The 115343-nt window shown below is 37.8% G+C and carries 114 protein-coding genes, 2 tRNA genes, 1 riboswitch and 1 other annotated feature (2 of these 118 running past the window's edge); of the genes, 44 read left to right on the top strand and 72 right to left on the bottom strand.

The genetic code is table 11. The features are described 5' to 3' along the window. The 6 genes from ABE099_RS03135 to ytxC all read right to left on the bottom strand — a co-directional run. A protein-coding gene (locus tag ABE099_RS03135) for a sensor histidine kinase (RefSeq protein WP_430027282.1) crosses the window boundary here: on the bottom strand, window positions 1-830 show its 5' portion. It extends 217 nt beyond the left edge of the window; the window shows 830 of its 1047 coding nt (coding positions 1-830); its start codon is at window positions 828-830; the stop codon falls past the left edge of the window. Then, window positions 830-1825, bottom strand: coding sequence for a cell wall-active antibiotics response protein LiaF (liaF, locus tag ABE099_RS03130; RefSeq protein WP_430027280.1), 996 nt, complete (start codon window positions 1823-1825; stop codon window positions 830-832). The genes ABE099_RS03135 and liaF overlap by 1 nt, the downstream gene beginning before the upstream one ends. Before the next feature lie 243 nt (window positions 1826-2068). Further along, window positions 2069-2233, bottom strand: a complete 165-nt coding sequence (locus tag ABE099_RS03125) for a hypothetical protein (RefSeq protein ID WP_430027278.1) — start codon at window positions 2231-2233, stop codon at window positions 2069-2071. Window positions 2234-2355: 122 nt separating this feature from the next. After that, a complete protein-coding gene (locus tag ABE099_RS03120; protein WP_430027276.1) occupies window positions 2356-2988 on the bottom strand; it encodes a 3D domain-containing protein in 633 nt (210 codons plus the stop codon). A gap of 92 nt (window positions 2989-3080) precedes the next feature. Beyond that, window positions 3081-5021, bottom strand: coding sequence for a threonine--tRNA ligase (gene thrS / locus ABE099_RS03115; protein WP_430027274.1), 1941 nt, complete (start codon window positions 5019-5021; stop codon window positions 3081-3083). Between the two features lie 466 nt (window positions 5022-5487). Continuing rightward, window positions 5488-6360, bottom strand: coding sequence for a sporulation protein YtxC (gene ytxC / locus ABE099_RS03110; RefSeq protein ID WP_430027272.1), 873 nt, complete (start codon window positions 6358-6360; stop codon window positions 5488-5490). 234 nt (window positions 6361-6594) lie between these two features. Between ytxC and ABE099_RS03105 the strand changes: the two genes are divergently transcribed. Both ABE099_RS03105 and ABE099_RS03100 read left to right on the top strand, forming a co-directional pair. Further along, complete coding sequence (locus ABE099_RS03105) at window positions 6595-6930, top strand: DUF4234 domain-containing protein (RefSeq protein ID WP_430027270.1); 336 nt, start codon at window positions 6595-6597, stop codon at window positions 6928-6930. 10 nt (window positions 6931-6940) lie between these two features. Then, window positions 6941-7330, top strand: coding sequence for a DUF2752 domain-containing protein (locus ABE099_RS03100; RefSeq protein WP_430027268.1), 390 nt, complete (start codon window positions 6941-6943; stop codon window positions 7328-7330). A 134-nt stretch (window positions 7331-7464) separates the two neighbouring features. On the opposite strand, the gene ABE099_RS03095 is transcribed toward ABE099_RS03100, so the two are convergent. The 6 genes from ABE099_RS03095 to metA all read right to left on the bottom strand — a co-directional run bounded on the left by ABE099_RS03095 (window position 7465) and on the right by metA (window position 15716). Continuing rightward, on the bottom strand, window positions 7465-8199 hold the full coding sequence (locus ABE099_RS03095) for a glycosyltransferase (protein WP_430027266.1): 735 nt from the start codon (window positions 8197-8199) through the stop codon (window positions 7465-7467). Then, a complete protein-coding gene (locus ABE099_RS03090) occupies window positions 8199-10091 on the bottom strand; it encodes a tetratricopeptide repeat-containing glycosyltransferase family 2 protein (RefSeq protein ID WP_430027264.1) in 1893 nt (630 codons plus the stop codon). The genes ABE099_RS03095 and ABE099_RS03090 overlap by 1 nt, the downstream gene beginning before the upstream one ends. Window positions 10092-10373: 282 nt before the next feature. Continuing rightward, complete coding sequence (locus ABE099_RS03085; protein WP_430027262.1) at window positions 10374-11921, bottom strand: NTTRR-F1 domain; 1548 nt, start codon at window positions 11919-11921, stop codon at window positions 10374-10376. A gap of 327 nt (window positions 11922-12248) precedes the next feature. After that, window positions 12249-13388 (bottom strand): cyclic dehypoxanthinyl futalosine synthase, encoded by a 1140-nt coding sequence (gene mqnC, locus ABE099_RS03080; RefSeq protein ID WP_430027260.1) that lies wholly within the window; start codon window positions 13386-13388, stop codon window positions 12249-12251. 171 nt (window positions 13389-13559) lie between these two features. Further along, a complete protein-coding gene (locus tag ABE099_RS03075) occupies window positions 13560-14720 on the bottom strand; it encodes a PLP-dependent transferase (RefSeq protein WP_430030427.1) in 1161 nt (386 codons plus the stop codon). Between the two features lie 60 nt (window positions 14721-14780). Continuing rightward, a complete protein-coding gene (gene metA / locus ABE099_RS03070) occupies window positions 14781-15716 on the bottom strand; it encodes a homoserine O-acetyltransferase MetA (protein ID WP_430027258.1) in 936 nt (311 codons plus the stop codon). A 104-nt stretch (window positions 15717-15820) separates the two neighbouring features. Next, a riboswitch (SAM riboswitch) is annotated at window positions 15821-15954 on the bottom strand. Window positions 15955-16480: 526 nt separating this feature from the next. Here metA and corA point away from each other — a divergent pair. After that, the gene (gene corA / locus ABE099_RS03065; RefSeq protein WP_430027256.1) at window positions 16481-17416 is read left to right on the top strand and encodes a magnesium/cobalt transporter CorA; all 936 of its coding nucleotides are present in this window, start codon (window positions 16481-16483) and stop codon (window positions 17414-17416) included. 68 nt (window positions 17417-17484) lie between these two features. Here the strand turns inward: corA and ABE099_RS03060 are convergent, their stop codons facing one another. The 11 genes from ABE099_RS03060 to ABE099_RS03010 all read right to left on the bottom strand — a co-directional run bounded on the left by ABE099_RS03060 (window position 17485) and on the right by ABE099_RS03010 (window position 25200). Continuing rightward, complete coding sequence (locus ABE099_RS03060; RefSeq protein ID WP_430027254.1) at window positions 17485-18498, bottom strand: HRDC domain-containing protein; 1014 nt, start codon at window positions 18496-18498, stop codon at window positions 17485-17487. 187 nt (window positions 18499-18685) lie between these two features. After that, window positions 18686-19579: a 5'-3' exonuclease gene (locus ABE099_RS03055; RefSeq protein ID WP_430027252.1), complete on the bottom strand. Its 894-nt coding sequence runs from the start codon at window positions 19577-19579 to the stop codon at window positions 18686-18688. A 14-nt stretch (window positions 19580-19593) separates the two neighbouring features. Then, a complete protein-coding gene (locus ABE099_RS03050; RefSeq protein WP_430027250.1) occupies window positions 19594-19956 on the bottom strand; it encodes an arsenate reductase family protein in 363 nt (120 codons plus the stop codon). Between the two features lie 436 nt (window positions 19957-20392). Next, window positions 20393-21316 carry an RluA family pseudouridine synthase gene (locus ABE099_RS03045; protein ID WP_430027248.1) on the bottom strand — a complete coding sequence of 308 codons (924 nt, stop codon included), beginning with the start codon at window positions 21314-21316 and terminating at the stop codon, window positions 20393-20395. After that, window positions 21313-21885 carry a cob(I)yrinic acid a,c-diamide adenosyltransferase gene (locus ABE099_RS03040; protein ID WP_430027246.1) on the bottom strand — a complete coding sequence of 191 codons (573 nt, stop codon included), beginning with the start codon at window positions 21883-21885 and terminating at the stop codon, window positions 21313-21315. The genes ABE099_RS03045 and ABE099_RS03040 overlap by 4 nt, the downstream gene beginning before the upstream one ends. A gap of 161 nt (window positions 21886-22046) precedes the next feature. Further along, entirely contained in the window at window positions 22047-22322 is a 276-nt protein-coding gene (locus ABE099_RS03035) for a hypothetical protein (protein ID WP_430027244.1), read from the bottom strand. Between the two features lie 3 nt (window positions 22323-22325). Then, window positions 22326-22493 carry an aspartyl-phosphate phosphatase Spo0E family protein gene (locus tag ABE099_RS03030; protein WP_210088944.1) on the bottom strand — a complete coding sequence of 56 codons (168 nt, stop codon included), beginning with the start codon at window positions 22491-22493 and terminating at the stop codon, window positions 22326-22328. A gap of 105 nt (window positions 22494-22598) precedes the next feature. Further along, window positions 22599-23798 (bottom strand): aminotransferase class I/II-fold pyridoxal phosphate-dependent enzyme, encoded by a 1200-nt coding sequence (locus ABE099_RS03025; protein ID WP_430027242.1) that lies wholly within the window; start codon window positions 23796-23798, stop codon window positions 22599-22601. 13 nt (window positions 23799-23811) lie between these two features. Beyond that, entirely contained in the window at window positions 23812-24312 is a 501-nt protein-coding gene (locus tag ABE099_RS03020) for an Lrp/AsnC family transcriptional regulator (RefSeq protein ID WP_430027240.1), read from the bottom strand. 252 nt (window positions 24313-24564) lie between these two features. Further along, a complete protein-coding gene (locus tag ABE099_RS03015; RefSeq protein WP_430027238.1) occupies window positions 24565-24945 on the bottom strand; it encodes a spore coat protein in 381 nt (126 codons plus the stop codon). Window positions 24946-24975: 30 nt separating this feature from the next. After that, the gene (locus ABE099_RS03010) at window positions 24976-25200 is read right to left on the bottom strand and encodes a hypothetical protein (RefSeq protein WP_430027236.1); all 225 of its coding nucleotides are present in this window, start codon (window positions 25198-25200) and stop codon (window positions 24976-24978) included. Window positions 25201-25372: 172 nt separating this feature from the next. Between ABE099_RS03010 and ABE099_RS03005 the strand changes: the two genes are divergently transcribed. Next, a complete protein-coding gene (locus ABE099_RS03005; protein WP_430027234.1) occupies window positions 25373-26590 on the top strand; it encodes an NAD(P)/FAD-dependent oxidoreductase in 1218 nt (405 codons plus the stop codon). Between the two features lie 92 nt (window positions 26591-26682). Here the strand turns inward: ABE099_RS03005 and ABE099_RS03000 are convergent, their stop codons facing one another. Next, window positions 26683-27207: a hypothetical protein gene (locus ABE099_RS03000; protein ID WP_430027232.1), complete on the bottom strand. Its 525-nt coding sequence runs from the start codon at window positions 27205-27207 to the stop codon at window positions 26683-26685. A gap of 28 nt (window positions 27208-27235) precedes the next feature. Continuing rightward, the gene (locus tag ABE099_RS02995) at window positions 27236-29575 is read right to left on the bottom strand and encodes an endonuclease MutS2 (RefSeq protein WP_430030425.1); all 2340 of its coding nucleotides are present in this window, start codon (window positions 29573-29575) and stop codon (window positions 27236-27238) included. 195 nt (window positions 29576-29770) lie between these two features. Between ABE099_RS02995 and ABE099_RS02990 the strand changes: the two genes are divergently transcribed. Then, on the top strand, window positions 29771-30133 hold the full coding sequence (locus tag ABE099_RS02990) for a phage holin family protein (protein WP_430027230.1): 363 nt from the start codon (window positions 29771-29773) through the stop codon (window positions 30131-30133). Window positions 30134-30194: 61 nt separating this feature from the next. Here the strand turns inward: ABE099_RS02990 and ABE099_RS02985 are convergent, their stop codons facing one another. From ABE099_RS02985 to ABE099_RS02950, 8 genes are all read right to left on the bottom strand, one after another. Beyond that, on the bottom strand, window positions 30195-31745 hold the full coding sequence (locus ABE099_RS02985) for a cell division protein ZapA (RefSeq protein WP_430027228.1): 1551 nt from the start codon (window positions 31743-31745) through the stop codon (window positions 30195-30197). Window positions 31746-31899: 154 nt separating this feature from the next. After that, window positions 31900-34350, bottom strand: coding sequence for a phenylalanine--tRNA ligase subunit beta (gene pheT, locus ABE099_RS02980; RefSeq protein WP_430027226.1), 2451 nt, complete (start codon window positions 34348-34350; stop codon window positions 31900-31902). A gap of 26 nt (window positions 34351-34376) precedes the next feature. Further along, window positions 34377-35411: a phenylalanine--tRNA ligase subunit alpha gene (gene pheS / locus ABE099_RS02975; RefSeq protein ID WP_430027224.1), complete on the bottom strand. Its 1035-nt coding sequence runs from the start codon at window positions 35409-35411 to the stop codon at window positions 34377-34379. Between the two features lie 61 nt (window positions 35412-35472). Continuing rightward, window positions 35473-35744, bottom strand: a binding site (T-box leader). Between the two features lie 468 nt (window positions 35745-36212). After that, window positions 36213-38030: an APC family permease gene (locus tag ABE099_RS02970; protein ID WP_430027222.1), complete on the bottom strand. Its 1818-nt coding sequence runs from the start codon at window positions 38028-38030 to the stop codon at window positions 36213-36215. A gap of 232 nt (window positions 38031-38262) precedes the next feature. Then, entirely contained in the window at window positions 38263-38688 is a 426-nt protein-coding gene (locus tag ABE099_RS02965; protein ID WP_430027220.1) for a hypothetical protein, read from the bottom strand. A 176-nt stretch (window positions 38689-38864) separates the two neighbouring features. Further along, window positions 38865-38935 (bottom strand) — tRNA-Gly (locus ABE099_RS02960). A 13-nt stretch (window positions 38936-38948) separates the two neighbouring features. After that, a tRNA-Pro gene (locus ABE099_RS02955) sits at window positions 38949-39025 on the bottom strand. Between the two features lie 271 nt (window positions 39026-39296). Further along, a complete protein-coding gene (locus ABE099_RS02950) occupies window positions 39297-40253 on the bottom strand; it encodes an aldolase catalytic domain-containing protein (RefSeq protein WP_430027218.1) in 957 nt (318 codons plus the stop codon). 179 nt (window positions 40254-40432) lie between these two features. Between ABE099_RS02950 and ABE099_RS02945 the strand changes: the two genes are divergently transcribed. Genes ABE099_RS02945 through ABE099_RS02935 form a run of 3 tightly spaced genes read left to right on the top strand, consistent with a single transcriptional unit; the run spans window position 40433 to window position 42987 of the window. Further along, on the top strand, window positions 40433-40660 hold the full coding sequence (locus ABE099_RS02945) for a FeoA family protein (RefSeq protein ID WP_430027216.1): 228 nt from the start codon (window positions 40433-40435) through the stop codon (window positions 40658-40660). Window positions 40661-40692: 32 nt separating this feature from the next. Then, window positions 40693-42750, top strand: a complete 2058-nt coding sequence (feoB, locus tag ABE099_RS02940; protein WP_430027214.1) for a ferrous iron transport protein B — start codon at window positions 40693-40695, stop codon at window positions 42748-42750. Between the two features lie 33 nt (window positions 42751-42783). Then, window positions 42784-42987, top strand: a complete 204-nt coding sequence (locus tag ABE099_RS02935) for a FeoB-associated Cys-rich membrane protein (RefSeq protein ID WP_430027212.1) — start codon at window positions 42784-42786, stop codon at window positions 42985-42987. A gap of 124 nt (window positions 42988-43111) precedes the next feature. On the opposite strand, the gene ABE099_RS02930 is transcribed toward ABE099_RS02935, so the two are convergent. The 7 genes from ABE099_RS02930 to ilvB form a co-directional block, all read right to left on the bottom strand. Next, on the bottom strand, window positions 43112-44224 hold the full coding sequence (locus tag ABE099_RS02930; protein ID WP_430027210.1) for an ATP-binding protein: 1113 nt from the start codon (window positions 44222-44224) through the stop codon (window positions 43112-43114). 594 nt (window positions 44225-44818) lie between these two features. Next, window positions 44819-45238: a hypothetical protein gene (locus ABE099_RS02925; RefSeq protein ID WP_430027208.1), complete on the bottom strand. Its 420-nt coding sequence runs from the start codon at window positions 45236-45238 to the stop codon at window positions 44819-44821. A 165-nt stretch (window positions 45239-45403) separates the two neighbouring features. Further along, entirely contained in the window at window positions 45404-45949 is a 546-nt protein-coding gene (locus tag ABE099_RS02920) for a peroxiredoxin (RefSeq protein WP_210088851.1), read from the bottom strand. 180 nt (window positions 45950-46129) lie between these two features. Continuing rightward, window positions 46130-47209: a 3-isopropylmalate dehydrogenase gene (gene leuB / locus ABE099_RS02915; RefSeq protein WP_430027206.1), complete on the bottom strand. Its 1080-nt coding sequence runs from the start codon at window positions 47207-47209 to the stop codon at window positions 46130-46132. A 588-nt stretch (window positions 47210-47797) separates the two neighbouring features. Beyond that, window positions 47798-48790 carry a ketol-acid reductoisomerase gene (ilvC, locus tag ABE099_RS02910; protein WP_430027204.1) on the bottom strand — a complete coding sequence of 331 codons (993 nt, stop codon included), beginning with the start codon at window positions 48788-48790 and terminating at the stop codon, window positions 47798-47800. A 467-nt stretch (window positions 48791-49257) separates the two neighbouring features. Further along, a complete protein-coding gene (gene ilvN, locus ABE099_RS02905) occupies window positions 49258-49743 on the bottom strand; it encodes an acetolactate synthase small subunit (RefSeq protein WP_430027202.1) in 486 nt (161 codons plus the stop codon). Beyond that, the gene (gene ilvB, locus ABE099_RS02900) at window positions 49740-51485 is read right to left on the bottom strand and encodes a biosynthetic-type acetolactate synthase large subunit (RefSeq protein WP_430027200.1); all 1746 of its coding nucleotides are present in this window, start codon (window positions 51483-51485) and stop codon (window positions 49740-49742) included. The genes ilvN and ilvB overlap by 4 nt, the downstream gene beginning before the upstream one ends. 622 nt (window positions 51486-52107) lie before the next feature. On the opposite strand from ilvB, the gene ABE099_RS02895 reads away from it, so the two are divergent. Continuing rightward, window positions 52108-52563, top strand: a complete 456-nt coding sequence (locus ABE099_RS02895) for a GNAT family N-acetyltransferase (protein ID WP_430027198.1) — start codon at window positions 52108-52110, stop codon at window positions 52561-52563. 111 nt (window positions 52564-52674) lie between these two features. On the opposite strand, the gene ABE099_RS02890 is transcribed toward ABE099_RS02895, so the two are convergent. The 5 genes from ABE099_RS02890 to ABE099_RS02870 all read right to left on the bottom strand — a co-directional run bounded on the left by ABE099_RS02890 (window position 52675) and on the right by ABE099_RS02870 (window position 56559). Continuing rightward, on the bottom strand, window positions 52675-53712 hold the full coding sequence (locus ABE099_RS02890; protein WP_430027196.1) for a serine hydrolase domain-containing protein: 1038 nt from the start codon (window positions 53710-53712) through the stop codon (window positions 52675-52677). A gap of 165 nt (window positions 53713-53877) precedes the next feature. Then, window positions 53878-54237 carry a 50S ribosomal protein L20 gene (gene rplT, locus ABE099_RS02885; RefSeq protein ID WP_210088845.1) on the bottom strand — a complete coding sequence of 120 codons (360 nt, stop codon included), beginning with the start codon at window positions 54235-54237 and terminating at the stop codon, window positions 53878-53880. A gap of 43 nt (window positions 54238-54280) precedes the next feature. Further along, window positions 54281-54481 (bottom strand): 50S ribosomal protein L35, encoded by a 201-nt coding sequence (gene rpmI / locus ABE099_RS02880; protein ID WP_430027194.1) that lies wholly within the window; start codon window positions 54479-54481, stop codon window positions 54281-54283. Between the two features lie 44 nt (window positions 54482-54525). After that, complete coding sequence (infC, locus tag ABE099_RS02875; RefSeq protein ID WP_210088942.1) at window positions 54526-55020, bottom strand: translation initiation factor IF-3; 495 nt, start codon at window positions 55018-55020, stop codon at window positions 54526-54528. A 300-nt stretch (window positions 55021-55320) separates the two neighbouring features. Continuing rightward, entirely contained in the window at window positions 55321-56559 is a 1239-nt protein-coding gene (locus ABE099_RS02870; RefSeq protein WP_430027191.1) for a glycosyltransferase family 2 protein, read from the bottom strand. A 590-nt stretch (window positions 56560-57149) separates the two neighbouring features. Here ABE099_RS02870 and ABE099_RS02865 point away from each other — a divergent pair. Both ABE099_RS02865 and ABE099_RS02860 read left to right on the top strand, forming a co-directional pair. Continuing rightward, window positions 57150-57677, top strand: a complete 528-nt coding sequence (locus tag ABE099_RS02865; RefSeq protein WP_430027189.1) for a phosphatase PAP2 family protein — start codon at window positions 57150-57152, stop codon at window positions 57675-57677. A 51-nt stretch (window positions 57678-57728) separates the two neighbouring features. Further along, window positions 57729-58868 carry an MGDG synthase family glycosyltransferase gene (locus tag ABE099_RS02860; protein WP_430027187.1) on the top strand — a complete coding sequence of 380 codons (1140 nt, stop codon included), beginning with the start codon at window positions 57729-57731 and terminating at the stop codon, window positions 58866-58868. 63 nt (window positions 58869-58931) lie between these two features. On the opposite strand, the gene ABE099_RS02855 is transcribed toward ABE099_RS02860, so the two are convergent. Then, the gene (locus tag ABE099_RS02855) at window positions 58932-59534 is read right to left on the bottom strand and encodes a TetR/AcrR family transcriptional regulator (RefSeq protein WP_430027185.1); all 603 of its coding nucleotides are present in this window, start codon (window positions 59532-59534) and stop codon (window positions 58932-58934) included. A gap of 198 nt (window positions 59535-59732) precedes the next feature. Here ABE099_RS02855 and ABE099_RS02850 point away from each other — a divergent pair, with 198 nt between their 5' ends. Further along, window positions 59733-60932 carry an MFS transporter gene (locus ABE099_RS02850; protein ID WP_430027183.1) on the top strand — a complete coding sequence of 400 codons (1200 nt, stop codon included), beginning with the start codon at window positions 59733-59735 and terminating at the stop codon, window positions 60930-60932. Window positions 60933-61029: 97 nt separating this feature from the next. Here the strand turns inward: ABE099_RS02850 and trmB are convergent, their stop codons facing one another. Then, window positions 61030-61734 carry a tRNA (guanosine(46)-N7)-methyltransferase TrmB gene (gene trmB / locus ABE099_RS02845; RefSeq protein ID WP_430027181.1) on the bottom strand — a complete coding sequence of 235 codons (705 nt, stop codon included), beginning with the start codon at window positions 61732-61734 and terminating at the stop codon, window positions 61030-61032. 450 nt (window positions 61735-62184) lie between these two features. Here trmB and ABE099_RS02840 point away from each other — a divergent pair, with 450 nt between their 5' ends. The 4 genes from ABE099_RS02840 to ABE099_RS02825 are packed head-to-tail and all read left to right on the top strand — an operon-like array spanning window position 62185 to window position 65112. After that, the gene (locus tag ABE099_RS02840; protein ID WP_430027179.1) at window positions 62185-63138 is read left to right on the top strand and encodes a TIGR01212 family radical SAM protein; all 954 of its coding nucleotides are present in this window, start codon (window positions 62185-62187) and stop codon (window positions 63136-63138) included. Next, on the top strand, window positions 63138-63719 hold the full coding sequence (locus ABE099_RS02835) for a class I SAM-dependent methyltransferase (RefSeq protein ID WP_430027177.1): 582 nt from the start codon (window positions 63138-63140) through the stop codon (window positions 63717-63719). Before ABE099_RS02840 ends, ABE099_RS02835 begins: the two co-directional genes overlap by 1 nt. Before the next feature lie 29 nt (window positions 63720-63748). After that, window positions 63749-64147: a VOC family protein gene (locus ABE099_RS02830; RefSeq protein WP_430027175.1), complete on the top strand. Its 399-nt coding sequence runs from the start codon at window positions 63749-63751 to the stop codon at window positions 64145-64147. 35 nt (window positions 64148-64182) lie between these two features. Next, window positions 64183-65112, top strand: coding sequence for an alpha/beta fold hydrolase (locus tag ABE099_RS02825; protein WP_430027173.1), 930 nt, complete (start codon window positions 64183-64185; stop codon window positions 65110-65112). Window positions 65113-65180: 68 nt separating this feature from the next. Here ABE099_RS02825 and recQ read toward each other — a convergent pair whose 3' ends face one another. Next, window positions 65181-67007 carry a DNA helicase RecQ gene (recQ, locus tag ABE099_RS02820; RefSeq protein WP_430027171.1) on the bottom strand — a complete coding sequence of 609 codons (1827 nt, stop codon included), beginning with the start codon at window positions 67005-67007 and terminating at the stop codon, window positions 65181-65183. A 115-nt stretch (window positions 67008-67122) separates the two neighbouring features. Here recQ and rlmD point away from each other — a divergent pair, with 115 nt between their 5' ends. From rlmD to ABE099_RS02800, 4 genes are all read left to right on the top strand, one after another. Continuing rightward, window positions 67123-68640 (top strand): 23S rRNA (uracil(1939)-C(5))-methyltransferase RlmD, encoded by a 1518-nt coding sequence (gene rlmD / locus ABE099_RS02815; protein WP_430027169.1) that lies wholly within the window; start codon window positions 67123-67125, stop codon window positions 68638-68640. A 197-nt stretch (window positions 68641-68837) separates the two neighbouring features. Beyond that, window positions 68838-69176, top strand: coding sequence for a hypothetical protein (locus ABE099_RS02810; protein ID WP_430027167.1), 339 nt, complete (start codon window positions 68838-68840; stop codon window positions 69174-69176). A 119-nt stretch (window positions 69177-69295) separates the two neighbouring features. After that, the gene (locus ABE099_RS02805; protein WP_430027165.1) at window positions 69296-69643 is read left to right on the top strand and encodes a TIGR04076 family protein; all 348 of its coding nucleotides are present in this window, start codon (window positions 69296-69298) and stop codon (window positions 69641-69643) included. Window positions 69644-69782: 139 nt separating this feature from the next. Then, a complete protein-coding gene (locus ABE099_RS02800) occupies window positions 69783-70427 on the top strand; it encodes a hypothetical protein (protein ID WP_430027163.1) in 645 nt (214 codons plus the stop codon). Here ABE099_RS02800 and ABE099_RS02795 read toward each other — a convergent pair. After that, window positions 70424-71293 carry an SPL family radical SAM protein gene (locus tag ABE099_RS02795; protein ID WP_430027161.1) on the bottom strand — a complete coding sequence of 290 codons (870 nt, stop codon included), beginning with the start codon at window positions 71291-71293 and terminating at the stop codon, window positions 70424-70426. The two genes, ABE099_RS02800 and ABE099_RS02795, sit on opposite strands and share 4 nt — an antisense overlap. 111 nt (window positions 71294-71404) lie before the next feature. On the opposite strand from ABE099_RS02795, the gene ABE099_RS02790 reads away from it, so the two are divergent. Further along, on the top strand, window positions 71405-72052 hold the full coding sequence (locus tag ABE099_RS02790) for a Vat family streptogramin A O-acetyltransferase (protein ID WP_430027159.1): 648 nt from the start codon (window positions 71405-71407) through the stop codon (window positions 72050-72052). A 119-nt stretch (window positions 72053-72171) separates the two neighbouring features. Here the strand turns inward: ABE099_RS02790 and ABE099_RS02785 are convergent, their stop codons facing one another. Beyond that, window positions 72172-72630 (bottom strand): DinB family protein, encoded by a 459-nt coding sequence (locus ABE099_RS02785; protein WP_430027157.1) that lies wholly within the window; start codon window positions 72628-72630, stop codon window positions 72172-72174. A gap of 42 nt (window positions 72631-72672) precedes the next feature. Beyond that, the gene (locus ABE099_RS02780) at window positions 72673-73572 is read right to left on the bottom strand and encodes a LysR family transcriptional regulator (protein WP_430027155.1); all 900 of its coding nucleotides are present in this window, start codon (window positions 73570-73572) and stop codon (window positions 72673-72675) included. A gap of 139 nt (window positions 73573-73711) precedes the next feature. Here ABE099_RS02780 and ABE099_RS02775 point away from each other — a divergent pair, with 139 nt between their 5' ends. Further along, window positions 73712-74599 (top strand): alpha/beta hydrolase fold domain-containing protein, encoded by an 888-nt coding sequence (locus tag ABE099_RS02775; RefSeq protein WP_430027153.1) that lies wholly within the window; start codon window positions 73712-73714, stop codon window positions 74597-74599. Between the two features lie 68 nt (window positions 74600-74667). Here the strand turns inward: ABE099_RS02775 and ABE099_RS02770 are convergent, their stop codons facing one another. From ABE099_RS02770 to ABE099_RS02750, 5 genes are all read right to left on the bottom strand, one after another. Further along, entirely contained in the window at window positions 74668-77277 is a 2610-nt protein-coding gene (locus tag ABE099_RS02770) for an FtsX-like permease family protein (protein ID WP_430027151.1), read from the bottom strand. Continuing rightward, on the bottom strand, window positions 77274-77957 hold the full coding sequence (locus ABE099_RS02765) for an ABC transporter ATP-binding protein (protein ID WP_430027149.1): 684 nt from the start codon (window positions 77955-77957) through the stop codon (window positions 77274-77276). The genes ABE099_RS02770 and ABE099_RS02765 overlap by 4 nt, the downstream gene beginning before the upstream one ends. A gap of 101 nt (window positions 77958-78058) precedes the next feature. After that, entirely contained in the window at window positions 78059-79048 is a 990-nt protein-coding gene (locus ABE099_RS02760) for a sensor histidine kinase (RefSeq protein ID WP_430027147.1), read from the bottom strand. Between the two features lie 3 nt (window positions 79049-79051). Further along, a complete protein-coding gene (locus tag ABE099_RS02755) occupies window positions 79052-79726 on the bottom strand; it encodes a response regulator transcription factor (RefSeq protein WP_430027145.1) in 675 nt (224 codons plus the stop codon). Further along, window positions 79727-80290, bottom strand: coding sequence for an RrF2 family transcriptional regulator (locus ABE099_RS02750; protein ID WP_430027143.1), 564 nt, complete (start codon window positions 80288-80290; stop codon window positions 79727-79729). A 221-nt stretch (window positions 80291-80511) separates the two neighbouring features. Between ABE099_RS02750 and ABE099_RS02745 the strand changes: the two genes are divergently transcribed. Continuing rightward, window positions 80512-81153 carry an FMN-dependent NADH-azoreductase gene (locus ABE099_RS02745; RefSeq protein ID WP_430027141.1) on the top strand — a complete coding sequence of 214 codons (642 nt, stop codon included), beginning with the start codon at window positions 80512-80514 and terminating at the stop codon, window positions 81151-81153. Window positions 81154-81262: 109 nt separating this feature from the next. On the opposite strand, the gene ABE099_RS02740 is transcribed toward ABE099_RS02745, so the two are convergent. The 5 genes from ABE099_RS02740 to ABE099_RS02720 form a co-directional block, all read right to left on the bottom strand. Next, entirely contained in the window at window positions 81263-81808 is a 546-nt protein-coding gene (locus ABE099_RS02740; protein WP_430027139.1) for a hypothetical protein, read from the bottom strand. 133 nt (window positions 81809-81941) lie between these two features. Next, window positions 81942-82709: a class I SAM-dependent methyltransferase gene (locus ABE099_RS02735; RefSeq protein WP_430027137.1), complete on the bottom strand. Its 768-nt coding sequence runs from the start codon at window positions 82707-82709 to the stop codon at window positions 81942-81944. 39 nt (window positions 82710-82748) lie between these two features. After that, window positions 82749-83519 (bottom strand): prolipoprotein diacylglyceryl transferase, encoded by a 771-nt coding sequence (locus ABE099_RS02730; protein ID WP_430027135.1) that lies wholly within the window; start codon window positions 83517-83519, stop codon window positions 82749-82751. Between the two features lie 35 nt (window positions 83520-83554). Further along, the gene (locus ABE099_RS02725; protein WP_430027133.1) at window positions 83555-83884 is read right to left on the bottom strand and encodes a 6-aminohexanoate hydrolase; all 330 of its coding nucleotides are present in this window, start codon (window positions 83882-83884) and stop codon (window positions 83555-83557) included. Continuing rightward, the gene (locus ABE099_RS02720) at window positions 83877-84113 is read right to left on the bottom strand and encodes a helix-turn-helix transcriptional regulator (RefSeq protein WP_430027131.1); all 237 of its coding nucleotides are present in this window, start codon (window positions 84111-84113) and stop codon (window positions 83877-83879) included. Before ABE099_RS02720 ends, ABE099_RS02725 begins: the two co-directional genes overlap by 8 nt. A 220-nt stretch (window positions 84114-84333) precedes the next feature. Here ABE099_RS02720 and ABE099_RS02715 point away from each other — a divergent pair, with 220 nt between their 5' ends. The 8 genes from ABE099_RS02715 to ABE099_RS02680 all read left to right on the top strand — a co-directional run bounded on the left by ABE099_RS02715 (window position 84334) and on the right by ABE099_RS02680 (window position 92054). Next, window positions 84334-84912: a DUF4256 domain-containing protein gene (locus ABE099_RS02715; protein ID WP_430027129.1), complete on the top strand. Its 579-nt coding sequence runs from the start codon at window positions 84334-84336 to the stop codon at window positions 84910-84912. Between the two features lie 172 nt (window positions 84913-85084). Continuing rightward, window positions 85085-85990, top strand: a complete 906-nt coding sequence (locus ABE099_RS02710; protein ID WP_430027127.1) for a phosphotransferase — start codon at window positions 85085-85087, stop codon at window positions 85988-85990. A 55-nt stretch (window positions 85991-86045) separates the two neighbouring features. Beyond that, window positions 86046-86567, top strand: a complete 522-nt coding sequence (locus ABE099_RS02705) for a hypothetical protein (protein ID WP_430027125.1) — start codon at window positions 86046-86048, stop codon at window positions 86565-86567. 41 nt (window positions 86568-86608) lie between these two features. Then, window positions 86609-87394, top strand: a complete 786-nt coding sequence (locus ABE099_RS02700) for a helix-turn-helix transcriptional regulator (protein WP_430030423.1) — start codon at window positions 86609-86611, stop codon at window positions 87392-87394. Between the two features lie 29 nt (window positions 87395-87423). Further along, window positions 87424-88122, top strand: coding sequence for a transglutaminase-like domain-containing protein (locus ABE099_RS02695; protein ID WP_430027123.1), 699 nt, complete (start codon window positions 87424-87426; stop codon window positions 88120-88122). Window positions 88123-88255: 133 nt separating this feature from the next. Beyond that, entirely contained in the window at window positions 88256-88729 is a 474-nt protein-coding gene (locus tag ABE099_RS02690; RefSeq protein ID WP_430027121.1) for a cupin domain-containing protein, read from the top strand. 270 nt (window positions 88730-88999) lie between these two features. Next, complete coding sequence (locus ABE099_RS02685) at window positions 89000-89704, top strand: ABC transporter ATP-binding protein (protein ID WP_430027119.1); 705 nt, start codon at window positions 89000-89002, stop codon at window positions 89702-89704. Window position 89705: 1 nt separating this feature from the next. Beyond that, the gene (locus ABE099_RS02680; RefSeq protein ID WP_430027117.1) at window positions 89706-92054 is read left to right on the top strand and encodes an ABC transporter permease; all 2349 of its coding nucleotides are present in this window, start codon (window positions 89706-89708) and stop codon (window positions 92052-92054) included. Between the two features lie 272 nt (window positions 92055-92326). Here ABE099_RS02680 and ABE099_RS02675 read toward each other — a convergent pair whose 3' ends face one another. The 4 genes from ABE099_RS02675 to ABE099_RS02660 all read right to left on the bottom strand — a co-directional run bounded on the left by ABE099_RS02675 (window position 92327) and on the right by ABE099_RS02660 (window position 97891). Next, window positions 92327-94246: a beta-glucoside-specific PTS transporter subunit IIABC gene (locus tag ABE099_RS02675; RefSeq protein WP_430027115.1), complete on the bottom strand. Its 1920-nt coding sequence runs from the start codon at window positions 94244-94246 to the stop codon at window positions 92327-92329. 278 nt (window positions 94247-94524) lie between these two features. After that, on the bottom strand, window positions 94525-95355 hold the full coding sequence (licT, locus tag ABE099_RS02670; protein ID WP_430027113.1) for a BglG family transcription antiterminator LicT: 831 nt from the start codon (window positions 95353-95355) through the stop codon (window positions 94525-94527). A 243-nt stretch (window positions 95356-95598) separates the two neighbouring features. Beyond that, complete coding sequence (locus ABE099_RS02665; protein ID WP_430027111.1) at window positions 95599-97038, bottom strand: 6-phospho-beta-glucosidase; 1440 nt, start codon at window positions 97036-97038, stop codon at window positions 95599-95601. Window positions 97039-97231: 193 nt separating this feature from the next. Further along, window positions 97232-97891, bottom strand: coding sequence for a hypothetical protein (locus ABE099_RS02660; RefSeq protein WP_430027109.1), 660 nt, complete (start codon window positions 97889-97891; stop codon window positions 97232-97234). Between the two features lie 65 nt (window positions 97892-97956). Between ABE099_RS02660 and ABE099_RS02655 the strand changes: the two genes are divergently transcribed. Continuing rightward, a complete protein-coding gene (locus ABE099_RS02655; RefSeq protein WP_430027107.1) occupies window positions 97957-98757 on the top strand; it encodes a phosphotransferase family protein in 801 nt (266 codons plus the stop codon). Window positions 98758-98869: 112 nt separating this feature from the next. After that, window positions 98870-99364: a GNAT family N-acetyltransferase gene (locus ABE099_RS02650; protein WP_430027105.1), complete on the top strand. Its 495-nt coding sequence runs from the start codon at window positions 98870-98872 to the stop codon at window positions 99362-99364. Between the two features lie 57 nt (window positions 99365-99421). Here ABE099_RS02650 and ABE099_RS02645 read toward each other — a convergent pair whose 3' ends face one another. Further along, window positions 99422-100006 carry a GNAT family N-acetyltransferase gene (locus ABE099_RS02645; protein WP_430027103.1) on the bottom strand — a complete coding sequence of 195 codons (585 nt, stop codon included), beginning with the start codon at window positions 100004-100006 and terminating at the stop codon, window positions 99422-99424. 188 nt (window positions 100007-100194) lie between these two features. On the opposite strand from ABE099_RS02645, the gene ABE099_RS02640 reads away from it, so the two are divergent. Then, window positions 100195-100746, top strand: coding sequence for a GNAT family N-acetyltransferase (locus ABE099_RS02640; protein ID WP_430027101.1), 552 nt, complete (start codon window positions 100195-100197; stop codon window positions 100744-100746). 16 nt (window positions 100747-100762) lie between these two features. Here ABE099_RS02640 and ABE099_RS02635 read toward each other — a convergent pair whose 3' ends face one another. Beyond that, the gene (locus ABE099_RS02635; RefSeq protein ID WP_430027099.1) at window positions 100763-101182 is read right to left on the bottom strand and encodes a hypothetical protein; all 420 of its coding nucleotides are present in this window, start codon (window positions 101180-101182) and stop codon (window positions 100763-100765) included. Next, window positions 101169-101387 carry a helix-turn-helix transcriptional regulator gene (locus tag ABE099_RS02630; RefSeq protein ID WP_430027097.1) on the bottom strand — a complete coding sequence of 73 codons (219 nt, stop codon included), beginning with the start codon at window positions 101385-101387 and terminating at the stop codon, window positions 101169-101171. The genes ABE099_RS02635 and ABE099_RS02630 overlap by 14 nt, the downstream gene beginning before the upstream one ends. Before the next feature lie 150 nt (window positions 101388-101537). Here ABE099_RS02630 and ABE099_RS02625 point away from each other — a divergent pair, with 150 nt between their 5' ends. From ABE099_RS02625 to ABE099_RS02610, 4 genes are all read left to right on the top strand, one after another. After that, the gene (locus ABE099_RS02625) at window positions 101538-102047 is read left to right on the top strand and encodes a DUF2004 domain-containing protein (protein WP_430027095.1); all 510 of its coding nucleotides are present in this window, start codon (window positions 101538-101540) and stop codon (window positions 102045-102047) included. An 81-nt stretch (window positions 102048-102128) separates the two neighbouring features. Beyond that, window positions 102129-103442 carry a hypothetical protein gene (locus ABE099_RS02620; protein WP_430027093.1) on the top strand — a complete coding sequence of 438 codons (1314 nt, stop codon included), beginning with the start codon at window positions 102129-102131 and terminating at the stop codon, window positions 103440-103442. A gap of 512 nt (window positions 103443-103954) precedes the next feature. After that, on the top strand, window positions 103955-104728 hold the full coding sequence (locus tag ABE099_RS02615; protein WP_430027091.1) for a C39 family peptidase: 774 nt from the start codon (window positions 103955-103957) through the stop codon (window positions 104726-104728). 99 nt (window positions 104729-104827) lie between these two features. Continuing rightward, complete coding sequence (locus ABE099_RS02610; RefSeq protein ID WP_430027089.1) at window positions 104828-105982, top strand: hypothetical protein; 1155 nt, start codon at window positions 104828-104830, stop codon at window positions 105980-105982. Between the two features lie 7 nt (window positions 105983-105989). On the opposite strand, the gene ABE099_RS02605 is transcribed toward ABE099_RS02610, so the two are convergent. Then, window positions 105990-106541: an HXXEE domain-containing protein gene (locus tag ABE099_RS02605; protein WP_430027087.1), complete on the bottom strand. Its 552-nt coding sequence runs from the start codon at window positions 106539-106541 to the stop codon at window positions 105990-105992. A gap of 348 nt (window positions 106542-106889) precedes the next feature. Between ABE099_RS02605 and ABE099_RS02600 the strand changes: the two genes are divergently transcribed. From ABE099_RS02600 to ABE099_RS02585, 4 genes are all read left to right on the top strand, one after another. Beyond that, complete coding sequence (locus tag ABE099_RS02600) at window positions 106890-107234, top strand: PadR family transcriptional regulator (protein ID WP_430027085.1); 345 nt, start codon at window positions 106890-106892, stop codon at window positions 107232-107234. Continuing rightward, window positions 107234-108253 carry a hypothetical protein gene (locus ABE099_RS02595; protein WP_430027083.1) on the top strand — a complete coding sequence of 340 codons (1020 nt, stop codon included), beginning with the start codon at window positions 107234-107236 and terminating at the stop codon, window positions 108251-108253. The genes ABE099_RS02600 and ABE099_RS02595 overlap by 1 nt, the downstream gene beginning before the upstream one ends. Window positions 108254-108447: 194 nt before the next feature. Next, entirely contained in the window at window positions 108448-109053 is a 606-nt protein-coding gene (locus ABE099_RS02590; RefSeq protein ID WP_430027081.1) for a metalloregulator ArsR/SmtB family transcription factor, read from the top strand. A gap of 117 nt (window positions 109054-109170) precedes the next feature. After that, window positions 109171-110010 carry an AraC family transcriptional regulator gene (locus ABE099_RS02585; RefSeq protein WP_430027079.1) on the top strand — a complete coding sequence of 280 codons (840 nt, stop codon included), beginning with the start codon at window positions 109171-109173 and terminating at the stop codon, window positions 110008-110010. Window positions 110011-110076: 66 nt separating this feature from the next. Here ABE099_RS02585 and ABE099_RS02580 read toward each other — a convergent pair whose 3' ends face one another. After that, a complete protein-coding gene (locus ABE099_RS02580) occupies window positions 110077-111192 on the bottom strand; it encodes an SMI1/KNR4 family protein (RefSeq protein WP_430027077.1) in 1116 nt (371 codons plus the stop codon). 33 nt (window positions 111193-111225) lie between these two features. Further along, a complete protein-coding gene (locus ABE099_RS02575; RefSeq protein WP_430027075.1) occupies window positions 111226-112077 on the bottom strand; it encodes a helix-turn-helix domain-containing protein in 852 nt (283 codons plus the stop codon). A 138-nt stretch (window positions 112078-112215) separates the two neighbouring features. On the opposite strand from ABE099_RS02575, the gene ABE099_RS02570 reads away from it, so the two are divergent. Then, window positions 112216-113676 carry an alpha-L-fucosidase gene (locus ABE099_RS02570; protein WP_430027073.1) on the top strand — a complete coding sequence of 487 codons (1461 nt, stop codon included), beginning with the start codon at window positions 112216-112218 and terminating at the stop codon, window positions 113674-113676. Between the two features lie 26 nt (window positions 113677-113702). Further along, window positions 113703-114482: a sulfite exporter TauE/SafE family protein gene (locus ABE099_RS02565; RefSeq protein ID WP_430027071.1), complete on the top strand. Its 780-nt coding sequence runs from the start codon at window positions 113703-113705 to the stop codon at window positions 114480-114482. A 127-nt stretch (window positions 114483-114609) separates the two neighbouring features. On the opposite strand, the gene ABE099_RS02560 is transcribed toward ABE099_RS02565, so the two are convergent. After that, a protein-coding gene (locus ABE099_RS02560) for a carbohydrate ABC transporter permease (RefSeq protein ID WP_430027069.1) crosses the window boundary here: on the bottom strand, window positions 114610-115343 show its 3' portion. It continues 187 nt past the right edge of the window; 734 of the gene's 921 nt are visible here — the last part of the coding sequence; the start codon falls outside the window, past its right edge — the gene reads right to left on this strand; the stop codon is at window positions 114610-114612.

Raw genomic sequence — 115343 nt, 5'->3', positions numbered from 1 at the left:
TGATGTAAAGACAAGCTAACTAAGTTGGCTTGTGCATGTTTTACGATATTTGCAATTGCTTCTTGGATAATAAGGAATAGCTGGTGTTCCTTTGCCTCAGATAATTCACCTTGTAAATCTACATCCTTTATTCCTTTCAAACCATTTTGCCGACAATAATCAGGGAACCATTGGTCTAAGGCTTCCTCTAATGTTTTATCTACAAGCTCCATAGGACGAAGCTGAGCGATTAAAGCTCTCATTTGCTTTTGCGCTAAGTTAGACATTTGAATGAGTTGATTCATCACATTACGTGCACCATCCTCATTACTTTCTAACACCTTTGGCAATGAAGATGCCGCCATATGAATCGCGAACAACTGCTGGCTAACCGTATCATGTAAATCGCGTGCCATTCTTCTTCTTTCTTCTAATACCGCTTTTTCAGCAATTTGCTCTTTTTCTAACACATCATTTTCACCCAATAATTGAAGCAGCTTCATTTTATTTTCAACCGCTTCAATCATCGTATTAAACTCCTGATATAGACTTACAAACGTTTGATCAACAGTTTCAGGCATTCTTACAGATAAATTCCCCTTTGCAACCTGAAGCATATTAAGATGAAGAGGATCAATTCGCCGCTGAATACGTTGTCCTGCAATGTATCCTGCAATAAGTACAAAGGGGATTACCCTTGCAATATGATAAACCCAACTATATCGACTATTTACAGTGATTTCCCCGGAAATGACACCAATGTACATACTCAGTGCAGAAAGTCCTGCAGTTAGCAAAAAATAAAGTAATAGTTCCCACTTTGTATTTTTTATAATTTGACGTAACATCATTACCCCACCACATTAACTTTAATGTCGCCAATAAATGTATTGACGTTCAGCTTAATAGACTTATTCGTCTCCCCATAGTGTAACGTTTCTTTCTGGAAATTGGCCAAAAAGCTACCTTGCTTTTCACCAAGTGCATCGATATCCCCTAAAAAAGCATTACCTTGCATTTTAATTGATAAATCCATATCGTTTGGAACAAATATTTTCACATCTCCAATAAAAGCAGATACATTAATTTTAGTTTCCCCATATGGAATCTGTGCCTTGGTAAGATCAATAATCGTGTCACCAATAAAGTGAGAAACATTAGTAGGGTATAATTGGAAATAATCACGACCAAGATGAACATCACCAATGAAATTATGTTTCTCTATTTTTTTTCCATAAACATTTTTGTATTCTTGATTTCCATTGCTGTTAGACTTATTTTTGTGTCCAAAGCCTTTTTGCTCATATTTTTTAAATGGATCTTGTTCAGTTTGATGGAATTCATTTTTCTGCTCATTTTGCCCTTCTCCATAAAAGTTTTTTTCCTTAAATAAATCATCTAAGGAGGACTTCATTTCTGGTGGTGGCATATATTCATTTTGTGTAGGTCCAAAATCAAAATTATTTTGTTCCTCGTGCTTTTCGTCATATTTATACTTATTTTTGTTTGATTTTGGTTTAAATATGATTTGAATTCCCACCATAATAAGTACTGCGGCGATTAGCATATTAAAGAAAGTCGTAGATCCCATATAGATATAACCTGTGTTTCTACCAAGGAAATATAACCCGATAATAATTAATACACCGCTTCCGACAAAATTACCACCTTTAAAGCCGTTATTAATAAAATTACTTAAACCAGCAACAATTAAAATTACTGGCCAAAACGTAGAAATTAATTGTCCAATACCAAAGTTAATATAACCTGTTTGATTAAGTAAAAATAAAGCACCAAGTCCAATTAATAAACAACCCCATAAAAATCGACTAAATAAGTTTCTCAAATTAAAAACCTCCTGACAAAACATTTCTTGTTATGTATAGTGTACACGATGTAGCATGGCTTCAAAAGTGCGCCAGAGAATGAAATTCATCTCGGTCTAGAGACTGAGTTACTTGATAAAATTTAACATATATCGAGCTAAGCATAACAAATCTAACAGACAAAAAAAGCACCCTTATAAAAGGATGCTTTTTTATAGGTACCATATATTTATGGTATACAGAACGCATACTTTGACTAACCATTATTGTTGGTTTTGAGAAGTATGATTCATTGCTGCGTTTTGAGAATCTTTCACTTTTTTCTTCAATGTTGCATTTGTTTCTTCTGCAAATTCTGCATTAAACTTCTCGTTAGGTGTTTTGTATCCTGGAGAAGCTGCTGGTTTATTGCTTTGGTTTTTAGGCATTGTCATTCACCTCCATCCAATTGATCCGAGTAATGAACGAAATCTTACGATCAAGTCCTTACCCGTAAAGTATTATGTGGATAAAGGTTTGAATTTATTCAAAGCTACAATAACTAGATCACTTAAATGGCATTTTTCCATAAATCTTCGGGGATTTCTTTGCTCACTTCCATCACTTTGCCTAACTCTAAGAGCATCGCTTCGGTTAGCTTGCCATTGCCTTTACGGATAAGCTGAATATCAACTTCCTTTTTACCCCATTCCTTATATACTTGCTTTTTTGTATTAAAATATAAGTCGATTTTTTTCCCCTTTATGGCAGAGCCTTTATCTGCAACGACACCATAGCCATACCCAGGAATATAAAAAATAGTACCTAACGGAAATAACTTCAAATCAGCCGCAATGGTTGATACCGTCTTTTTATCTCTTCTTACCTTAACCCCTGAATACGTTATCCCATAGTCTGGATGATTAGGTCGTTTGCCTGTTGACTCATACCCTGAAGTATAACCTGTTGCTACAACAGTCACTGTCATAACATCACTTTTTTTAGGAGCTATTTTTTTCTTGTTAACTTGATGCTTATCTCCTTCAACTTCTTTTGCTTTAACCGCTTCAATAAAGTTAAGCTTCCCCAAGCTTGCTTGATGCTTATGTTGCTGTACATCCTCCTTTTGCGGCTCTAAACCTGAAAGCATAGGCAACAATAATAAAGTTATAGCAGCACACTTCCACATCGTAAAATGACGCATCTTAAACCCTCCCTTTTGCTAAAAGGATTGCCAGATGCGTCAATTTTCATACAATATTAATTTTTACAAGGTGTAGGATCTGTTTCCTATCTCTAAAAAATCGTGTGATTAGAAATATCGTCTTTTAACATACTCACTGCTTCATCTAATGACTTAACCCCAATGTCGCCTTCACCACGTTTACGGATAGCAACAGAGCTACTGCTTTGCTCATTTTCACCCACTACGAACATATATGGTATCTTCTCTAATTGCGCTTCACGGATCTTATAACCTAATTTTTCATTACGCAAATCAGCTTCTGCACGAACACCACTTGCTCTTAGCTTATCTTCCACTTCACGCGCATAAGCTTCAAATGCAGTAGAAACTGGAATGACCTTCGCTTGCACAGGAGATAACCACACAGGCAAGTTACCAGCAAAGTTCTCTAACAAGAATGCGGAGAAACGCTCCATAGTACCTAAAATACCGCGGTGTAATACGACCGGACGGTGCTTCAAGCCATCATCACCAACATATTCAAGCTCAAAACGTTCAGGAAGCAAGAAGTCAATTTGGATAGTGGACAAAGTTTCTTCTTTTCCTAACGCAGTTTTAACCTGAACGTCTAGTTTCGGGCCGTAGAATGCTGCTTCGCCTTCTGCTTCATAGAATGGAAGTCCCGCTTCTTCTACTACCTCACGTAGCATACGTTGTGCAGTGTTCCACATTTCATCATTTTGGAAATATTTCTCTGTATCCTGTGGATCACGATAAGACAAGCGGAAGCGATATTCTTCAAATCCAAAATCATTATATACTTGCTTAATTAAATCTAACACACGAGTAAACTCGCTTTTAATTTGATCTAGTCTGCAGAAGATATGTGCATCGTTAAGAGTCATAGAACGCACACGATGTAAGCCAGTTAATGCGCCAGACATCTCATAACGGTGTTGCATCCCAAGCTCTGCAATCCGAATTGGTAGATCACGATATGAATGCATACTGCTCTTATAAACAGTCATATGGTGTGGGCAGTTCATCGGACGAAGCACTAATGCTTCATTGTCCATTTCCATAACAGGGAACATGTCCTCTTGATAGTGCTCCCAGTGTCCGGAAGTTTTGTACAATTCTACATTACCAAGTACTGGAGTATACACATGCTGATAACCAAGACGTTCCTCAATATCAACGATATAACGTTCCAAAGTACGGCGAAGAGTTGCACCTTTTGGTAACCAGATCGGCAAACCTTGACCCACCAATTGATTAAAAGTAAAGATGTTAAGCTCCTTACCTAATTTACGGTGATCACGTTTTTTCGCCTCTTCAAGGAAATGCAAATGCTCGTCAAGCTGTGCTTTTTTCACAAATGCAGTACCATAAATACGTTGAAGCATTACATTTTTGCTATCTCCACGCCAGTAAGCTCCAGCAACACTTAACAATTTAAACACTTTAATTTTGCCAGTAGAAGGGACATGTGGCCCACGACAAAGGTCAAAAAATTCGCCTTGATCATAAATTGAAATTTCACTATCCTCAGGGAGATCACGAATTAATTCCAATTTATAAGGATCACCTAACTCTGTGAAGATTGCAATCGCTTCTTCACGGCTAACATTTCTTCTTGTGATCGGCAGGTTTTCACCAATAATACGTTCCATTTCCTTTTCAATCTTTTGCAAATCCTCAGGATTCAAGGAATTTTCTAACTCCATGTCATAATAAAAGCCATCTTCAATCGTTGGTCCGATCCCAAGCTTAACTGCTTTATTCCCGTATAAACGTTTCACAGCTTGTGCCATTAAATGCGCTGTACTGTGACGCATAATTTCTAGACCATCTGGAGAATCAAGTGTAATAATTTCTACCTTTGCTCCATCTACTAAAGCAGTGTTTAAGTCCACCACTTTTCCATCAATTTTACCTGCAATTGCATTTTTACGAAGCCCACTGCTGATGGATGCAGCTACATCCTCCAAAGTGTTGCCTTCTACATATTCCCGAACAGAGCCGTCCGGCAAAGATACTGAAATTGCCATCTTACTTCCTCCTTAGTACTGTAGTGTTTTTTACTGCAACTTAAGCTCCAAAGACAGACATTTTAGCTAGCCATATACGTCTATATGTACACAAAAAAGCCCGCCCCTGGAAAGGGACGAGCATTAATTTACCCGTGGTTCCACCCTCATTTAGCTAGTTTGTCACTACAAAAGACAAGTAACCCTTAATTGAGTATGATATAACGGTCATCACCCGTTTTTCCTTAGTAACATTAAACATGGTAACACCCAACAATGGTGTCTACACAAGCAAACATATTCAGGAAAACAGCTACAAAGTGGTAAACCAAAGCTGGTTACTGAAGGGACTTACAGCCAAGATCCCTTTCTCTGGAACAGTCCGTATCTTTGATTCATGTCTTTATCAACGCCTTTAATACACAACATTATAATATTGCGTTTTCCAAACGTCAAGCCATACGCTAATCTAAGTCATTTGTTTCCTTTAATTTGTACTTTTTTGACCATGAATCATCTGACAAGTGGTACATCCCGTACATATCTCTACACGTTCGCCAAATATACGCTTAATTGTCGTTATAATTACAGCTTGTGGCTCCATCGTATGAAGAACAATCCTCGCTGGAGATAAGGTAATTAAGGTGCTGACAATGGCATCCTCCATTTCGAGTTCCTGATCAGCAATTCGGGCAACTACCCCTTGAACATAGTTGACATTAACTTCGTTAAACTGTTCATTTAAGATGTTAAACTCACTGTCATGATCATGTACTAAATGCAATACTGGGGTAAGTGGCTCCTGGTAATAAACAAAATATTGTAGCAAGCTAATAAATTCTTCATATTGCCGATCAAGCAAATATTCTTCAATAGCATATTGCATCGTATCTTGCAATAACTGAGTATACTCCTTTAACCAAAAGGAAACAAAACCTTCGATATGAAGTAATCGATGTTGGCTAAAATAGTCAAGACAAGCTGTGGTGATTTTTTCAATTCTAAAATTACGCGAACGTTTATTTTCTTTCGTATCCACAAGCAGATCCATACAGAAATTGTACAACTTGTTAAAGTCGTCTTCTTCCTGTGCTAAGGTTTCTTTTTTAAGCATGACTCGTATTATTTCTGGTTCACGTTCATTAACAATATATTTTGCAACTGCTCTTGCTAGCTGTGACTTTTCTTCTTCATCTTTAATAAAAATTTGGATCTCATGAAAAGGCTTATTCTCATTTTGCTCCGATGAAATATGTAGCCGAAAGTGTTGTTTATTTCCACATTCCTTAGTGATGTAGGTTGCAAACTGTTGGCCTGATAATGTGTTCAAACTTACTACCCGAAATATAAACAATCCCATTTATGTGATCCTCCCTCCACTTCCTCTACAAAGTATATGGTGGGGAGCAGAGGGATATACAAAAAGGACGAATGGTAACTATTTCACTTATAAGTCATACAATTGCATAAAAACACCTTTTATTTCCTGTTTTTAATGACTTTATAACTATATAATCATACTGTTATTTATTTCCTATAGGTCAAAAAAACTAAATGAAATGAGTAACTATAATCAAACAGGGGAGAAGTTAAGATGAGTGAGAGAAATGTGGCAGTATGTATTATTTTAAGTCTTGTAACATGTGGACTATACGGGATTTACTGGTTTATTGTCATGACCAACGAGGTTGGAACATTAAGTGGAGATGATTCATTTACAGGTGTCAAATACTTTCTGTTAGGAATAATTACATGCGGAATTTGGTTTATTGTATGGCATTATCAAATTGGTAAAAAAGTTACTGAAGCCCAAGCTATTCGTGGTATGCGTGAGAGTGACAACGCTGTTTTATACGTCGTGCTTGGTTTATTTGGATTCAGTATAGTAACCTACGCATTGGTTCAGTCTGATCTTAACCAATTTATGTAATGGTCATTGTATGATGAAAATAAAAAGTAAAACATCAGGCAAATTTGTCCCTTATGCTGTAGTGACAACAGGAGGACTGCTATACTTAAAGGTCTGGTTACCACTTACAGACATTGGTATTCCTTGCATGTTTCATGAGCTGACTGGAGCTTACTGTCCTGGCTGTGGAATCACAAGAAGTTTAGCCTCTCTACTCAAAGGTGATATATATCAAGCCTTTAAATTTAATGCACTTGTATTTGTAATTGCTCCACTCTACCTACTCTATATGTATACATATAAAAGGCAATATATAAAGTTTAGCAAGTCGCTTATGAGTGTCATGTTAATAATCACTATTCTATTCGGGATATTAAGGAATTTCCCGATGTTTAGTTTATGGGCTCCTCCAGAATCGTAGCAAAAGAGCTGTTTCCTGTCTCTACCCGGGTATTATTGTCTTGCAGTAGAGAAAGAAACAGCTTTTCACTTTTCTATTTAACTTTAATCAGGGTCTCCCTAATATCAAATATTGAAGCATAGAACTAGGGTAAGTTAATCCTCCCATAGAACAAGATTAGGACTCTCATCCAAAATAGATTCATATTGCTCTTTCCAACCATACTTCATTTCACTATCAAGCTTCATATAACGCTCATATTTGTAACGGCGATCTTGCTCATCTGCCCATCCAAAATGCTTTACACGTAGCGGATGACACCAATAAGAAAAATGAGTCACTTCTAAAGGAAACCTTCCGCAATGCTGTGGTGTTTGCTTCCACGTATAATTAATTTCAGGACGATAACGCACTAAAAAAGGGCGATAGCTCTGGTGTGCACTCCAATAAGCGTCATCCCGAAAATGAGTCTCACTCCACATATCGTACAACCTAAAATATACAGCATCATAATCAGATTGTGATACAATTTCATGTAAAATATTTTTGGCATTCGGCTCAAACATTTCATCCGCATCTAGACTTAAAATCCAATCGGGATTACCGCTAACTGTTTCCCTCCATTGCTGTTCTCTAAGCTCCACTTCGTTATGAAAAGTCGATTTAGCATTTGTGATCAGTCGTAATGGAATGCCCTGAAGCAAATCTTTGCATATTTCTGCCGTGTTATCGGTACTTCCATCATCAATAATGACAGCTTCTTGAATATATTCTCGGTGCATTAATAAGGCTTTGGACAAATAGCGATCCGCTTCATTATGAACAATCATCGATAAGGTTATTTTGTTATTTAATGGATTAGCTTGTTTGGATTGATCTGCATCATTCATTACTTCTGATTCACCTCCTCAAGTCTTTTTGCCAAATAAGCTTGATTCGCTAACATGCTTGGATGAATGGGGTGAAATGATAATGCCTTTTCGTTGCATTCATTCGCTTTAACATATTGGCCTAACCGATCATAACAAACACATAGCTGCAAATAAGGTAGCCAAGTCCAATAAGCATGAATAATAAAAGCACCTGTTACGGGCGGCTTTTCTAGTTGAGTTGCCGTCGTATACCAGAAAATAGCTTCGTTTATACGGTCTTGTTCTACAAATAAAGCGCCCAACCTACAGCAAACCTCTGCTCTTGGCGGAGCAAATTCCATTGCGCGGAACAATGAACGAAATTGAAGCTCAAGCTCATTTAGATGACTGTAGCAATCAGCAAGCTTTTGACAAGCCGCGATTTGATCCTCTACCCACCCTTGCTTTGTTGCTAGGAATGCTTCATATTGTTTAGCAGCTTCATCAAACATCAAGTGATCCATCAGTTCATTTCCATAATAATAAAGATCCCTTGGTTTAAAGCTTTCTCCTAACTCTAACCGCTTTTTATAAATGCGTAAGTTACGATCGGAATACGTTTTTTCCTTTTTATGGGTGATCGAAATTTCGCTTTGCATAATATTCCCATACACTTCTAAATACTCATGGACAACACCAATCCAACGAAAACCTTTGGATCGTTTAACTAACCTGTTCCGCTTTAGGCTGGTGGTAGGTTTACCGTTGGCATCAAAGGCAAGGTTGTAGTTCATCATAACACTATCAATCTCAAAGGAAAGCTCATACTTGAGACGAATTAAGGCTTGGCGATCCTCTTCTAGAATCACATCATCTGCATCTAGCCATAAAATATATTGTTTTGTTGCCTGATCAAAGGCATAATTACGAGCAGCCCCAAAATCATCGATCCAAGCAAAATCATATATGTTTGCATTAAATTGAGCTGCAATTTCTTTAGTTCGATCTGTAGAGCCTGTATCAACAATAACGATTTCATCAGCAATTCCTTGGACCGAAGCCAAACATCTCGCGATCGTAGGCTCCTCATCCTTCACAATCATACATAAACTAATCGAAATTCCACCAGCTTCTTCTCCCTTTAGCGCACGCTTGTAGTTTTCCACTCCTTCTATGTCAGATTCCCGATAAATATGATAAGCAGGCTGACGTGTATCTACATACATAGAGATGCCAAGCGCTGCTGCACGAATGCAAAAATGACGATCCTCTCCCCAAAAGGACACATTGGGCAAACGTTTAAATCGAACTCCTTGCTCTAATGCTTTGTGGCTTATTAGCGTACATGCACCTAATCCCCCAACCTCATAAACACCTGGAACTTTCATTTTCTCTAAGAAATTCGCTGTTTCCTGTTGGGCTTGTGCTTCATCCTTTTTGCTTGGAATTTGAGAAAATGAATACTCATCCATCATCCAAACTTGAGGAAGTGGTTCTGTGTCAGGTTGCCATCTTGTCCAGAAAATATTAGAAATAATATCTTTGTCTGAAGCTTCTAGTCTGGATAGTGTGTCAGGTGATAAAACTAAATCAGAATCCACTAAAAATAAACCATCATAGCTCGCTTCAAGTGCATATTCAATGATTGCATCTTTCATTTGGGCGACTTTGTCAACTAACTCATCGTTCCAATAATGGGTGTATTCATTTTTTTGATAGGATTCAGTTGAGATATTCTTAACTATAATTGTATTGCTATGCTTTTGTTGAAACTGGTCTAGTAAATCAATTGATTCCTGTTCCTCATTGTTATCTACGAAATAAAAATCAACCTCAAACTCATTAATGACAAGCTCATCAAGTGATTCTAAAAAAAGCTTTAAAATTGAGGGAGCTTGCTTAATTGGACTTGCGATTAAAATACGGTTCATTTGATCTCCTTTCTTCAGGAAAAAGTCTTACTTGATTACCTTTAGAGTGGGCAAACAATATCCTATAGTCCAACATATGTTAAAGAATCACTATTCTTACCTTATTTAAATTATTTTTAAGGCACTCGTAAAAATAAATAAGCCCAACAATTAAATAAGCATTGGACAACACCATAAACATTTAATTATTAGATTCTTCTAAAAAATAGTTAAAAGGGAGCAATGGTAGCTCCCTTTTGTCGTATATATCAGTAATTAATGCTTAAGCTAAACTTTTAATTATTATGTTATTCTATGAATGGACCAAATAATGCCTTGTGATGCACCGCCACCTATATCAATCGGAATAGTTAATCCTGATGCATTATAGAAGAGCACAATGGTATCTCCGGCATTTAGCTCAACATCTCCGGCTATTGTAACTGTCCCACTACCTAACACTGCACGAAGTGTTAAAATGGCGAGACTTGTATTTAGAATTGGGAATAAGCCTGTTATTAAATCTGTAGCTGCTGGTGTAGTCCTACGGATAACAAAGGCTGGATTGATACCCGCTCCAAGAGAAACTCCAATGGCTGCTGTAGTTGCATAATTAATTGTAGCCTGAATTGAGTATCTTCCCGCAGTTGGAACCGTATAAATTCCACTTACTTCATTAAAATTACCACTGTCAAAATATGGTGAAGTTACAGTCCAACCAGTGATTTGAGCACTTGCATTCAAATTCAAAGTTGAAATAAATGCAGAAAATCCTTCCGTCAACACATTTGGTCCTGTCGCGCCTGTTACTCCCGTTATACCTGTTACACCTGTGGCGCCCGTGACACCCGTCGCTCCTGTGCTTCCCGTCGCGCCTACTCCTGTCGCGCCCGTTACACCTGTCGCTCCTGTGCTTCCCGTCGCGCCTACTCCTGTCGCGCCCGTTACGCCCGTCGCTCCTGTGCTTCCCGTCGCGCCTACACCTGTCGCGCCCGTTACACCCGTCGCTCCTGTGCCTCCTGTCGCGCCTACACCTGTCGCGCCCGTTACACCCGTCGCTCCTGTACTTCCCGTCGCACCTACACCTGTCGCTCCCGTTACGCCCGTCGCTCCTGTGCCTCCCGTCGCGCCTACACCTGTCGCGCCCGTTACACCCGTCGCTCCTGTGCTTCCCGTCGTTCCTGTTCTTCCTGTCGCTCCAACTAGACCGACTCCTGTAGCACCTGTAGCCCCAGTACCTCCAGTGACACCGACTCCTGTAGCGCCTGTTACGCCTGTCGCGCCTGTGCTTCCTGTCGTACCTGTTCTTCCCGTAGCTCCGATTAATCCTACGCCTGTTGCTCCAGTAGCTCCTGTTGCTCCCGTCGTACCAATTACTCCTACTGCATCAGCAGACATCAAGATGACACTATCAACTAAGATGCCACCCACCGATGGATCAGGAGCCAAACTAAACGATATCTGTGCCATAGCAGCACCCGCTGGGACAACAGAAGTGACCGCTTCAACGGTCTGCCATTGTGAGTTAAGAAAAAAGCCCTGTGGTACAACTAAACTCAAACCAGCTCCTAGGTAAGACAAACTACTATTAAAATAATTAACTGTAATAACTACTGCAGGACTTACACTAGTTGAAGGCGTTTTTGTTAATGAAGCAGACACAAACAAGCCTTCACCAGGTGTGACAGATACGATTTGCTGTAACGATGTTGATGGAGTTCCCCCTAGTAGTTCTACACTTTGAATACCCACTTTTCTATAAGAGTTTAATGTTGCATTTACAAAGGACCATGAACTGAATCCCGAATCAAAATAAGGATTCAAAAGCCTGTTTCTTAACTGAATTGGCATCTAATCACCTCTCGAATTATTTTAAAATATAAGCTAACACCAAGGACGTTTAAATCGAGAGGGAATTCAAGTAATTCTTTTAACAAAAGCTTTGATTCATTTAAGTTTTTATATTGGCATCCAAGGCTAGCTTATATGTTCAGAATTGAACTATTCTAACCTTATTCAATTTTCTGTTTTTAATCACTAAAAAAGGAAAAAATAATTATTTTTATGATGACTTTACCAAGTCATCACAAAAAAGGCTATCCTATGTAGCTTTTTACCTACAGAGAATAGCCTTTGACTGATAGTTATTATGTTAATGTTACTAAAGAGGAAGCACTCTTAGTTTTGCATTGTAAAATCACGTTCAATTGAAGCCGCTTCGTCATCAAATACACGCAATATATCATATTTAGTGTTTCGCTGTGCAGGAACTTTACCTGCTTCACGAATAATAGACAAAATAGATTCAATATTCACTTTATAAGTTGCGCCTGCAGAGGACACCACATTTTCCTCAATCATTGTACTACCAAAATCATTACATCCATAACGAAGTGACAGCTTACCAATCTCAGGTCCCATAGTGACCCAAGAAGATTGGATATTTTTAATATTATCTAGCACAATACGACTAATCGCTACTGTTTTCAAATACTCCTCAGGTGTTTGTCGTTCAAGCTTCAAATTTGTATTATCTGGTTGGAAGGTCCATGGAATAAAGGCAAGGAAGCCCTCAGAATCATAACCATTTTGAATACATTCATCTTGTGCATCACGAACACGCATAAGATGAAGCGCTCGTTCTTCCATAGACTCACCTAAACCAATAACCATCGTCGCTGTCGTGTTCATCCCAATCCGATGGGCGGTTTGCATGACATCCATCCAGTCTCTCCAAGAGCCTTTAAGTCGGCTAATCTTGCGACGAGTGCGGTCATCTAAAATTTCAGCTCCGCCACCTGGCAAGGAGTCAAGTCCTGCTTCATGAATTTGTCTAATGACCTCTTCTAAAGAAAGTCCATCTGACACTTCCTTCATCTTCACAATTTCTGCCGGTGAAAATGAATGCATCGTAATCTCTGGAAAACGTTCTTTAATCGCTTTGAGCAAATTCGTGTAATAGCTAAAAGGAAGGTTAGGATTAGTTCCTCCCTGCATCAATATTTCGGTTCCACCCACATCAATCGTTTCTTGTATTTTTTGAAAAATAACTTCATCAGGTAATACATACCCTTCATCAGAACCAGGTCTACGATAAAAAGCACAAAAACGGCAATATACATCACAGATGTTTGTATAATTCACATTTCGTCCAATGACAAATGTCGTTATTGGCTCTGGATGCATACGCTCCATTATTATGTTAGCGACACGTCCTATTTTTTCTATTTCATTTGATTCAAATAATGCAATCGTATCCTCTACATCTAAGCGCTGTCCTTGAAGTGCTTTATCTAAAATATGATCTATAGCAGCCATACTATATGCGCCTCCTTACTTCTATCAAAAATATAATATAAATTTAAAATAACTACGGCTAATATCGTATCATAATCATGAGCATAAAAACAGCACCCGTCACATTCACAACAGACAAGGTGCTAAAAAATCATTCATTTTTGAAGTGCCTGACCTATATCAGCTATAATATCATTTCCCCTGTATTTCACGATGAGCTGCTTCTAGTGCTTGATCTAAATCAGCAATAATATCATCTACGTGCTCAATGCCAACAGAGAAGCGAAGTAGTGTATCATCTACACCTACTGCTTCACGAATCTCAAGTGGAATATCAGCATGCGTCTGCACTGTAGGATAAGTCATCAACGACTCAACGCCACCTAAACTTTCAGCAAAAGCAACCAATTTAATATGTCGTAAAACCGGCTCTATATATCTAGCATCTGTTAGCTTAAAAGAGAAAATCCCTGTATTGCCACTCGCTTGCTTTTTTTGAATATCGTAACCTGGATGATCTTCAAAACCAGGATGAAATACCTCAGCGACCTGTGGGTGATCTTTTAAATGCTTAGCAACAGTAAGTGCATTGCTCTCATGACGTTCCATGCGTAATGCCAATGTCTTCATCCCACGCATCAGTTGATACGAGTCCGTTGGACTTAACACTGCACCAATGGAATTATGCAAAAATCCAACCTGCTGAGACAAAACCTCTCCTTTAGTAACAATAAGGCCTGCAAGTACATCGTTATGTCCACCTAAGTATTTCGTTGCGCTATGAACCACAATATCTGCACCTAGCTCTAACGGACGTTGGAAGTAAGGAGAAAGTAAAGTATTATCTACTATTGTTAAAAGCCGATGCTGTTTAGCCCAAGCGGACACAGCCCCAATATCTGTCACCATCATTAGAGGATTCGTTGGTGTTTCAATTAAAATTGCTTTCGTATTAGGCTGTCGTACCTCCTCTAATGCCGCTAGATCATTTGTATCTACGTAAGAGGAGCTAATTCCGAACTTTGAAAGAATTTGTTCAAGTAACCGATATGTCCCGCCGTATAAATCCAAAGAAACGATGAAATGATCGCCTTGAGCAAACAAAGTAAAAACTGTTTGTAGTGCTGCCATACCGGAGCTACAGGCAAACCCCGCATCTCCTGATTCTAAATCCGCGATCGCTGCTTCGAGCACAGACCGTGTCGGATTTTTTGTGCGAGCATAATCAAAACCAGTGCTTTGTCCTAACTTAGGATGTCTAAAAGCGGTGGCTTGGTAGATTGGATAATTAATTGCCCCTGTTACTGGTTCTTCTACTGAGCCTATTTGTGCTAATCTACTTTCAATGTGCATTTTTTTATCATTCAACGTAGTTTCCTCCATATTTTGTTTATATGAGCGTTATATGAGCTTTTAGATTTCGTATACAAACTCCATTTGTTGGTCAATATCATACGGTGTTTCTTGATATACATAATAGTTAAGCCAATTGGAGAACAGCAAATTTGCATGGGCCCGCCAAATGGAAGGTGGGTTTTTAGTAGGGTCATTGTTAGGATAATAATTTACTGGCAATTGTATTTGAAGTCCCTTAGCAACATCGCGGTCGTATTCCCACTTTAAAGAATCAGAATCATATTCCGCATGACCTGTTACAAAAATTTGTTTTCCATCCTTTGTAGCTACAAGAAATATACCTGCTTCCTGGGATTCAGCTAAAATTTGTAGTTCTGGTACAGCTTCAATATCCTCGCGTGAGACATCCGTATGTCTTGAATGAGGAATATAAAAAAGTTCATCAAAACCAAACATAAGCTTCACGTTAGGTATATTAATTTGATGAGGGAACACGCCAAAGCATTTTTGAGGCAAATCTAATTTCTTCACACCAAAATGATGATACAACCCAGCTTGTGCTCCCCAACATATATGCAAAGTCGAGGTTACATGCGTTTTACTCCACTGGAATATTTCTTTTAATTCTTCCCAATAGTTAACCTCTTCAAATTCCAGTTGCTCCACAGGAGCTCCCGTAATAATCATCCCATCAAAACGGCGATTTTTTATTTCATCAAACGTTTTATAAAACATTTCTAAATGCTGATGAGATGTATTTTTAGAAGTATGTGACTTTGGATGCAATAAGACAATCTCAACCTGTAAAGGCGTATTTCCGAGTAATCTCAAAATTTGTGATTCTGTTGTTTCTTTTGTTGGCATCAGGTTTAAAATAGCAATACGAAGTGGGCGTATATCTTGTCGATATGCTCGGCTTTCATCCATTACAAATATATTTTCATTTTCAAGCACTTCTTTTGCTGGCAAATGATCAGGCACTTTAATCGGCATATAAGCTCACTCCTAGTAGTTTGTTGTTTTGTGAAAACCTACTCATAACTTCAAAAAAGACCCTTCTCCAAAGAGAAAGGTCTTGTATCAGCAATTATGCTCCTCTCTCATCTCTCAGAAACCCCTAGTCATGACAAAACGTCATCACACTATGCTCTGCAAGAATTAGCACCGTACATATAATATGCCGGTTGCCGGGTATCATCGGGCCTGTCCCTCCACCTACTCTTGATAAGAATTCGCTTATTTAATTTTTAAAATTGTTGCTTTGTATACACTTTAATGTATCAGGTTATCTCTCGTCAAGAACAAATAAATTTTGTATAAATATATCGTCACATTCTCTTGAGTTATAGCTTATATTATAGTGGAAATGTTAAATTCTTTTTCAGAAATTTTCGTAAATTTACAATAACAAAGTGACATCTCCGTAGATTGTACAAAAAATTGACGTTTTATAGCTTGAAACTTAGCATGATGGAGCGGTATACTAGACAAGTGTTTCAAGAAGATAAGCAAAGAGGTGAATTACGAAGATGGAAGGCGACCCGAGTAGTCGAGAGAGCAATGCCCCAGTTAAAAGGACAAATGCACAAAAGATGAATCAGCAGAGCGCTCATGGATTGATTGGGGCACTTTCCTTTTTCCGTTCATTCTAATATAGATCTCCTGTCTTAGATATGACGAAATCTGTAGGTTTCTTCTTTTGTGCCAATTATAGTGCTTCTTTTGGGAAACACTATAGGATAAGGGAGGAATTTGGAATGAAGATTCGGCATGTACAAGCAGGTATGTTTACACCAATCGAAGATCTTGAGCTAACTACAACTGCACCAGAGGACGGTTTTTACTGGATTGATGCTGATGTAGAGGATTTAGCCCTATTACAGCCATTATTTTTATTACATGATTTAGCTGTGGAAGATTGTTTAACAGAAGAAGAGCAACGTCCTAAAATTGAAACGTATGATAATCATTATTTTATTGTCGTTAATAGTATTCGTTATGATGATGAAGAGATTTTTTTACGAGCATTAAATATTTTCCTTGGTCGTCATTATATTATTACAGTCACTAAGCAAAAAATTAATGAGCTACGTACCGTAAAACCAATCTTATGGGAGCAAGAAGTGAGTGAGCCTGACCGCTTCCTTTATTATTTGATTGATTTAGTTGTAGACAGCTATTTTATTGTTGGCGACAGAATTGAGAACAAAATTGAAAAGCTGGAAGAAGATATTTTAATGCACACTAAGCGATCTCATTTAAGTGAAATTATTGGACTACGAAGTGAAATTTTGTGGCTCAAAAAAATGTTAGGTCCTCAAAAAGAAGTGATTAACATTTTAAATAAAAAAGATTTACGCTTAATTGATGATCAGCTTCAAAAATATTTTAGTGACATATATGAAAATGCCGTAAAAATATCAGAAAACTTTGAAACATTCCGCGAATTAATGGGCAACTTACGAGAAGCTTATCAATCCGCAATCGCCAATCGAGCCAATGAAATAATGAGAGTATTTACAGCAATTACAACGATTTTTATCCCCCTTACATTAATTACAGGGATCTATGGAATGAACTTTGATAATATGCCTGAACTTCACTCTGAGTATGGTTATTTTATTGTCCTTGGTATTATGCTAGTGTTAGGTGCTGGGATGTATTACTTATTCCGTAAACGAGACTGGATTTAAAATATTGTAGCCTTCAACACACGGAATCGTGGGTTGAAGGCTTTTTTATTCGATTATCGTTTGTGAATTTATGCCCCTGATACATTAACAATACTGCTACGTCTATATCTGATTCGTATCAATCGTAATCTTTCATACAGGGCTTCAAGTGTTACCCCCGCAGGAATCCCCTCTAGCTCGTCTCCGTACATTTCCTCTAAGATTGGCTTTAAAAATGTATCACCTAACTGCTCATATAAACGCCATACCCATTGCTGATCCTCTAACGAAACCTCCTGTAACTCAAGAATGATGAGCTTTTCAACGTGATTGCCTAGCTTTTCTAGCTCCTCAAGCTCTTTAATGAGGTCACGACGCTCTATGCCTGTTTTAGCACTTAGCTCACTTAAATTCAAACCATCTTCAATTCCTTCTAAAATGCTTTGTCGCCAAGCAAATCGTTGCTTCGCATTTTTAAATTTAAGCTGCTTTTGCTTATATAGCCAATTTCTAAAATCCTCCTCTTCAATCACACTGTCTACCCAATCTAATGGGAAGCAAGTATTCCTTTCATATGCCTTCAAAATACCGATAAGTTCACTTCCAAATGCCTGTATCTTACCACTGCCCATGCCAGGAACTTGCATTAATTCCTCTTCATTATGAGGTAAAAGCACGCTAAGAAATAAAAGCAAACGATTGTTTGCAATAAAGTATGCCGCTTTATGCTCTACTGCTGCTTTCTTTCTACGCCAAGCATTTAGCTCTGTATATACCTCATGATTTACATTTAGCTCACAATAGTAATGTAGTTTCTGTGTAAAAACTCTTCCGCTGCTAATCGTTTCTTTATCATTCCATAAGCCTTCCATTAAGGGATAAAACCCTTCACTTAATTTGACAGCAAGCTCATACCGATAATTGTGTAGCATTTCCGACCAAGACGTGCCCTCGTACCATACCTGCTCACTTTCATCATCTGCTTCTGCTTCATTCCAGCCCATCCGCCATATTCCCTCTTCTTCAGCAATCCACACCTGTGCAATAGAGCTCACATCATCTCCTTGCTTTTTCTCCAAGCTGTTTAAAAATACAATTCTCACTGTTTGTTCCTCCTATAGGATTAAAATTTAACAGCTCTTGCAGAGGATGTGTTAGTTTGATTGATTATGAAATTAAATTTAAGCATCAAAAAAAGCACCTCCCTAGCAAATGCAAGAGAAGGTGCTTCCTTTCGTCTTTATACTGTTAATATTTATAATAACAGGTTTGAAAATACTGTCAATATCCTCAGACAACATCTAGCTTCAAACGTACCTCTAGCTCTGTTGCCTGCTTCATTAAAGCAATGCGGTCAATATTGAGTCTAAGTTTTTCTTCCTCAATATGCGCAAGCTCAGAAATACAGCAATTAATTTCGGAAAGTCTTCTGCTTATTAATGTAGATTCCTTTCCTGCAACCAGCTTTTTCTTATGACGATTAAATTTCTCATCTAAATCATCTAGATTGGCATATAAATGCTCGATTGAACCATAATACTGAATTAATGGCAATGCTGATTTAGGACCAATTCCTGGGCAACCCGGAATGTTGTCACTGCTATCTCCCAGCAATGCCTTCACATCTACCCATTGGCTAGCTTCGATTCCATATTCCTCAGTAAATTGTACGATATCGTATACATATTCCCCTTGCTTGCTCGCAATAATTTGTGAGGTAGTATCACTTAATAATTGAAACAGGTCACGATCGTTACTATAAATAAAACAGTGACCAGACGTCCAATTTGTAGCTATCGTTCCGATGACATCATCCGCTTCATGTGGCGCAATCGCAATTTGCCTTACACCAATTTCACTTAAAATTTGATGACACGTTTCGTATTGCTCAATTAAAGGCATTGGCAACTCGCCACGTGTTGCTTTATAGAAATCAAACTCTTGTCTTCTCGATGTTTCATCCCGTTTTACATCCCAAGCAACCACCAAATGGGAAGCTTGATATTCCTTAGTTAAATTAATCATCTTTTGAAAAAAGACACGAATCGCATTGGTGTATATACCATGACTATTTTTTAGCTGCTCCTCAGAGCGATTATATGAGGTTGCAAAATAAGCTCTACTTAACAAATTAAATCCATCGATGACAATGAGGGTATTTGAAAGCTCATTTTTGTCATTCATCACATTTTCCACCTTTATTTCGCCCATTTCTCATTATACTCTTCTTCTTTAAAGCCTACCGTTACTTGGTTACCGTCACTAACAATCGGACGCTTGATGAGCTTGCCATGCTGTGCGAGCAGAGCTACTTGGTCCTGTACGGACATACTAGCAAGCTTGTCCTTTAGCCCTAATTCCTTATAAACCTCACCACTAGTGTTAAAAAACTTTTTCAACTCTAAGCCGCTAAGAGATATGAATTGATTTAATTCCTCTTCTGATGGTGGTGTGTCCACAATATGTTTTAATTGTAGCTCATGACCTTGATTTTCTAACCATTTTACTGCCTTTCGGCATGTACTACATTTTGGATATTGATAAACGATAAGTTGACTCATAATCATCTTCTCCTTTAATTTACTGGCTATAAATAAAATCATGTTTAATAAGCAGCTACGCTCCAGAGCGTTCTTGCGATTGCTGTTAAAATCATATTCCTTTTTATAGCTCAAAACAAAAATTAGTGGTTGCTAATTTCCGAGGAAAGCAGCTACGGTGCAGAGGGTGGCTTCGACCCCTATTACAGCCTGATTTTCTTGAATTAGATTTTTATCGGTTGAAAAACAGTCTGTAAAGGCGGACGTGTTCACTTCTCCACCATCCCTCTACCCCTTCGCTAGTTTGCTTTCCGTCAACCACCAATTTCTAAGTTGAGCCCTATTTATTGAAGTATATTTATAGATGGAAGATGATTTTATGAGACAATCTTCAGAAACGCTCTGTTTCCTCGCTAGTTATGCTTATTATCTAAGCATTGATTTCAAAATAAAACCATTAATTTAATTCTTTTTTTAATTGAAACATATCTAATGGTAAAGGCGCTTCAAATAACATTTCTTCGCCTGTAATCGGATGTACAAAACCTAATTTGTACGCATGTAAAGCTTGACGACCCATTAACTTTTCCAGACTTTCTTGCTGTTTTGTCGTATCAAAATACATTTCATCCCCGATTAGAGGATGTCCAATGGACAGCATATGCACACGAATTTGATGTGTACGCCCCGTTCCAAGCTGTAGCTCAACAAACGCAGTGTCCTTATATTGCTCTATAAGCTCATACGTTGTAAATGCAGCTTGTCCCGTTGGACTAACTATTCTTAAATGCGGATCAACAGGATCACGATCAATAGGTGCATCAATACTCCCACTCTTTTGCGGTAATTTGCCATACACTAATGCTTGATACTTTTTCAGCACAGTACCAGCAATCATTTGCTCAGAAATATGCTGATGCACATATTTATTTTTGGCGATCGCAATTAATCCACTTGTATACTGATCTAAGCGATGTACGGGGCGGAAACGGAATTGCTGCCCTTGCTGGTTCCAATAATAAACGACTGCATTCGCTAACGTGTCCGTATAATGTCCATGCGTGGGATGGACAATCATTCCTGCTGTTTTATTTACAACAAGAATGTCTTCATCCTCATAAATAATATCAAACGCTATATTTTGTGGCAAAATATCATCTGACGTTTCCTTTTGTAGCGAAATCTCCACCCGATCACCAGCCGTGACAGGGACACTAATATAAACGCGCTCTCCATTAAGCATTACGCCACGCTCAGTTAACTTAATTTTTGATAGCAGTTTGCGAGAAATGCCTAATTTACGTTGAAGAACATTTTTTAAAATCCAGCCTTCTTCTTCTGAGGTTACCACATATTCGATTGGTTTATAATATTGTGTCATGAGTTGTTGCTAAACACCTTTCCACTTCGTTCATATTCTATATCTTGTACATTTGATCTCACATTTGCAATCCGTGCAACGACAAAAAAGAAATCAGATAACCGGTTCATATACTGCACAATAGCAGGATTTATACTCACTTCGCGTCCAAGTGTAACAACCCTCCGTTCGGCTCTCCTACAGACTGTTCTGCACACATGTAAGCTTGATGCTAACAGAGTGCCTCCCGGTAAAATAAATTTCTCCAGTGTAGTATTTTGTTGCTCATACGTATCAATCCAATGCTCCAACCGCTCAACAAGTGAGCTTGTAACCTTATAGCGACTACTTTCTAAAGAGATATATGCTAAATCTGAGCCACAATCAAATAACTCATGTTGGATTTGTAATAAATGCTGAGCTAAATCAGAAAAAGAGGGCTGTTCCTGAAGCAAGCTTCGAGCTTGACCCACAAATGTATTTAATTCATCTATTGTACCATAAGCTTCAACACGAATATCATCTTTATCCACAATTCCTCCAATTACAGAGGTCTTCCCTTTATCTCCAGTCTTAGTATAAATCGGCATTCCTATCATCTCCTTTATAGTCTTTTGTTAACCTGAGTTGTTCGCCTCAACATAATGATCAGCTTTCTTTGATAAGCCCGATAAAAAAACTCTCTCGTAAGTTTTTACCTACGAAAGAGTGTAAAGTTTAAATATTTAAATCAGTTCATCAAAAACACGAATTATCGATTTCTCGAAAAAAGATTTGTAGCTAGCTTATCACCAATAAACGCAAATCCAACATACATCAATCCCCAAAGGAACCATGCACCTATATTAGCTTTAAATGTGGGCAAATCATAGGTTGTATAAATTAAAGGTAACAAAAAACTTATAACAAATGCTACCTTTTTTGATTTATTAAACTTTGACATAAGGAAGCCAATTGTTAAAGCAATAATTGGACAAATGACAAGCGCAATTAAAACTTGGTTAATAAAAAACAAATGATAAATCAAACTTCATCGCTCCTGCTTTTTCATAAATTCATTAATTTTAAGGTCAAGAAGAGTACTGATTGCAATGACAACCTCTGTAGTAAAGGACTGTTCCTCATCAACTAAGCGTTCCATCCATTTTCTAAGCAATCGTATTTCTTCCTCTAGGCTTACTCCCTGTGGTGATATCATGCTGTTATCCTTCTGTAGCCATTGATTAACATCTATGCTTGATTGATCACATTCACCACAATCCAAAAGTAATCCCTCCTTAAGCATTATGAACGTGAATAATTGCTAGCCTTGCTTCACCTTATACACGAAATCTCCCATTCGTTGTAAAGCCTCATTAAGTTGGCTCACTCCTGTAGCATAGGAACACCGTAAGAAGCCTTCTCCACCTAGTCCAAACACATTGCCTGGAACTGCCGCAACCTTAGCTTCAGTTAACAAACGACCAGCAAATTCTTCAGAGGTAAGTCCCGTAGATTGTATATTCGGGAACGCATAAAAAGCTCCCTTCGGCTCATGACATTCAAGACCAATATCCCTTAAGCCTTGGACGACTAGTCTACGCCGTTGATTATAGGACTCCACCATATGATCCTTATCTTCCATCCCGTTTGTTAAAGCTTCTAAAGCAGCGACTTGGCCCATTACTGGTGCACACATCACTGTATATTGGTGAATCTTCAACATAGCATAAATTAAGTCAGGATGTCCACATACGTATCCCATACGCCAACCTGTCATTGCAAATGCTTTTGAGAAGCCGTTAATTAATAACGTACGATCCTTCATTCCTGGCATTGATGCAAAGCTAACATGATGGCTACCATAAGTAAGCTCGGAATAAATTTCATCACTAATGACGATAAGATCATTGTCCTCTACAACCTTCACAATAGGAAGCCAGTCTTCATAAGACATAACCCCACCTGTTGGGTTGTTCGGATAGTTTAATATAAGTACTTTTGATCTCGGTGTAATTTGCTCTAGCAAATGTTCAGCTTGTATTTTAAAATCATGCTTAGCATAGGTTGCAACTTCTACTGTTTTCCCCCCGCTAATGTCTATAATAGGGCTATAAGAAATATAGCAAGGAACAGGAAGTAACACTTCATCTCCTGGCACGATCAATGCACGTAAAGCTAGATCAATTGCTTCACTTGCACCCACCGTCACTAACACTTCATCTTTAGGATTATATTTTAATTGATAGGAATGATCTAAATAGTTCGCGATTGCTTCACGAAGCTCCGGTGTTCCTGCATTAGAGGTATAACTTGTATACCCTCTCTCCAATGAGTACACACAAGCCTCACGGATATGCCAAGGTGTAATAAAATCAGGTTCACCCACACCAAGTGTAATTATATCTTTGTTGGCACTCACTAAATCAAAAAACTTCCGAATGCCAGACGGCTGAATATCTCGAACCAATGGAGCAAGATAAGAAGACATTGAACTATGCGGTTGCTCTACATTTCCACTCATATCATTACTTCCTTTACGGGGTTATCAACAGGCGACGATCATCTTCTGGATCTTCAAAAATGACCCCGTCTTGTTTATATTTTTTAAGAATAAAATGTGTTTTCGTAGATAATACAGATTCTAATGGTGATAATTTATCGGAAACGAAGCTGGCAACCTCTTGTAGATTGCGTCCTTCAACTTCAACTAATAGGTCATAAGCACCTGACATCAAATATACAGATTTAACTTGTGGGAACAAATATACACGTTCAGCGATGGCATCAAAGCCACGTCCACGTTGAGGTGTAATTTGAACTTCGATGAGCGCGGTTACTTTTTCATCCCCTAACTTATGGGCGTTAACCACTGTAGCATATTTTACAATGATATTATCTGCCTCAAGTTCGGCGATGGCTTGCTTGGTTTCCTCAAGAGATGATCCTACCAAGGTCGCCAGCAATACTGGATTCCTACGCGCATCCTCTCTTAGAAGATCCAGCAACTTAAGCTTTAATGGACTTAATTCTTTCATGCTATATCCTCCAGACATTATTTCCATCCACCTGAATGTATTCCCGTGTAATAAATCACTTCGCTTGTCAGGTTTTTGAAAACTAGATTTAATACTTATATTACATGAATTACCCCCAAGTGAAAAGCAAAAACCGTCACCAAAACAAAACTGCATCACATTATGTTAGCAAAATGCTAACTTTTGCAACTGCAGATATTTTGAATGACGGTTCTGTGAAGTTCTTTTACATCTATAAAAACAAACTTTTATTTAAACTAAATGGTTAGGGGTAGTCATCGCACCAGCTTGTTGTTGACCAAATGCTTGTGCTCCTGCACCACTTCTTTGTTGTACAAATTGTCCAGCCTTTTGAATCGTATCTTGTGCACATTGTACCTCTTTATCCACTGCTGTACGTGGTGCTTTTGAAGGCATTGTGTACATGTTATTTTGAGACATCACTTGGAACAATTGACCTTGAAGCTTTAACGTATCGTCAGTTAATTGTGTGAACATTTGACGAACTTCTGGACATGCCGCTTCTGTCGTTGCTGTTGTATATTCTCTTACCGTTCTTTTTAAATCAGCCAAAATTGTATTAAGCAAATCTTCCTCAGGTAATAGCTCCATATGATTCATTCCTGTATTCATGTTGATATTATCCTCCTTCAAAAAATTAAATTAGTGGGTCGTTGTTGGTGCAAGCTGTTGGTGAGAAGTAAGGGTATTAAGCAACGTATTCATATGTTGCTGGTGGGCATTAATTTGTTGCGAGATTGCTTGCTTAATTGCGGGCTCCTTGCTGATTGCAGAAGCACATGCGCATAGTTTAATAAGCATGTCCTCATTAGATAAACAATCGGAAATGTAGTCTAATTCTTTTCCTGACAATGGTTGCATTTGCATGAATGTATTCCCTCCTGAAAATTAATTACGTTTCACACGGTATTATGCGTAATAAGTCTTTTAGATATGTGTAATTTTGAATGGATTTTCTAACAATAAATAGGGAAGTATATTTAAACCGCTTCATTATTTAGATGCAAATATTACTTAGTTTGGCTGGAGGGTGGACCTTATGAAGCTACATTATGGTCAATATTACTGGACTACAACATTAAATCAAAAAATTGATTATCCTCAGCTACAGGAGGACATCTCCTGTGATGTACTTGTCATTGGAGGAGGAATGGGTGGGGTCACTTGCTCCTACCAGCTATCCAAGCAGGGGTTTGATACAGTACTAATCGAAGAAAATGAAATTGCGAGTGGCAGCACACAAACAAATACCGGGTTGTTACAATTTTGCAGTGATAAAATGTTAACCTCCTTTATCCACACGATTGGTGAAGAGCTTGCTGTACACTTTTATCAGCTATCACTGGATGCTGTTAAGCAGCTTACTGAGATTAGCTCAGCCTTGTCTGAAGACGCAAGGGTGCTTCCTAGAAATAGCTTATATTTGGCAAGTACACCTGAAGATGTAAGACTGCTTCAAGAGGAATATAACAATTTACAAAGGTTTAAATTCCCTGTTGAATGGTGGGACAAACAAAAATTACAATCTCATTTTCCTTTTCAGAATGAGGCTGCCCTTTATACTGGTGGTGATGCCAAAGCAAATCCTTATGTATTTGTGAAGGAGTTATCCCAATTATCAGCTAAACATGGAGCTAGAATTTTTGAAAAAAGTAAGCTAAATAGTCTGAAATGTGAAAATGATCATGTCCTTGTTTATGTAGGTAAACATCGTATTCAAAGCAAAAAGGTCATTTTTGCTACAGGGTATACTACGCAGGAATTTAAACCAGATCGTGGCGCAGATCTTGTTGCTTCTTACGTTATTGTTACTGACATCGTTCCTGAGTTACACAGCCATTGGTTTGAGGATTGTTTAATTTGGGAGACAGCACGACCTTATTTTTATATCCGCACCTCAGAGGATGGTAGAATTATTGCAGGTGGATTAGATGAGCCTTTACCTCCAAATGGACTTGAAGAAGGACGATATCTTCATAAAAGCGAACAACTGTTAGGCACAGTACATGAAATGTTCCCGATGTTCACAGAGGCTAAGTCAGAATATTCTTGGGGAGCTGTTTTTGGTGGAACTAGAGATGGATTACCCTTCATTGGCCCACATTATAAATATCCAAATTGCTACTTCTTGCAAGGTTACGGCGGAAATGGCACTGTATGTAGTATGATTGGAGCCAATTTGCTAACGGACTTGATCAGTGGAAAAGATCGACCTGATGCTGCGATGTTTGATTTAATGCGGGGTTCAAAAAAATAAGGCTTACGATGTAATTACACTCAATAGAAATTCGGTTAGAAAGACAAAGAGGACTTAAGCATAGTCCTCTTTTTGTCGTTGCGTAAATTGTTTTAATCCTCTTCTTTACTGATTGCCTTCATAAAAGGAAGACGATCCTTATCATCTAAAAATTGACTAACATGAAAGCAAGAAGGGCAAACAAATACATTATATTGTAGCTTAGATTGTAATAATGGTTTGTCATAGCTTGGAAGAATGGCAGCTTTAAATTCATTTTCACCTAATACATGATGACCTGAAAAAATCATATATTCTCGGCAATGAGGACATTCAGGTACAACGTCTTGGGTATCCAGTAGCTTTTCAACTGCTGCCTCATACACTAAAGGATCATGTCCTGCTGCGTGGAATAAATGTGAAGCACCTTTTCCACTTTGAGCATATAAATGACCATGTCCTCCCTCTTCATCTCCATAATTGTTTAACTCTTCTTCAGATCCAGCAGAATCCACATCAAAAGTTAATGTGCGATAACCATCCAACTCATTATGGCAATAGGGGCATTCCTCTTCTGGTCCTAATTCCTCATCCCATACAATTTCTGTCTGACACCAAGGACAAATGGTTGCTTCCATATTGTGTGCCACCTTTCACATTATTAATTTATTTCAGCTCAACAATGGTGACACCGTTGCCACCTTCGCCATAGTTGCCTAGACGATAGCTTTTTACATGCTTATGCTTCCGTAAATAATCGGTAATACCAGTCCGTAATACGCCGGTTCCTTTACCATGAATGATACTAATTTGTCCAAGGTTACCCAAAAAGGCTTCATCAATAAAACGATCTACCTCTAAGTAAGCTTCCTCTAAATTAGCACCTCGTAAATCAAGTTCACTGGATACACGATCTTTAGTTCGTTTTAAAATTGCTGCTTGTCGTTGTACTGGTGCCTGAGCAGGTGCAGCGGCTACTAATTCCAGATCATCGACACTTACTTTCATCTTCATAATACCTAGCTGCACTACCGCCTCTTTTGTACCTGCAAGCTCGACTACAAACCCACGTTGATTGAGACTATATACCATAACCTCATCACCAGCACCAATTGTACGTGGCACTTTGCCACTTTTCCGAGTTGCTCCTACCTTTTTACGTTGAGCAGGCTCTGCTTCCTCTAATTGTTTACGAGCGGCGATCAGCTTATGCTCCTTAACTGAAGCGCCTTCCTCTAGCGCCAACTTACGTAAATCAGCGATAATGCCTTCCGCTTCGCTTTTAGCTTTTGTAATGATAGCTCTAGCTTCTTCTTCCGCTTTTATAATCCGTTTGTCACGTTGTTGCTCTAATTTTTCAAGCTCCACTTCATGTTGCTTACGAAGCTGCTCTAACTCCTTACGTAGCTGCTCTGCAGCTTGCTTCTCTTGCTCAGCACTTAAACGGTTTTGCTCTAGAGAGGCAATCATATTTTCAACACGCGTATCTTCTTCATTTACTTCCCCACGTGCATAATCAAGAATGTGCTCAGGTAGTCCTAGACGGCTAGCAATAGCAAACGCATTACTTCGTCCAGGTACACCAACCAATAAACGATACGTAGGACTTAAAGTATTCACATCAAATTCCATACTTGCATTAATAACACCTTTGCGTTCATAGGCATAGGCTTTAAGCTCGCTATAATGGGTTGTAGCTACCATTCTTGTTCCAAGTGAGTGAATATGCTCCAAAATCGCAATAGCTAATGCCGAGCCTTCAGCAGGGTCAGTTCCTGCACCAAGCTCATCTAGCAAAACTAAGCTTTTAGAGGTCATTTCACCAAGCATCGAAATGATGTTGGTCATATGACTTGAAAATGTACTTAAATTTTGTTCAATACTTTGCTCGTCTCCAATATCCGCATAGATCGCATCAAAAACACATAGCTGTACCCCATCCTCCGCAGGCACAAACAGACCTGACATCGCCATTAAACTGAGTAAGCCAATTGTTTTTAACGTAACCGTTTTACCACCTGTATTTGGCCCTGTAACGATGATTGTGCTATATTGGTTGCCAAGCTCCATATCGATTGGAACGACCTGCTCCACTGGAATTAAAGGATGTCTGCCCTTCTTGAGCTTAATAAAACCTCGATCATTCATACGTGGAAGAACAGCCTTCATCTCACGCGCTAATCTTGCTTTGGCAAAAATAAAATCAAGCTCTGACAAAATATCCAAATCGTACATTAAAAGCTCTGTCTGATCACCAACAAGTGCCGTTAATTTTTGCAAAATAACTTCAATTTCTCTTTCTTCCTTGAGCTTGGTTTCCCGTAGCTTATTATTCATAGCCACAATGGATTCAGGCTCGATAAATAAAGTAGCTCCAGAGCCGGATTGATCATGTACAATCCCACCAAAATGAGCACGATATTCCGCTTTAACCGGAATTACGAAACGATCGCCACGAATGGTAATAATTTGATCCTGTAGCATTTTAGAAACCGAAGATGAACGAATCATGGCATCTAATTTTTCACGGATACGAACCTCTCCACCTCGAAGGTCTCGTCGAATTTGTGCCAATTCTGGGCTGGCAGAATCAAGAACCTCTGCATTTTCATTAATGCAACGCTTAATGGCATCCTCAAGCGGTTTTTGTTCAGTTAAGTCATCACTAAGCTTGTACAATAATTCGATCTCATCTTCTTCATGCATACTTGCAATATAACGTTTAACCCGACGTGATCCTTCGAGTGTTGTTGCTATATCCCATAATTCATGGGGATTTAATGTTCCCCCGATACGTGCACGTTTTGCTGAAAATGAAATATCTACAATTCCACCAAATCTTGGTGCACCACGTAAACGATCTACTTTACACGACTCATCTGTCGCTTGCAAAAGTGTCTTAATATGTTCTAAATCATTAGAGGGAAGCAAAGAATCTGCAGCAGCTTGTCCTAAAGCCGTTTGGCAATATTTTATTAGCTTTTCAATTATTTTGTGATACTCCATTTTAGATAAAACTTTTTGTTCCAAATTTAGTCAACTCCCTTCGAGCTATCCTTATTTATTATACCGAAGCTTCCTTATTCTCGCTATTCACAGCAATTTACGGAATTATACAACAAGCCTAACACATAAGATTGGACATTATAGAACAATATAATAACGTGCAGGACTTAACATATCTTTAAGGAGGGCTCAGACATGCAGTTTTTGGGACACGTCGTTCGATTTATCGTATCTGCAATCGTCTTGATGATTGTGGGTTGGCTCGTACCGCAATTTAGCGTAGGCGGTTTTGGAAGTGCCTTAATGTTGGCACTTGTCATCGCTTTAATTGGTTGGGCAATTGAAGGTATATTTGGCAAGAAAGTTACCCCATTTGGTCGAGGAATTGTAGGTTTTTTAATTAGTGCCTTAGTAATCTGGCTTGCCCAGTTTATTGTGTCCGGTATTAGCGTCTCCATCATCGGCGCATTATTGGCAGCATTAGTTATTGGCATTATTGACCTATTTATTCCCGTTTCAACACCATTTGAAGCTGGCAAGAGCAACTCCTCGCGCTAACCTTGCACAACATGTAAGTAGCCCCCGGGTATAACGGGGGCTTAATTTCATAAATCATATGCTATTGCTTCTGATCCTGTTCAATTAATTCAATCCACTCGTTATATTCATTTTGTAATTTAGCATAATCATCCCGAAGATGCTCATATTCCTGCTCAAGCTTCTTAGATTTCTCAAGATCTACTTCACGTTGCACCTGTAGCAAACGGTATTCATGAGAAATTAGCTCATAACCATCTGTAATTTCACTAAGCTGTGCCTCTAATTGTTCCTTTTGTTGCTGTATAGTTTCAAATTGGGAGGATAGCTGTGTCATACGTTCGCTTCCAGCCGCACTTTGAGCTTCCCATTGATTAATCTCAGCTTCTAGCTCATGTTCTCGCGCATGGAATGAAGCTAACTCTTTCTTCGCATTCTCATATTGTTGCTGCCAATCCGCCTCACGTTTACGCAATTCCTCCAGCTCTTGGGCTTGTTCTTGGGCTTGAACCGTCATGAAATCAAGCTCTTCAGCTGCTTGTTGCCAGCTCGCCTCCATCTCATACAGCTTATCCTCTAGCTTATTTTTTGCTTCAAGCATTGCTTCGTGTTTTTGCTGTAGCTTAAGCTTACCTTGTACTTCCTGCTCAAGCTTCTGTTGAGCTATTTTGAGCTGGTCTGCATTATTTACCGCATCAGCCCTTAGTTCATCTAATTGCTTAATGAGTAGTCCTTTTTCCTTCGTCAGTCCTTGGATATCTTGACCAAGCTGTTCTTGTAAAGCTGCGAGATCAAGGGCAGACTTCTCCAGTTTGCTTATTTCCATGTTGCGATTTTCTGCTAACTTTTGCCATGTCTTCTCATTTTTTTGAGCTTCGTCTAAGCTTGCCTTTAATTGTGCTTCACGTTGTTTAGCTTCATGAACCAATTTCTGCTCCTGTAACAAGGAAGCTTTAGCAGCCTCAACTGAGGATTGCAGTGAATTAATCTGCTCCTCTAACTTAGTTTGATGCTCCTTGCCTTTAGCTACAGCATCCTTCGAAGCAGCATGCTGTGTCTGTACATCCTTTAGTTGTTCACTTAACTTCATTGCCTTGTCTTTTTCTTGCTTCACTTCATGCTCTACAATGCGTAGCTTACTTTGGAGCTTCGTATTACTAGAACGTACCTCAGCTAATTGGCGCTCTAAATCCAATGCCCGCTGGTTAAGCTTTTGCGATGCATCTTCATTTTCTTTGAGTTTATGATTGCTTGTCGCAAGCTGCTCAAATAACGATTTTTTATCACTTTTGGTTTGATGAAGCTCCTCTTGTATACTTTTATTCATGTTTTCTTGCTTAACTAACAATGCATGATTAACAGAAAGCTCCTGCTTCAGCTTTTGATGTTGCTCAGATAGCTGCTCCAAGTCTACAGCAAGCTGTTCTGATTTCATTGCCTCTTCAGCCATTCGAACTGCGGCAAGTACTGCCAAACGGGATGTATCAAGATGAGGATACATTTTGGCAATGACATGCATATGCTCATCAACTCGGTAAGCAATTTTCTTCATATATTCAGCACTACTGCCAACAATTTTATAAGAGGTTCCATAAATTTCTACATTTATACTAACGCGTTCAGGGGTCGTCAAAGCTTTGTTCCTCCTTCGTTACTACGCTGATGTCTAGATGTGTAGGATTTTAAACTAGTAGCTAAGGATTCAATGGGATTTATACAATGTTAACGAAAATCACATCGAATCAGTTACACTTACAAAGATTCGATGTGACTTTAATAAAATCCTGCTATTTTCTTAATTCTGCGTTAAAAGTTTGTTCAAGCGATGAAACGACCTCTTGATGTAAGGCAGTAATCTCTTCATCTGTTAATGTACGCTCTTTATGACGGTACACAAGGGAGATGGCAATACTCTTTTTATTTTCACCAAGCTTGCTACCTGTAAACACATCAAACACATCCACAGCTTCAAGCAATTGTCCTGCTTCTTGTCTAATTAATGTGATCAACTTATCGACTTCTACATTTTGATCCACCACAAGTGCAATATCTCTTTGCATGGCAGGGAAACGTGGTAAATCTTTATAAACCGCGACATGCCCACTATACGTATACAGTGACTCTAAGCTAATTTCCGCCACATACGTGTCAGGCAATTCTTTCTCTTGTTGGTATTCAGGATGAAGCTGACCAAGTGTACCAATATGCTGTTTACCTTGCTCTGTGTTTAAATAAATTGAAGCAGAACGTCCAGGATGGAAGCCTTGTGGCTCATTCGCTTCATAGCTAATCTGATTTTCAATCCCTAATCCAATAAATATAGCCTCTACTGCACCTTTAAGATCATAGAAATCAACAGGCTGGGAGCTTACATTCCAACGCTTTTCTTCACGCTCTCCACTCAAAAGTAAAGATAACAACGTAATTTCCTGAGGTTGTTTTGTAAGATTCACTTCTTCAGATTCAAATACATGTCCGATTTCAAAAATTGCCAAGTTATTTTGCTTACGATTGTGATTATACGTTGCAATATCAACTAATCCTGGAATTAAGCTACTACGAATGACGCTACGATCCTCACTCATCGGCATTGCAAGCTTAACCTCTTGGTGATTAGAAGATCGTTGTGGGAATCTAAGAGCTTCACCTTCACGGATAAACGAATACCCCATAACCTCAAACCAACCCGCATATGATAACATTTCCCTAATGTTACGTCTAAGCTGCTGAGCTGCTGTATATCCGCCTAATGTAGCCGGACCTTCTATAGGAGTAACAGGAATATTGTCGTAGCCGTACAGTCTAGCTATTTCTTCAATTAAGTCTACATTACGTGTAATATCTCCACGTCTGGTAGGAACGGCGATCTCTAATGTATCCTGAGCAAGCTCTTTATGGTCAAAGTGCAAACGCGCAAAAATTTGTTTGATTTCTTCCATTGAAATGCTTGTGCCTAAATAGTCGTTTACTTTATTCACTGTAAGCTGAAGCACAACTGGCTGTTGTGACATACCCACAGCTTCTACAATACCTTTATGAACATTTCCGCCCGCAAGCTTAGCAATAAGAGCCGCTGCGCGATTCAAAGCTGGAATTACACGTGCTGGATCGACTTCCTTTTCAAAACGTTGGGACGCTTCTGAACGAAGACCTAGTTTACGGGATGTTTTACGAACAGTTCCTCCATCAAACTTCGCCGATTCAAGCACGAGGTTTACCGTTTGATTCGTAACTTCTGTTGCGAGCCCCCCCATCACACCTGCTAATGCAATCGGAGCGTTGTTACCATCAACAATCAGCAAATCATGCTCATCAAGTTCTCTCTCTTGACCATCTAATGTAACAAATTTCTCTTTATTTTCACCTTTACGCACACCAATCGTCTGACCTGCAATTGTATCTGCATCAAACGCATGTAACGGTTGCCCATATTCAAGCATGACATAATTCGTAACGTCTACGATATTATTAATCGGGCGAATTCCCGCTGCAATTAAGCGATTTTGTAACCATAATGGTGAAGGTGCAATACTTACGCCAGAAATATGTCTCACTGCATAATGACTACACAATTCGGCATCATGTTGACCTATTTTAATGAAATCCGCAGTTGGCTCTGCTACTTCCGTTAGTTCCTTATCAGGCTGAGGCAAAGCAAGCTCACGCCCTAAAATAGCACTTACCTCATACGCCGCTCCTAACATGCTTAAGCAGTCAGAACGATTGGGTGTTAAATCAAAATCAAGCACTTGGTCATCAAGAGCTAATAAAGAAATAACATCGGTACCCACTTCAGTTTCAGCAGGTAAAACCAAAATCCCTTCTTGGATTTCTTTAGGCAGAAGCTTATCGTTAATGCCAAGCTCCTTCGCAGAGCAAATCATCCCTTGAGATAATGCGCCACGAAGCTTCGCTTTTTTAATTTCAAGTCCACCTGGCATTTTAGCGCCTACAAGTGCAACAGGAACCTTTTGACCCGCATCTACATTTTTAGCACCGCACACGATTTGCAATTCTTCCTCAGCACCTACATCAACTTTACAAATATTCAATTTATCTGCATCAGGGTGCTTTTCCTTCGATTTCACAAAACCAACAACAACCTTGCTTACGCCTTGATTACGATTTTCTATTGAATCAATTTCGATACCTGAACGTGTAATTTGTTCAGCTAATTGCTCTATGTTAACATCCTCTAGACTGACATAATCAGCCAACCATTGTGTTGATACCTTCATAATAATCCCCTTCCTTTTCCCAACATTTAAAGTGACTTGAATTGTCCTAAGAAACGTAAGTCGTTGTTGTAGAAATAACGAATATCATCAATACCATACTTCAGCATTGCAATCCGCTCTACGCCCATACCAAATGCAAACCCACTGACTTTCTCTGGATCATAGCCACTCATTTCAAGTACACGTGGATGAATCATGCCACTTCCTAAAATTTCAAGCCAGCCGGTTTGTTTACATACACGACAGCCATCTCCATGACATTTCATACAGGTTACGTCTACCTCAACGCTTGGCTCTGTGAATGGGAAAAAGCTTGGACGTAATCTAATTTGCGTATCTTCACCAAACATTTTACGAGTGAACTCCAGCAATGTGCCTTTTAAATCACTCATACGAATACGAGGTCCAATGACAATACCTTCAATTTGATGGAACTGGAAGGAATGTGTCGCATCATCATCATCACGACGATATACACGTCCAGGACAGATCACCTTAACGGGTACTTCACCCTTCATCGCTTCCATCGTTCTTACTTGAACAGGAGACGTCTGAGTTCTCATAAGTAGGTCTTCTGTTAAATAAAAGGAATCTTGCATGTCGCGTGCAGGGTGGTTTTTCGGTAAATTTAGTGCCTCAAAGTTATAATAATCTGTTTCTACCTCTGGTCCTTCTGCAATCCGATAACCCATTCCAATAAAGATGTCTTCGATGTCCTGAATAACTTGATTTAGCGGGTGAATTCCACCTTGTCTTGGTTGTCTACCAGGCAAGGTTACATCAATTTTTTCATTTGCAAGACGTGCTAACGTTTCTTGCTGTTGGAAATGATTATTTTTTGCTTCAATTAGCCCTTCAATAGCACTTCGTACTTCATTCGCTACTTGACCGATAATGGGTCTTTCCTCTGCGGTTAACGCGCCCATTCCTCGCAAAATTTCAGTAAGTGCTCCTTTTTTCCCTAAATACTTAACACGTAGATCATTTAAAATGTTTGCATCCGCTACAGCTTCAAGCCCTGCAATTGCTTCTTGCTTTAGCGCTTCTAATCTTTCCTTCATGTTTCATGTCCTCCCTTATGTTTTCTTTCCATGACAAACAAAAAAAGGCCTTCTCTCCCAAAAAAGGGACGAAAAGACCGCGGTACCACCCTTGTTAGAGCTATTATGTCATATCCATCGTTAATTGCTCTCACTTTTACGAAATAACGGTTCGCCAGCCGGTTAGCTCTAATGAATTCATCCATCCTTGAAAAGGATTTTATGAGGATTAATTGTTCAAGCCACTGCTCCAGAGGGAATTTCAGTTAGTCCAGTCCATAAAGGCAATCTCAGTATTATGCCTTCTTCCTGTATAGTGGTCGCTAACTTACTTGTCTCTATCCACGCATTTACCTTTGTTTACTTATTATATGAGAAGTTCCTTCCAATGGCAAGAAAATCAATGATTCAGCCATAAGAAAGGAGCGTTCTTTAATTTTGTATAGTAACATAAGCAGGTTACGAAGGGGCAGAGGGATGATGGAAAAGCGAAGCGGCCGCCTTTAAAGTTGGATTTTCATCTATTAATACATTTAATTCAAGAAAATCAGACTTTAACAGCGGTTGAAGTCACCCTCTGTACCGTAGCCTTCCTCCATTAAAAGGCTCAATCTTGAAATCAGTGCTTGACCGCTTACCCAAACTAGCGAAGAGACAGAGCGATTCTGAAGATTGTCTTTTAAAATCAAATTTCACCAATACGTTTACTTCAATTAAAAGGAATATGATTTTAACACAATCGCAAGAACGCTCTGGATCGTAGCTACCACCCTATATACCTGTCAAACACTGATTTATTAATAGAGCCCTATAAAGTGATCATTATTTCTTCAAGCGGAAAGGTACGGTAGTCACAATAACATCCTTATGACGTAGCAAATACGCTCGCATCATTATACTTGTCTGGTTGTGCAACAGGTTTTCCCACCAATGCTTGGTAATAAACTGCGGGATCAAAATTGTGATATGATCTTCTTCTGCTTTTTTCCATTCTACGGTTTCAATAAACTTCATAAGTGGTCTCATAATACTTCTATATCTTGATTTAAGCACGATAAGACGAATACCAGGATTCCATTGCTCCCATTTTTGCTCCATTTTCTGAATCCCTTCATCATCAAACCCGATGTATACGGCAACGACAGTATCAGATAAAGTTTTAGCGTAGCTAACCGTATTTCGAACTACTTGCGTGATGCCTGAAATTGGAATAACAATTGTATTTCCTTTTGCAATGGGTTTATCTATTTCAAGATCAATACGCAATTGGTCTGCTGTATTATCATAATGCGTACGAATGCGATGGAACACATATACCATCATTGGCAAAAATATAAATACGATCCATACACGCTCAAATTTTGTAGTGATAAAAATTAGCGTTATCGATAATGTGGTGAGCATACCAATCGTATTTACGATTAGTTTAACTACCCAACCCTCAGGCTTAAGTCTAATCCAACGAAGCATCATCCCAAATTGAGATAGTGTGAATGGAATAAATACCCCCACCGCATATAACGGAATTAGGCTTTCTGTATGTCCCTCAAACGCAATGACAAGAATAGCCGAAAAGGTACTTAAAAATAAAATCCCGTTAGAAAAACCTAATCTGTCACCACGCACCATAAACATGTGTGGCATGTACTTATCCTTCGCTAACATAAAGGACAATAAAGGAAATGCGGAGTAAGCCGTATTAGCGGCTAGGAACAAGATGATTGCTGTAATTCCTTGTATAAAATAATACATTCCACCTCTACCAAAGGTACCTGCCGCGATTTGGGAAATAACTGTCTCCTTCGGATTTGGGACCGCACCAAACCAATAAGCAAGTAAGCTTATTCCAATGAACATCAACCCTAAAATAATCCCCATCATCATGAGTGTTGCCGCCGCATTTTTCTCCTCTGGTTTACGGAAGTGAGGAATCGCGTTTGAGACGGCCTCAACTCCAGTTAACGCCGAACAGCCTGAACTAAATGCTTTAAGCAATAAGAACAAGCTAACATTTGAAACAGTCGCATGAATTTCATGGGATGCCATTACAGCGCCACCTGTAAAGTATTTAATCATGCCATATCCGATCATAAAAAAGATTGACACGACAAACAGATAAATCGGTATTGCCAATACAGATGCAGATTCTGTTACCCCTCTTAAGTTCATAATCGTTAAAAATATAATCATAATTAGTGCTATAGCCACTCGGTGGTCATGTAACGCTGGAAATGCGGATGTAATCGCATCAGTACCTGCAGAGGAGCTTACCGCTACCGTTAAAATATAATCTACAAGTAATGCGCCACCAGCAATCAAACTGGATGAGGTTCCAATGTTGTCCTTAGCAACAATATATGCTCCGCCACCACCAGGATAAGCAAAAATTGTCTGCCGATAAGAGATGATTAAAATCGTTAGTAATCCAAGTACAGCAATTGAGATTGGAATAGAGTACCATAAAGCCGATACACCAACAGCCATCAACGCAATCAGGATCTGTTCAGTACCATATGCAACAGAAGATAAGGCATCAGATGACAAAATAGCCAGTGCCTTTAATTTACCTAGTTTTTCCCCCTCAATCTCCGTTGATTTCATCGGCCTGCCTATTAAAAATCTCTTTATTTTATCGAACATGCCCTTCTTCATCTCCTACCAAAATAATAACTCCAGAAACGTATTATGACGCAACTTTCATAAATTTTCAATCTTTTTCTTCACGTTTCAAATACCACTAAAAGTATAAGATTACTGTTCCCAATTTGGATTAATTTCATGTTTAAAAATAAAAGAACATCAACAAAAAGAACCCCCCCCTGCCAGTAAAGGCGAAGGAGGTGTTCTAATTCAAAGTTCAATATAATTTTACTTAATCAGAGGCAAGCAAACCATCAAAGTTTTCTGGACCTACCCGCACCGTACCAAGTAGGTTAGAGCTAACAAATGCTGTATAAGCCAGTGTTGAGGAAGTGATAGGTGGATTGTAATCCTCTGCAGAAAATGTGATGATTTGTGGTGCAAGAACACTTAAGCTAAATGTAGATGTTGCTGAATAAATAAGTGGATCTGTTGCTAATGTGCCTCTGACAACTGTTATCGTTATTCCAACAAGTGCCAAAGGTAATGTAACTGAAATCGTTCCTTTTAACAGGACTCTAGGATTTGCACCTACCCCAGTTGTGGAAAGTCCAATTTGACCAAATAATTGGGGCGTATTAATTACAGTGATAGGAAAGGCAATAGAGTTAGCGTAGCTAGCATTTTGTGAAGTTCTAGCATCAAGAAATATTGGCATTTTGATTATACCTCCTATTGATTGAGATAGGATAGTATATTCAAAGATTGATAGTGTGCTTGGATAGGTTACTCGGGTTTAAAAAATTGGCATTTTTTCCAAAATAAAATAATTTATTTTATTTCCAGAAAACAAAAAAACCCTTATTATTAAGGGTCTTTAAGCATTCATTATGAAGCGGGTGATGGGAATCGAACCCACGCTATCAGCTTGGAAGGCTGAAGTTCTACCATTGAACTACACCCGCATAATCTTATATATGGTCGGGATGACACGATTTGAACATGCGACCCCCTGGTCCCAAACCAGGTGCTCTACCAAGCTGAGCTACATCCCGAAGTCAAAGGCGATTAACTTTCACCATTTGAAGACAAGAAATAATATATCACGTTCAACACATTTATGCAATACTTTTCTCCTAATTTTTTTACCAATGATTTAAAATACGTGAAACATAACACAAAAATCCTCTAAAACGGCTTGATGCACTACCTTTACATCAAAATCCGATTTAGAGGATTTGTAAACATTAATCAAGATAATTTTCACTTCTTAATGCTTATTTCTTAATTCTTACTTTTTATTACTTACCTCATGTTTTTCAACCTTTACTTCTCAAAGCTAACTTCTGGTGTCGTTAACTTATCATAAAAGTCAACAACCTTATCCTTATTATCAGAAGCACGAAGCGCCATTGCAGAACGAGGATGCTCATCTAACGTTCCCGTGATCATGTAAGGAATGTTGTAGCCCCATTCTTCCTTTTCACGTAATGGAACAAGCAATTCCTCTAATACTTGTAAGACCGGACGTAATTCATAATTTGTATTTTTCAAATGAGTGACTAACAGCTCTGTAGGGCAATTTCCTGCTGCACGTCCCATGCCGAATACTGAAGCATCTAACAATTCAACACCATTTGCAGCCGCAACGAGCGTGTTAGAGAACGCAAGCTGCATGTTGTTATGTGTATGCACGCCAAGGCGCTTATTAGGTAGATACTTTTTGAACTTATTAATCAAATGCTCCATATCCTTGTAATCCAAGCTACCATAAGAATCCACAATATAAACAACATCTACGACACTATCCTTGATCATTTCAAACGCTTCAAGAAGCTCATGCTCCATCACATTCGATAACGCCATAATATTAATCGTTGTCTCATAACCAAGATCATGAAATAGCTGCACAAGCTGCAAGCCTTTATCTACTTCTTTAATGTAGCAAGCAACACGAATCAGGTCGATCATGCTTTCACTTCGTGGTAAAATATCGTTAGCATCTACGCGTCCAATATCGACAAGTGCGGATAATTTTGTATGTCCTTTTTCAGGAATCACTTTACGTAAAAAATCATCATCTAAAAAGCGCCAAGGGCCTGCAGAATCTGCTCCCTTTAATAGCTTAGGACTATTTTTATAACCAATTTCCATATAATCAACGCCAGCCGCATTTAAGCCTGCATACAGCTTTTGCACAAATTCAATGCTGAAGTTCCAATTGTTCACCAATCCACCATCACGAATCGTACAGTCTACAATTTTACTCTGATTTAATTTCATCGTCCATATCCTCTCCAAGTGTTTATGTTATTTACCATCTTACTTGAACCCCATTCATAATGTAAAGTAAAAGCTCGTGATAATTGTCACAGTAGCCAATATATTGCCATGATATATTATTTTTAAATCTAATTGAGAGTGATTATCAATCTCTAAACATATACGGAGGTGATTTGAGCATGACACAGACACTTAAAGAGCTTAAACCAAACGAAACCGCCCTGATTACAAGCATTGGTGCAAAAGGATCTATTCGCAGAAGATTGATGGATATGGGCATTACACCAGGTACACAAGTCATTATGCGTAAAGTTGCACCTCTTGGCGATCCGATAGAAATTCACATTAGAGGTTATGAGCTAAGCATCCGTAAGGCTGAGGCAGATCAAATCATGATTGCAAAATAGAACTATATTTTTAGAAGGGAACGAAAACATTCATGAGCTATCGATTTGCGCTTGCTGGCAATCCTAACAGTGGTAAAACTACATTATTTAATACATTGACAGGAAATAATGCCCATGTAGGGAATTGGCCAGGGGTTACAGTTGAACGTAGAGAAGGAAAGTGTAAGCAAACCAAAGAGGATCTTTACATTATTGATCTCCCAGGTATTTATTCATTATCCCCCTACTCACCAGAAGAAGTCATTTCGCGCGATTTCCTTACAGCTGAACAGCCAGATGCCATTATCAACATTGTAGATGCAACTAACATTGAACGAAACCTGTATTTAACGACTCAACTACTTGAACTTGATATTCCCATGATTATTGCCTTGAATATGATGGATGAAATCGAAAAACGTGGTGATCAAATCGACATTGCTAACCTAGAAAAGGAGTTAGGTGTCCCTGTTGTTCCAATTGCTGCAATTAAAAAGCATGGCGTACAAACATTAATTCAAAAGGCCATCGCCCTCAAACCTAAAGCTTCAAATATAATGAAAAACGATTTCCATCATCCTGCCTTAGCAAAAAGTATTGAGGAAATCAGTACCTTACTTTCCCAAAACGGATATTCCCATACATTATATTACACGATTAAGCTCTTAGAGGAAGATGACAAAATTACAGATCATCTCACGCTCAGCTCTACACTTACAAAACAAATTGATATGCTTATCCAAAGGGCAAAAACTGAAGCCAATCAAGATATAGATGTCATTATTGCTGATTCACGCTACTCCTATATTACTAACATCGTTCAAAGCTTTGTTATTAAAGGACATCCCCCTGGAACACTTACCTTTTCAGATAAAATAGATAAAATTGTTACGAATCGAATACTAGGCTTACCGATCTTTTTCCTTATTATGTTCTTTATTTTTGAAACTGCTGTTGGTTCCATTGGAGCTTATATTAAAGATCCATTTGAAGCACTGGTCACAGAACAGCTACCAGAGCTAGTTACGAACCTCCTACAGAGCATTGGTGCCTCTGATTTAATCCAAGGTCTTGTGGTTGGAGGTATTATTACAGGCGTCGGAAACGTATTATCCTTCTTACCACAAATTGTAATCTTATTTTTATGCTTATCCTTACTTGAAGATATTGGTTACATGTCTAGAGTTGCCTTTGTTATGGATCGACTATTCCGGCAATTTGGGCTCTCAGGTAAAGCATTTGTCCCACTTCTAATGGGATATGGCTGTGCTGTTCCAGCAATTATGGCAACGAGGACGTTAGAAGATGAGCGTAGCCGAAGACTAGCGATCACTTTAATGCCCTTCATGTCATGTAGTGCTAGAATTCCAGTATATGCGGTGTTTGCGGGTGCCTTTTTTGCAGCACATCAAGGTTTAATTGTGTTTAGTATTTATTTCCTTGGTATTCTTGTTGCAATGTTGTCTTGTATAATTCTTAATAAAACGGTTTTAAAGGGCGATGCCGCACCATTTGTAATGGAGTTACCTCCTTATCGTATCCCTACACTAAATGCAATCTCCAGACACACCTGGGAAAAGGCAAAAGGTTATGTGATTAAAGTAGGAACTGTACTTTTATCGATGACTGTGGTCATTTGGGTGCTACAAACGTTTAATTTCTCATTTCAGCAAGTTGATGACTCTGCTAATAGTATGTTTGGCGTTATTGGCGGTTTTATTGCGCCTATCTTTTCCTGGAACGGTTTTGGCTCTATCAAGGGCACTGGAGAGGTGCATTGGCAGATTGGAGCAGCCTTATTAACTGGACTCATCGCCAAAGAGGCGGTTGTAAGTACATTAGGAATCTTATATGTAAATGTAGGAACAGAACAATTAACGACTGCATTAAGTGCTGCACTACAATCCTATTTCACTCCATTAGCTGCATTTTCTGTCATGGTTTTTGTGTTACTATATGCCCCATGTGTTGCTGCAATTGCAACAGCTAAAAAAGAACTAAATTCTTGGAAATGGACGTTGTTTACAGTAGCTTACCAATGTGGAATCGCTTGGCTCATCTCTATGATAGTTTATCAAATTGGACGTATGCTTGGCATAGGAATAGGTTAACTAATTTTAGTTATTTTAATGGAGGGATAAACGGTGGCTGACTTTATAATTATTTTTATTATAGCTACAATTATGGGCTTCACTTTCTACCGGTATATTAAACGAAAGAAGGCCGGTCAAAGTGGGTGTGCAGGCTGTAGCTTAGGTAGTTCTTGTAGCTCATCACCATCCTCTTGTCATCAAAGTACATCTACATTTCCTGATAAAACTCCCCGACATGTCCCTAATCATAAATGACTAATGAATTAAGAGCCTCAACATCAATTATGACGTTGAAGCTCTTAATTTGTATAAACATATAACCGTTAGCGTTCTCATTTAACATCGCCCCTTCATGTGTTTTATGATTTTATGTCAGCATTCACACCAATGGCAACGTTATTTCAAATGTAGTTCCTAAACCTAATATACTAGTTGCTGTTATATCTCCAAGATGATTACGGATAATACGATGACTAAGTGATAAGCCTAGGCCTGTCCCATGCTCCTTTGTCGTGAAAAAAGGATCAAACATTTGACCTAATATGCTTTTTTCTATTCCCTTTCCATTATCCTTTATAATGATTTTGGCATATTTACCTTCTGTAGCGACACTAATCACGATATGACCTTCATGATCTGCTGAGATTACTTCATCAATGGCTTCCATTGCATTTTTTATCATATTGAGCAACACTTGCTTAATTTGCTTTGCATCAATAGATACATTCATATTTTGACTATGCTCAGGTAAAATGAGTTCTATTGTACACCCCTTCATTAAAGCTTCACTTTCTGTCAGTAGTGTAACTTCACTTAATAAAGAAGGCACATGAACGATGCTTCTCTGAATTACAGACGGTTTTGACGAGTTAAGAAATTCATGGATAATATCGTTAGCTCGATCGATTTCATTTAAAATAATACGTGCATACTCATCACGCCCTAATTGAATCAAATGCGGACGTAACAATTGAATAAAACCACGTATAGAGGTTAGAGGATTTCTTATTTCATGAGCAATTGCAGCAGAAATTTTACCTAACATGGCAAGCTTATCATTGTGATAGGCGGTTTGTTCAATTTGTTTATAATCGGATACATCCTTAATACTTAGAAGAACATCTCCATCCATTTGATCGTCATAAACAACTGAAATCAACCAATTCCTACCATATTCATCGGTGCATTCATATTGATTTTTGCATCTTAAAATAGTTTCTCTATAGATCTCTAGTACTTGCTTTTTCTTGAAACGACTTAAATGTGGATGTCTTACTATTTGTAGCAGATTACACCCAATTAAAGACTGTTGCGGCATTTCAATTAACTTGGCCATTTCTACGTTAACGAAGGTAAGAACACCCTCACAATCAAATAACATGATTCCACTGTCTAAATGTTGCAATACATTCTCATATTTATTTTTAACAAGCTGTGTAGATTGGAATGCTTTTACCGATTGAAGCAGTGTTTCCTGAAATTCACTCAACAAGTTGGTTCCCCCTGTTCTCAAAATGATGTACTTTGCCTACCGACAACATACGATCACTACCCGAGAAGCTCAGACCCAAGCCATAGGTTAACATACCACCGTCATGCTCGCCGTTTCGGGATATTCATATGCTACAACTCTCCAGCCTTCCTCCTTTCTTCTTATTTTTCAAGCCTGACTTGCCGTCTTGCTTGTCTAAGCAAATGCTGTCATTTTGCAGGTTTTACTGAAGCGGATACAAATTTATGTAAGAACATAGACAAAAATATGCCTCTTCACCTGCAAAATATTATTTTAAAGCAAGCTAAAATATGTTAAAAATTAGCTATACTCTAATCATAGTAGTGGAGCCCAAATCACGTCAATCAGAGATACTGTCGAAAAAAGCGATATCCTCACTAAAGCAAAAATTTCATCTAAAAATAGTAAAAAAGACTATGATTTCTAACTAAAAATAAACAATTTTCAAGTCATAATTACAAATTAAAGTTTAATATAAAAAGTTAATTAAGGAAAAAAGTGGAGTAGTCATTCAGAGGTGTCAATTAGGGGTATAAACATAAGATGTGAGTGTTTGATAAACAAGGGACACAATCAATTATCCCTTGTTTTTTTCTGCATCAGCTTGTCTTTTTTTAGACTCATTACGGCTAAACGTCTTTTAAGCTGGTACTCCCATTTTAGATCCTTAAGGGCTTTCGCCATTGTCATTAAATCAAGACTCATATCTATTTGTGTTTGTACAATTTCTAGCGGGTCTTCCCCTTCTACATTTACACAATTATCAAATACTAAAATTTCATGCTCTAATACAAAATCTTCAAAATCAATGTCTGTTATCCCGTCATCATGACTATATTCAGCTAAAATCTCATATTCATGCTCTACTTTATAGTGAACTTCAACGCGTTGACATACAGGACAAAATAGTAATGGGACATTATGAACTTTAGTATGATAATGCTTCATTGTTCCTTTTGTCCCTATCATGCTCGCTCCACAACAAAAGCTCATTTCCTGTCACCCTTCCTTCTTACCAAATTATCCATATTTATAATCACTTATTCTATATTCAACATGTTAATTCCTGCACGTTATGGGATTAGGAGGAAAAAACCCCTTACTATACGCAATAAGCAGTATAGTAAGGGGTATATTCTTACAACAAGAAGCTTGAGCTTAGCCGTTTAACGTTTTGTCTCCAGGCTTCCAGTTCATTGCGCACAAGCCACCAGATTGTAATGCTTGAAGAACACGAAGTGTTTCTTCTACGCTACGACCTACATCATTATGGTTAACAACTTGATATTTTAGTTCGCCTTCAGGATCGATAATGAACAATCCACGAAGTGCAACACCTTCTTCTTCAATAAGTACACCATAATCACGAGCAACGCTCTTAGTAATGTCAGATGCAAGAGGGAAGTTAAGTTGTCCAAGACCATTGCTATCCTTAGGTGTGTTAATCCAAGCTTTATGGCTATGCTCTGAGTCTACACTTACACCAAGTACTTCAGTGTCAAGTGATTTGAATTCTTCATAAGCTTCGCTCAATGCGGTAATTTCAGTTGGACATACAAAGGTAAAATCAAGTGGATAAAAGAAAAATACTAACCATTTACCACGATAATCAGACAATTTAACCCGTCCAAATTCTTTACCATCACCTGATACGCTTGCCATATCAAAATCTGGAGCAAGTTTTCCTACTAAACGTTCTGCCATTGTAAATCCTCCTTTAAAATATGTAAGAAACATGTACTGTTTCTTGTATTTAGAATGTATTTTGTAACATCAATTGCTACACACAAAATGTTATCATTCACCATATTTAAAGTCAAGATTATAATCAATCTTTTTTTATAATTATTATAAATAAGCAATTATTTATGAACATTTTTTGAATTATTTTTGAATTGCAGCCACAATTAGATTACCCATTTGGGTTGTGCCAATCGCACTTGCTTTATCTGTAGCAATATCTCCTGTTCTATGTCCTGCATCCAATACATTTTTCACTGCTGCTTCAATCGCATCTGCTGCATCGCTATAACCAAACGTCATGCGTAGCATAAGTGCTACAGACAAAATTGTTGCTACTGGGTTAGCTAAATTTTGCCCTGCAATATCTGGAGCAGAACCATGTACCGGCTCGTATAAGCCAAAGCTTCCTTCTCCTAATGAAGCTGAGGACAACATTCCTATAGAACCTGTAAGCATTGCCGCTTCGTCACTTAAAATATCACCAAACATATTTTCAGTTACGATAACATCAAAGCTAGCAGGACGACGTAAAAGCTGCATTGCACAGTTATCTACTAATACATGCTCAAGCTCTACATCTGGATAATCCGCAGATACACGAATGACTACCTCTCTCCACAAACGTGAGGATTCTAATACATTTGCTTTATCTACAGAGGCTAGTCGTTTGCTACGCTTCTGAGCAATTTGGAATGCCTGACGTACGATTCGTTCTACTTCCATTTCGTTATAAGCACAAGTGTCCACTGCCTCTTGACCAAACTCAGTTTCTCTACGGAACTTTTCGCCAAAGTAAATACCACCTGTTAATTCACGTACAACGATTAAATCAGTGCCTTCTAATACTTCTGGCTTTAAAGTCGAAGCGTCCTTTAGACAATCAAATACAACCGCTGGGCGCAAATTTGAAAATAAACCTAATGCTTTTCTAATACCTAACAAGCCAGTTTCAGGACGTAACTCTTTTGGATTGCTGTCCCATTTAGGTCCACCCACTGCACCAAGCAATACAGCATCGGCATTTTTACACACGTTAAGTGTTTCCTCAGGTAACGGAGTCCCCTTCTCATCAATCGCAATCCCACCAAACAAAGCATGTTCAGTTTCAAAACGATAACCAAACAATTCCTCTACACGTTGCAATACCTTTTCAGCTTCAGCTACAACCTCAGGACCGATACCATCGCCTGGAATAACCGCTATTTTTTTCACATCTGACATAAGTGAACAACTCCTTTTATAAAATAAACTTGAATTTTTATGCATTTATTTATATCCGTTAAAGTAGCTTATCTTATTGTTTTATCATAAGTAACCGTAATATACAAAGATATAGAATCTATTAGGTTAATAGGTTAAACCTATGACTAATGAAATGGGTATCGGGCTCCAACCACTCTTGAAGCTATATTCAGAATGAGCATCGGGTTCCAACCACTCTTGAAGCTATATTTAATTTGAATTTATTAAGTTGTATAAATACAGCTTCAAAGGTGGTCCGTAAACTTTCCACCCGATACTCATTCCCCCGTAGTTTGGTAGCTTACTCAATGTTGGCAGTACCCAACACCATCAAAATTCCCAAAATACAAAAAAAGAATGCGACTGTGCAAATTCAGCACAGCGCATTCTTCTGGGTTCTTTAGATTCTGTCTTCTCTAAAATTAGTGCTTGATTAACGTAGAGAGGGACGAAGGGACAGAGGGATTGTTGAGAAATAAAATCGGACTTTAACAGCGATCGCAACAACCCTCTGTTTCGTAGCACTTCTCTCTACGCCTTAATCAATCAAACCCAAATTTTCAGCTTTTAGTTTTTGATCCAGTGCATCAAGCCACGAAGCTCGCGACCTACAACTTCAATTGGATGTTCGGATTCATTACGACGAGTTGCAGTTAAGAATGCACGGTTAGATTGATTTTCAAGAATGAAGTCACGTGCAAATTTACCTTGTTGGATATCAGATAATACTTCTTTCATTGCCTTCTTCGTTTCGTCAGTAACGATACGTGGTCCAGTTACATAGTCACCATATTCTGCTGTGTTAGAAATGGAGTCACGCATTGTTGCAAGTCCACCTTCATATACAAGGTCAACGATTAATTTCAATTCGTGCAAGCATTCGAAGTAAGCCATCTCAGGAGCATAACCTGCTTCTGTTAGTGTTTCGAAACCAGCTTTGATCAAAGCAGTTACGCCACCACATAATACCGCTTGCTCACCGAATAAGTCTGTTTCTGTTTCTTCGCGGAAGGTCGTTTCAATAACTCCAGCACGAGTACAACCAATTCCTTTTGCATAAGCTAGTCCAATTTGTTTCGCATTTCCAGTCGCATCTTGATGAACAGCGATTAGCCCAGGAACACCAAAACCTTCTACATAAGTACGACGTACCATGTGACCTGGAGATTTAGGAGCTACAAGCAATACATCGTTATCTTTGGAAGGTACAATTTGTCCAAAGTGTACGTTAAAACCATGCGCAAACAATAATGCCGCACCTTTTTTAAGGTTTGGTGCAATTTCGCTATGATATACAGCAGCTTGAGTTTCATCCGGCATTAAGATTTGGACAACATCTGCACGAGAAGTTGCTTCAGCCACAGATAATACTTCAAAGCCATCTTCTTTAGCTTTATCAAAGGATTTACCTTCACGAAGACCAATAACAACGTTTAGTCCACTTTCACGCAAGTTTTGTGCATGAGCATGTCCTTGACTACCATAACCAATAATTGCGATTGTTTTCCCTTGTAATACATTTAGTTCTGCATCTTGTTCATAGTACAATGTAACTGCCATTTTTATTAGCCTCCTAGAGTTTGGGTAACAATTGTTCCCTTATGAATTTGTCCGCCTGATAAGCGGGTATTTCAAATGAAGAATTTTAAAAATTGAATTGCGACTCTATTTAATAATTAGTGCTTGATGGCAACTGCAGGCTAGTAGCTACGATCCAGAGAGTTCTTGCGATTGTTGTTAAAATCATATTCCTTTATTATTTAAGTCTATTTATGGATGGAATTTGATTTTAAGAGACAACCTTCAGAATCTCTCTGTCTCTTCGCTAGTTAAGTTAGCGGTCAAGCACTAATTTCAAAATTGAACCTGAATTTTTATTCATTTGTTTTGCATAAAAATTAATTCATTTCTATATTAAATTTCTTCTTCTCAAATCCCCGCTTATCAGGTATTTATTTAAAAGCTTATGCGCTCAGCATATCACATTACGAAACTTACATACTAATTTTGGGACTTAGTTATTCTGACTAAGCATTCCCACGAATCATTGCTGTAACCCCAGTACGACTTAATTCTCGAATTCCATAAGGAGTTAATAATTCTATCATAGCATCAATTTTGGTTGTGTCACCAACAACCTGTACCATCATTGAGCTTGTTCCAATATCAACGACAGAAGCGCGGAATGTCTCAACAAGTCCCATAATTTCTGGTCTTTCTGTTGGCTCAGCTTTCACTTTGATAAGTGCCAATTCACGACCAACCATAGGGCGAGAACTCAAATGTACAACCTTGATCACATCGATAAGCTTATATAGCTGCTTCTCAATTTGCTCTACGGTATGATCATCACCAGAGGTGACAATGACCATCCGAGATAAGCCCTTTTCTTCAGACTGCCCTACGGTAATACTCTCAATGTTGTACCCACGACGACCAAACATACCAGATACCCGCTGTAAAACACCTGGCTGATCATTTACCAATACTGCAATCGCATGACTTTTCATCATTCATCGTCCCCCATCAACATTTGATCAATGGTAGAACCTTGGGTAACCATTGGATATACATTTTCTTCCTTGCTGACTACGAATTCTACCAGCACAGGACCTGGTGTGTCCAAGGCTTCCTGCCAAACTTTTTTAGCGTCCTCTTTGTTAGAGGCTCTTAAGCCTTTTACGCCGTATGCTTCAGCCAGCTTCACGAAATCAGGACTTCCTGCAAGGTCAACGTGGCTATATCTTTTGTCGTAAATAAGCTCTTGCCACTGTTTTACCATCCCTAACACTTGGTTGTTAATAACAACCACTTTAACAGGAATGTTGTTAATGGCGCAGATCGCTAACTCCTGTGCACACATCTGCATACCGCCGTCACCATTTATCGAAATAACTAGGCGATCAGGATGTGCCATTTGAGCACCAATCGCAGAAGGGAAACCAAAGCCCATTGTACCAAGACCACCAGAAGTGATCCATGAACGAGGGTGGTTAAACTTATAATATTGAGCTGCCCACATTTGATGTTGACCTACATCGGTGGATACAATGGCATCCCCATTTGTAGTGTCATTCAATAGCTCAATTACCCATTGCGGCTTAAGCACAGTATCTGAGTCCTTGTACTTCAGAGGCTTATCTTGCTTCATTTGTACAATTTCCTTGCGCCAAGCATCTGCCAATTCTGCACTTGAAATCATTGGGTTTAGCTGCTGTAGGACAGTTTTTACATCACCTACGATTGGGATATCTGTTTTTACGTTTTTACCAATCTCCGCAGGATCAATATCAATATGAACGATTTTGGCATGTGGTGCAAATCCGTCTAGCTTTCCAGTCACTCGGTCATCAAACCGAGCGCCAATGCTGATTAACAAATCTGCACGTTGGATTGCTTGGTTGGCTGTGTACGTACCATGCATCCCAGGCATGCCCATCCATAAATCATTACCTGTTGGGAAAGCTCCTAAACCAAGCAAGGTCGTAGTTACTGGAATTTGTGCTTTTGTAATAAATTCATATAACTCCTCATGTGCACCAGAGTATATTACACCGCCACCTGCAATTACTACGGGTTGCTTCGCTTCCTTAATTGCCGCTACCAACTTATCCAACTGTAACCGATTAGGAACAACAGTCGGGTTATAACCTCTTAAGCTAACGGATTGTACTGGGTTAAACAACGTTGTTTGATTGGATACATCCTTCGGAATATCAATTAGTACTGGACCTTTACGGCCGGTATTTGCAATATGAAAAGCTTCGTGAATGATACGTGGTAAATCCGCTACATCACGTACAAGATAACTATGCTTTGTAATTGGCATCGTAATTCCTGTAATATCCGCTTCTTGGAATGCATCTGTCCCAATTAAGCTTGAAGCAACATTCCCTGTAATAATAACCAACGGTACTGAATCCATAAATGCAGTTGCAATTCCCGTCACCGTATTGGTTGCCCCTGGTCCTGAGGTTACTATACACACGCCAACTTTACCACTTGCTCTTGCATATCCGTCAGCAGCATGAATTGCACCTTGCTCATGTCTCGTTAATAAATGGTTAAAGTCACTAAATCCATGCATAGCATCATAAATGTATAATACTGCACCGCCAGGATAACCAAAGACGCATTCAGCACCTTCCAAAAGCAAACTTCGAAGTAAAATTTCCGAACCAGAAATGACTTCTGGCTTCATCCATTTCTCACGCAACTGTTCTTTAGACTTTTCTACTGGAATTTGTGTACTCATCAGTTATCCTCCCTCCAAAATTAGGTGGTTTATTTTAACCACACTATCCTTAACGCTGTTAATTGGCGATAAACAAAAAAACCTTCCATCCCGATCAGAGCAGACTTCTGCTACTGAGGGACGAAAGGTTATTATCTTCCGTGGTACCACCCATATTTACCTAGTATCTCACAATACTAAGCCTTAACGAGTCAAATAAACAAATAAGACATGCTTATTATACTCGTGGTCTTATAACGTAGACCTAACGATTTCCCCTAATAAGCTAACACTAAACTTCTTAAACGTGTTAAAGCTTTTCAGGAAAACAGCTCCGAGGTGAGCTCGTAATTAAGGGATTATGGTGATTGGTCTCAGCTATTCCATCACTCTCTGAGCAAAGAGCCCTTAAAACTTCGTCCTCATCATCGCCGATGAACTATAACGTAAAATGTTTAGGAACATTATATGATTAGTTTACATCGAGAGTCAATACCTAATCGAAACAATTTAATTTACCACTGTTTGATTGTCACTCCATCGCCCATACTTTCATAGAATAATAAATAATTATTATTTTATGCATAATGCAACAAAATGCTTTTAAAAAAATGAATTTAGGCTAGGAAGGACTCTGAGTCATATGATTCGTTATCGAAGACCCAAACAGGATGATCCCATCATTTATCAATTAATTAAACAAGAGCTTGTGCCTTACTCTCATCTGTCTGCGCAAGAATTAAATCAGGTTATATCAGATCTCCCTAAACGAATGTCCCGTGGTACTACGCTAGTCAGCTCTCTTCAATATGAAAGTGATCCTATTGCATTTATTCATTTTATGATTCATGGCAAACTGTTATACATCGATATGATCGCTGTATCAGCCCAATATCGCAGACGACAAATCGGAAAGGCACTTATCGCACACGCTGAACATTTCGCTGCTTCAAGAGGGTGCACATCATCTAAATTAACGGTGGAGCAAGGAAATACGAGAGCAGAGCGTTTTTATGTTAATTTCGGCTATAGTCGGACAAAAAACTTATCCCACATACAATGCTTTGAGATGAAAAAAAATTTAGATTATCGTTTTTAAAATTGTTTATATTGTTGATCCTAGATAAAATGGAATCTAATTAATGCAAAAAAGCTAGCTAATTCTTAGCTAACTTTTGCAGCACTGTTATAATAGTTATTTAAATGTGTTCTATTCTAAAGTACCATTTTTCACTAACTCGTCTTTAATCTTTCTGTGCATATCCCATACATCATTTCCTGCATTACTTACGATCGTAATGGTAATATCGTTAGCAATATCATAACTTGATTTAAAGCTTACTCCTGGATCGCACCCCTCAAAATGAGGGATAAATGTTGCATCTTCTACCTTCGTATTACTGAAATCACGCTTAGTAAGCCATACGCCATAACCATAATTGCTATGTTCATCCTCACCTTGCAATGACAACATCTGTTGTAGCATATCTAAAGAAATTAGATCACCTGCAAGTAGCTTCCTCCAAAACTTATCAATATCTAAAACGGTTGTAAACACTCCTCCTGCACCCGTTCCCTTTACATCAATACTATAAATGTTCGTATAATACTCGTCATGCGCCTCATCATAAATGTATGCATTAGCAGTTCGAGCAGGAAGGCGATCTAGCTCAAAATATCCTGTATCAATCATACCTGAGGGTTGAAATACGTTATATTGTAAGTATTCATCAAATGGCTTTTCTGACACTTGTTCTATGATTAAACCTAACACAACATAACCCGTGTTGTTATATTGAAACTTCTCGCCTCGTGGATACATCATTTCTTTATTTATAAACAGTGGAAGCAAATCGGCTGAAGTTCTTATTTTATAGTTCGGATAATCCCTCCACAATTCAGCATATTCCTCCATCACACTTTCATCAAAATAGTCCGGTATACCTGAGGTATGATTAAGTAGTTGTCTAACTGTAATCCCTGTATCAATGAGCTTCCAATCAATATGCGATAGAAGCTGTCCAATCGTATCTTCAAAGCTCAATTTCTGTTGTTCTATTAATTGCAAAATAGCTGTAGCTACAAAAACCTTCCCTGCAGATGCCGTAGGAAACTTTGTTTCTAATGTATTAGGCACCTTGTTAGGCATATCTGCATAACCAAATGCTTTCTGGAAAATGATATGCTCTGATTTTCTTATCAATATACATCCATAAAAATCTGCATCTATCCACGTTTCTATTGTCAAAGTAAACCCTCCCCCAAAAATTCATAGTCTTAGGTCGTGTTGACTTACACTTTTCGGACTCTTCCTAATATAACATAAAAAAACACCTTTAAAATATGTAAAAAACAATTAAAAAAGAGATTACCATGACTAGTGTCAATAGTAATCTCTTTATGGTCATTAAACCTATGCGTTCAATTTTTCTTTAGCAACGTTAGCCAAAGAATTGAATGCTTGAATATCATTTACAGCTAGGTCAGCAAGGATTTTGCGGTTGATGTTGATCTCAGCCAATCTCAAGCCATGTACCAATTTGCTGTAAGACAAACCGTTCATACGAGCCGCAGCGTTAATACGTACGATCCACAATTTGCGGAAATCACGTTTTTTCTGACGACGGTCACGGTATGCATAAAGCATAGATTTCATTACTTGCTCATTTGCAGTTTTAAAAATACGGTGTTTAGAACCAAAATAACCTTTAGCAAGCTTTAATACTTTTTTATGACGACGACGAACAACGAATCCGCCTTTTACTCTTGCCATATCAATAAACCTCCTAATAATTCAAAAAATAATGTGTGATTAATTACTTCAAGTTAGCTAATTGTTGTTTCAAACGATTTACATCACCAGAATACATAACAGGACTATTTGCTAATACACGTTTAGCACGTTTAGTTCTGTGGGAAAGTAAGTGGTTACGGTTTGCTTTGTAACGTCTTACTTTACCTGTTCCAGTAATTTTGAAGCGGCCTTTTAGGCTGCTGTGAGTTTTCATTTTAGGCATTGTACTTCCTCCTCAATGTTTATGAGCAATACTTGAAACTTGACTTAGTTTTTAGGTGCAAGAATCATAATCATACTGCGACCTTCCAACTTAGGAATTCGTTCCACTGTACAAAGATCTGCAACTTCATCTTTTACGCGGTCCAGAATTTTTTTCCCGATGTCGGCGTGTGTAATTTCACGTCCGCGGAAACGGACAGAACATTTTACTTTGTCGCCATCTTTCAAAAATTTGATCACGTTACGAAGTTTCGTCTGGAAATCATGCTCCTCAATATTTGCACGGAACCATACTTCCTTGATGTCCACTATCTTTTGATTTTTACGAGCTTCTTTTTCTTTCTTCTGGTTTTCATAACGGAATTTACCGTAGTCCATGATACGACATACTGGCGGTTTTGCCGTTGGCGCAACATTAACTAAATCCAGATTAAGATCAATCGCCATTTGTAGTGCTTCACGTATAGGTTTGATTCCTATTTGTTCACCCTCAGCGCCTACTAAACGAACTTCTTTAGCTCGTATTTCATCATTGATCAAATGTTCCTTACTGATAATTATCCACCTCCAAAAAGATTTAAAACAACACTATAGAAGCAAATTAAAAAGGGATGCAGAACCTCTGGCTGCATCCCAAATTGATCAATTCATCATGAACTTACATTCATAAATCATTGGATCAAACCAGTCAGCAATAGCTGAACAGGTGAGAAGTCAACGCCTCTACTTACAATCCATTACTTTCGTTAAAACATCACCAAAACAATATATCACATATAAAACATATTTGTCAAACTATTCTTAAATTAAATTTATGTCTAGTTTCTAAGCTTCAAATGTTTAGCCTTGTTTGCTTTGAACCTCTTCTAAACGTACAACACGTGTATGTTTGGTGTGGCTCCATTGCTTGTTGTTTTGTGTGAAAAATGCATAAAACGTAATTGGCCACCATGAAATAAGGTAAATCGGAAATAAAACAAGGTAAGCATATACTTTCTTATAAGTAACTTTTTCAAGTATCATCGCCGCTAAGAAAGTAAATACGTTCGCAGCAATTGCAATAAAGGAAATCCACAATGGGAAGTAACCATACAGCGTACTAAAGTGAGGGCCTTCCAAAATGGATTGATCCACCCAAATAAACGCACTCAGTAAAAATGTAATCAACACGATATACACGTTAACCCCATACAAAGCCATGTCTAGCTTAATAAAGCTACGTTCCTTAATACTTTGCCAAAGCAATTTAAAAAAGTAACGACGTGCGACGGTAAAGTGTCCTTGCATCCAACGTAGACGTTGACGTGCAGAAGCCTTAAATGTTAATGGCTTCTCATCAAATAACTTTGCATCATAGTTAAAAACAGGGTTAATTCCTTTTTCTACACAACGCATCGTGAACTCAAGGTCTTCTACGAGGCTAGTAGCCCCCCAACCAATTTCCTTAAGAAGCTCTGTTTCAAAGCACATGCCTGTGCCTCCAAGGAAGTTAGCCATTTTCAAGTTGTGACGAGAAAGCTGCCACAAACGGTTGCAATACCAATAGGAAATACCGTAGGCTGCAGTTACCCAAGAATCCTCTGGATTTTTTGTATCGATGTAGCCTTGAATAACACGAGCCCCTTCACAAAGATCATTGTTCATCTCACGAAGGAAGTCAGGATGTGCCAAGTTATCAGCATCAAACATGACAACAGCATCATATTGTCTTGGCATTTTCCAAAGCTCTTTAAGCATCCATTCAATCGCATAACCTTTACCACGAAGGTTAGGATTCGTACGCACACAAGCATTCATCCCATGACTACGCACGATTTCTACTGTACGGTCGGTACAGTTGTCACAAATAACAAATACATCGTACAGCTCCTTCGGGTAATTTAGGTGCTTAAGGTTTTCCATCAGCGCACCTACAACTTCTTGCTCATTGTGTGCTGCAACTAGAACAGCAAATGATTTATTTGGTTCATATTGCTTTTTATTTTTCTTTTTATACATGCCAAATAATGATAATCCGAATTGATACACACCAACCACTGCTAAAATAATTTGCAGAGATATCAGTATAGTGTCGACCATAATTCACTGCCCCCCTTTAAACCCCATTTTATTTTTTTCTCTAACAGCTGAGGTTTTAATAATGACCCTGTTTTTGTTTTACATTTGATTTTACATTAGCGATGAACTGCCAACACTAAGATATTGTAAACAAAATTACTGACTAAGTAAAATTTCTCTATTTTTAGCACAGCAATATTATTAATGCATTACGATTTTCCACGACTTTGACTACTTTGTCAAAGGGGATTTTAGGCTTTATTCTTTAAAAAAAGCGCAAACATAGTGTTTTCCGAGCGTAACTTGGGGTCACCTCCTGCTTTTTTATAAGTATAGGTCTTATTTTCATCAGTTTAGTCACTTTTTATTTCATTCTCGTTAACAAAACTATGTCGCTCATCTATACAAACGTAAAAAAAGCAAAAAAGTTTACCAAATCGCACAGTTTCCTTTAAACTAATTTGATATCATTTGAATCAGATGTTCGTGATTTATTGATATATAATTGTTGAAAACACCCACAAATCAAAATATGATAAATGTAAGGGTATTATGAAATACTTATACTAAAGAAGCTTATTCGTTGTTGAAAATAGAAGTGGAGGCATTCAATGCGTCATTGGCTGCAGAGTTTAGTGAATCTCGATCGTAAATTATTTATTGCTATTAATGTGAAGTTTCATCGCAAATTTTTGAATTTTTGGGTGTTTAATCTTACGCGCTTAGGTGGTGCAACATTTACAATTGCCATCACATTATTAATCTGGAGATTGGCTTCTCCAGCATGGAGCAAAGTTGGGTTGCAAGCTTTTACAGCCTTGGCATTAAGTCATATCCCAGTTGCAATTGCTAAAAAGCTGTATCCCAGAATACGTCCTTATTTGAGCTTGCCTGGAATAAATACGTTTAAAAATCCGTTAAAGGACCATTCCTTTCCGTCTGGACATACGACAGCTATTTTTTCGGTGACAATACCGTTTATGATTGCTCAGCCTAGTTTAATTATAATATTAGCACCGTTGGCACTATTGGTTGGGACTTCACGTATATACTTAGGTCTGCATTATCCTTCTGATGTACTTGCTGGACTAATTATTGGTACATCCGTTGCAGTGGGTACGGTTGCATTCTGGACGTAAAGGTTATATTGTTAAGTTCAGGAAAACCTTGCGGGAAAAGGTGAAACTAAAGTGAACAAACAAAGAGTCTTACTTTTATCTGAAGGGTTCGGGGCGGGGCATACTCAAGCTGCTTATGCACTGTCAAGCAGTTTACGTAAGCTATCGCCAAATGTACAAACAAGGGTACTGGAGTTAGGCAGTTTTCTTAATCCAAGAGTAGCACCACTTATTCTTACAGCTTATAAAAAGACGGTCTCTTCTCAACCTCGTCTTGTCAGTATGATGTATCGTAGTAATTATAAAAAACCATTAAATCGTCTAACAACATTGGCACTTCATAAACTTTTTTATACACATACGAAGCTAGTTATAGATCAACTTCATCCCGATGTCATAGTATGCACGCATCCTATTCCAAGCGCCGTTATTTCTCGGATGAAGCGACATGGCTTAGAGGTTCCTTTATGCACTGTGATTACCGATTACGATGCACATGGAACATGGATCAGTGATGAGGTAAATCGATATCTTGTATCCACTGACCAGGTTAAGACCATCTTGCTTGAACGTGGGGTTGGTGAATCTAAAATTGAAATTACGGGTATTCCCGTCCACCCTAACTTTTGGGAAAGACACAGTAAGCAGGATATTCGAGATCGTTTTGGTTTAAATGACATACCAACCATACTTATTATGGGCGGAGGCTGGGGATTAACGAAGGATGAAGCTGTAAACAATCTACTTGTAAAGTATAAAGAACATCTTCAGCTAATTTTTTGTTTTGGTAGCAATACTAAATTAATGGATAAAATAGGTAGTGACCCTAGATTCCAGCATCAAAACATAAAGCTACTAGGATTTACAAAGGAAATTGATAAGCTTATGGAGGTCTCTGACCTATTAATTACGAAGCCTGGTGGAATGACTTGCTCAGAAGGGTTAGCAAAGGCAATACCGATGTTATTTCATAAGCCCTTGCCGGGACAAGAAGAAGAAAACCTTCTCTATTTCTCAGCACAGGGGTGGGGCACACCCATTCATTCGCTGGATGACATTACGGCATGGGTCGAAAAGCTTATTCATCATTACGATGAGGTGAGTGCAACCAGAGAGCAGATGCTTGCAGATATCGAACGATTCCATCCGACTCAAAGTGCAAAAGTCATTGTTGATTTATTGGAAAGTAAAAGTAATACCATATTTATTTAGCTCTTATCTAATTTATATCGTTAATTACAGTGATTTGAATTTTAAAAAACGTCGTCCATGTTATTAAGTGGATGACGTTTTTGTATTTAAAAACGATAATGCTGCCTCAATACTTTGTTTAATAAAAGTAGGATCAGGTCTTGACTTCATTAGGACGGTCAAACCAATCATGGAAACAACAAGCGAATGTGCCAGTTCTTCACTTTGTAACACTTCTGAAAGCTCCCCCGTCCTTTGTCCTCTCTCAATCGTTTCTTTAAATATAGCTGCTAAATACATTTGATGCTCACGTGTAAGTACTGCAAATTTAGAGTGGTGAGGTGCAAGCTCCACCATTGTATTTATACAAAAGCACCCTCGCCTAATTGATGTGTTCGTTGTATCTTCTGTACCAATTTGTTCGAAGAGCTTTCTAAAAGCCGTCTTTACAGAAGAGGCATGTTGAAGCAATGATCTTATATAAGCGGCATGCCAAGTGTTATAGCGACGTAGAGCAGCTTCAAACAACTCGTTTTTATCCCCAAAAGCAGCATAGAGACTTGGACGTTGAATGCCCATCGCATTTGTAAGATCGACTAACGAGGCGGATTCAAATCCTTTTTCCCAAAAAACCTCCATTGCCGCTTCAAGTGCTTTATCCGTATCAAACTCCCGTTTTCTGACCATTTCTGACCACCTTTTTGTATCAAACAGTATTTTATAATAATTAGTTTATTTACTCCATAGGCGTCTGTCAAATCACCAGAATAGAATTGGTGAAAATTAAATTGTTATTTTAGATTATTGACATAAAATTATAAATCGGGATATGATAATCAAAACATTTTGTATCGATCGGTACAAAAAAGAAAGGATGTTTTGCTTGTGAACTCCCTCAGCTATTCAAGTACAGCCTCACAGATAAAATTATCTCGTTTTGTTGTGGTTTTGTTAGCTTTTTGTAGTGGACTTTCTGTAGCTAATATTTATTTTGCTCAGCCTTTATTAGATTCCATCTCTACTGATTTAGGGATTTCTTATTCCTCCATTGGTATTGTAATTATGATCACTCAAATATTTTATGCATTAGGATTGCTGTTTCTTGTTCCTTTAGGGGATTTGCTGCATCGTCGCAAGCTGATTTCTGTCCAGATGTTATTATCTGTTATTGCATTACTTATCGTTGCCTTTTCGTCATCAAGCTTATTTCTGTTTATTGGGATTGCAATGGTTGGATTATTGGCAGTCGTTGCACAAACGATTGTTGCCACAGCCGCATCCCTTAGCTCGGACAAAGAACGTGGGCATACGGTAGGCTTTGTAACGAGTGGGATTGTGATTGGCATTTTGCTTGCTCGCACTGTTGCGGGTACTCTGAATGATCACTTAGGTTGGAGGTCTGTGTACATTTTTTCGGCATGTCTTACAGTTTTAGGAAGTGTAGCTATATTTGTGTTTTTACCTAAACAAGATACACCTAAAGTAAAGCTTAGCTATACTAAAATGATTACATCTTTATTTCGTTTATATAAAGAATTGCCCATTTTACGAATTCGCTCGCTATTAGGCATGTTCATTTTTATCGCTTTTAGTAGCTTATGGACAGCGATGGTATTGCCATTAAGTAGTGCCCCATTATCGATGTCACATACCGAAATTGGTGCCTTGGGACTTGTAGGTGTAGCGGGAGCGCTTGCTGCTACTTCTGCTGGAAAATTAGCTGATTTAGGGTATGCTCGTATAACCACTGGTATATCCTTAATTTTACTAGTATTGTCATGGCTGCTTATTCATCTACTGTATCATTCCGTATGGTATCTCATTATCGGTATCGTTTTACTTGATTTAGCTGTTCAAGCGGTGCATGTTACAAATCAAGGGCTTATTTACAAAGCTCGTCCAGAGGCACAAAGTCGATTAACCGCCGCCTATATGATTTTTTATTCGATTGGGAGTGCTGTTGGCTCTATACTTGCTACTCAGGCTTATGTCTGGTGGGGGTGGAGTGGGGTATGTGTGTTAGGTGTGTCTGCAAGCCTACTCGCGTTTATAGTTTGGGGATGGGATAGTTATAAAAATAAATAAAAAACTCTACCTATGTAAAGGTAACAAAGGGACTGGCCCCAAGCTCCTACTTAGTGTAGAGTCTTAAAATTAGTAGTTGACAACAACCCATTTTTATTTAAAATTGATCCATTTTATGCTTATGATAACGAGCTAGAGCTTTTTCTCCAATCACAACCTCTACGCGATGAATTGGCATTCCTTGCCCTACAAATTTGCTCTCATATTCTGTCATCACATTATTTTCAGCAATCCCTTGTCCATGCAAGCTCAAGGAGATATTGTTCATCTGTAATCCTTTAGCTGCAAAAGCATTTAAAGAGAATTGGAACAAATCTCGTGAATCTGTTTTAAAGTGAATTTCACCCTCATCATTAAGCACATGTTTATATTTATCTAAAAACCGTGGGTGTGTTAATCTTCTACGCCCATGTTTTGCTTTTGGCCAAGGATCACTAAAGTTAAGGTAAATACGCTCGATTTCATTTTCATCAAAAAAATCTTCTAATGATTCAATGTTACCAAGTGCTAAACGAACGCTATCGGGCTTACCGCCCTGTTCTTCCCAAATCGCACGTACCTTTTCACTAGAACGACGTACTAATTCGTCGTACATATCCATCCCAATAAAATTCACATCTGGGTATTTGACACTCATTCCACTAATAAATTGACCTTTTCCCATACCCAGCTCAATATAAATGGGGCGATCATTACCAAAAACCTCAGCCCAACGTCCTTTATAATTACTAGGATCTAAAATTACAAGATCGGTTTGCATTTCTAAATTTTCTCGTATGCCTTTTCTACCGCGTAAACGCATGTCATTCCTCCGCCTTCTATTATTCCATTACTGCTGTTAGTCCATAACTAATATTAGTCCATTACTGCAATATTGTGCCTTAAACCACCCTACTTGTAAAGACTCAGCTTGTATAGTTATCATAGTAAGCCCTATAAATTACCTAAAAATGAAAAAGGAATCTTAAATATCTGCCGGGGAACAGGTATTCAAAACTCCTTTTTCTATATTTGGAATTGGGGTCCAACGAAATTGGGTGAGGATTTTGCCTCATACTATTTTTTTCATCTAAATAATTCTAATTAAGATGTACATTATTCATGTACATTACAACAAGCAAAATCCTTTGTTACATTCAAAATAACATAATCTGTATGACACTGCAACAAAGTGCACACTCATATTTCCCTAATCTTATATTTTTTTGTTACAATAGTGGAATAAATCTGTTCTTATCATAAAGGAGCTAACATGAGTATTCAATCTAACACTGCACCTAAGCTGTGGAGTGACAAACGTTTTCATACATGGAACACAGAAATGAGAGAAACCTTTGGATCAAAAGTATTCAAGGTTATGCTTGATGCTGGGTTTACTTGTCCAAACCGAGATGGTTCTATTGCAAAGGGTGGCTGTACATTTTGTAGCGCACGTGGGTCAGGAGATTTTGCTGGCAGCAGACGTGACGACCTCGTAACACAGTTTAATAAAATTCGTGATCGCCAACATATAAAATGGCCTGAAGCTAAGTATATTGGATATTTCCAAGCTTATACTAACACCTATGCACCTGTAGAAGAGCTACGTGAATATTACGAAGCGATTTTAGAGCAGCCAGGGGTGGTTGGTTTATCAATTGCAACGAGACCCGACTGTCTCCCTGATGATGTTGTCGAGTATTTAGCAGAATTAAATGAGCGCACATACTTATGGGTCGAAATGGGTTTACAAACGATTCACGAATCTACATCAGAGCTAATTAATCGGGCACATGATACAGCATGTTATATTGAGGCTGTTGAGAAGCTACGCAAGCACAATATAAGAGTATGTACCCATATCATTTATGGCTTGCCCCAAGAAAGTCATGAGATGATGCTAGATACAGGTCGTGCGGTTGCACAAATGGATGTTCAAGGGATTAAAATTCATTTATTGCATTTAATGCGCAAAACGCCGATGGTTCGACAATATGAAGCAGGCTTATTACGATTCTTGGAGCAAGATGAATATGTGAAGCTGATTGTGGATACGTTAGAATTTCTGCCCCCAGAAATGATTGTGCACCGGTTAACGGGAGATGCACCAAGGGATTTACTTATCGGACCGATGTGGAGTCTTAAAAAATGGGAAGTGCTAAATGCCATTGATGATGAGCTGAAACAACGGGATACGTGGCAAGGTAAAATGTGGAGGGGTCGTTAATGGGCTTTATTTCTGTTTTAAGCTTTGCTCAGAAGCAAATTAATGAACGGCTTCAGCCAGGAGATATTGCCGTAGATGCCACAGCGGGAACGGGGGCAGATACATTATTTTTAGCTCGTATTTGTGGAAAAAGAGGTAAAGTATTTGCATTCGATATTCAACAATCTGCACTGGAACAAACGGGAGCACGCCTACAGCAAGCAGACACACCTATCGCTGAAGTACAGCTTATTCTTGGCAGTCACGCAGAGATGCAGCGGTTTTTACCAAGTGAGGTAATCGGCAAGGTTAATGCTATTATGTTTAACTTGGGATATTTGCCTTCACAAGAGGGTGATCAATCCATCATTACGCTAACAGAGTCAACATTGACTGCATTAGAGGCTGCCTTAAATATATTAAAGCCACGAGGAATTATAACGATTGTATTATACCCTGGTCATGCAGGCGGAGATCAGGAGGCGGCAAGTGTAGAGACTTGGGCTGCCTCCCTTCCTCCCTCTAAAGGTCAAGCAATTATGTATAAACAAATCCAACGTCCAACTGCGCCTTATTTAATTGCAATCGAAAAAAAGTGTTAAGTTTAATGATATAAGTGGGGTTATGAATGATGATTAGAAAAATTGAGCATATTGGAATTCGTGTATCTGCTTTAGAGGATTCGATTGAATTTTACGAGCGGATTATTGGCTTAAAATTATTACATACTATTGGAGAAATTGAAGATACGTTACGTCTTGCTTTTATGGCATTCCCTGGACAAGACGATGTTGAAATTGAGCTTATTTCTAAAAAGCATGCAGAGCCATTAGCGAATGAAGGCAAAGTACATCATATTGCTTTTACCGTTAGTCATATCGAACGAGAATATGAACGGATTGCTTCGTTAGGCTTAGCTGGATTAAGTCCCTCAATACGGGAGCTTCCGAATGGAAATCGCTTCTTTTTCTTCAGTGGTCCCGATGGGGAAGTCATTGAATTTGTTGAGCCAGTGCATTTAGCACAATAATTTTTATAATATCATGATGAAGGGAGCGCAATCTTTTGACAGAAGAAACCTATACGTTGTTAAACGATGTTGGTCATTTTGTTCATATTTATCATTGGTTCCCTTCTCCACCTGACACCAACATCAAAGGTGTTGTACATATCGCACATGGCATGGCGGAATCAGCGGAACGTTATGCTCCTTTTGCTCAAAAACTAACCGATGAAGGCTTCATGGTTTATGCTCACGATCACCGTGGTCATGGTAAAACTGCACCTACCATAGATGACCTAGGTTACCCGGGAAATAATGGTTTAGAGGGTATGCTTGACGACATGAAATTAATTCGGGAATGGATTAGTAACCGCCATCCAAATTTACCTTTATTTTTGTTTGGACATAGTATGGGCTCGTTCCTTACCCAAAAAATGATGTGTGTTGATCATGATCCCTATACCGGATTTTTATTAAGCGGTACCAATGGTCCTCGTCCGTTGACAGGGCTTGCACTACGCTTAGCTAAGCTAGAATGTCAATGGTATGGGGATAGACACCCTAGTAAAATGCTGAACGCCCTTTCCTTTGGTAGCTTCAATCATAGATTTCGACCTGTACGCACCCCATTTGATTGGTTATCGAGAGATGAGCAAGTAGTCGACGCCTATATGGAGAACCCGCATTGTGGCTTTTTATGTAGTGCTGGATTTTTTGCAGGTTTATTTGCTTTATTACATGAGTTACACAGGCCAGCAATGGTTCAGCAGCTTGATCCTGACAAGCCTGTTTATATTGTGAGTGGTTCGCAAGATCCTGTTAGTCACTTTGGAACGGGCATAAGAAGACTTGTGCAGTTGTATCACTCTGCTGGATTACGAGATGTTGAGGTTAAGGTGTATGAAGGTGGAAGGCATGAAATACTAAACGAAATTAATCGCGATGAGGTAATAGATGATATTTTGACTTGGCTAAACAACAAAGTGCAGTAGTAAGAAGAGAGTGATTGACTTTGAAGTCAGCCACTCTTTTTTGTTTATATTGATTTATTATCTTTGCACTAATCCATTTCTTGAAAGAAGTCTAGGAACGGCTTACCATACTTACGGAATTTCACTTCCCCTACTCCCTTAATCTTCAGCATTGCGACTTCGCTAGTTGGACAAATAACACTCATCTCACGCAAGGTGGCATCGTTAAAAATGATATAGGATGGAACACGATCTCGTTCAGCTAGCTCTCGGCGAATGAGGCGTAATTGTTCAAACACCACTTCATTAACTGCCGAAGGACCCGTATCATAGGATTTTTTCCTTTTAGAATCACTGACGTTCTTCTCAGCTTCAGGCGCACGCATCATCACAATATGATTGCCTTTTAGAACATCTACGGCTAACGGTTCTAATTGAACTATCGGATATTGACCTTCTGATAAACGTAAATACCCTTCTGCAATAAATAAATTGATTAGCTCAGAAATTTGTTTTTCCGTAAGTGCCCTCAGCATGGCATAGGTTGGAAGCTGGTCAAAGCCATATTGCAGCACCTTTTTATTTCGAGAGCCTTTTAATACTGCCGCAATCAACGATACACCAAACCGCTCTCTCATTCGATGAATACAAGAAAATACGATCTGCGCATCTCTCGTACGATCTACTAACTCCCTCTCATCTCGACACGAGCTACAAATGCCACAAGGCTTGTTATCATGATCTTCTCCAAAGTAATCTAGCATTGCCCATTTTAAACAGCTCGTAGAATAGCAATATTGCACCATTTGCTGCAATTTACGATATTCGTTATGCTTGCGGCTCTCATCCTGAGGATTTTGCTCAATGAGGAACTTTTGCGTCATGATGTCTTGGGCACTAAATAACAATATACATTCACTTGGATCACCGTCACGACCTGCACGGCCTGCCTCTTGGACATAAGCCTCCATATTTTTAGGCATATTGTAATGAATCACATAGCGAACGTTGGATTTATCTATCCCCATCCCAAACGCATTTGTTGCCACCATGACCCGAATATCATCATAAAGGAAGCTCTCCTGACTTTTTTCTCGCTCTTGATCAGATAAACCCGCATGATATCTGCCTGTTGGGACCCCACTATCGTTTAATCGTTGATATAGGTCATCCACATCCTTACGAGTTGCAGCATATATAATTCCCGGCTGGTGAGCATGTGTATGGGCATAATTTAAAATAAATTCCCGTTTGTTTTCCCCACGCAATACAGTCATCGCCAAATTATCTCGTCCAAGCCCTGTAACGAAAACAGAAGGCTCTGACAGCTTTAGTAAGCTAGTCATGTCATCCATAACCTGAGGTGTAGCTGTCGCCGTAAACGCCGCCACAATCGGTCTGACAGGCAGTTCATCCACAAATGGAGATACGGCTAAATAGCTTGTACGAAAATCGTGTCCCCACTGGGAGACACAATGGGCTTCATCGACAGCAACACACGAGATTTGTAGCTGCTTCATCTCCTCACGGAACCAATCTAATTCTAAGCGCTCAGGCGCCACATAGAGTAGCTTAATTTGGGAGCGACGCGCAGCTCGAATAACCTCATTAACTTCTTTTCCACTTAACGTGCTATTAATATACGCCGCAGGAATGCCCATCGCAGTTAAAGCATCTACTTGGTCCTTCATTAACGAAATAAGTGGAGATACGACAAGGGTTAGCCCTGAAAACATCAAAGCAGGGATCTGATAACATACTGACTTCCCGCCCCCTGTAGGCATAATGCCAAGCGTATCCGCACCTGCCAATACACTTTCAACAATACGACGTTGTCCTTCCCTAAAATCAGGGTAACCATAATATTTTTGTAGATAGAAGCGTGCTTGCTCCATATCAACCGTTTGCGTATTCATAAACCAAGCTCCTATTACAACTTTTTTAATACCTAAATCAAGTTTACCTAAGTACAGCTGAAATCGGCAACCTTTTTAAGTATAAAAGTATGGTATAGTTGTGGATGAAGAAATGATGAAGGATGGAGAAATGAACATTATGGATACAAAAGGCAAGAACAACCCAACCTCAAAAAACAATAAATTTAATCATAAATTGTCTAAGAGCAAAAAAGATAAGGTTCAAGGTCAAAATGACAGAGTTCAAAGTAAGGAGTCGGCGGAAGAACTCACAATTGGCGATAATATTGTCGTTACGATTAAAAGAATCGGGATTAATGGTGAAGGTGTTGGCTATTACCGGCGGAAAGCTGTTTTTATAAACGGCGCACTTCCAGGTGAGGTTGTTAAAGCAAAAGTAACCCGCTCTGAAAATAAGTTTATTGAGGCATTAATTCAGCATGTGGAGAAAAAATCAGCAGAACGTATTAAGCCCCCCTGCCCCATTTATGATCAATGTGGGGGGTGCCAAATTCAGCACCTATCTTCAAAGGGACAAGCGTTAGCGAAGGAAGAGATCGTTAAGGAAGCTTTTGCTCGTTATGCGAATTTACAAGATATTAAAATCAAACCAATTTTAAGCATGGAGCATCCTTGGGGCTATCGAAATAAAGCGCAGCTTCAGCTAGGCTTAGAAAAAGGTAAAGTGATTGCTGGACTATATGCGCCTGAATCTCATCAGTTAATTGATATAGCGGGTTGTCCAATCCAACACCCTAAACTCAATGAAACGATCGCTGCGACAACATCCATTTTACAAAAGCTAAAAATACCTGTAACTAAAGCTCAGGCTCGTGGGGCAAATGGCTACGTTCGTACCGTTGTTGTACGTTATGGCTTTCAATCAAATGAGCTACAGCTCACGTTAGTCACTTCTAACGAAAATATTCCACAGCTAGATAAAATTGTAGCTGAGTTACGTATTCGTATCGCAAACCTTACAGGTATTTCTATGAATATTAATGCAAAAAATACATCGCTTGTGTTTGGTGCTAAAACAGTATTGCTATGGGGATCACAGCACATGGAAGAGTCACTTGGGGAAGTTAAATTCAACCTATCTCCAAGAGCCTTTTTTCAGCTTAATCCGATGCAAACTATATCGTTATATGAGACGGTGCGGGCTTATGCAGGCTTGACTGGTCAAGAGTCAGTTGTCGATGCGTATTGTGGAACAGGGACAATTGGTTTGTGGCTCGCCCCTTATGCGAAGGAAATCCGTGGGATTGAGTCAATTCCCGAAGCGGTCATAGATGCGAAAAATAATGCAAAAAATAACGACATGAATAATGTGAGCTTTTATGAGGGGTATGTAGAGGAGTTGCTTCCTCGCTGGGTTAAAAAAGGCTTCAAGCCTGACGTCATTATTGCCGATCCACCTCGTACTGGACTTGATTCACGTTTTATTGAGGCTGTACTGTATACGAAACCTGAGAAATTCATTTATGTATCCTGTAACCCTTCTACATTAGCTAAGGATTGCAAGGCGTTTTTAGATGGTGGCTATAAGATTGAATCGGTTCAGCCTGTTGATATGTTTCCGCAGACGAGTCAGGTGGAGTGCTGTGTGTTACTTAAATTGGCGGGGGAGTAACTCCCCCGCTTGTTTTATGCCCCAACGGAAGCGGGGCGAACTATGTTTCGTCTTTGGATACGCAACGGCAAAGGGGATAACACCATATCTTAATTCGCACAGTCAAATTTCTATAACAGAAGATTAATCAACATATCTGACAATGGAGCGCTTGTTCTGCGTGGTTGAAAAGATAATTATATGGAGGTCATTATATTATGGAAAGCGTTATTAAAATGCTTGAAATAAAACGTAATCAATTGATTCAGGAGCTTAAAGTTGCTCAGGGCGAGACTCATACTCAAATTTTAGAAGGAAAACGAGAACTCGACACGGCTATACAGTGGCTTAAGAAAATAAAATTTCTGGGACTGAAAAACGCAAATAATTATATCTTCACCAAATTACCAGAGACAAAAATGGCATTTTCAGAATACAAGATTGTTGAAACCTTCGAATACGATGATCCTAAAGACTGGCAGGAAGTTAAATTAACGAATGAAGATGAGGAAGTATGGTTGTATGAAGGAGATTGGGTGATTAAAAGCAAAAAGTAGTCTCATAACATAATAGTATCGAGAAAACCAAATACAGCAAGTGAAATCAAGCTTTAAACGCTCTATTCCTTTACCATAATAATTGTTAATTATTCTGATATAAAAGTTGGAGGTTAATCATGAAAAAATGGTATGCTGAGGAATACGAATGGGAAACTGAGGTAATAGGCTTTCTTCGTAGTGAGCACACAGAGCGATATTGCCGAAACGGCGAGGAAATCGGAGATAAGTATACTTGTACGTATGGTTGTCCTGTAAATGCAGATGGACAAGGTATTTGCTCAAAAGTAATGATGACAATGTTTCCAATCATGGAGGCTGTCAGAAGTGGTGGCGATTTAGAAAATATCGGTGGTAATAGCAAATATAGCAAGGAAATTGTATGCCCAGATGGTTGCGTTATATTTAGAATGACAGCGAAAAAACTTGGTAATGAGAATTTTTATAAGGGGAAGTTTTTTGATTAGTTTAGATTTTATTATGTTCAGTTTAGAGATAAGTGGAAAACTCTCCGTGAGTATTTTTAAAAGGTGATTATCATTTCATCTTGGTCTATGATTACAAAATAATGATGAAGTGATAGAACTTATTGAGGGAGGACACAATATGGCAAACCTATCTTCAAACAAAAAGAAAATCCGTGGTTGGCGACGTAGAATTAAGCAAATCGAACAATGGAAACAACGATTTATCGATTTGGACATTGAAGAATTGTTACGTAGCAATAGAGATTATGTAAAATTATGGATTAATCCATTTTTCAGGTTAACTAGACGGAATCCTCCGATGTGGTATTCTCGTTTACTACTTGAGGCTATGATCGAAGTGTATCAAGCTTGGTATCAGCAAATGAAAACATTAAATGAACCGTTTTATTTAAAAATTTGGCTCTATCATCCTAATTTTATTAATTCACAAATTGTTGTTGCTTTTCGTGATTGTTTGCATTTTTACGATAATACATTTGAAAAAAGTAATGACAAAAAAGCCTTCCCCTCACAGCTGTATGGGAAATTACCTGATCTTCACAACTTTAAATGGGAGCTTGCCCTAGAGTCAGAATATTATAGTCTTTCTGAATTACAAGATGATGTAGGTTTAGGTTTTAGAACTAATAAGAGTATCGAAGCAATCAAAAACAAAGCCTACAGGCGCGAAACTATAAAAATAAGTACCGGTGAGGATACTGTTTATAGTGTTAGGCTCGGAGATGTTTGGTTAGGCGAGTTGAGCTATTTAGAGGTGACCTAAAAAAGACTCAACTGCTCATAGGTTTGCTTTTCTTCAAATGTATTCAAATATTCAAAAATGCTATTTACATCATGCACAATCCCATTTTTCTGACATTTTTGTTGAAACAGTTTCATTAAGCTTCGGTTATTAGGACTCGCTATATAATATTGATTTCCATAGTTACGAATATATTTTTCCTTCAAACGAGGAAACTGTAGGTCTAGCTGCTTGTAGAAATACTCCCTATTCCCCTCTCGCAATGTAAGACCCATACCGAAACAAAGGATACCGTAAACTTTGGCTTCAATGCATAAGTCTAAGATTCCTGCAATATTTTCCTCCGTATCATTGATAAAAGGTAAAATAGGCGACAACCAGACAACAGTAGGTATTCCTGCATCACGCATTTGTAGCAATACCTCAAAACGTTCCTTTGTTGTGCTTACATTTGGCTCTATTTTACGACACAAATCTTCATCCACAGTCGTCAATGTCATTTGCACAACACATTTTGTTTTTTCATTGATCTTCTGTAATAAGTCGATGTCCCGCAAAATACGATTTGATTTTGTGATCATTGAAACTCCAAAACCATATTTATGTATCAACTGTAGTGATTTACGAGTATTTTCTATTTTTAACTCCAAAGGCATATAAGGGTCTGTCATTGAGCCCGTGCTGATCATACACTTTTTCCGTTTACGCTTTAGCGTATCCTCTAGCAGTTCAATTGCATTTCCTTTAATTGCAATATCCTCAAAATCATGATCCATTTGATAGCAACTACTTCTAGAGTCACAATAAATACAGCCATGCGTACAGCCGCGATATAGGTTCATCACATTTTTGGACGATAATATTCCCTTAACTTGAGTATAATGCATCGTATCCCCCTAGAAATTAGACTTACTTATTTTTTAGTGATATGTTTTGATGTAGTATATAAGGCAGCCATCACGAACATGGTTAAAATACATATGAGAGGAAGTGTAGGTATGGCAATAGCGCCTGACAAAAATAAGCTTTATCCAAATGAAAATATTAAAACCGTATGTTACATAAAAAATTTACCAAGTAGACCCAATGTTGAGCTTGGTGATTATACCTATTATAGCGATAATACAAGCTCACCTGAACTTTTTTATAACAATATTCAGCATCATTATGACTTTTTAGGTGATAAGCTAGTCATTGGTAAGTTTTGTGCCTTAGCTGAAGGAGTTACTTTTGTTATGAATGGCGCTAATCATCGGATGGATGGTTTCACAACGTATCCCTTCAATATTTTTGCTGGAGGTTGGGAAAAGGTCACGCCTACGATAGAACAGTTACCTTTCAAAGGGGATACTGTAATTGGCAATGATGTATGGCTGGGACAACATGTCACAATAATGCCAGGTGTAAAAATTGGTGACGGAGCCATTGTTGCTAGTAACTCCACTGTTGTAAAAAATGTTGAGCCTTATACGATTGTTGGCGGTAATCCTGCTAAAATGATAAAGAAGCGTTTTAGTGATGAGATGATTAATTTGTTGTTGGAGCTTCAATGGTGGAACTGGGATGAGCAAAAAATATTTAATAATCTCGAGCAATTGGTTTCGGTTAACGATATAGACACACTAAAGAGACTACTAACTGAGTAGAAAAACTCAATAACAAGGAATATGATTTTAACAACAATCGCAAGAACACTCTGGATCGTAGCCACCATCCTTCAGTCGTTGTCAAGTACTAATTTTTAAATAGAGCCTTAATAAATTGTCTATAAATTTCTTCCAATTACATTCGCTGATACAGGCTGTAACCCAAGTTGTTTTATCCAAATCGATAGCTGGCCCATATGATGTATTTCATGCGCTATTAGATGACGCAGGATTTCACCTTTCGTATAACGTCCTTCTGTCCATGGAACGGTAACGGCTTCTTTTTCAAATTTACTTGTCCATGTATTTAAGAAATCCTGTGTTTCATTTCTCCAACTATCCGAAAGGTTTTTCATCTGCTCAATAGACTGATAGTCTTCAAATTGAGCTTGGATATCGGGCTTACCCTGTATTCCGCGAATCCAACTATATTCTACATCTATGATGTGGAAAAATGTACGAAGGATGCTTCCTACTCCTCCCACACGTTGACGAATCAATTCTTCCTTTGGAATTTGATTGCATAGTGTAAACCAATCATCTCTTACGCTCCAGTTATATCGAAACAAGGTTCTCAATTGTACTTCCTCCTAACTTTTATTAAAGTTTATTAACACAAGCTACTTACCCTTACATAATTCCATCAGTCTAGCAGTAAACTCATTTACGATTCTTGACGTCTGTTCATTTTTTCTAGTGATTCGTCCCAAAATAACGTCCTCCATCTGATATTGTTGTAATGGGATCGTTACCAACTGTTCTTGATCACTCTCACGTAAAAACTTAGTAATAAAATCAGGGGCGATCGTAATTGTGTTTCCTCTAACAACCATTTGATATAAAGCCTCGATATTATTTGTTGAAAGGGCAATGCGGTTTGACGGCTGTTCATCTAGCATTTGCTGAGCTATATGTTCAATATCTTCATCCTTATAAAGAACAAATACTTCGTTTTTAACATCTTCAGCACTTATTGTGTTCAGAACGCATAGTGATGAATTTTTGCTCACGATAAGTGCCGCCTTACCTTGGATGATAGGCAACCATTCCAAGGAATTATCCTGTTGCTGGTTAGAGCTATAAGAAAACAATCCTATACTTGCATCCCCTTCATTGACGTGATTCATCACCGTCTGTGTATCTCCTTCGATCATTTGTACATTAAGTAAAGGATATTTTTGAGCAAATTCAATTGTAGCTTGTACAACCAATGGAACCAGCCCCGGAATCGTAGAAATGATGATATTTTCACAGTATTCTTCTTTAAGCAGTGACAGTTCATGCTTCATCAAATCGACACTTCTAACAATAGAAGCTGCATGTTGAAGAATGAGTTCCCCTTCTTTCGTTGCGACGATTCCTTTTTTCGTTCGATGAAAAATAATGGTATCCACTTCTCCCTCAAGCTGTTTTATGGATTGACTAATCGTGGGTACTGTCATGTGGTGAACACTAGCCGCCTTAGTGAAGGACCCATAGGTTGCAGCCGTAATCAAGTATTGTAGCTGTATTATATTCATGAAACTTCATCCTTAAATAAAAGTTTATAATCATTAATTTTAATTAAATATATTTTATCACAATATATTGGTATCATAAAATATATCAAAGGAAAATCTAAAGTAATGTGAATGTTATTCACAGCAAGGGGGCAACAAAATGAGAAGCTTGAGAAGTTATCTTGTTGAACTTTTATTAAAATTAACTAAAAAAGAAGTTAATCCTACTGCCTATTTAGAGAAAAAAAGAAAAGAAAATGATGCTCCTTATTTACTTCCAGCAAATTTACAACGCAAATACAATATTGCAAAAACGAGTGCCTATTCAGTAGATACCTATCTGATGAAATCCCCTTCGCAGCAAGAGGAGAGACAAATCTTATTTTTGCCTGGTGGAGGGTATATTGAACAGCCGCTGATATGGCATTGGAAGTTTTTATATGAATTAACTCAAAAACTAAATGGAACAATAACTATTCCCATCTATCCGAAAGCACCAAATTATACGTATCACGAAGCGTTAGATAGCGTTCTACCTATTTATAATGATTTATTAACTAAAGCTTCACCTGAAAACATTGTAATTATGGGTGATTCTGCGGGTGGCGGTCTAACACTTGCATTATCACAATTAATATTGAGAGAAGGACTGCCACAGCCCGGTAATATCATCTTGCTGTCTCCATGGCTGGATATTAACCTTGATCATCCTGAAATATCGTCACTGTTAAAAGTAGAACCAATGCTTGATCTACCGCTTTTGATCGAAGCGGGTAAAACTTATGCTGGTGATACACCTACAAGTAATTATTTAATCAGCCCAATTAATGGTCCGATTCGTGGTTTAGGTAAAATTACGTTATTTATAGGAACGCATGAAATATTTTTGCCTGACGCTCGTAAATTTAAAGCCTTAGCCGAAAAAGAAAAAGTAGACATCAATTATTTTGAGTATCCTAAAATGAACCATGTATTCCCTGTCTTCCCGATTCCAGAAGCAAAGAAAGCAATGGAACAAATAATAGATATTATTAAGTACAAGCAATAAGCTGAGCCCTTTAGATAGGGAACATACTGATTCTTCTATCCGAAGGGCTATATTTTGTCTGTATTATTTTAAGTCATATCATCCCGCAAGGCATCAATTATGTTTTCTTTTTTAATTTTACTAATAGCATAGAGCATAGTAACAAAGACAATAAAGAGTACTCCAAAGACGCTTATTCCAACACTTTCCCATGGGAATACATAATCAATATTATCCGCACCAGCAACAAACATTCCTTTATAAATAAGCCAAGAACATATTATTCCAGCAGGAAGCCCAATAAGTAACGCCCGCAGTCCATAAAAGGCACACTCAAAATTCATCATCTTCTGAAAATTGCGTTCAGACATCCCTACAGAGCGAAGCATAGCAAGCTCGCGCCGACGAAGCTTAATATTTGTGGAAATTGTATTAAATACATTCGCAATCGCAATAAGCGAAATCATAACAATAAACGTATAAGCAAACACATTAGTAATAAATATATAGTTGCGACTTTCATCTAACAATTTATGAATATTATAGAGCTTGTATTCTCCTGTAATTGCTGCTCCTTGAATAATTGGTTCCATTTTATCTGCTGATTTTGTTGCGTTTTTCGAAAGAAAGGTCATGCCCTTTACAGCGACGTGACTGCTAGGCGTTTCAAATTTCTCTTTCAGTGAATAAGGAGCTAAAATCATAAAGGTATATGGATCATTAGTGGGCTTAGCATCTATTATTGGCAAGGTATCGGGAGGAACGGTATTAACAAGGGTCAGATTTATGACCTGTTCCTGTTCTGTTTTCACCTGACCACCTACCTCTTGTGCAACAGATATTTTTATGGAAGACGACTTAAACAAATCAGGAATATCTTCCGCCTCCATCTTCCGATTCTCTTTCATAAGGCCATTTAATTTGGCAACTGCAATCAGCTTCGTTTTGTCTGTAATATATTCTTTTTCAGGTAAACCTACCTTCTTCACTATATTGGTGTAGGTATCGTCATCAACAAACTGAATTTTTGTAGAAAGGTTAACCTTATCCTCATTGGAATTCCCACCCGTTTCTTGCCAGTAGGAGTCAGAAAGGTCGCTCGAATTAGCAGTCAGGGAATACTTCATAAGTACATGATACGAGCTTTCGTATACACCCTCCACTGCTTTTAATTTGTCAAAAAGCATCTTCATTTCGTTATCCTTGATCTCTGGTGTAGCGACACCAATATCATAGGTCGTAAACAGAGTGGCTCGTTCTGAAGTCATTTTCATATCAGTGACAAAAGAACTTGCCGATATAAATAGCACGACACTTAAAATAAGCGATAACACAATACTACGATAACGTTTTTTATTTCTTTTAAAGTTTTTAAGGGCAAGCATCCCTTCTAAACCATATATTCGTTGTGCCAGCTTGGAGGTTCTAACAGCCTTTGATTCCACCTTAACCTCATTGCTTTGACGAATACTTTCCATGATTGGTGTGTTTGCTGCCTTTCTGGCAGGAATATAAGCTGAGATCAGAATTGTGACCATAGAGACAACTGCAGCAATAACAATAGCAGGGAGAGAAATCTTTAATGTTAAGGGTACATTTTCATAGAGCATATTACCAAAATTGCTAGTAACCGCAGAAATGACCAACCCCATGCTACCGATTCCGACAAGTATGCCAAGCGGGATACCAATCATACCAATACTAATTCCCTCAAATAACACCGAATTTCGTAATTGCTTTGGCGTAGCTCCCACCGAAGAGAGAATGCCAAATTGGCGTGTCCGTTCATTTAGCGAAATCGTAAAGGAGTTATAAATCATAAAAATGGAGCCAATCATAATGATCGCGAGCACAATCGCACCTAACATATACAAAATCATTTTAAACATATTATCGTTATTCGTAATTCCCATAAATCGTAACACATTTTCGTTATAGACATAAGCTTTTCCTTTTGCAGCATTACTGACATAATCTTTAGCATCACGAGGATTTTTTAATGTTACAAATAGGCTTTGGCTTTCCAACTTTTCCTGTGGGTTCGCTTTCGTAATTACCGTATATCCAGGTGCAGAACTTTCTTCGAACTTAGGTCTTTGAAATATTCCAACAACAGTGTAGCTTTTCTCGGTATTTGGCCTGAAAATTTCTTTCGTTGTGCCTTCCTTTTGCCCAGAAATATAAGGGTCATGTTGATTTAGCCTTTTATTTCCTCCCATGCGATTTCCGACTGCAAGAGAAAGCGTGTCGCCAACAGCCAGCTTAACCCCTCCGTTTGTTGAAACATGCGAAGGCACAATAATTTCGTTACTATTTTGAGGCATTCTGCCTGAAAGAAGATGAATCGGTATGTGTTCAAAAGCTTGCGGACTAAATCCAGCGATATACAAATAGGGTTTATTGGCATTTTTGCCCCCCTCCAGCTGGGCATAACCAACATTATCAAAGGCAGCAGTTCTTTCAATACTATTATTAAGCTCCTGTTGCTGTATAAAGGATGAATCCACGTCTACCAGCTGAACGTGCCAATTACCATAATTAATAGTTGCCCCTTTTACCATATAGTCTTGAAGTGAAGTGGCAAAGGTGGCAACTCCCGTGATCATGGCGGCGGCGAACATAACCCCAATAATCGTAACAATCGTTCTTGTACGGCTTTTCTTCATGCTTTGCAGGGTAACTTTGTTGAAAATATTCATGACCGCACCCGCTCGTCTCTCACAACTTTGCCGTCTGATATTCCAATAATCCGATCTGCTTGTAAAGCGATATTTTCGTCATGCGTAACGAGAAGCAAGGTTTGGCGATATTTTTGATTACTTAATTTCAATAAATTAATAATTTCATGTCCGTTTTTACTGTCCAGGCTACCTGTAGGTTCATCCGCTAACATAACCGCAGGCGCATTCATCAAGGCACGCCCGATCGAAACACGTTGTTGCTGACCACCCGAAAGCTGGTTAGGTAAATGATTTTTCCGTTCCTTTAAGCCAAGAAGGTCTAACAGTTCGTTAAGCCGTTCCTCGTTCACCTTCCGCTTGTCCATAAGGATGGGTAACGTGATATTTTCCACTACATTTAAAGTAGGTATGAGATTATGAAACTGATAAATTAACCCTACCTGCCTCCTGCGGAATATTGCAAGCTTGTCGTTGCTTTGACCATAGACATCCATGCCATTCAAAAATATCTTCCCGCTTGTGGGTACATCTACGCCACCAATCATATGAAGTAATGTAGATTTACCAGAGCCTGACGAACCAATGATGGCGGTAAACTCTCCTTTTTCAACACTTAGTGAAACATTGTCCAGCGCCGTAACTTGATTTTCCCCTTTACCGTATACCTTACATAAATTTTCAACCTTTAAAAACTCCATGACGTGAGTCTCCTTTCACTTGCTCTACTCACTCATATCATAAAACCTGTATCTTACAAGTCAGTGACTTTCAGGTGAGAGATTCGTCACTTTTCATTTTCTTACTTCGGAAAACGAAGCGTAAATATCGCCCCACCTTGTGGGTGATTTTTCGCTGTAATGCTTCCACCTTGGCGGGTTACAATCATTCTACAAAGCGCCAATCCAATCCCATATCCAGTAGTATTGGGGTTTTTGCCACGATAAAATCGATCAAAGATATAAGGTAAATCTTCTTTTGCAAAACCTTCACCATTATCATGGATCATGATCTCAGTAAACAACAGGTTATCTGTGCATGTAACATCAATCTTTCCGCAATCTCCCGCACTTTCCATGCAATTTTTAAGGATATTTTGAATAGCCTCTGAAAGCCAGCCTGAATCGCCTTCAACGACTACTCCTTTTGGTACATCAATATGCAAATCAACATTATGCAGCTCCATTGAGATCAAAAGCGGGCGAATCGCAATACTAATTAAGTGACTAACATCAACTTGCTCCCTTTGGAAAATGACAATGCCAGCATCTAAGCGAGATATTTTTAGCAGAGAGGTAAGAAGCCAATCCATACGTACAAGCAGTTCCTCTGCTTCTCGTAAAAATGCTTTTCGTTCGTTTTCATCCGGGTTGTTACCTAATAAAGACAAAATGAGGTTCGCAGAGGTTAGTGGAGTTCGAAGCTGATGTGCGATGTCGGCAAGGGAATCGGCAAGATGTTCCTTTTCTTTTTTCAGGGCTTCATTTTGCTCCCGAATACGCAACGTCATTTTTGTAATTTCACTATGTAAAATAGAAAGTTCTCCTTCTTCTGAATCTCCAATATATATGTAGTCAGCATTATGAAGCAAAAGATCAATTTGATTAGAAATGTCTGCAATGCTTTGGTATCGTGCTTTAGTAAATCTAAAAAAGAGCATACCAATAACAACGGAAAAAGTAATGATAACAATTCCCGCCATCTCATTAATTGTAAACCCCAGCGTGACAGCAACAACTGTAAGGAGAACAAACACAATCATAAACTGCCTAATTTCTTTATTTCTAAGCATCCTCTACTCGCCCCCTAATCTGTACCCCGTCCCACGAACGGTTAAAATGATCTCAGGGCTTGTTGGATCAACCTCTATCTTCTCACGCAAACGTTTGATGTACACTGTTAAAGTATTGTCATTCACAAATTCGCCTGCTGCATCCCACAATTCATCTAGCAATCTTCCCCGCGTAATAATGACTTTTGGGTTGCTAATAAATACTAATAATAAACGGTATTCTAATGCCGATAGAAATACTTCATTCCCGTTTTTTTTCACCACACCACTTGCTGTATCCACATGAAGTCCATGAATATCAAAATGGGAAGCAGAACGTCCACTTTTCCGCAAAGCATTTGCAATTCGTGCAATTAATTCACGGGGGCGAAAAGGCTTGGTGATATAATCATCTGCACCAATATTTAATCCAGTCACCACGCTTGCCTCATCTCCAGAGGCGGTCAGAAAAATAACCGGTATATTTAACGTCTCTTTAACTTCTGTACAAACCGTAAATCCATTTCCGTCAGGCAAAGAAATATCAATAAGTGCCAAATCAAATTTATTACTTTCAAGTAGGGTAATGGCTTCACTACGCGTAGCGGCATGGGTAACTGAGAATCCTTCTGAATGGAGCAAAAGAGTCAGGTTTTTAGCAATTGCCTTATCGTCCTCAACCAAAAATATGTGTGTCATCTACTTTGACCTTCCTTTATTCTTGAAAAAATATTCTCGTGTACCTGTTTGCACATGTTCAGGCAAGGTTTGAGTGAGCTCCTTATTTAACCAAAACAGTGTTTTCTTACGAAGGTATTCACGCATGTGAGCTTCTGCTTCGAGCATTGTTAAATTAATCAGACAAGTTGTATTGCCTGAGGTACAGGCACAGGAAGACTCTTCTTGAGCTTCTTGATCCACTTTGTTTTCTTTATCTATTTTATGTTCTTTATCAACATACATCATATTTGTCTTTAATATGTTTTTACATTGAAAAATCGGCTTTACTCCTTCAACTGCTTCGATTACATCCCAAAAAGAAACCTCTTCCGGAGCTTTAGCTAATCTGTACCCTCCCTTTACCCCAGGAGTAGAGCTCACAATACCTGCTTTAGCTAATTTTGCTAATACCTTTGAAAGATAGGTTTCCGAAAGTCCTTGAAATTCTGAAAGGTCTTTAATCCCAATACTTTCTTCTTCAGGAATATCTATTAAATAAACAAGGCTATGCAAGGCATATTCAACCATAACACTATATTGCATTTAGAAAAATCCCCTACTTCCATAATAAAAAGTGTTTATTTAATTAGTATAGCACCAAATTTATCTTTGCCAATTTACATAAGTGACTACACGAAATCAATTGACATTTAATGAAAGCGATTATATTATGGACTTACTTAATCCACGATTAATTTAATCCACAATTAATGATCAACTTAATTTGAATAGCTCTATCAAAATTATTTAGGGGGAAATTGTCCATGAGTAAACTACTTGTTATCAATGCACACCCAGAATTTGATTCACAAACCTCAGCAAGTTTAAATGTATTGAATTATTTTTTGAAAGTATATAAAGAAAAGCACTCCCATGAAGAGTCAATTGAACAAATAAATCTATATGAAAATGAAGTCCCTATGTTAGATAAAACTGTCTTAGGTGCATGGAAAAAACAAGGCAAAGGCGAACCATTAACTTCACAGGAAAAGAAAGTAACGGATCGTATGAATGAAATATTAAAGCAGTTTAAAAGTGCAAATAAATATATCATTGTTTATCCAGTACACAACTTTAATGTCCCATCCAAATTAAAAGATTATATGGACAATATTATGATTGCAAAAGAAACGTTTAAATATACGGAAAATGGTTCGGTAGGTCTATTAAAGGACGGAAGAAGTATGGTTGTTATTCAAGGGAGTGGTGCTATTTATACCAACAACGATTGGTATACTGAGATTGAATATAGCCATAACTATCTTAAATCTATGTTTAACTTCTTTGGTATCGAGGATTATGAGATTGTTAGAGTGCAAGGAACTGATCTATTAGATCGAAATGAAGTATTAGAAAAAGGCTACAAAGAGGCGCATGAATTGGCTACACAACTTGCTCTAAAGTAAAGCAAAAAAATGTAGCACAGAACGCCTCAATAAATACTAAAAACTGCACCCAAAGCGATAGTTTGTGTGATCATCTCTATCATTGATGTGCAGTTTAATTTTTATATAATTAAAGCTTCGAAATCGCCTCTGTAAATAATTTAAATTGCTTTTCCTCTGAAAATTCCTCCGTTACGCGTCCTTCTAAAGTAAAAGAAATATTTTTGTACTCAGTGAAAATAATTAATCGATTATTTATATTTGTATAATGAAGTTGCAATCCATTTATTGTTTTTTGCTGAAGACCTTCTTGAAGCTCCGTCTTTCTATTTGTCATCTCAATTTTCATGATCTGCTTACCATCGTATGGTCCATAAATATACTTTACAGCTTGATCTGTTTGTACATCTTTTATTTCTTGTCCTTTATTGTTGATATAAGTGATGATGACCGTACCTTGATGAGCTGTTGATTCATGCTCAATACCTTCATCTAGTTTAACCGCGATTTCCTTAACTTGAAGTCCTTGAATAGTTGGTATTTGGGATATATCTATATATTGCTGAACTTGCTTTGTTTCAGCAGCAAAGTCTTTGCTATCCTTTATAGAACAGCCCAATAACGTTAACATTAGAAGTATGACGCAGACACAAATACCTGAAAGTTTTTCAGACACAATTCTTCTCTCTTTTCCCTAATTTTATGTGGCATTAACTTATAGTTTATCATGTTTTACGGGGATTTGATCATAATTTTAAATATGCTAGTTTCTTATAGTTACACATACTTTACTTTAGTTTACATAATATCTACTTCTTTATTGCTTCATACACAAAAATTTGCTGTGCATCACTTGGCGCTTTATTTTCATCATAATCAGCATACACTTGAATGTCCTCGAACCCAATTTCCGCTAATAGCAGCTTGAACTCCTCCACACCATACCAACGCATTGCAAAACGCTGAAGCTCAGTTTGAAGCAGACTTCCACTACGCCATTTTTCATACTTCAAATAATATACTTTATATTGCTCCAAGAAATTAGCTTCAACTAATTTACGCTCCAATGTAATAAGATCCCCATCAGGTAAATGAAAAGTAGATACCTCCCCACCTTTACTTACATCAAAATCAGGTTCAGGCAAAAAGAGATCTAAAATGAGTTTTCCTCCTGGTTGTAAATGTTGATGCAATTTTTTCAAGGCTTCAATAGATTCATTGCGATCTTCAACTAACAAAAAAGAACCACCAGGAATAATAATTGCTTCATATTGCTGTGGTAAAGCTAACTCTTGTAGGTTGGATTCGTACAAATTAGTGCTTAATCCTCTCTCTGCACAATGCTTACGACACGCCGCTAACATTTCGGGTGAATAATCAGCTCCATCGATTCGTATACCTGCTTCTAAAAGAGGAATTAAAACTCGTCCGGAACCAACCATCCCCTCAAGCACTTTTCCATTATAAGATTTCAGCTTATTTTGATAAAACTCAATATCTCCACTCAACGAGTGTCCAATTTTTTTCGTAAGCTCATATACCTCTGTACATAGCTCACCATAGTTGCTAAAAGACATGCTAATCTCTCCTCCTCATCTTTTGATAACTTCATCACTTTATACATTTTTGCCTGTCAATTGGTTTTGGTGTCGGAAAAGGAATAGAACTAAACTAGTTGCTAGAACAACTATGAGTGAGATGAGTTGTGAGGTTGAGAGCAATCCCACTTGGCCTCGAATCATATCCCCTCTATAAAATTCGATGATAAATCTCCCAAGACTATATAAGATCAAATAGGTTGCGGCAACGACTCCATCTTTATTGACCCTTTTAGCTAGAAGAATCAACATGAGACAAAGGGCAAAGTTAAACACGCTCTCCATAATTTGTGTAGGTATCAGTGCGACATCATTTGGTGCGATCTCAGAGTGGTGAAAAGTAATTGCAAACCAACCGTGTGTTTCTTTGCCGTAACAGCAGCCTGCGAGCAAACAACCGATTCTTCCAAATCCTTGCGCTAACGCAACAGAGGGTACAAATAGGTCTAGGTGCTTCAGGAAATTAATTTTTTTGATCCTACAATACACTAAACCAACCCCAATTCCGCTAATTATCCCACCGTAAACGACAAACCCATCGGAAAAGTTCAGAAGAATCTTTGGATCATTTATGATATTTGGGATTTGGGTCATCCAATACAATAGTTTTGCACCAATAAATCCACCCACTAGACACCAAGCGGTCAAAGAATAAACATGAGATAATTCGAGCTGGCGGTTTGCCGCTCGATAAGCAACAAGCTGATAAGCCACTAAAACACCTAACGCGATCATTAAGCCATATCCATAAATGGTTACTGGCCCGATCTTGAGCAACTCATTATACATATTTTCTCCCCCTATTTTAATAATATTGTATAAGATCATTTATAATCTTTTTTATAAAGTCTAAAAGCATAAATTGCACCAACTAAAAATACAACCGCTTGAAATAGAACAAAGAACTGGCGGAAAAATTGTATATCCCCATCAACAAATGTAATAAAAACGGTACTCATAATGAGCTGTGTAGTGAACATACAGGAAATAATTTTAAGATAAATCGCATTGGTTCTTTCATCCGGCTTGCCAAATTTATTAACAATATACAAAAGCACAGTTAGTGATCCTACATATAAAGCCATCGTTAGACCAACAATAATATTGAAATTCTGTGTGCTTTCTGACATCCAATGATTTAATACATCAATCATTATGATCATCCTTCCTCACGTAAGTAAAAATTTCATTAATATTCACTCCAAAATAGTCTGCAATTCTATAAGCTAAAACAAGCGATGGAGAGTAATTGTTCTTTTCCATTACGAAAATGGTTTGTTTAGAAACTCCAACAGCATCGGCTAATTCCTTTTGAGTCATTCTCCTTAAAACTCTATGTTCATAAACTTTATTATTAATGGAGTCTCCAAAGTCTTCTTTCAAAACGAACACCTCCCTTTGCTCAAAAATAGTGTATACTATACTTTATAAAAAGTAAAGTTAACTTATATAATATATAAATGGAATTATCATATTTAAAGATATAGTATGCTTCTATTGTCATTTTTTATTACTTCATGGTTAAATTTAAATATCATTTATTGTTAATAAAGTATTAATGATTGCCTAATCTGGAAAGCTATTAAGTAAAGGAGTGAGAAATTTGACGAATCGTAATATCAACACTAGTAAACAGCTCCAGCCAGAGCAACAAGAGGAATTTCTACATTTGTTAAAAAAACGGTTTGAAGAAAATATGAATCGACATGAACTTCTTGAATGGACAACGTTACAACAAAGACTCGAAGAAAACACCCACAAACTATGGTCGCTGTATGAAATGGAGAAAACAGGGGGAGAACCAGATGTAGTTGGCTATGATGAAGCCACAGATCAATATATTTTTTATGACTGCTCTCCTGAAAGTCCAAAGGGTCGAAGAAGTGTGTGCTATGATCAAGAAGCGCTTGATTCCAGAAAAAATAATAAACCAGAAAATAGTGCAATACAGATGGCTTCAGAGATGGGCATCGAAATTTTAACGGAGGCTGGGTATCGCGAGTTACAACAGCTTGGTCAATTTGATTTGAAAACATCGAGTTGGCTAGAAACCCCTCAAGATATTAGGAACCTCGGTGGTGCTATTTTCGGAGATCGTCGTTATAACACTGTATTTGTATACCATAATGGAGCCGAATCCTATTATGCTGCAAGAGGTTTCCGTGGTGCATTACGAGTGTAAAAATTAATCAAGGAATTTAAATACTCCAATCAAGACGCTTTTTCCCTTCATCCGCGGGAATGAGAGCGTCTTTTCTATTGTAATTTTTACACTATGGCACGTATCCATGTTATAATCTATCTCCAATATAATTATAAAATGAGTCCAAATCTCTTAAAAGGAGCGTAAAACTATGTTACAAGACATTCCAAATTATGATACTTGGCTTACGATTGAAGAAATTAATAAAGGTTATTCTAATGACACTAAATATTTCATTAAAACAAAAAATAACGAAAAACAACTATTAAGAATTTCGGACATAAGCGAATATAGTGTCAAGGAAAAGGAATTCGCAATCATTTCTAAATACAGTAAATTAGGGTTCACGATGTCTAAACCCATTTACTTTGGTAGCTGTAACGACAATCAGCAAGTCTATATGCTGTTAACATGGGTTGAGGGTGTAGATTTGGAAGATGTATTACCACAGCTAGATGTAGCTACACAATACAAATTAGGTCGGGAAGCAGGACACATACTAAAAAAAATACATAACCTCGACCTACCTAAGGATGAATTACCAACAGAAACTAAGGTCCCTAAAAAAAGAATGCAACTCCAAAGCTATATAGATTCAAATGTGAGAATTCCAAATGATGAAGCTATCATCCAATACGTAAATCAAAATTTGCACAAAATGTGGTTGCAGCCTCCCGTGTATCAGCATGGCGATTTTCACCCTGGCAATCTCATCTACACACCTGAAGGAGGAATTGGTGTTATTGATCTTGAACGTTGGGAAATTGGAGACCCGTATGAGGAATTTTATAAGCTTGAAAGTTTTGCAAATGAGTTAAGCATTCCGTATTGCCAAGGGCAAATCGATGCTTATTTTGATGATGCTGTACCGGACGAATTCTGGGAAACACTTGCTGTATATGCCGCGCACTCCTCTCTTTACTCCATTAAATGGGCAGAACCATTTGGACAAGAGGAAGTTAACGGTATGAAAATTAGATGTAAAAAAACATTAAAGCATTATAATAACTTTAAAAGCTTAATTCCAAGCTGGTACGATGAGAAGGTAACAAGGTAATCAGTGGAAAATTAAAAAACAAAAGACGCATTTTATACTTAAGGGGTACTATACTATGGATATTAAAAATTTAACGCTTGTCACCTCACAATTAGAATCTTCCAACATCAAGTATGCATTAGGTGGTAGTGGGATGCTACTAAGCTTGGGCTTAAGTGATACAATTAATGATTGGGATATTATGACAGACGCACCCAAAGAACAAATTCTAAAAGCATTACAGCATTTTACGATTAAAGAAACTACAGGTGCTGAATATCCATTTGGTACGAAATATAAGCTAGCTATTCACGAGGATGATCCACAAGTCGAGATCCTTGGAAAGTTCGCAATCTATAATGACCAGCAACTTTGTAAAATTCCAACCATACCTGCAACCATTTGGCAAGGTGTTCAGATTAGCGCTCCCGAAGTATGGTACGTTGCTTATGCGCTTATGGAGCGAACAGCCAAAGCTGACCTACTATTAGAATACTTAAAGGGTAAACCTGCCAATAAAGAGGTCATTAATAAATTGATGAAGGAACCACTACCCGAATTTATCGTACAACAATTAGAAGGCATTTCACGAACATAAAAGGGAATAAATTATTAGATATAGGGGGTAAAGGCTACTTGATGCATTTATATGGCGCAGAGCATCATATTTTGGTGCTCTCTGATACGATTGATGCTGATTTCCATAAGCATTCTTTTATTCAAGTGACAATTGCTATAGAAACTCCCTTTGAGATTGAGGTTGAAGGTCAACTATTAAATACAGAAGGCATCATTATTAATTCAAATGTGAGCCATCGTTTACAAGAATCAGGACGACCGTTATTGCTACTTCTTTTGGACAGCACTTCAAATATAGCAACTGCCTTTAAACAATATTTAGGTCAACAAGCCTATACTGTATTTCCTTCTGAGCAGTCAAATCACATCGGAATCATTAATCTTAGAGCCATCGCTCAATTTATTAAAACCCAGCTCCCCCTAGTCCAAAGTAGTGAAAGTTATCATCTCTTTTTGGAACGGCTGATGGAATTGTTTAACTTAGATTATACGCAACCTGATGTGACTGATCCCCGTATCAAAGAGCTTATCCAGTCCATTAAGGATTGTACAGATTCTGATCACTCTATCGGTTATTATGCTAAACAAATCGGTTTATCCAACAGCAGATTGTCACATCTATTTAAGGAAAACACTGGGATCTCTCTAAGTGGCTATATTTTGTTACATAAGCTCCAAAAGGCATCGTATCTCATTTTTAACGGACATAGTATTACAGAAGCTTCAATGATAGCTGGCTTTGATACCCCTTCCCATTTCGCAAATACAAGTAAAAAATTACTTGGCATGACTGCAAAGGATATTCGGAAAGATAGCGTGTTTTTGCAAGTTTCCTCCTTAAATTAACGATACAATGTTGGCAGGAGGTGTCGATCATGCAAAATTATCTAGTACAAACAGAACTTTTAAACTACGATCACCCAAAAATTCAAAATTTAATTTATAGTCGTAAGTGGACTACTCTAAGTGTGAAGGAACAAATTCTTCATGTGTATAATTACGTTCGTGATGAGATCGAATTTGGCTATAATCGCAGTGATTATATCTCTGCTTCAGAGGTGCTGACAGATGGTTATGGCCAATGTAATACGAAAGGTATTTTATTTATGGCATTGCTACGAGCACTCAATATCCCTTGTCGAATCCATGGGTTTACGATTCATAAGCAATTACAAAAAGGTGCTATGATTGGTTGGTACTACAAGTTATCTCCTCAAGAAATTATCCATAGCTGGATTGAAGTTTTATATGATGGAAAGTGGTTGAATATAGAAGGTTTCATCATAGACATTCCTTATTTAACAAAGCTTCAGCAAAAATTTGATCAATGTAAGGGTTCATTTTGTGGATATGGTGTTGCAACGGATAATTTTCAAAGCCCAGCTATTTTTTGGGATGAAAATGATACGTATGTACAAAAAGAAGGCATCGTTCAGGATTTTGGCATCTTTGATAGCCCTGATGAGTTTTTTTCCCTACATCAACAAAATTTAAGCCTAATTAAAAAGCTAATTTTCAGTAAAATCGTTCGCCATTTGATGAATAAAAACGTTAGAGATATTCGGCAAGGATGATGGTGATTGTATCCCTTTAGTAGGCAGATGCATAGGATAAAAAATCATCTACTAAAGGAGCGTTTAAGATGTACAACAATATTGGCAACCGCCAAGAAAAGCTTCACCCTACCCAGAATCCTTGCAACCTCACATGGAGTCAGGATTTTGCTATTACTGGAGTAGTCAGCCCATGAATACTTGTTGCGGGACTGTACAGGGAACGGGATACATACACGATTATGGTGGCAAACCACTTGTACTAAATATTGACACAGCAACAAAACAAAACAACAATTATCGAACTGCTTTATGGACAGGAGAACACTTACAGGTCACCTTAATGAGTATTCCAGTTGGTGGAGACATTGGCCTAGAGGTTCACCCTGTAACAGATCAGTTTTTAAGGATTGAAGAAGGTCAAGGTTTAGTTCAAATGGGACAATGTAAGGAAAATTTAGATTTTCAAGCGATGGCTTATGATGGTTACGCCATTATGGTTCCCGCTGGAATGTGGCACAATATTACAAACACAGGAAATCAGCCACTCAAACTTTATGCGATCTATGCTCCGCCTGAGCATCCCTTTGGTACTGTAGAGCCAAGAAAACCGATGAACCACGAGTAGAATAATTGTTTTTTTAACCACAAAGTATAGGAGAATTTCTCTCCTATGCTTTTTTTGTTTTCACCTATTTTTGCCCTATTTTTTCCCTACTTTTTAACCTATAGAGACTGTAATCTTCCGCCAATACTACTCCCATAGCCGAGATGAAAATCCGACCTAAGACGGAAACAAACTTACATCGAGTGCACGATGTTATTTTCTTCATTTGGTTTAATATGGAAACTAATGAGATATGGAATAATAAAATTTTTAAATAAGGAGCTAAAATTGATGGAAAATCTAATTGAGTTTAAAAATGTAACGAAGCAATACACGATTGGCGAGGTTGCGATTCATGCATTAAATGGGATTGATTTTTCAATTAAAGAAGGTGAGTTTGTCGTTATATTAGGGGCAAGTGGTGCAGGAAAAAGTACGATTTTAAATATTCTTGGTGGGATGGATACGGCAACCTCTGGTCAAGTCATCGTTGGGTCTCAAAATATTACGAAGTTAAATGAAAAAAAATTAACGACCTATCGTGCAGAAAAGATCGGATTTGTATTTCAATTTTACAATTTGATTCCGAATCTAAATGCACTGGAAAATGTAGAATTTGCAACTGAAGTATGCAAACATCATTTAGACCCAAAACAAATTTTGAATCAAGTTGGATTAGAAAATAGACTACATAACTTTCCTTCTCAGCTCTCTGGGGGCGAGCAACAACGGGTTGCGATCGCGAGAGCGGTCGCCAAAAATCCGCTATTACTGCTGTGTGATGAACCGACAGGTGCGCTTGATTATGTCACTGGGAAAGCCGTCTTAAAGCTATTACAGGACTTGAATCGTGAAACGAAAAAATGCGTGGTATTAGTCACCCATAATACAGCGATTGCCCCAATGGCAGACAAAATTATTAAGGTGAAAAGCGGTAAAATCGAAAGTATTGTTCTAAACGATAACAAACAAAGCATTGAAGGGATTGAGTGGTAAGATGAAATTATTCAAAAAGCTAATAAGAGAAATTAAACAAGCTCCCCTTCAGTTTATTGCATTGATGTTAGTCATCGCTATTGGTGCGTTTTTCTACTCTGGATTAAGTACCTATAGCAGTAAGCAACGTGCTTATGTACAACATTACTTTCAAGCGCATAATTTAAGTGACCTTACTGTTTTATATAAAGATATTTCTATGGATGACATAGCTAGCTTAAGTAAACTTGAGGGAATCAGCAAAATTGAGGCTCGTAAAACATTTGAAGCCACACAACTTTTTCAAGGCGATAAGGCTTCACTACACATTCATTCCTTACCACAGGAAAACACGATTAATACACCTACAGTCATCCAAGGTGAGCTGCCCACCAGTAGCAATGAAATCTTATTAGACTCACACTATGCTAAAGAACATCAATTTAAGGTTGGCGATACGTTGTCCTTAACGATAAATAAAAGTGCCGAATACCCTGAAAAAACAGTGAATTTTACGATAAGTGGATTGGGTGAAAATGTAGAATATGTAAAGATAAATGCCACTCAGAATCATAAAAATGAAGGTTTTGGTTATGTGACAGATGCTACTATTGCGAATATTTTTACCACCCTTTCTTATAATGAAATACTCCTTAAAGTAAAAAAAGATTTAGATATCGATCAGGTTGGTAAACGTATTGAAGAGTTCTCTAAAGCAAATACACTTTCGTATGTGGATCAAATAAGTAAACAACGTTCCTTTGGCTACACTCAAATTACTCAGACTATTTATAACAATGGCATGATGAGTAAAGTTATCCCCCTTGTCCTCTTTATTATTTCAGCTATTATTTTATTTCTGACGATGTCTAGAACGATAGATTCACAGCGTAACCAGATTGGCATCATGAAAGCATTAGGTATAAAGGATTCAAAAATTATGTTGCATTATATGGGCTATCCTTTACTTGTAAGTATATTTGGAGCAATTTTAGGTTGTGTGCTTTCTAGTATTGTATTTATTCCAATGGTGACCGCTTCGAGTTCAAAATCGTATGCACTGCCTGGCATCACTTATTCCCTTTCATGGCTTTCGGTTGTGCCACCGATGATCATCGCCAGTATATTTGGAATCATCTCTGTTTATTTAAGTGGAAAATCTATTTTAAGAGAATGTGCTGCCCAAGCGATGCGACCAAAACCACCTAAAAAAATGAAAAAGCTGTTAATAGAGAAAGCACCTAAACTATGGAAATCTCTTTCTTATAGCAATAAGCTCATACTTAGAAATATATTTCTTAATAAGCAAAAGGCAGTTGCAAGCTCTATTGGCGTACTTGTTAGTACAACCTTATTAATTACTGCTTTAGGCACTCAAGCCTCTATGCTTAAAATAGCCAATCAAATTAATGAAGTATATACGTATGATTTAAAGGTAGATTATAAGCCTGGAATAAATCCAGATTCGCTCTCCTTACCTTCAGGTATAGAAAGTCATTATTCGCTCTCCAGCATGCCTATTGAGCTGCATACAGACAATAATAGAGAAAATGCTACCTTAATTGTGACGCCAAAAGAAAACAAGCTTATTCATTATTTTGATGAGAATGACAAAAGTATCGACTTAGTACATCACGGTGTGATTGTTCCAAAATCATATGCGACTACCTACAACATTCAAAAAGGAGATACAGTTACATTCAAATTCACCACACCTGAAATGAACAATAAGTCGATCAAAATGAACGTTGTTAGTATTTCTTCTCAGTATTCAAATCCTTCATTTTATATTACACCGACCTATTTAGCATCATTTGATATAAAGTACAGTCCTACTTCACTTTTAGTTAAAGTAAAGGATTCCACAAGCGTGGCTGACCTCCGTCATTTTTTTGAACAAGACCAACAGGTTGAACTCATTTCAGATCAAAGTGATTTAAAAGAAATAGGACAATATATGTTAAAGCAAAATAACTTTATGTTTATTATGTTTTTAATTTGTGCGGTAATCCTTTCTTTTAGCTCCATGTTCACGATCTCTTCGATTAATATTTACGAACGAAGTCGGGAGCTTGCGACCCTTAAAGTTTTAGGGTATCAAAAAAATAAAATTAACAAGCTGATCTTTTGGGAAAACATCATTTTAACCACATTTGCGATTATGATCGCGATCCCAATCGGTGGCAAATTTTATGCCCTCGTCGTTAATGCGCTTGCCAGCACTCATCAACAGATTCCAGATTCTTTAAATATAATCATTATTATCATCGCAATTGCGAGTGCATATATGCTAACGATATTATCTAATCTAGTGTTACGAAAAAAAGTTAAAAATATAAACATGATCGAATCTCTGAAAAGTTTAGAGTAAATTCAGTCTTGACAACGACTAGAGGCTTGTAGCTACGATACAGAGAGTTCTTACGTTTGTTGTTAAAATCAAATTCCTTTTATTGAAGTATTTATTGGTGAAATTTTGATTTTAAAAGACAATCTCCAGAATCTCTCTGTCCCTTCGCTAGTTTGGGTTAGTTGTCAAGCACTGATTTAAAAACTGAGTATAAAAAAACGGGCAAAAGACATAGTGTTTTTCGCCCATTTTTAAAAATTTAGAACTCTAGTTATCGTATCTAATTGTAACGATTAATTATTATCTTTACCTACAATTTGGAGCAATTCATCTTGTACTTGAACGTCTCCCTTTTGAAGCGCGTATACATCCTCATAATCGGTACTGTTTGTCACGATGATAGGTGTAACCGTCTCATATCCAGCTGCGGCAATCTGCTCCACATCAAACTCAAGTAACAACTGACCAGCAGTAACCACATCGCCTTCTTTGACATGAGAAGTAAAATATTGACCATCCAGCTTTACAGTATCAATACCAACATGGATTAACATCTCAGCACCACTGTCAGAAACAACTGCCAATGCATGTTTTTTCTTAAATGCAACTGTTACTTTACCATCAAAAGGTGCAACAACTCGACCTTCAGAAGGCTTAATCGCAACTCCTTTTCCCATTGCTTCAGAAGAAAACGCTGGATCAGGTACATCAGCTAAAGGATGAATAGTACCACTTAATGGACTTAATACCTTTTGGCTAGCTTTAACAATATCATTACCTTTAAGTGCTACACTTACATCTGTAATATTGGAGCTTGCAACCTGTTTGCTTCCATCTTCAGTTTCATCAACTGGATCCTTAAAGCCCATTACATAGGTTAAAATCGCAGAAACTAGGAATGAAGCGGTAATTCCGATAATTAAACCTGGGAAACCTTGTCCACCTGGTCCATAAAAGATTGGCAATGTGAGCAAGCCTGGCGCACCAGAAGCAAATGCTTGTGTACCTGCTTGACCAATAATTGCACCACCCACTGCACCACCAATAACACCTGCAATAAACGGACGCTTAAGTGGTAAAGTTACGCCATATACTGCTGGTTCGGTAATCCCGAATAAAGCGGTCACTGTAGCTGAACCTGCCAGTGTTTTAAGCTTTTTATTTTTAGTACGAAGCATAACGCCAAATGCAGCACCCGTTTGAGCAAATACAGAAGCAGTAGCCGCTGGCTTAATTCCGTCTTTACCAAATACCGCAATGTTGTTAATAAATACAGGAACAAGACCCCAGTGAACCCCAAAAATAACGAGAATCTGCCAGCTTGCACCAAGAATTGCACCTGCAATTAATGGACTAAATGAGAACGCTGCTAACAAGCCATCTGCAATTGCGTTACCTACATAAACACCAAATGGTCCAAATACGATCAAAGTAACTGGTAACATAATGACTAATGAAATCAGTGGTGTTAAAAAGTTTTTAACACTTTCATGAATAAAACGATTGCAAACCTTTTCTAATTGACTCATCACAATGACCGATAAAATAATCGGAATAACTGTAGATGAATAACTCATCATAACAACTGGAATGCCGAAGAAGTGTGCTGCAACGCCATCCGTTTTAAGCTGAATGATTGTTGGATACAGTAATGCACCTGCCATCGTTAATGCTGTAAACGTATTTCCGCCAAATTTTCTAGCTGTTGTCACCGCTAATAGCATTGGGAGGAAATAAAATAACGCATCTGCTGCTGCATATAAAATGATATAGGTTGTATCTGTTTTTTGAAGCCATTCGAAGTTGCTAGCAATGAGTAGCAATCCCTTCAGAATACCAGCACCTGCCATGACCCCAAGTAAAGGCGCAAATATGCTAGAGATGATATCAATAACGCTACCAATCCCTTTTTTAGCACCTTGACCACCACTACCGCTTGATTTACTTGCGGATTTGGATTCATTTAAAATACCTGATACATTACCAATCGCATTGTATACTTCGGGTACTGTATTTCCGATGACAACCTGTAATTGTCCTCCGCTTTCCTTAACCGTAATAACCCCATCATTTTTCTGTAATGCCGCTTTGTCTGCCTTGCTATTATCCTTTAGCGTAAACCGAAGCCGTGTAGCACAATGAATAAGTGAAACAACGTTTTTTTCTCCCCCTACACCTTGAATAATCTCTTTAGCTAATTTTTCATAACTCATAGGAAGACCCCCTTTTTTTTGAATAAAAGTAAACTTTTAGATTATGAAGGCAAAATAAAAACCCAAGCCTTATAAAATAGTAGACAATGTGTCCACTACTTTGTAAGACTCAGGTTTTGCCTGCATCACCAGTAACAATCCCAAAAACGATGTTATTTAATTACTTTAATTACATACTTAATTTTTAATATAGGCTTATAGTATAACGCTTTCATTCCAATGTCAACAGATTATTTCAAATTTAATACGTAAATTACAGGTTTATTTTGACACTTAAATTAACGATTAACTACACGCTCAATATGCACGGTTAGATACAGCATTTCTTCATTGGTCAGCTTATGATCATATTCAGATTCAACAAAAACCTTGATTTTTTCAGTACATGCTGCAGCATCTTTATGTTGCTCTTTTATCATGTTATATAAATGATCATAGTTATCCTCATAATGCGTACCCTTAAGTACACGTTGGGCAAAAAACTTTAAATGGGTAATAAACCGAAAATAGCTCAGTGATTCCTCCTCAAATTCAGTACCAAAATGATATTTGACGATATTAATAATCCGTTGCATGAACCTAGTAATGTCCATCGTTGTATTAACTTCTTCGTTCATCTCAGCATTAATAATATGAATCGCAATAAACGCCGCTTCATCCTCCGGCAATTCAATATTAAGCTTTTGATTAATTTGCTCCAGCATTTTGAGTCCAACCTTAAACTCTTCTTTATATAATTGCTTAATTTCCCACAGGAGCGCATTTTTAATAACAATCCCTTTATGATGTCTCTCTACAGCAAAGTTAATATGGTCCGTTAAAGAAACATAAATAATTTCATTGAGCTGTTTACCTAAGTTTTGCTTAGCATCATTCACGATCTCCTCAACAATTTCGACCAATTCAATCGGAACCTCACGCAATAACATTTTGAAATTATCAGAGGTTTGTTTATTTTTAAGCGCAAATACCTTCTGAATTAGGGTCTTATCCACATTATCCCCTGGTTTTTTCTTAAAGGCGATCCCTCGTCCCATAATAACGAGTTCTGTCTTATCCTCTTGATATACACTAATTACGTTGTTATTAATGACCTTCGCTATTTTCATAACAACACCCCCAACCTAATAAATGACATCTTAATTATGCTACATTTCCTCTTCAAAAACTATGTACACAAAATGTGATCTAAGTTTAGCTGTAAGACTCTGATATGTCAACGCTTTCACTCTCAAAAGTTAGACAAGAGAAAGAAAGCTCTGATAGCTCAGAACTTTACTTTCTGATCTCTTGCTACTCTTTTATTCAATCATCAAATCACTATATTTAACAATGATTTTGAAGTTTACATATTACCCTTCCAAGTCTACACCATTAGATGAAATTACTTTTTGATACCATGCAAAGCTCTTTTTCTTGCTCCGCTTTAAGGTACCATTGCCTTCATTGTCACGATCTACATAAATATATCCGTAACGTTTTTTCATCTCACCCGTTGAGGCACTAACGATGTCAATCGGTCCCCAGCTTGTATAGCCGATAATATTAACTCCGTCTTCAATCGCCTCACCCATCTCTGCGATATGGCGCTTCAAGTAGTCAATGCGATAATCATCATTGATTTCTCCGTTAGCGTCAGGAATATCATTTGCACCATAACCATTTTCCACTACAAATAAAGGCTTTTGATAACGGTCATGAAGCTGATTTGCAGTAATTCTCATTCCTTTAGGGTCAACAGTCCAACCCCACTCTGATTTAGCCAAATAAGGATTAGCGATCGAACCAAATACATTACCACTGGTCATATTTTTTTGCACTTCTGGATCTGTACTTGTTGTTCGACTGGAATAGTAGCTAAAGCCAATATAATCTACAGTATTGTTCTTAAGGAGTTCCGCATCGCCCGGTTCCGTTACAATATTTAAGTTGTTATCTTTAAAGAAACGCTTCGCATAACCGGGGTATTCCCCACGTGACTGTACATCGATAAAGAAATATGACTCGCGATCCTTCTCCATCCCTTGGAAAATATCATCAGGGTTACACGTATACGGATAAAAGCTTCCCGCTGCTAACATACAACCGATCATAGCGTCAGGAATCAATTCATGACACGCTTTGACTGCTAATGCGCTAGCAACAAGTTGATGGTGGGCTGCCTGATATTGAAATTCCTTCACATTATCGCCTTCCTTAAATACAAGCCCTGCACCTAGGAACGGCAAATGAAGCAACATGTTAATTTCGTTAAAGGTCATCCAATATTTCACTTTATCTTTATAGCGTTTTAATACGGTTTCTGCATAAACCTGAAATAACTCTACCATCTTACGGTTTCTCCAGCTACCGTACTTCTCAATCAACGCAACAGGTACATCGAAATGGGCAAGCGTTACGACAGGCTCAATATTATGCTTCAGTAATTCATCAAACAAATCATCATAAAACTGCAAACCTTCCTCATTAGGCAATACCTCTTCACCTGTTGGGAAAATTCGCGCCCACGCAATAGAAACACGTAGTGCTTTAAAACCCATTTCTGCAAATAAAGCGATGTCCTCCTTATAACGATTATAAAAATCAATCGCTTCATGAGAAGGATAAAAATCACCTTGAAGTGGCGTAAAGGAAGGTACATCACCTTTCATAATATTTCTTCGCTTATCGCCTGTTGGTAGTAAATCTACAGAGCTTAGCCCTTTACCTCCTGCTAAATAAGCCCCTTCGCATTGGTTCGCCGCTAGCGCTCCGCCCCACAAAAAATCGTTTGGAAATTGAGATTTTGTCATTGTAATACTCCTCTCGATTAGATATTAGATATAGTAAAAAGTGTAAATAAAAAACCTGAACACACCGCCCGCACAAAAAGTGTACAGTGGCGTACTCAGGTTATGCCCAAATGGTAACATTCCCAGAAATACTTTATATTACGTTAATAAAAACTTTAGCAACAAATTTAAATACTGTCAACTTAGTTTAAAGCTAAAAATCATCCAAATTCAACTTTCTACTCACGTTTCCGGTATTTTTCTTGTTAGGTGAAACGAGGCGAAAAGCTTTCGTATCTAGCTTCTTAAAGGGTAGATAAGGCTCTATTTTAAGTAAATAACTTTTTAATTCATCTACCTGAGCAAAAGGAAACCAAAATTCAGGCAATATGCAGCTATTTCTTTGCAAAATTACAGCAAGACACGAGGTGTCTTCTTGCTCTGGTAATCTACACTGTAATTTAGTTTCTACAAAATAAAACTCATAATCAATTCTGAGTTGTATATACGGTCTAACCGCCTGTGGATAAGGTTCGTGCTTGATCATAAAATCGATGACTTTATTTAATTTCGATTGGGGTAATTGCCAGCGACTTAAATCATAAGAGCCATCAAAATGTTGTTCACATATACCAAAAGCTTCCGTTGCCGCTTGGATTAGCTTATTAACCTCACGATCCTGTCGCCCATCAATTGTAAGCCTGATGGATTTGGGATGATCTACATTTGCTGTCGTACAATAAGTCAGAAAATTTTGAACAACTTCCCATGAATTTTTAATTTTATTGTTGTGTTTGATCGCTTGAACGACTTTTGATAACGGTAGCTCATATCTAATTTGCGATTTGGATAATACTTTGACGTCATTAACCATCAGAGCATGCCCCCTTTCAAGTATTGTATAATAAAATTAAAAATGAAGATAAGGAGAACAGTATCTTGGACCCCTTTCAAATAAAAGAAATTCCACAATCAATTAAAAAGGAGCTTGGGACCATCCATAATATTACCTTCCCAAGACAAGGATCTACATCAAATGTAGGAATTGTTAAATGTGACAAAGGTTTAGTTGTGCTTAAAAGAGCAACTGGACAACAATATAGTGAATGGTTAAAAAAGGAAAGCACAGTTTTACAAGTTTTAGCACATACTGAGCTTCCTGTTCCTAGTGTTTATCAATTTTTAGAGCAAGCGAATTCGGCTCATGAAATGCAGTCATGGCTTTGTATGGAATTTTTACAAGGAGAAACGATTCGTGAAGTACTTACAGATGAAAAAGATGCTTCCATAAGACATGAAATACTGTCAAGCTTTGGAGAGGAACTTCGCCGAATACATAATACATCTTGTCCCCCAGAATTGAAGCGTCAGACACCTTGGCTGGAAGAGATGCTAAAACAAGCTGAAAGTAATTTGAACTTTGAAGCGACCGAGGGCACTCCCGAATTATTAGAGCATTTAAAGTTAAATCAGCCCTCTTCACATCCACAAACTCTTATTCACGGCGATTGCACCATCGACAATTTTTTAGTGGCACAAGGAAAAATTGTCGGCATAATTGATTGGAGTGGCGGTGCCTACGGTGATCCTCGTTATGATGTCGCTTTAGCAACTAGACCTAAGCCTAATCTTTTTCAAGCTTCAAGCGATTATCAAGCCTTCTTTGATGGTTATGGTGAAAAAATTATTACAGAGGAACAATATGTTTATTTTGCGGATGGGTTATACGAATTTTTCTAACTTGTCACCTCGGCAATTGCGACCTAGTTTACATTTGAGGTCATGCTAATAAACTGATACAAATAAGCTATTCATTTATTGAAGGGTAGAAACTAAGTTGCATTTAAACAATTTGAACACAAACAGATTAACGTTAATTCCATTAACATTGGAGATCACAAAATCATTATTAAATGGAAATCGTCGATACATCGAACATTTGGGCATTAAATGTGATGAGAAATGGCCTACAGAAGATACAATGGATATTTTACCTATTATAAACAGTTCTTTAGAAGTGAGTAAATTACCTACTGGGTTTGAAGCGTGGATGATTGTAGACAAAACTAATAACAAAATCATTGGAGACATCGGTTTTCATGGACAACCTAATGAATATGGCGAAGTTGAGATTGGTTTTGGATTAGTAGAGCATGAAAGAGGAAAAGGTTTTGGCTCTGAAGCTTTAAATGCGATCATGGATTGGTTAAGCTTACAACAAAAGGTTAAGGTGATTCTGGCTGAATGTTTGATTAGCAACAAGCCTTCTGCTGTTATATTAGAAAAGGCTGGATTAAAAGAGGTTACTAGAGATGATGAATTCATCTACTGGAAACTGGTGAAGTAGTCATCTATATTAACAAGGGGGATTTCGAAGAAACTCTGAGATTCCCCCTTTGCCTACTTAAAACTCATATCCCCGTACCTTTGTAAATAACATCGTACTTGCTAGCTCCCCTTTAACATCCAAGGAATCATTACGTAAAATACCTTCTAGTGTAAAGCCACAACGTCTAGCTACATTTGCACTTTTTTCATTACGTGAATCACAGCAAATTTCAATTCGATTAGCGTCAAGGTGTTTGATTGCAAACTCAGTGATAGCATGAACTGCTTCGGTTATATAACCTTGCTTCTCATAAGAGGTGCGGAGCCAATATCCGATTTCAAATTGCCGAACCTCCCAATTCAGACGATGAAGCCCACTACAACCAATCAGTTCTCCAGTCTTTTTATGGATTAATACCAGCCTTAGGTCTTTGCGCTCTAAAAAATTAATTCTTGCTTTCCGTGAAGTAAGTTCATGCTCCTCTATGGTAGTTCCCTTTTTTAGCCATGGCATCCACGGTTCTAAAGCATCATAGCTCTCATGGATCGCATCTCTAATAAGCTTTCCATCGCCCCACTGCAACGCACGTATAATTAAACGTTCACTTTCAAAGCTTTCCGGAAAATCTAGTAAAATGGGTTCAAAATTAGATTCACTCATTATCTCAGCTCCTAGAAAATATTTCCGCTAATTATATACCTATATATGTAGTAATACAATGATGTTTTTTTAAAACTATATTTAACCTTGAAAAATAAGGCTTCGTATTGATAAAATACTTAATACTTATTCATAACGATAAAATGAGCCTTTTGTGCCAACTAAAAAGAAAGTGACGTGATCACATCATGCAAAGAGTATATGAAACAGAGAGATTGTTGTTAAAAATATTAGACAAAAACGATGCTGAGATTGTCGCAGATTATTGTGTTAGAAATCGAGATTTTTTAGAGGAATGGGAGCCACTTCGAGACGATACCTTTTATACTAAGGAATTTCATGAAGAGAATTTAGATAAAGAGTACAAATCTATTGTGGATGGAACAGCTTTGAAGGTATGGATTTTTAAAAAGGGGGACTCAACAAAAACGATCGGTTCGATTGGCTTCTCTAACATTATTCGAGGCGTCTTTTTGTCCTGCCATCTTGGCTATAAGCTAGACTATGCTGAAATCAATCAAGGTTATATGACTGAAGCAATCCAAAAAGGCATCGATATTATATTTAACAACTATGAGCTGCATCGCATTGAGGCAAATATTTTGCCAAGAAATAAACGTTCCCTTCGTGTCGTTGAAAAATTAGGATTTCAGCATGAAGGTTTAGCCCGCGATTACTTATTGATTAATGGAAAATGGGAAGACCACATTCATATGGTGCTGTTAAACGATAATTTGTAACGGGAAGAGTCACTATCTACTCTTCCTGTCCTTTAATTCTTAAAGTGTAAATGTAAACAACTGGAATGAGTATGCAAATAAATAAACATCCTCCCAGCAAGGTTCCCTCAAAAATTCTGTTGCTTTCACTTTTAGCCACTAAAAATCCAATTAACGTACAAATCAACCCCGAAGCCACCAAAGAGATCACTAAACTCCTTTTAGGGTTTGCAGGCTGACGCTCATAATCGGTGCTAATACTCATGGATAAATATGCTAAAATAATCATCGATATTATAAATAAAAGCCACAGTGGATTATTACGCATTTCCTCCATACCTTTACTAAAATAATCATAAGCTAAAATACCAATGATCCCCAAATTTTGTACGATGAATATAATGCGAATATTTTTTAGATTTTGTAGCTGTAAACGTTCATCTTTAATTTTTTTCATGTTCATAACTCTCCTTCTCCACCCAAAATACCTCATCAAGTGTTTTATTCACGGCATAACAAATATCAAGGCATAACCTTAGGGTGGGGTTATATTTTCCTTTTTCAATTAAGCTAATCGTTTGACGTGTTACACCAATCTTTTCAGCTAACTGTTGTTGAGATAAGTTCACTCCAACTCGCGAAAGCTTCACCTTATTTTCCAAATCCTTCTCTCCTTTCACCACAATTGTAACATATATATTACATTATGCAATATAAATATTACATTAGGCGTATGATTATATACTTGAAATTTGGGTTAATATTACTAAGTTGGTACAACTTATTTCCACCTTATTAAGGAGGTTTTTAAAATGGCTAGCGATTTAATAAATATAAATACAAGCACACTTGGTACACTCGAAGTACCCATCAGTCAAGGACTGTATAAACTTTGTAATTTTGATCTAGATGGTCAGAAAACGTCTGTAGTACTCCATATTTTTGAAGATTTCTTAAGTACAGAAAATATAAATTTGGTTCAAAATTTAATCGAACAAATTGACGTTATGTACCATAAAGCTAAAAAGCACATTACACTTTTTGCTAGCTCAAATGAAACAATCCAGCAATACATTTCATTTCATATTGAAGAGCTTGGAGATGAGCTACTATCCTTGTTTAACATAGATTCGATGGATCAGCTTACACCCGAGCTATTTATAAATCACCTTGAACCACGTACAATTAGTGTTGGACCACATGCCAACTATGATGTTGATTGTGTTTTTGACTTCTCATTACCAGAGGATTTTACTGATGAGTTACTGGTCATTTCTTTTGACCCTAATCTCGAAATTTATAATATTTCTCACGAGAGTTAATTAATTTGGATTAGCTTCAATTTAGAATTCATATTTATTTTTTATTTATATTACTATCTGCAAAATAAGAGGGGGGCCATCATGGACTTTGTAAACCAACTTTGGCTATTAAAACAAATCTATAATCAAGATTCCAAATATGATGATGAACACAATGCATTAGTGCACAACATTCCCTCCACGATTACCAAAGCTGAGCTTGAGCAGCTTACTGCTTGTGGACATGCACCTAATCACTTTGTTAAACCAAACCATGATGAAGTGCTCAGCGAACTAAAGCAATTAGCACAGCGTTGGACGTTAGAGGAAGCAGCCCAAGCTTTTGTTGCCTCGTTGTGGTCCGCACCTATCATTTGGCGTTCATTGTTAGTAGGAAAACTCATTGCTACGGTTATCCCTGATCATGAATATAACCCTTACCCTTCTTCTGGAAGATGCCAAATTTGCGGAATTGATACAGTTTGCAGTGTGGACACAAGTTTACAGTGGTACTGGCTTATGACGAATGGCACCCCACTAGACGGGAACCCCTTTGGTTGTATGCTTGCATTGAGGGAACTCGCTAATGAGGATATGGTTCCAAATCCAACGGAGTATGATAGGTGGACATTTCGCGCGCTACTTACTGTTATACGATCATTGCCTCCAGAAACGCGCTACAGTAAAGCAGCACCTATATTAAAAAAAGCAGCATTACTGCCAACAAAAAATAAGTTTGCTTATTCAGATTTACTAGAGACATTAGCATTAATCGGATTGTTAGATACGGAAGATTATCCTGGGATGGCGACTTCTTTTACTTCATATAAGAAACGAGATGAACGTCCAAATACAAGAGTTGAGGTGCAAGCACCACTTGCTTGGTGGAACTCCTCCATTGGAATTAATAATGGTACACTCACCTCTATTTTTAAGCAATATGATTCCTCTGATGTTGTACTAGAGAATCACCCCCAGCCGCAACCTGAAGTGAAGCATACATTAATTGGCGCATTAGAGCAAAAAAGACTTCCTACGGTCAAGGCGCCTAAATCCTCTCCAGATGCTGGAAAAGGTCCTGCTGAAGCGGGGGATGTTTATGCTATTCGCATCCGCGAAGGCGTGTGGATAACGGTGTATTGCCACGAAACAAAGAATAATCGTGTTACAGTTGAGTTTCTGGATGGCGTTACAGAAGAAATGCCTACAAAGGAAAACTTAAAGCTGCAGTTTCGTCCATGTGAAAATGAACGCAGACACACTAGCGTTGCTTCTATCGATTCAACAAGTTGGGTCAGACGTGTAGCCAGAAATATGACTTGCCCATCCTCAACATTACCAGCGCCTAATGCAGTTTCGTTTGCAAATGCAAAGGATTTGAAGTATTTAGCAGGCTGGAGCTTTCCTGAAATTTAGGTTACCTTACATTTTGCTAGATTGAAATTTAGTTAGCAATCTAGCAAAATTTCGATTCATTAACCCTTTTATTCACAAAATCAACACCCAATTGCCTCATTATTTTTAAATTAGTAATTCCTCTCCTTATCCACTAAAAATACTTCATCTAATGTTTTATTCAACGCATAACAAAAACCCAATAAATCTCAATAATTTGATTTAATTTAGTTAATTGTAATAAATTGTATTTTATATTCAATCTCAAAATGATACTATGTAAAGAGTTAAATGTGTAATTATTCCATTTTAACTAGTAAAATATTAATTTAGGCTTTTTTTAAATATAATGATATTAATTATAAGCCTGAATTAAATAGGTATCCTTACATACTATTAATGGTTTAAAGTAATGCACTTAACAATCTATCAGAATAAAGGGGGTTTGTTTATAGTTTCTATCGTAGCTACATTAATGTAGTTTTCAGGCTGGATCGACTAAAATACTATTCTAGAATACGGAGGATTTAATTATGAAAAAGTTACTTTTAATGTCTTTAACTTTAGCAATGTTTTTATCAACCACTAGCATTTCCTTTGCAGAAGGGAACTCTAAAGAGAAGTTTGTAGAAGCAAAAGCAGTATATGTTGGAGTAGAACACCAGCCTTCAGATTTAAATTCTGCCCCAGCTCCAAAAGGTGCACTTCCAGCTAAACCGCAACATAAATCAGGTTTTAAAAACGATGCTGTGGTTAAACATAGTACCTCACTTCAGGCAACATCTGCATCATGGAAGTATCTCCCTGGATACATTATATACAGTCAAATTACAAGCTATAATTGTGGGCCAGCAACCGTTCAAGCAGCATTAACTTATCTTGTTGGCGATTGGAATACTCCTGATCAACCAACTATAGCTCAAGGCTGTAATACTACCACTAACGGCTCTTATATTAATGATATGGTGGCATATATTAATAGACAGCAAAAAAAGTATAAATATACTGGGAGGTTTAATGAAAATTCGGCTGGCATGAGTAATGCATTGTATAGTGGAATATCAAACTCAAATGTAGCACCAATAATTGGATTAACCTTCTCAACTAGTGATGGTTGGCCTTATTCAACAAATGGCCATTTTGTATCTGTATATGGTGCTAAGAGTGATAAGTCATCATTTGCTTTGGCTGATCCGTGGATTGGTTTTTCTGGTTCAGGACTGAGTGGGCAATCTTCGTCATATTCTAAATCTGCGTCTGCTCTCTATAAGGCATATAGTAGAGTAAATATTGGATTAATGTATTAAATCAATATATGAATTTTGTATAATATTTACATCCAAAAAGAGACTGAGGGGTAATCTCCTTTGGTCTTTTTCAACTATTTAGAAGGAGTTTTCGAATAAATGACAAAGAAAATCAAAGGCTTTATAATTCCATTCACTATACTTTGTATCCTACTTATATCAGGATGTTATTCTCAATCTAATAATAAAGGTACCAATAACAACAGCAACTCATTAAATAAAGTCCAAGCATATAATGTAACCTTCGATAGTTCTACTTTGAGAACGTATATTGATATTTATAAAACAAAATTATTGTATATGGAGATTAACGAATCTAATGCGGATTTTTATATTTATAACTTTCAAAATGGTAGTAAAAAAAAGATTTTAACAGTGGAAAATTTCATACTGAAAGGGATAAGTAATACATTTATAAATGATACCCTCTTTTTTTATGTAAGTTTAAACAAGGGGACAGACCTAGAAAACAACCTATACGCCGTAAATTTTTCAGAGGATAAAATGTATGTGGAATCAAAAAATTTAAATTCCCAGAAACTAATTCCACTAACAAATTTAGATGGCAATTTAATATCTCTGCAAGGCAATGCTATAAATAATGGTGAGTTTAGATCCTTTATAGAATTACGTGATAATGCCAAAAACACTAAGCAAGTTCGACTAGACAGTGGGATCAAACCTCAAGATAAAAATACTAATTCACGTCAACTCGTTTACATTACTAGTGATGACAATTATTTGTATGCTATAGAAAAAAGTAATTCAGGTTCTGATGTAAACTGCTTTATTACTAAATATGACTTAGATTTTACATTAATAAATGAAATAAATATAACTGATATATTAAAGAAGTATGATATCACAAGTGGCGTAGGTTCATTTTTTGTATTTGATCATTATTTTAGTATAACAGATTACTCTAATCATACGATTGTAGGGAACTTGGTTGAAGACGCTGAAGGCGCTAATGAAGTTATTTTTTATGAGAATGATGTTGAGTACATAAAAAAATATGCGGATCGTAGTCCATATGAATTTTTTTATAAAAGAAATACAAATGAAATCTATAGGTTTGATCCCACATCAGGAAAAATACAAGTTCAAAAGTTTAATTTAGATAATACTTCTTCTAGTATTCGTGTTGTACTTTCATATGGAGATAAATTTTTAATTGTGAAGCAGCCCATAATAGACAATGATACGAACGAAAATATATATTTAATTCCTAAAAATTATGAACCACAATCATGAGTTCCCCTTAATTTTTAGTAGATTGAAATTTTGCTAACCATTTATCAAAAATCACCATGCCTTTATGCATAACAAAAACATTTGCGACAATGATAAGGACAGCTATACTACTGCTTAACAATAGTTGTCCCCCTGTCATTGGGTTTAATTTGATAAAGGTAAAAATGATATAACAACAAATTGGAAGACAAATGATACTTGTGATTAGCACAGGAACATAACGTTTAATCACTAGTGCCTGAACACAATGCACAACAAGATGTAAAGTAAAACCAATAAATGCACCAATCCAAACATAATACCAGTTAAATAGGTAGGCGTGAATTGTAATAAAAGTAGCAAGGACAAACTCTTCTAATACCCCTAATGCAAACGCTGAGGTACTTATTCCCTCAAAATGTGGCATTAACTTCTGTGCTAGTTTGGGATATTTTTTTCTTAAATCCTCCTTATTTTTCTCAACCCATGGCTTAACAAAAATAATCTCTTCAAAATCATGGAAAATAAACAGAAGTGGAAAAAACCAAATTAAAATAAATGTCTCATTTAACGTATTCATCTTTCGCATCCCTCCGCTAATATTTGTTATCTGTACTCTTTTCCCTTCCATCCCTTCACTTTTCAGTTGTTCCGTCACCTTCTTAGCATCACTTACGCCACGTTCTGATAATGGTCTATGTAATTCATCTTATTTATGGAATTTCACAACCTTAATTTAGATTGAAATAGGTTCTAAAGTCAATGACAAATAGATCATTAATGGACTTTTATAATTAGGAAACATGGCAATAATTATGCAATATATATTTTAACATTAGGCAACACACTATTTATGAAATAATTTATTATTATAATATTGACAATAGTGTATGACATACACTATTATTGGAATCAAGGAGATGATGTTTTGAGTCAGGCAGAGGAATTAATTAAAACCTTCACCGTTGAGCTAAAGCGTGGTTCTTTAGTATTACTCGTGTTAAGTCAACTTCGTGAGCAAGAATATGGATATTCCCTCATTCAGAAATTAGAGGATAAAGGGGCTCCGATTGAAGCCGGAACGTTATATCCGCTCTTACGAAGGTTAGAGAAACAGCAACTTCTTATCAGTGAGTGGGATACAACGGAAAGCAGACCACGTAAGTTTTATGTTCTTAGTGAGTTAGGCAAGGAAGTATATATAGAGTTGAAACGAGAATGGCAGTTGCTTTCAAATCAGTTAGAACGGATGCTACAGGAGGAGAATGAGTGATGGAATTAATTGAACGTTACATTTACGCGGTGACAAAGGAATTACCCGAAAGCTCAAAGGAAGATGTTGCTAAGGAATTAAGAGCGAATATTGAGGATATGCTTCCTGACCATTATGAGGAAAACGATGTGATCAACGTATTACAGGAGCTAGGTAATCCTTGGAAGCTAGCTGAGGAATATCAACCTAATCAACGTTATTTAATCGGCCCAGCCTATTACGGAAAATATATCTCCGTCTTAAAGCTTGTGTTAAGCATTGTTTTGCCAATTATGGTTCTTGTCACCTTCCTTGGCTTGTTATTTTCTAATCCTGAACTGAATGTAACCACTGATCAATCTGTCATCATTCAACAAATGATTACGAATGGTATTGGGGTTGTAATTGAAGCCGGTCTTCAGGTTGTCTTGTGGGTTACACTTGTATTTGTAGTATTGGAGCGTAAAATGCTAGAAAAGTCTCCTGTTATGGGACTTATTAAGTCCAAAGAGGAAAACTGGTCCATTAAGGATTTACCTCACTTAGTCCCTGACAACAAAAAAATAAAGAGAAGCAGCACGATTGCTTCGATGTGTTGGATGATTTTAACCACCGCTATTTTATATTTCCAACCACAATTAATTGCAATTTATATTAATTTAGGTTCTAAAGGAAGTTCTCAAGTTATCCCATTATTAAATACAGAACGTTTACCACATTTTATGCCCTTCTTTTTAATCCTTGTTTTATTCCAAATGATTATTTTTATATGGAAATACATTGTTCAATATTGGAACAAAGCATTAATCCGTGTCCAACTCGTATTTAATGTACTTATGGGTGGACTACTGGTATGGATGCTTAATGATTCAGCATTAATAAGCGCAGATTTCAAAAATGGTAATGCATTTATTAACATTAAAGATACACCTGAGTTTATTAGAAACGGGAACAATACGATTATGATTTTAACTATACTCGTCATTGTAATTACAATATGGGAATGTGTGAGTCTCTTTATTAAAAAACAAAGGAAATAACGATTGAATGATTTGCAAGCAAAAAATAGCTTTTTAAACTCTTTGTTATAGGGTCTAAAAGGCTATTTTTATTTTGACTTATTGACAAAGCTCACTTATCACTTTAGAATCTAATTTAACAATCATCTAATTAGATATTTATTAAATTAGATGGATACTAAATTTAATTTATGTTATCGAAAGGAATCAGACCAATGCAATTAGATAAAATCGTCAATTATCATAAAGCACTAGCTGATCCTACTAGAGTCAAAATTTTGATATTGCTAGCTGATGGAGAGCTTAATGGGCAGCGAATAGCGGAAAAGCTAGGTGTTACACCCGCAACAATTACGCATCACGTTGCAAAGCTAGCAGGAGCTAGTCTTATTAATCAACGTCGTGAGAAAAACACAATTTATTTCTCACTAAATCACTACTTTATTAACAATAGTGCAGATGCCACAGCAAACTTAATATACCGAAGTACCCACAAGAATGGAGGAAAAATAATGTTAACTGAGGAGCAAATCAAACAACGCGATTCCGTTATACGCAATTTCTTTACACCTGATGAGAAGCTTAAAAACATTCCATCAAGTCAAAAGAAAAAGCTGATTGTACTTGAATACCTTGTGTCTAAACTGGATGAAACTAAAAAGTATACAGAACAAGAAATCAACACTTTTATCCAGCAGTACCATGACGATTATGCGACCATTCGTAGAGAATTTATTATTCATCATTTTATGTATAGAGAAAATGAGATCTATGAAATAAATCCAATTGAAATGTGGAACCATTGGTCACAACTCAAGTAAACAATTTTAAGTTTATAGCTAGCCTCACTTTGCTCAATACTGACAAATCCAAGCAATCTAAGACAGGAACATTACATTGCATTCCAGTAAGCTATTTATAGAAAGAAGGTGGTTCACATGAATTGGATTAAAGACCTCAATAAAGCGATTGATTACATCGAGGCGCATTTACTTACGGAGCTTACATGTGAGGACGTTGCCAAGCATATTTATATCTCCAACTATCAATTTCAACGTGCCTTTAGCCTGTTAACAGGGATGACGATGTATGAATACGTTCGTAATCGGCGCTTATCCCTTGCTGGGCAAGAGTTGATTATGTCCAAGCTCAAAATTATTGATGTCGCATTAAAGTATGGTTACGATACGCCTGAGAGCTTTACTAAAGCCTTTACCCGCTTTCATGGCATCGCGCCTAGTCAAGCAAAAATTGCAGGCTCTAATCTAAAATCATTTAATCGCCTTCTCATTAAAATCAAACTGGAAGGTGGAATTCCAATGGAATACCGTATTGAGCAAAAAGAGTCATTTCAGGTGATAGCAAAAACAAAAATATTTACATTAGATACGAGTGAGCAAGAGATCCCTAAGTTTTGGTCACAATATTTTGCAGATGGTTCATTTAAACAAGTACCTGGAGCGCTAGGAATTTGCGAGGAAACAAAAACGGGACGTAATGAGTTTCGTTATGGCATTGGCTGCTTTTATGAACAAGATAGAGAGATTCCTACTGGGTTTGAGATACTCACTGTTCCTGCTTATACTTGGGCAATCTTTAAATGTGTAGGAAAAGTACCGTTTGCGATTCAAGATACATGGGAGCGTATATATCGTGAGTGGCTGCCCCAATCAGACTACGAATTAGTCCCTGATTATGATTTTGAATATTACACCGATGGGGATACCGAAAGCGAAGATTATGTAAGTGAAATTTGGCTGCCTGTTCAGAAAAAATAATAATATACTAAAGGAGTATGGGGCGAAACCTAATGTTTCGCCCTTGTTTATCTCAACATATCCCCTTCAATAAATTTCCCCGTTAAGCCGCCCCTTTACCTTCAACCATTCCCCAACCTGATAATCTATTTTATCATCAGCGATAATTAAAATTTCTTGCTGTAATGATTCAATATATAGAGGAAGGCTACGACTCTGCAATCTACCATATTCAAAGCGTCTGTTGATTCTTCCAATAATGACATGCTCAGAACGCTCACCTACTAACAGAAAATCCGATGAAGTATTCGCTTCCTCTAATGCAGAAGTCAAGGAATTAGCTAATAATGGGGTAATAATTACGCAACTATATGACTTATCCTCCATAAATAAGGAGACTGTAATTGCATCGTTCACTTGATTAAGCTTAGATGTCTCTCCTTCACGAAGAAACTCCTGTGGCGCAAAATATTCAAATTGAATGTTTTTTTCTTTCTCCTTGGTAGTTACAATAAGCTCACGAACATTACCACCTGGTATAACCTCTTTAATGAAACATTCAAACTTATCATTATGCTCAATGTGTGCACGTCGTTCTTCAATTTCGTATTTGATAAATTTCATAAAATAAGCTTCAAAGGAATCTGCGATTTCTCTAATTCCTTGACCACTACAAGTATCTATAGCATACACTTTACCTTTCTGTTCACCTGCAACAACTAACAAGTCATAATAACCACAACCATCATTATATAATGTTATTGTGCCATGAAATGCTTCAAGTAACATCTTATCGTACTCATAGTCTTCCATATCATCATCGATTTCATCTAAACTATCATCAAAGCAAAGTTTGCATTTATAAGGTTCAAATGGCAAGCCAATATACGTTTCATTTACAGCTTCTGATTGTAAACAAGAACGGAGTGCATCACTCGCATGAGACAAAGCAACAGGGAACGGTCGATGAAGTGTACCACCATTGCCAATATGTATAAGAAAATCACGATAATCCACAGGCAAGTCTACCTTTGTCTTAAGCTCAAACTGTTCTACTTGCTCAGTTGTAATGAGCTCATTTAAAGTATAGGGACTTTTACCATCATGCAAGTCACTAAATTCCTCTAATAGTAAAATTACTTGCTTCACAAAAGGACTAGGTGAATCATTCTGAAGTTGGGAATTCCAAATTTTTTTAATCATATTTCATCTCTTTTCAAGTGAGTTTAATTGAAATTATGAATCTATTTTATCATATCCATACCTACGATACTCTGTAGGCGCCATCCCCACCAGCTTTTTGAATTGCTTGGAAAAATGAAAATAATCCTGAAAGCCCACTTGACGTGCTACTTCGCTTACACTCCCCTCTGTTTGCATCAATAGCTCCTTAGCCTTCTCCATTTTAACTCGGGAGATATACTGAATTGGCGGTACACCCATCTGCTCCTTAAACATACGAATAAAATAATTAGGATGCAAGCATACTTGTGCCGCCAACTCCTGTATGCTTAAATCTCGATCTAGATGGTCTGTAATGTACTGAAGGAGCGGCTCCAACCAAGAACTAGCGGTACGATTCCGCAAAACAATCCCTTCTTGACCTGCCTTCCCCTGCGTCAGCTCCAGCAAATAATAGGAAAGTAGCTCCATTAGCTTGACCTTCGCTAACAGTCCAGCACATACCTCTTCCGAATTTGCATATTGCACTAGTTCAGCAAAAACTTTTTGAATACGTTCATTTTCCGCCACTGTACAAAGATAAGGAATATGAAGCTGTCGAAATGCCTCCAGATGGCCAATCCTCGCATTAAAATGACACCAATACTTTTGGTACGGTTGCCCTTCAGCAACAGAATAGGATTGCACAACACCCTCAGGCATCAGCACAAGCTGACCAGGCTCTGGATAATATTCCTCTCCATTAATTTTAATCCATCCCGTTCCTTCTGTTATAAAGTAAAGCTTACTGTAGTCGGGGCAATAATCTAAATCTCTCCACTGGGGTGTCACTTGACTGTAATGCGCCACTAGTAAATCTAGCTCTAGGTTTGAAAGCATATTGTGCAACGCAGAGGACTTATTCACAGGTTCACCTCACAGTTATGACAGTTAATAATGCACATACAAAAGTTAATGTCCTCCATATGGGTTCCCTCGTTTCATTGATAAAATAAACATACAACATTTAATAGGTAAAAAAAAGCAAGGAATGGAGCTGTGATAATGAATAGATTATCCTATTTAGAGCAGATTGACGCAGTGATTGCAAAAGGTCCTTACCAAGATAATTGGGAATCTCTGAGCCAATTTCAGCTTCCTAACTGGTACACTCAAGCTAAGTTTGGCATCTTCATCCATTGGGGCGTTTATTCGGTTCCAGCCTTCATGAATGAATGGTATCCACGTAATATGTACATTCAAGGCAGCAAGGAATATCAGCACCATATTGAGACGTATGGTCCCCATTCAAGCTTTGGTTACAAGGATTTTATTTCATTGTTCAAAGCCGAGAACTTCCAGCCGAAGGAATGGGCAGAGCTATTCAAGCAGGCTGGAGCTAAATATGTAATGCCAGTAGCAGAGCATCATGATGGCTTTCAGATGTACAAGAGTGAGATATCCCTCTTTAATGCGTATGAGATGGGGCCAAAACGTGATCTTTTGGGTGAAATGAAAGACGCCTTTGAAGAGCAAAATCTAGTATTCACTGCCTCTAATCATAGAGCAGAACATTGGTTTTTCATGTCGCATGGCAAACAATTCGAATCAGACATTACAGAGCCTTTAGTCCTTGGAGATTTTTACTGGCCGTCCATGCCAGAACCTGACCATCAGGACTTGTATTCCACTCCTGCTCCCACTAAGGAATATCTCGAAGACTGGCTCATTCGTTGTTGCGAGTTAATCGATAACTACCAGCCTAAGGTGCTATATTTTGACTGGTGGATTGAGCATACCGCCTTTAAGCCTTACTTGAAAAAGCTAGCGGCTTATTATTATAATCAGTCTCTTGCTCATGGCTATCAGGGAATTATAAATTACAAGCATGATGCCTTCATGTTTGGCTGTGCTGTTCCTGACGTAGAGCGTGGACAATTTGCGGATATGAAAACGTATTACTGGCAGACTGACACCGCTTTGGCACGTAACTCTTGGTGTTATACGCCTGAAAATCAATACAAGAGCTCTAACGAGTTGATTCAGGATTTAGTAGACATTGTAAGCAAAAATGGCAATCTCCTGCTGAACGTGGGCCCTCGTGCAGATGGTACAATTCCTGATGAGGAACGTGAACTACTGCTATCAATAGGAAGATGGCTTGAAGTAAACGGTGAGGCTATTTACGGCACATCCTGCTGGCGCATATTTGGTGAAGGCCCAACTCAGGTGGAGGAAGGACAGTTTACAGATGGCAAACCTAAAATCTTTACCCCCCAAGATATCCGCTTTACTATTAAGGGTAGCACGCTTTATGCAATCGTGTTAGTTTACCCAGAGGATGGCAAGATTGAGATCAAATCATTAAGGGAGCATTCCCCGCACTTTCATGGTGTAATTAAAGACATTGAGGTGCTTGGTTCTAGCTCACAAACCCAATGGGAGAGAAATGAGGAAGCTTTGACCGTTCATGTTGCGGAGCATCAAAGCGCCTTGCCTGTAGTATTAAAAATAATACTAGATTAATTATTAAAGATTAAGGGGATTGCAATTTGATTGGCATCTTATATTTTATCGTAATCGTATTAGCTAACACTGTAGGCGCCATTTCAGGGATGGGCGGTGGCGTCATCATCAAGCCTATATTTGATTTCATTGGCGCACACTCTGTTGCTGCCATTTCCTTTTACTCCACTGTCGCTGTATTTACAATGTCAATCGTATCTACCTCACGCCAAATAAAAAGCGGTACGAAATTAAACTGGACAAAAGTTATTTGGATTTCCATAGGGGCTTTAGCTGGTGGGGTATTAGGGAATATCGTCTTTGAATTTTTATTATGGGGATTTAACGATGCTTCTACGGTACAGCTTATCCAAATTATAATTACCATCCTTACGTTACTGTTTGCATTTTTGTACAGTAAATATGAATGGAAAAGCTATGACCTTAATACGATCGTTTGGTATGTGTTATGTGGACTAATTTTAGGGTTTTTAGCAAGTCTGCTAGGCATAGGTGGTGGGCCCATTAATGTTTCACTTATGATGCTTATGTTTGCGATGCCAATTAAAGAAGCAACGGTATACTCCATTTGCACGATTTTCTTTTCCCAACTATCTAAATTAGTGACGATCTCCCTTGCTACAGGATTCCATCGTTATGATCTGACGGTACTCCTCTATATTATTCCAGCAGCAATTGTAGGAGGGTTGTTAGGTGCAAAAAGCAGTAAAATTCTCCCTGATCAAAAGGTTGCCTTTGTATTTCAATGTGTCGTTATCGTCGTATTAATCATTAATATTTATAATGGTTGGGTCTTATTATGGTGAGACATAAACTTCCATTAAAAAGCTACAAGAAGTAAACTTGGAGACATTGTTGATTATCCATTGATTTAACGTCCCTCCATCTACTTCTTGTAGCTTCAATTATGATGCTTAGAAATTACAACTCTTCTTACCCCTTCACGCCCCCAAGCGTCATCCCTTGGACAAAATACTTTTGCAGGAATGGATACACCATTAAGATTGGCACACTCGCAATAATCGTCATCGTTGCTCGTATGGAGGTAGGTGTCACCATAACGGCAGTGTTATCTGCTGACTGATAAATATCACTGATCGAGGTAGTGGATGAGGTGGTGGTCGTCTGTAGTATTTTCATTAACTCATATTGCAGTGTACTCAAATTCGTGTTGGATGAGTTGTATAAAAATACATCAAACCAAGAATTCCATTGCCCTACCGCGACGAATAAGGATACCGTTGCCATTGCAGGGATCGTTAAAGGCAATACCACCCGCACAAAGGTTGCAAATTCGCCTGCCCCATCAATCCGAGCTGATTCTAAAATCCCTTCTGGCAAGCCTTCGATAAAGGAGCGAATGACAATCATATTAAACACACCAATTACGCCTGGCACGATATACACCCAAAAGGAATCAATGAGGTTCAAATTACGAATAAGCAAATAGCTTGGAATTAATCCCCCACTAAAGTACATCGTAAATACAAAAAATATTGTGACCGACTTCCGTAACACAAATTCCTGCCGACTTAACGTATAAGCAAGCATTGCGGTACAAAATACAGAAACTGCCGTCCCAAGGAGCGTACGTAGTGCTGAAATCAGCGTCGCATGATAAATATCTGATTCGCCAAATACATACTTGTAATTATCAAAGGTCCACT

Origin of the sequence: Paenibacillus turicensis, from assembly GCF_050461185.1 — a bacterium.
In the GTDB taxonomy this organism is placed as follows: Bacteria; Bacillota; Bacilli; order Paenibacillales; family Paenibacillaceae; genus Fontibacillus; species Fontibacillus turicensis_A.
Note: the sequence above shows the minus strand (reverse complement) of the source record. Positions and strands in the feature narration are given on the sequence as shown.

Bases quoted from the DNA above. Each gene is read 5' to 3' on its own strand.
- ABE099_RS03125 (WP_430027278.1), bottom strand. From the start codon at position 2,233: ATGCCTAAAAACCAAAGCAATAAACCAGCAGCTTCTCCAGGATACAAA.
- ABE099_RS03120 (WP_430027276.1), bottom strand. From the start codon at position 2,988: ATGCGTCATTTTACGATGTGGAAGTGTGCTGCTATAACTTTATTATTG.
- thrS (WP_430027274.1), bottom strand. From the start codon at position 5,021: ATGGCAATTTCAGTATCTTTGCCGGACGGCTCTGTTCGGGAATATGTA.
- ytxC (WP_430027272.1), bottom strand. From the start codon at position 6,360: ATGGGATTGTTTATATTTCGGGTAGTAAGTTTGAACACATTATCAGGC.
- ABE099_RS03105 (WP_430027270.1), top strand. From the start codon at position 6,595: ATGAGTGAGAGAAATGTGGCAGTATGTATTATTTTAAGTCTTGTAACA.
- ABE099_RS03100 (WP_430027268.1), top strand. From the start codon at position 6,941: ATGATGAAAATAAAAAGTAAAACATCAGGCAAATTTGTCCCTTATGCT.
- ABE099_RS03095 (WP_430027266.1), bottom strand. From the start codon at position 8,199: ATGAATGATGCAGATCAATCCAAACAAGCTAATCCATTAAATAACAAA.
- ABE099_RS03090 (WP_430027264.1), bottom strand. From the start codon at position 10,091: ATGAACCGTATTTTAATCGCAAGTCCAATTAAGCAAGCTCCCTCAATT.
- ABE099_RS03085 (WP_430027262.1), bottom strand. From the start codon at position 11,921: ATGCCAATTCAGTTAAGAAACAGGCTTTTGAATCCTTATTTTGATTCG.
- mqnC (WP_430027260.1), bottom strand. From the start codon at position 13,388: ATGGCTGCTATAGATCATATTTTAGATAAAGCACTTCAAGGACAGCGC.
- ABE099_RS03075 (WP_430030427.1), bottom strand. From the start codon at position 14,720: ATGCACATTGAAAGTAGATTAGCACAAATAGGCTCAGTAGAAGAACCA.
- metA (WP_430027258.1), bottom strand. From the start codon at position 15,716: ATGCCGATTAAAGTGCCTGATCATTTGCCAGCAAAAGAAGTGCTTGAA.
- corA (WP_430027256.1), top strand. From the start codon at position 16,481: ATGAAGATTCGGCATGTACAAGCAGGTATGTTTACACCAATCGAAGAT.
- ABE099_RS03055 (WP_430027252.1), bottom strand. From the start codon at position 19,579: ATGAATGACAAAAATGAGCTTTCAAATACCCTCATTGTCATCGATGGA.
- ABE099_RS03050 (WP_430027250.1), bottom strand. From the start codon at position 19,956: ATGAGTCAACTTATCGTTTATCAATATCCAAAATGTAGTACATGCCGA.
- ABE099_RS03045 (WP_430027248.1), bottom strand. From the start codon at position 21,316: ATGACACAATATTATAAACCAATCGAATATGTGGTAACCTCAGAAGAA.
- ABE099_RS03040 (WP_430027246.1), bottom strand. From the start codon at position 21,885: ATGCCGATTTATACTAAGACTGGAGATAAAGGGAAGACCTCTGTAATT.
- ABE099_RS03030 (WP_210088944.1), bottom strand. From the start codon at position 22,493: ATGATATCACCACAGGGAGTAAGCCTAGAGGAAGAAATACGATTGCTT.
- ABE099_RS03025 (WP_430027242.1), bottom strand. From the start codon at position 23,798: ATGAGTGGAAATGTAGAGCAACCGCATAGTTCAATGTCTTCTTATCTT.
- ABE099_RS03020 (WP_430027240.1), bottom strand. From the start codon at position 24,312: ATGAAAGAATTAAGTCCATTAAAGCTTAAGTTGCTGGATCTTCTAAGA.
- ABE099_RS03015 (WP_430027238.1), bottom strand. From the start codon at position 24,945: ATGAATACAGGAATGAATCATATGGAGCTATTACCTGAGGAAGATTTG.
- ABE099_RS03010 (WP_430027236.1), bottom strand. From the start codon at position 25,200: ATGCAAATGCAACCATTGTCAGGAAAAGAATTAGACTACATTTCCGAT.
- ABE099_RS03005 (WP_430027234.1), top strand. From the start codon at position 25,373: ATGAAGCTACATTATGGTCAATATTACTGGACTACAACATTAAATCAA.
- ABE099_RS03000 (WP_430027232.1), bottom strand. From the start codon at position 27,207: ATGGAAGCAACCATTTGTCCTTGGTGTCAGACAGAAATTGTATGGGAT.
- ABE099_RS02995 (WP_430030425.1), bottom strand. From the start codon at position 29,575: ATGGAGTATCACAAAATAATTGAAAAGCTAATAAAATATTGCCAAACG.
- ABE099_RS02990 (WP_430027230.1), top strand. From the start codon at position 29,771: ATGCAGTTTTTGGGACACGTCGTTCGATTTATCGTATCTGCAATCGTC.
- pheT (WP_430027226.1), bottom strand. From the start codon at position 34,350: ATGAAGGTATCAACACAATGGTTGGCTGATTATGTCAGTCTAGAGGAT.
- pheS (WP_430027224.1), bottom strand. From the start codon at position 35,411: ATGAAGGAAAGATTAGAAGCGCTAAAGCAAGAAGCAATTGCAGGGCTT.
- ABE099_RS02970 (WP_430027222.1), bottom strand. From the start codon at position 38,030: ATGTTCGATAAAATAAAGAGATTTTTAATAGGCAGGCCGATGAAATCA.
- ABE099_RS02965 (WP_430027220.1), bottom strand. From the start codon at position 38,688: ATGCCAATATTTCTTGATGCTAGAACTTCACAAAATGCTAGCTACGCT.
- ABE099_RS02950 (WP_430027218.1), bottom strand. From the start codon at position 40,253: ATGAAATTAAATCAGAGTAAAATTGTAGACTGTACGATTCGTGATGGT.
- ABE099_RS02945 (WP_430027216.1), top strand. From the start codon at position 40,433: ATGACACAGACACTTAAAGAGCTTAAACCAAACGAAACCGCCCTGATT.
- feoB (WP_430027214.1), top strand. From the start codon at position 40,693: ATGAGCTATCGATTTGCGCTTGCTGGCAATCCTAACAGTGGTAAAACT.
- ABE099_RS02925 (WP_430027208.1), bottom strand. From the start codon at position 45,238: ATGAGCTTTTGTTGTGGAGCGAGCATGATAGGGACAAAAGGAACAATG.
- ABE099_RS02920 (WP_210088851.1), bottom strand. From the start codon at position 45,949: ATGGCAGAACGTTTAGTAGGAAAACTTGCTCCAGATTTTGATATGGCA.
- leuB (WP_430027206.1), bottom strand. From the start codon at position 47,209: ATGTCAGATGTGAAAAAAATAGCGGTTATTCCAGGCGATGGTATCGGT.
- ilvC (WP_430027204.1), bottom strand. From the start codon at position 48,790: ATGGCAGTTACATTGTACTATGAACAAGATGCAGAACTAAATGTATTA.
- ilvN (WP_430027202.1), bottom strand. From the start codon at position 49,743: ATGATGAAAAGTCATGCGATTGCAGTATTGGTAAATGATCAGCCAGGT.
- ilvB (WP_430027200.1), bottom strand. From the start codon at position 51,485: ATGAGTACACAAATTCCAGTAGAAAAGTCTAAAGAACAGTTGCGTGAG.
- ABE099_RS02895 (WP_430027198.1), top strand. From the start codon at position 52,108: ATGATTCGTTATCGAAGACCCAAACAGGATGATCCCATCATTTATCAA.
- rplT (WP_210088845.1), bottom strand. From the start codon at position 54,237: ATGGCAAGAGTAAAAGGCGGATTCGTTGTTCGTCGTCGTCATAAAAAA.
- rpmI (WP_430027194.1), bottom strand. From the start codon at position 54,481: ATGCCTAAAATGAAAACTCACAGCAGCCTAAAAGGCCGCTTCAAAATT.
- ABE099_RS02870 (WP_430027191.1), bottom strand. From the start codon at position 56,559: ATGGTCGACACTATACTGATATCTCTGCAAATTATTTTAGCAGTGGTT.
- ABE099_RS02865 (WP_430027189.1), top strand. From the start codon at position 57,150: ATGCGTCATTGGCTGCAGAGTTTAGTGAATCTCGATCGTAAATTATTT.
- ABE099_RS02855 (WP_430027185.1), bottom strand. From the start codon at position 59,534: ATGGTCAGAAAACGGGAGTTTGATACGGATAAAGCACTTGAAGCGGCA.
- trmB (WP_430027181.1), bottom strand. From the start codon at position 61,734: ATGCGTTTACGCGGTAGAAAAGGCATACGAGAAAATTTAGAAATGCAA.
- ABE099_RS02840 (WP_430027179.1), top strand. From the start codon at position 62,185: ATGAGTATTCAATCTAACACTGCACCTAAGCTGTGGAGTGACAAACGT.
- ABE099_RS02835 (WP_430027177.1), top strand. From the start codon at position 63,138: ATGGGCTTTATTTCTGTTTTAAGCTTTGCTCAGAAGCAAATTAATGAA.
- ABE099_RS02830 (WP_430027175.1), top strand. From the start codon at position 63,749: ATGATTAGAAAAATTGAGCATATTGGAATTCGTGTATCTGCTTTAGAG.
- recQ (WP_430027171.1), bottom strand. From the start codon at position 67,007: ATGAATACGCAAACGGTTGATATGGAGCAAGCACGCTTCTATCTACAA.
- rlmD (WP_430027169.1), top strand. From the start codon at position 67,123: ATGAAGGATGGAGAAATGAACATTATGGATACAAAAGGCAAGAACAAC.
- ABE099_RS02810 (WP_430027167.1), top strand. From the start codon at position 68,838: ATGGAAAGCGTTATTAAAATGCTTGAAATAAAACGTAATCAATTGATT.
- ABE099_RS02805 (WP_430027165.1), top strand. From the start codon at position 69,296: ATGAAAAAATGGTATGCTGAGGAATACGAATGGGAAACTGAGGTAATA.
- ABE099_RS02800 (WP_430027163.1), top strand. From the start codon at position 69,783: ATGGCAAACCTATCTTCAAACAAAAAGAAAATCCGTGGTTGGCGACGT.
- ABE099_RS02795 (WP_430027161.1), bottom strand. From the start codon at position 71,293: ATGCATTATACTCAAGTTAAGGGAATATTATCGTCCAAAAATGTGATG.
- ABE099_RS02790 (WP_430027159.1), top strand. From the start codon at position 71,405: ATGGCAATAGCGCCTGACAAAAATAAGCTTTATCCAAATGAAAATATT.
- ABE099_RS02780 (WP_430027155.1), bottom strand. From the start codon at position 73,572: ATGAATATAATACAGCTACAATACTTGATTACGGCTGCAACCTATGGG.
- ABE099_RS02775 (WP_430027153.1), top strand. From the start codon at position 73,712: ATGAGAAGCTTGAGAAGTTATCTTGTTGAACTTTTATTAAAATTAACT.
- ABE099_RS02770 (WP_430027151.1), bottom strand. From the start codon at position 77,277: ATGAATATTTTCAACAAAGTTACCCTGCAAAGCATGAAGAAAAGCCGT.
- ABE099_RS02765 (WP_430027149.1), bottom strand. From the start codon at position 77,957: ATGGAGTTTTTAAAGGTTGAAAATTTATGTAAGGTATACGGTAAAGGG.
- ABE099_RS02760 (WP_430027147.1), bottom strand. From the start codon at position 79,048: ATGCTTAGAAATAAAGAAATTAGGCAGTTTATGATTGTGTTTGTTCTC.
- ABE099_RS02755 (WP_430027145.1), bottom strand. From the start codon at position 79,726: ATGACACACATATTTTTGGTTGAGGACGATAAGGCAATTGCTAAAAAC.
- ABE099_RS02750 (WP_430027143.1), bottom strand. From the start codon at position 80,290: ATGCAATATAGTGTTATGGTTGAATATGCCTTGCATAGCCTTGTTTAT.
- ABE099_RS02745 (WP_430027141.1), top strand. From the start codon at position 80,512: ATGAGTAAACTACTTGTTATCAATGCACACCCAGAATTTGATTCACAA.
- ABE099_RS02735 (WP_430027137.1), bottom strand. From the start codon at position 82,709: ATGTCTTTTAGCAACTATGGTGAGCTATGTACAGAGGTATATGAGCTT.
- ABE099_RS02730 (WP_430027135.1), bottom strand. From the start codon at position 83,519: ATGTATAATGAGTTGCTCAAGATCGGGCCAGTAACCATTTATGGATAT.
- ABE099_RS02725 (WP_430027133.1), bottom strand. From the start codon at position 83,884: ATGATTGATGTATTAAATCATTGGATGTCAGAAAGCACACAGAATTTC.
- ABE099_RS02710 (WP_430027127.1), top strand. From the start codon at position 85,085: ATGTTACAAGACATTCCAAATTATGATACTTGGCTTACGATTGAAGAA.
- ABE099_RS02705 (WP_430027125.1), top strand. From the start codon at position 86,046: ATGGATATTAAAAATTTAACGCTTGTCACCTCACAATTAGAATCTTCC.
- ABE099_RS02700 (WP_430030423.1), top strand. From the start codon at position 86,609: ATGCATTTATATGGCGCAGAGCATCATATTTTGGTGCTCTCTGATACG.
- ABE099_RS02695 (WP_430027123.1), top strand. From the start codon at position 87,424: ATGCAAAATTATCTAGTACAAACAGAACTTTTAAACTACGATCACCCA.
- ABE099_RS02690 (WP_430027121.1), top strand. From the start codon at position 88,256: ATGGAGTCAGGATTTTGCTATTACTGGAGTAGTCAGCCCATGAATACT.
- ABE099_RS02685 (WP_430027119.1), top strand. From the start codon at position 89,000: ATGGAAAATCTAATTGAGTTTAAAAATGTAACGAAGCAATACACGATT.
- ABE099_RS02680 (WP_430027117.1), top strand. From the start codon at position 89,706: ATGAAATTATTCAAAAAGCTAATAAGAGAAATTAAACAAGCTCCCCTT.
- ABE099_RS02675 (WP_430027115.1), bottom strand. From the start codon at position 94,246: ATGAGTTATGAAAAATTAGCTAAAGAGATTATTCAAGGTGTAGGGGGA.
- licT (WP_430027113.1), bottom strand. From the start codon at position 95,355: ATGAAAATAGCGAAGGTCATTAATAACAACGTAATTAGTGTATATCAA.
- ABE099_RS02665 (WP_430027111.1), bottom strand. From the start codon at position 97,038: ATGACAAAATCTCAATTTCCAAACGATTTTTTGTGGGGCGGAGCGCTA.
- ABE099_RS02660 (WP_430027109.1), bottom strand. From the start codon at position 97,891: ATGGTTAATGACGTCAAAGTATTATCCAAATCGCAAATTAGATATGAG.
- ABE099_RS02645 (WP_430027103.1), bottom strand. From the start codon at position 100,006: ATGAGTGAATCTAATTTTGAACCCATTTTACTAGATTTTCCGGAAAGC.
- ABE099_RS02640 (WP_430027101.1), top strand. From the start codon at position 100,195: ATGCAAAGAGTATATGAAACAGAGAGATTGTTGTTAAAAATATTAGAC.
- ABE099_RS02635 (WP_430027099.1), bottom strand. From the start codon at position 101,182: ATGAAAAAAATTAAAGATGAACGTTTACAGCTACAAAATCTAAAAAAT.
- ABE099_RS02625 (WP_430027095.1), top strand. From the start codon at position 101,538: ATGGCTAGCGATTTAATAAATATAAATACAAGCACACTTGGTACACTC.
- ABE099_RS02620 (WP_430027093.1), top strand. From the start codon at position 102,129: ATGGACTTTGTAAACCAACTTTGGCTATTAAAACAAATCTATAATCAA.
- ABE099_RS02615 (WP_430027091.1), top strand. From the start codon at position 103,955: ATGAAAAAGTTACTTTTAATGTCTTTAACTTTAGCAATGTTTTTATCA.
- ABE099_RS02610 (WP_430027089.1), top strand. From the start codon at position 104,828: ATGACAAAGAAAATCAAAGGCTTTATAATTCCATTCACTATACTTTGT.
- ABE099_RS02605 (WP_430027087.1), bottom strand. From the start codon at position 106,541: ATGAATACGTTAAATGAGACATTTATTTTAATTTGGTTTTTTCCACTT.
- ABE099_RS02595 (WP_430027083.1), top strand. From the start codon at position 107,234: ATGGAATTAATTGAACGTTACATTTACGCGGTGACAAAGGAATTACCC.
- ABE099_RS02590 (WP_430027081.1), top strand. From the start codon at position 108,448: ATGCAATTAGATAAAATCGTCAATTATCATAAAGCACTAGCTGATCCT.
- ABE099_RS02585 (WP_430027079.1), top strand. From the start codon at position 109,171: ATGAATTGGATTAAAGACCTCAATAAAGCGATTGATTACATCGAGGCG.
- ABE099_RS02580 (WP_430027077.1), bottom strand. From the start codon at position 111,192: ATGATTAAAAAAATTTGGAATTCCCAACTTCAGAATGATTCACCTAGT.
- ABE099_RS02570 (WP_430027073.1), top strand. From the start codon at position 112,216: ATGAATAGATTATCCTATTTAGAGCAGATTGACGCAGTGATTGCAAAA.